We start from the raw sequence: 113,439 nt of genomic DNA, 5'->3' as shown, positions 1-113,439 counted from the left end.
GCTGGCACCGAAAATGGGGCTATAGCTGAATGTGACGTAAGTCTCCTCCCGCTCCAATTCGCGGTCGAAAAAGAAACGGTAATCCTCGACCCAGGTAGCCCGTCCGGCCGTGGCTTCGGCGAGCATCGGGGCGATGTCGTCCCAGATCTCGCTCCAGACCTCGCGCCCGGGGGCACCCAGCATGACCGGGTGCTTGGCAGCGCCGAGGAACGGAACATACGCATCGTTATACAGGATCCTGAGATCCGGCCCGATCCACAGCAGGATGGGAAAGCGGGAGTGGAGACAAAGGCTGAGCGCCGTCTTGATGCTGGGCGACCAGGACTCTATCGGCCCCAGCGTCGTCGACCAGTCGTGATCACGGATCAGGGTACCGACCTCGCCGTCGCCGGCCAGGAAGTCCATTGTCCCGCCCCCTGATGGCGTCCTTGCCGATGCGGTCAAGGTAAGCCTCGCGCTCCTAGATCAGTGTGCCTCATGCAGCCGTGTTCGGCTCGACTGGATTACCAAACACATCTGATAACAGGATTGCAATGCACTCGTGGTCACCGCTGTGTGAACGGCTCCGCTACCGCCCGATCCGAGTGTCGGCCAGTGCCATCGGTTCCGCCGTAATCCTCCTTAGGGATTGCCACCAAGGAACGGACTCACATCGACGCATGTTCTGGTCTCATGACTATGAAGGCGATGCGGTGACGGCGCCCGCTTCAAGCGCGGGCGGGGATTCGGTGGCAATGCTGAGACCGATCTGCGGGTCCGGTAGCCACGGGATGTCATCGTCCATGTCGCCTGCAACAACGCCGATGCATCGGTCCGGGGAGGCACCATGGATAGCATGCAACGACAAACCACGCGCGACGCCTTATCTCTTGCGCGACCAGCACGGAACCTGGGCAACAGTGAACGCTTGGTCTCCGGCGCTGCGGGCGCCGCGACGCTGCTGTGGGCGATGCGTCGAGGTGGCGTATCAGGCGGCCTCTTGGCGGTGCTGGGTACCACGCTGATCGCTCGTGCCGCCAGCGGCTACTGCCCCGTCGTGGCAGCCGCCAGCGCCACGCCTACCGAGCGTCGCATCGCACGGAAGCAAGGTTGGCGTTCCGCCGCCGCGACGGTGCGCAGCGTCACGATCGCCCGCCCACCGGCCGATGTATACCGGTTCTTCCGTGAGGTGGGGAACTTACCGCGCTTCCTGCAGCATGTGGAGCAGGTGACGGCGATCGACGAAAAGCGCTCGCACTGGCTGGTGCGCGCGCCGGCCGGCCGCACCGTCGAGTGGGATACGATCATCACCGAGGACCATCCAAACGAACGCATCGCCTGGCGCTCCGCTCCGGGGGCCAACTTGCAGAGCGTCGGTTGGATCAAATTCCGACCGGCACCTGGAGACCGTGGGACCGAGGTTCATGCCTCGATCGCCTACGAACCGCCTGCCGGTCAACTGGGCCGCATTGCTGCAAAGCTTTGGAATGATGCGCCAGGGGGGCAAGCCCAGGGCGACCTGCGCCGGCTGAAGCAGGTGCTGGAGACCGGCGAGGTGCCGACGCCCGCAATGCGGCGGCCCGATACCACTGCCGCCATGCCCGCCGCCTGAGGGAGTACCAGACAATGCGCGCCATGATTTGGAACGGAGTGAACGACCTACGCGTCGAAACCATGCCCGACCCTGAGATTGTTCAGCCGCATGATGCGTTGGTGCGGGTGACCATGTCCTCGGTCTGCGGCTCGGACCTCCATCTGCTGGGCGGCTACATCCCAGCCATGAAACCCGGCGACATCATTGGGCATGAGTTCATGGGCGAGGTCGTCGACACCGGCCGTGAAGTCACCAGGGTTCGCAAGGGCGACCGGGTGATCGTGATCTCCATTCTCGGCTGCGGACAATGTGAACATTGCCGCCGAACTGACTTCTCCTGCTGCGACAATACCAACCCGAAGCCCCTGATGGCCGAGGCGGTCTGGGGCCATAGCCCGGCCGGGATCATTGGCTATAGCCATGCGCTCGGCGGTTGGGCCGGCAGCCACGCCGACTTCATCAGGGTGCCGTTCGCCGATGTGAATGTCTTCAAGGTGCCGGAGGACATTCCGGATGAGAAGGCTTTGTTCGTTTCTGACGCCTGCCCGACCGGCTTCATGGGCGCTGACCTCGCCGGTATTCAACCCGGCGACATCGTGGCGGTCTGGGGCTGCGGCGGTGTTGGTCAGATGGCAATGCAGAGCGCGCGCATCCTGGGTGCCGAAAGGGTGTTTGCGATCGATCGCCTGCCCGAGCGCCTGCGTATGGCAGCCGAGCGGTGCGGTGCCGATCCGTTGAATTATGAGGAAGTCGACATTCAAGAGGCGTTGACGGAATTGACCGGCGGCCGCGGACCTGACCGCTGCATCGATTGTGTCGGCATGGAAGCGCATGGCACCGGTGTCGGCTACCTCTACGACTTGGTGAAGCAACAGGCCCTGTTGACGGAGCGGATCGTGGCATTGCGGGAAGCGATCCTGTGTTGCCGAAAGGGTGGCACCGTTGCGGTCATGGGAGTCTATGGGGCTCTCGTGGATAAGTTTCCGATGGGCGCCGTTGTCAACAAGGCGCTCACCATTCGGTCGGGCCAACAACACGGCCAGCGCTATGTCGAGCGGCTGTTCGGGCATATCGCGCGTGGTGAAATGGATCCCTCCCACCTGCTGACGCATCCGCTTCCCCTCGAGCAGGGACCACATGGCTACGACCTGTTCAAGAACAAGAAGGAGGGATGTGTCCGGGCCGTGTTCAGGCCCTGACGTCGGCGAGGCAAACAGACTTTGCAGCCATGACTGCGAGAAAGACCACCACAGGCGGCCAACCATGTTCTCAACCGATGGAGAATTCAAATGAGGGCAGTCGTATATAACGGTCCCCGCGACGTCGCGGTGCAGGATGTTCCGGATGCGAAGATCGAGAAGCCGACGGACGTGCTGGTACGGATCACGAGCACCAACATCTGCGGCTCGGATCTGCACATGTACGAGGGTCGGACCGATTTTCCGAGCGGCGGGGTATTCGGGCACGAGAACCTTGGCCAGGTGGTCGAGGTCGGGGCCGCCGTCGACCGGGTCAAGGTCGGCAACTGGGTCGCCATTCCGTTCAACATCGGATGTGGCTTCTGTAAAAACTGCGAGCGTGGCCTGAGCGCCTTTTGCCTCACCACGGCGGATCGCAGCGTTGTGCCGAACATGGCCGGAGCTGCATACGGCTTCGCTGACATGGGACCTTACCGGGGTGGCCAGGCCGACCTGCTACGCGTTCCATATGGCGATTACAACTGCCTCAAGCTGCCACCCGACGCGGAGGAGCGGCAGAATGATTACGTGATGCTCGCTGATATTTTCCCGACGGGGTGGCATGCCACCGAGCTCGCCGGCGTCTGCCCGGGCGAATCGGTCGTCATCTACGGCGCCGGGCCGGTGGGCCTCATGGCAGCCCACTCGGCGATGATCAAGGGTGCCTGCTTGGTCATGGTCGTTGATCGCCACCCAGACCGGCTGAAGCTGGCGGCCTCGATTGGTGCCGTGCCCATTGATGATTCGAAGGGTTCGCCGGTCGATCAGGTCCTGGCGATGACCAATGGTATTGGCGCCGACCGCGGCTGCGAATGTGTGGGCTACCAAGCCCACGATCCGGACGGTTACGAACATCCCAACATGACCATGAACAATCTGGTGCGGTCGGTGAAGTTCACCGGGGGTATCGGGGTCGTCGGTGTCTACGTGCCGCAGGACCCCGCACCTCAGGATGAGCTTTACAAGCAAGGTGAGATTGTTTTCGACTACGGTCTTTTCTGGTTCAAGGGCCAGAGCATGGGCACCGGCCAATGCAATGTGAAGGCCTATAACCGCCAGCTCCGAGACCTCATTTCCGTCGGCCGCGCGAAACCATCGTTCATCGTTTCGCATGAGCTACCGCTTGGCGAAGCGCCGAAGGCCTACAAGCATTTCGATGCTCGGGACGACGGCTGGACCAAGGTTATCCTGAAGCCTGCGTCGTGACCGTCCGGGGGGGGCCGATTGCCAAGCTCGCCGGCACCCGGTCCCCACACCGTCCCCCAGCTACGTTTTTTCGAGGGCGCCATGCCGACATACGAGTATCATTGCCGTGAGTGTGGGAGCTTTGCAGCGATGCGCCCAATGGCGGATTTTCGCGCTCCCTGCACCTGCCCCATATGCGGCGGGAGTGCTACGCGAGCATTCCTCAGCGCCCCCAGCCTCGTCGGCGCGGTCGCCGCCCAGGGCGCTCCTGTCGGTTCAAACGGGCTTGGCGCGAAAGCGAGCCATCCTGCTGGCTGCGGCTGTTGCGTCCGTCGCTGGCCCTTGCCGAGCGCATTGTCATCGAAGACGGACCGCATCTTCTCGTCGAGCGGACCAGTAGGGCGGAGTGGACGGTAAGGCTTGCGGAAAAGCCCAGCGTAAGCAATCCAACCTTATAAGGAGACATGGATATGGCTGCTGCGAGCCTTGGCCGAATGAATGTCGCAATCCTTGTCACAGACGGCTTCGAGCAGGTCGAGATGTCCGAGCCGCGCAAGGCGCTGAATGAGGCAGGGGCGAAGACCAGCATCGTCTCGCCCAAGGAGGGGCGTGTCCGTGTATGGAACTTCACGGATTGGGGGGAAGAGTTTCCTGTCGATATGACTTTGTCTGAGGCACACCCCGGGGAGTTTGACGCCCTCCTGTTACCCGGCGGCGTTATCAATCCCGACACGTTGCGGATCAACGAAGGTGCTGTCCATTTCGTCCAGGCCTTTCTGGACAGCGGCAAGCCAGTGGCCACGATTTGCCACGGGCCCTGGACCTTGATCGAGACGGGCAGGTTGCGAGGGCGGCGGCTTACCTCCTGGCCCTCACTCCAGACGGACCTTGAGAACGCCGGCGCGGAATGGGTCGACCAGGAAGCGGTGGTGGACGGCAACCTTGTCTCCAGTCGTAAGCCCGATGACATCCCAGCCTTCAACAAGGAAATGATAAGCCTGTTTGTCCGCGAGGGGGCCCGACGTACCAAAGATGGCAGATCCTGAACGAGACAACACGTGCTGTCAGGCGGGATGCGCATCAGGCTGAATCGTCTGTCTACAAAGCTATGCTGGGAATCATTTCGGAAGCCTGGAAGCAAGCGGAATTGCTTCGGGTTGGCCAGCCGGTGCGCTTCGATATCGATGCTATCGGCACGAAGAGCTGTCAGCCCGCGTGTTCGAACATGAACTGTCTTTTGCATGAGAGGTGGAGGCCAGAATGTCCGAGCCCATATGGTCCGCAGGACAAGGACGCGAGGCGAGACTAGAAAGGCTGTTGGATCAGCAGCGGCACACTACCGCTCAGGATCGCATCAAGCAGCTGGAACGTGAGAACAGCGAACTTCGGAAGTCACTTAATCAGGCGGAGGATCTGGTCAGGGTAAAGGACCACGCGCTGATTGCGCTGAATTTAAGTGGAAAGATCCTGCGTTGGAACGCAGGTGCATCTGCTCTCCTGGGCTATGCCGATGATGAGTTGTTGGGTCGGTCCGGCGATATCCTGTTCCTACCCGAGGACAGAGATCGTGGCCTATTCCTAGAGGAACTGCGATGGGCTATCGAGGAAGGCTACGCGCAGAACGAACGATGGCAGATCAAACGGGATGGCAGTCGATTCTGGGCCAGTGGCTCGACGACACCAATGCTGGACGGCGATGGCCGGCCACGAGGCTTTCTGAGCGTTTTCCGCGATAGTACGGCAGTGCGCACGGAAGCCGAGCATCGTGAACTGTTGCTCGCCGAGATGGGCCATCGCGTGAAGAATGCCTTCTCCACCATGCAGGCGGTCGTGCTGCATACCTTGCGTCGAGGGGGTGTTTCTACGGAGACGCAGGTGATCCTGGACGCCCGGCTCAATGCTCTGGCGCTGTCGCATGAATTGCTGACCCGCAACCAATGGCATGGCGCTGCTCTGACCGAGGTCGTGGAGCGGGCGTTGCTGCCGTATGGTGACGGCGAGCGTGGCAACCTGAAAGGTCCGCTGGTTTGGCTGCCTGCCCGGGCTGCGGAGATGTTGGGCCTCGCCTTTCATGAGCTTGCTACCAACGCGGCCAAGTACGGCGCGTTGTCTGTTGCGGATGGCCAAGTCGATGTGTCCTGGAACCTCAACATCGCCGGCAGTGGGACCCGGCTTCTGCACCTCGTATGGAGGGAGCGCGGCGGACCGCCGGCGACGTCACCAACACATCAGGGCTTTGGATTGCGATTGTTGGAGCAGGGCATCGTGCAGGACCTGGATGGCACCCTGAAGCTGGCTTTCCATCCGGAAGGTCTGGAATGCCACCTCTGCCTACCCGTCGCACCAGCGGAGCAGACCCTCGAGACAGGCAACATCTACCGTTAACACCCTGCCCCGCTGTGTCCTCTGCATAAGTTGCCGATACCGGCGCGTTCGTCAGTCCCCGAGCCGGAGGACCGTTGTTGGCTCAGTTATAGCAGCGGCTTCGGATAACAGCATGGAACAGTCGCGCTCAAGGAACGCGTTGTCTGACTTCACAAGCGTGGACGGGAGCGATTCAGCGCGCCGACTCCTTCGACTGCCAATCTTGTGCTGCGCAAGGCGCCATCTGCGATACGATCCGCTGTCCTGGTACAGTGCGTCCGGTATGGTGCTCTGATAAACGACTTCGTTTTGCTGCCGCCTCAAGAGATAAGCCGAGCTGGGCCTTGTGCCTTTGCTACATCCCGGCCGCCAAGGTTGTCTTCAGCAACATATCGTAGAGGGCCGCCGCAGCTGGCGTCAGGGCTTCGCCGCGGCGGCGCACGAGGCTCAGCTGTCGATGCAGAACCGGGGCCTGTAGCGGCACCTCCACCAGTCCACCCGGCAGCATCCCGCGCCCGATGGCGGAGGGCAGGATGGCCACTGCCGCACCCGTGGCGGCCAGCGCCAGGGCGCTCGGCGTGTTTTCTACCACGAAGCGGCCGCGGATCGGCAGCCCGGCGCGTGTCAGCTGCGCCTCCACCGGCGCGCGGTTGCCGCTGCTGCCGCCCAGGGTGATCAGGTCCCAGTCCCGCAACTCCGCCCATGTAATGGCCGCGCGGTTGGCCAATGCATGTGTGGGGTGGCAAACCAACACCAGCGGGTCGGTGGACAGCAAATCCTCCTGCAGGTCTTCCCGCGGCTCCTGCGTGATGTGGATGCCGAATTCGGCGGCGCCGTGGCGCACTGCCTCGGTCACCAGCACGCCTGAGCGTTCCAGCAGCATCACCCGGTTGCCGGGGAACTGGCGTGCATAAGCAGACAGCACGGGCGGCAGGCGCTGGTAGGCAACGGCCGGCATGGTCGCCAGAGTCACATCGCCGGCACTGAGGCGGGCCGTGGTCCGCAACCGCTCAAGCCCGCGCGTCAGGTCCTCCACCACGCGCTGGGCCAGGGGCAGGAACTCCCGCCCCGCGGTGGTCAGGGTCGTGCGGCGGGTGGTGCGGTCCAGCAACGCCAGACCGACAAAGCCTTCGAGCCGTTGGATGCGCCGCGTCAGCCCTGTTTGGGTGATCGCCAGCCGCTGGGCAGCACGCGTGAAGCTGCCCAGCTCGGCGACCAAGACGAAGGCCTGCACGTCATCCATCGGCAAGTGCATGCATAATCCTCATCAATCGATGCCATCATTACATTATACAAGATCGACCGAGCACGGCACCCTGTCGTCCGATCAAGGCGCGATACAGCGCCGCACCGGGAAGGACGCCTGCATGCGCACCAGCCGCATTTCTCTCGACGCCATGCGCAGCAAGCTGTTCCTGCCGGGCACGCGGCCCGAGCTCTTCGCCAAGGGTGCCGCATCGGCGGCCGATGCTCTGAGCTACGACCTCGAGGACTCCGTGGCGCCGGAGCGCAAGGCCGAGGCCCGGTCGCATGTTGCCGCTGCCCTCCGTACCGGCTTGCCCGGCAAGCTTGCCATCGTGCGCATCAACGCGCACGGCACGCCGCACTTCGCCGAGGACGTGGCGGCCCTGGTGGGTCCAGGCCTCGATGCCATCAACCTTCCGATGGTCGAGTCTCCCGCCATGCTCCGCGAGGCCATCGCCGAGATCGCGCGCGCGGAGGCCGCCGCCGGCGCGGCGCCCTCAGCCATTCTGGTCAATATCGAGACGCCACGCGGCCTACGGCTCGCGGCCGAGATCGCCTGCGCCGACCCGCGCGTGGCGGGGCTGCAGATTGGCTACGGAGACCTGTTCGAGCCTTTCGGCATCGCGCGCGATGACGAGGTGGCCTTGCACCAAGTGCGGCTGCAGGTCCGGCTGGCGGCGGCCGAGGCACGCGTTCCGGCCTTTGACGGCGCGCTGGCCGCGATCGCCTCGCCCGAGCGCTGCCAGGCAGAGGCGGAAGCCTCCCGTCGCCTGGGCTTCGCCGGCAAGTCCTGCATCCATCCCAGCCAGATCGCGGTGGTCAACGCCGCCTTCCAACCCTCGCCGCAGGAGATCGCCCGCGCCGCGCGGGTCGTCGCGGCCGCGACGGCGGCGGAAGCGGCAGGCGTGGGTGCCTACACGGTGGACGGGCAGATGGTGGATGCCCCTTTCGCCGCCAGCGCCCGGGCGGTGCTGGCGCTGGCCGAGCGGCTTGGCCTCGCGCCCGCCGCCTGAGCCACGATAACCAAGGAAACGACCATGACTTTCGAGATTGGCAGGCGTGGCCTGCTGGGCGGTGCGCTGGCCGCGCCGCTGGTGCTGCCCGCCGTGGCGCGGGCGCAGGCCGCCTGGCCGGCGCGCAGCGTGCGCATCGTGGTTCCCTTCACGCCGGGCGGCTCCAACGACGCCGTGGCGCGGCCGCTGGCCGACCACCTGCAGCGCCGGCTGGGCCAGCCCTTCGTGGTGGAAAACCGCCCCGGTGCCGGCAGCACCCTCGGCACCGCCGAGGTCGCCCGCGCGGCGCCGGATGGCTACACGCTGCTGGTCACCTCCTCCACGTTTTCCACCAGCGCCGCCACGCAGACCACGCCCTACGACCCGGTGGCCGACCTGGAAGGAGTTGCCCTGGCGGCCACCGCGCCGCTACTGGTGCTGGCCACCAAGTCCTTTCCTGCCAACACGCTGGCCGAGGCCATCACCTACATCCGCGCCAATCCCGGCAAGGTGGACTACGGCTCCGCCGGTCCGGGCAGCATCAACCAGTTGTCGGCGGAGCTCTTCGCGCAGCAGGCGGGCGGGCTGCAACTGGTGCACATCCCCTATCGCGGCATGGGGCCCGCGACCACTGACCTCGTGGCTGGCACCATCCAGTTGCTTTTCACCACCGTGCCCTCCGCCGCCGGGCTGGTGCGCGATGCGAGCGTCAAGATCCTGGGCTGGACCTCCGAAGCGCGCCCCGCGACCGGCCCGCAGGCGCCGACGCCGAAGGAAAGCGGCATCGACTACAATGCCGAGATCTGGTGGGGCCTGCTGGCACGGCGTGGCACCCCGCGCGATATCGTGGAGAAGCTGAACGCCGCGGCGAACGAGGCGCTGGGCGAGGGCCGTCTGGCGCAGTATCTGCGCAGCGAGGGCGCCGAGCCATCCCCCCGCACCCCGGCGGAGTTCGATAGCTTCCTGAAGCAGGACATCGCGCGGTGGAAGCAAGTGGCCACCACCGCCAAGATCCGGATCGACTGAGCATGGACTCGCTGCCGCCGTCCCCCCTCCACCGCAAGAACTTCGACCCCACGGCGCGGGGGCCCCTGCATGGGGTGCGGGTGCTGGACCTCGCGCGGCTGGTGGCCGGCAACACGCTGAGCATGGTGCTGGCCGACCACGGCGCCGAGGTGGTGAAGGTGGAACCGCCGGAGGGCGATACCCTGCGCGCCTGGAAGGTGCAGGGCGTCGAGACGTCCTGGAAGAGCTGGTGCCGCAACAAGAAGAGCATCTGCCTGGACCTGCGCAACCCGGAAGGCCAGGCGGTGGTGCGCGCCCTGGTGAAGGATGCCGCCCTGCTGACGGAAAGCTTCCGCCCCGGTGTGCTGGAGCAGATGGGGCTGGCGCCGGAGGTGCTGCACGCCATCAACCCCGCGCTCATCATCGTGCGTATCAGTGGCTGGGGGCAGGACGGGCCGTTCCGCCACAAGCCCGGCTTCGGCACGCTGGTCGAAGGCTATTCCGGCTTCGCAGCGGTCAACGGCTTCGCCGACCGCGAGCCGGTGCTGCCGCCGATGTTCATGGGTGATTGCTACGCCGGTATCTACGGCGCGGCCTCCGCCACCATCGCGCTACGGCATGCCGAACTGACCGGCCGGGGCCAGGTGCTAGATTTGTCGCTGATCGATCCGATGCTGGCGGTGATGGACCCGCAGGCGGCCAATTACCGGCTCACCGGCCGCACCAAGCAGCGCACCGGCAGCCGCAGCACCAACACCGCGCCGCGCAACGCCTATCGCTGCCAGGACGGCGGCTGGGTCTGCCTGTCTTCCTCCACCCAGGGCATGACGGAAAAGCTGTTGCGCTCCATCGGCCGCGCAGATCTGATTGACGACCCGCGCTTTCGCACCAACCCCGACCGGCTGCGCAACTGGCAGGAGCTGGACGGCATCGTGGCCGGCTTCATCGCCGCGCGGGACAAGGCGGAGGTGCTTGCGCATTTCGACAAGGCGGGTGTCACCATCGGCCCCATCATGGACGCCGCCGACCTGTTGCAGGACCCCTACGTCGCCGAACGCGAGGCGCTGATCGAGGTGCCGGACGCGGACATGCCCGGCGGCTTCATCCCCATGCACGGCATGGTGCCGCGGTTGTCCGCCACGCCCGGCGTCCTGGCCCGCCCTGCGCCGAAGCTCGGCGAGCACAACGATGAGATCCTATCCCCGCTACTGGGAGAAGCGGCCTTGTCGCAATTGCGTGCCGCCGGCGTCGTCCGCGACTGACACCGGCCGCCTTAGTTGGCCGTCACGCCAGCGTCTCGGATCAGCTTGTCCCAGCGTTTCAGCTCGGTCCCGATCAAGCCGGCGAACTGTTCCGGAGACATTGGCGCCGGCACCGCGCCCTCCTGCTCCAGCCGTTCCTTGACGCTGGCGCTGTTGAGGCTGGCGTTGATCTCGGCGTTCAGCCGCAGGACGATCGGCGCCGGCGTGCCAGCCGGCGCCGCAATGCCGTACCAGGGCACGACGTTGAAGCCGGGGGACACCGTCTCCGCCACGGTCGGGATGTTCGGAAGGCTGCCGACCCGCTTGTCGGAGGAAACCGCCAGCGCACGCAGCACGCCCTGCTGCACCAGCGGCCCCACGGTCGGCGCCCCCCCCAGGGTCACATCCACCCGCCCGGCCATGAGGTCGGTCAGCGCGGGGCCGAGACCGCGATAGGGGACGTGCTCCATTTCCAGACCCAGGGCATTCAGAAAGGCCAGCATCACGATGTGCCCCGCGCTGCCATTGCCGGCGGAGCAATAACGCAGCTGCCCCGGGTTGGCGCGGGCATGCGTCACCAGCCCCTGGATGTCCGTGAACGGCAGCTTGGGATAAGCAACCAGGACGTTGGGCACCAGCGCGATCATGGCCACGGGTGCGAAGTCCCGCTGCACGTTGTAGGGCAGGTTCGGATACATCGCCGGATTCACCGCCAGCGTGCCGATATGGCCCAGCAGCAAGGTGTATCCGTCGGGCGCTGCCCGAGCCACGGCTTCCGAGCCCACGGCGCCCCCGGCACCGGCGCGATTTTCCACTATCACCGTTTGTCCCAGCCGCTGGGTGAGCTGCTCCGCGATGGCCCGGCCGAGCGTGTCGTTGGCCGCGCCGGGTGGAAAGGGGACGATCAGCCGCAGCGGCTGGGACGGCCAGGGCGCCGCCGCGCGGGCGGCGATGGCGGGCAGGGCAAGGCCGGCCGTCGCGGCCAGGATATGGCGGCGCCTCATGACATCACCCCCGCATTCCGCAACCCGGCCCGTTCCTCAGCCGAGAAGCCCAGCTCGGACAGGATCTCCTCCGCGTGCTCGTCGAGCCTGGGAGCCAGGCGGGGCGGGGCGGTACCGCTCCCGGAATAGCGGTTGGCATGGCGCAGGCCGAGCATCGGTTCCTCTCCAATTTGCATGTCCTCCTCCTCGACCAGCGTGCCGGAGCCACGCAGCTGCGGGTCGTCCAGCAGGCTGTCCAGGGTATGCGCCCGCATCGCCGGCACGTCGTGCTGGCGCAGCAGGGGCAGCCATTCCTCCGTGGTGCGGGCCATCATCGCTTCCGCCCGCAGGCGGAAGTAATCCGCCACGTTTTCCAGCCGCGCGGCGACGCTGCCGAAGCGCGGATCCGCCTTCAGCTCCGGCCGGCCGATGGCGTCGAAAAAGCCACGTGCCTGCGCGTCCGTGTTGGCGGAAACACAGATATACCCATCGCGCGTCGGCAGCGGCCGGGCATCCGGCGTCATGATGCGCGGATCGCCAAAGCTGCCGCCAGGGCCGTAGGTACGCTGGCCAAGATGCTCGGACAGCACGAACGCCGCCGCGTTCTCGAACATCGGCACCTCGATCGCCTGGCCCGGCCCGTCAGTGCCGCGGCCCACGAGCGCGGCGCAGATGGCCTGCGCCGCTATGATGCCGACGATGTGGTCTGTCAGCACGAAGGGTGCGAAGCGCGGCTCGCCCGCCTGCCGGCGAAAGCAGTCGGCCACGCCGGAAAGGCCCTGGATGATGGTGTCGTAGGCCGGCGCGCCGTCATACGGGCCACCACTGGCGAAGCCCGAGATGGTGCAGTGGATCATGCGCCGGTTCAGGGCCGCCATGCTCGCGGCGTCCAGCCCCAGCGAGACCAGCGCGCGTGCGCGCATGTTGCTGATGAATACGTCCGACGTGGCGGCCAGTCGGCGCATCACCGCCTGACCGGCCGGTGTCTTGAGGTCGAGCACGATGGACCGCTTGTTGCGATTGAAGTGCAGGAACTTCGGTGCCATTCCCGGCGCATTGGCCGGCGCGCGTCCACCGAGCCGGCGCATCATGTCGCCCTCCGGCGGCTCCACCTTGATCACGTCGGCACCCTGTTCGGCGAGCATCAGCGTCGCGGTGGGACCGACGATGACCCCGGTCGCGTCCAGCACCCGGATGCCGCGCAGCGGGCCACCCTGGCTACGGGCGCTCATGCCGCCACCCCACCGGCCTCGGCTTCCGCGACGGGCTGGCCGGTCTCGTCCAGTGCCCAGAGGCGCAGCGCGCCGTCGGGTCCGGCGGCGCAGTGCAGCAGCCCGGCACGGCCGACAAAGAACGGGCGCACGTTGCGCACCGACAGGCGCGCGATGCGCCCGCCCGGCAGGTGCCGCTTGGCCAGCTCGCAGAGCTTCAGCGCCGTCAGCCCGCCATTGACGATCAACGCGGGGTAGTGCTCCTCGCACTGGGTGTAGGGAAGGTCGTAATGGATGCGATGGCCGTTGAAGGTGACGGCGGAATAGCGGAACAGGGTCACGGTGTCGGGTGCGTAGGGCTCGGTGGCCAGGGGCGGCGGCAGCGGCTCGGGCGCCGCGGCGGAACCGGCGGATACGCCGGCCGTCGCCTCCTCACGGTAGACGATGTCCTGCTCCTCCAGCACCACGGGCACGCCATCGGCCTCGATGCGGTGCTCGACGCGCACGAACACCATCTGCCCGCTCCGTCCGGTCTTCGGGGTGATGGCGGCGATGGTGGAGGTGCGGCGCAGCGCGGCGCCGATCGGTAGCGGTGCCGTGAAGTTGAGGCGCCGTCCCGCGAACATGCGCCGCGGCAGCGGCACCGGCGGCAGGAAGTCGCCTTTGCGGGGGTGACCGTCCGGGCCGAGCTGCGACTGTGGCGTCAGCGGCCCGAAGAACACCGCGTGCCAGCCCTCCGGCAGCGGGGCACCGCGTTGCAGCGCCATCGCATCGCGGTCCAGCAATGCGGCGAGGCGCCACACGATCGGCAATGCGGCCTCGTCCTCCGCGACCTCGCTGCGACCTACCCAGTCTTGCAGCGACCGCGTGTCGACCACGGTATCTGGCATCATTCGTTTCTCCCTGGGCATCATGACGCCCAGCCCGCACGGATGCGTCCAATGCAATGAGGTGACTGTTCGATGCAGGAGGCGCATCATCGCCGCATGCATCTCGACCTGCCCGGGCTCGAAGCCTTCATCGCCGTGGCCGATCTCGGCTCGTTTCAACGAGCGGCGGCGCGGCTTGGCATCAGTCAGCCTGCCTTGACCCGGCGGCTGCAGCGGCTGGAGCGGATCATCGGCCAGGACCTTCTGCTGCGCCGCTCCCGCCCCATCCGGCTCAGCGCCTGCGGCAGCGCCCTGCTGCCGGAGGCGCAGGCGGCCATGGCGCAACTTAGCCATGCCATGCGTCGTGCCGGAGGGCAGGCGGAAGCGCGGCCACTGGCCATTGGCTGCCTGCCGACGTTGGCGGTGCGATACCTCGGTCCACTGCTGGCGCGGCACCGCCGCCATTGGCAGGGTGGCGAGGTCCTGATCTATGATCTCTCGGCCGCCGAGATCCGCGCCATGCTGCAAGACGGACGGCTGGACTTCGCCCTGGCGGCTCTCGGACCGGAGCACTGGGATGTCGAGAGCATCCCGTTGCTGGAGGAGCCCTTTTATCTGGTCTGCCCACGCGGCCATCGTCTGGCCCGACGCCGTGCTGTGGACTGGAGCGAACTCGCCACGGAGCCGTTGATCTCGATCGGTCCATTGAGTGAAAATCGCCGGATCATCGAAGCTGCCTTGCAGCGGGCCCACGTTGCCGCCCCGTGGCGGATCGAGGTTCGCCACCTGTCGACCGCCGTGGCGCTGGTCGCGGCCGGGGCAGGTCTCACTGCGCTGCCGGCTTCGGCTATCGCAGGCCCGGCGGGTGCCGGCATCGCAGCCGTACCGCTGACCGGGCCCGCGCTGATGCGCCGCATCGGGTTGCTGCGACGGCGGGACCAGTTGCTATCGCCCGCTGCACAGGATCTGATGAACCAAATCCTGGCTACGCTGCGGACGACGGCAGCCGAAGCGTAGGTGGAGCTATAGGGGCACTGGCATCGATGCCATCGTCGGCCTTTACTGGCCAAGCAAGCAGTTGGGAACCAAACCACCCGGCTACGATACAGTAGGACATGTCCCCGAAAACGACTTCAGCCAACGGGAGGCGTGGGTTAATAAGGGCAACTTGTCTTGATGCTCTGAATTTCTGTACTGAACTTAACAAAGGCAGGTTTGTATTTGCGGCTGCCTTCCACTTCTTCATCTATCAGTCTTCGATTCAACGGCTGTGTGCTTGGTCCGTCGTCGCAAAGCACTCCCACCGACCACCGTGTTTGAGGCAGGCGATGTCCGCTTAACAGGCTTGTCATAAAACGAATGCAGCGCCGACGTCCGACAAGGCCTGCTCAGGTTACGAATTGGTAGTATCCTGGTACCGGCAAGCAGTAGCTGGAATGTCGCTATGGTTCATGCTGCTGTCCGACTATTGCGACATCCTCGGCACCGGAGTTTACCAGGGATGCTGAGCTATCGGACTTGCCGCAGGGATTTGATGTCCCATGTCCATCGCAAGACGGCTCGTCGCTCGGCCAGCCGATCCGAACGCAATCCTGGGAGAGTGACGCCATGAATGTCATCCACCGTCAGGTAGGCGGGGCCGGCGCGGACGCGTTGACGGCCCGCTACCACGATGTTCGAGCCAGGACAGATGCGCTGACTGCGCCGCTGTCGCCCGAAGACCAAGTTGTGCAGTCCATGCCGGATGCCAGCCCCGCCAAATGGCACCGGGCGCATACCACTTGGTTTTTCGAGACCTTCCTGTTGCTACCCTTCCTTCCCGGCTATCGCCGCGTGCGGGAGGAGTATGCGTTCCTGTTCAACTCCTACTACGAAGCAGCGGGGCCACGTCATGCCCGTACGATGCGTGGCATGGTGACACGCCCGTCTTGCGATGAAGTGGCGGACTATCGCGCTGCCGTGGATGAAGCGATGGTGGCCCTGCTGCGCAATCCACCGTCGCAGGTTCCCGCATTGCTTGAACTTGGCTTGCAGCATGAGGAACAGCATCAGGAATTGCTATTGACAGACATCCTGCACCTTCTCAGCGCCAATCCGCTGCGGCCAGCCTATGACGTGGCATGGCAGCCGCCAATTTCGACCGGTTCCTCCCGGATGCTCGATGGTCCACGGGGCGTGGCGGAGATTGGCCACGGCGGGCACGGCTTCGCCTTTGATAACGAGGGGCCGCGGCATCAAACCTTTCTCTCGCCTTACCGTATTTCCGATAGCTTGGTGACCAACGGCGAATGGTTGGCCTTCATGAGCGATGGCGGCTACCGCGAGCCGCTGTTGTGGATGAGCGAGGGCTGGGCGATGTGCCAGGCCGAGGAGTGGAACGCACCACTCTATTGGGAGAAGCGCGACGGCAATTGGATGCAGTTCGGACTTGGCGGCCTGCGCGCGGTCGAGCCGGATCAGCCGGTCTGCCACATCTCATGGTACGAGGCTGACGCCTTCGCCCGATGGGCGGGCAAGCGCCTGCCGACCGAGCAGGAGTGGGAAGCGGCCGCCGCCCTGCCCGGCTTCGCCGATGCGGATCGCATCGGCTGGCAGTGGACCGGCAGCGCCTACCGTCCCTATCCCGGGTTCCGCCCCTGGCCTGGGGCAGTAGGCGAATACAATGGCAAGTTCATGATCAATCAAATGGTACTGCGCGGGGGCTCGCTCGCGACACCACCGGGGCATACGCGGCCGAGCTACCGTAATTTTTTCACAGCCGGCGCGCGTTGGCAGTTCAGCACGCTGCGGCTTGCAGAGGACGCGGCATGAGCGGCGCGCTGTCCCAAAACCCGGCCGAGGCTCAGCGGGCCGCGTTGGTGGCCGATGCGCTGACGGGCTTGTCTGCCGAGCGCAAGACCTTGCCGTGCAAGTGGCTCTACGATGCCGAGGGGACGCGCCTCTTCGAAGCCATCACCAATCTTCCGGAATACTATCCGACACGAACCGAAGTCGCGATCCTCGAACAATGCGGGCCGGAGATTGCGCGCGCCATCGGACCTGGCGCGGCGGTGGTGGAGTTCGGCCCAGGCGACGGCGCCAAGGCCGTGCAGCTTCTGCAACAGCTGGACAGCCCTGTCGTCTACCTGCCTGTGGATATCGCACCGGAATGGCTGGCCGCCGCTGCGGCTCGTGTCAAGACGGCCTTTCCGGCGTTGAGGGTGCAACCGGTGGTAGCTGATTTCACCCAGCCTTTCGATCTCGCCGGGCGGGCGGAAGGCAGCACCACACATCTTGGCTTCTTTCCAGGCTCTACCATCGGAAACTTCGAGCCTGCCGACGCCATTGCCTTCCTGCGCCGCGCCCGTACCAGCCTGCGGACCGGGGCCCGGATGCTGCTAGGTGCTGATCTTGTCAAAGAAATCCCTGTATTACGGGCAGCCTACGATGACGCAGCCGGTGTGACGGCGGCGTTCAACCTAAATTTGTTGGCCCGCCTCAACCGTGAGGCAGGTGCAGATTTCGATGTGTCCGGCTTCCGCCATGAAGCGCGCTGGAACGCGGTGGCCAGTCGGATCGAGATGCATCTGGTAGCGCAGCATGCCCAGTCCGTGCGGATGGCAGGCCGTGTTTTCCATTTCCGTGCCGGGGAGAGCATCCATACCGAGAGCAGCCATAAGTATCATCCGGAGCACATGCGTGGCCTAGCGGCGGCCGCTGGCTGGCAAGTAACCGGCATGTGGACCGATGCTGGCGATAACTTCTCGGTCTGGCTTCTGGAGAGTTGAACGTTGCGCAGAATGTTCGCCGGACAGAGGGTCCGGAAAAATACGGGCGACACCGCCTTGGCATGGGAGGTCAAAACGGAAAACAGTCCAACATCGATAAATTCAACGAACATTCTTGAAGGGTGCATTGAATGCTACCCTTCAGGCACTGTTTTAAGCTCCTAATCAGGATCCATTATTTTGAATTAGAGGCTGTTATGGATCTGCCGGTCGGCAACGATCAGGTGGCAGGTTATAAGTACCCGCAAGCCCTACCCATCTGATGCTCCGGATGAAGAATGGGCGCTGGTCGCGCCTTACCTGACATTGCTGCCCAAGGTGATAGGGCAAAGCGAGCACAGCTTGCGCAAAGTGTTCAACGGCCTGCGTTACGTTATCAAGACCGGCGCGCCCTGGCACTGGATGCCAAACGGCCCGCCGCCTTGGGCTGCCGTTTATCAGCAAGCCCAACGCTGGCCGGCAGCAGGTTACTTCCAAGCCCTGGCGAAAGATCTTAGGGCGGTGCTGCGGCAGTCAGCCGGACGGACAGTGAAGCCCAGCGCTGCCATCCTCAACAACGGCACGCTGCGCTCATTACCGGAAAGCGGCACCCGCGCCGGGTATGACGGGGCCAAGCGCGAGAAGGGGTTGAAGCTGCATCTGGCGCTTGACACGCTGGGCCATCTACTGGCGTTGCACATGATGCCCGCCAGCGCGGATGACCGCGCTAAGGTTGGGCGCTTGGCGCAGGCGGTGCAGGCTTCCACCGGGCAGACCATCCAACCGGCCTATGTCGACCAGAGCTGTACCAGCGAGCGGGCCAACGAAGCCGCTAGGTCATACGGCATCGCGTTGGAGGTCGTGAAACTGCCGAAAGCCAAGCGCGGCTTCGTGCTGCTGCCGCAGCGCTGGGTTGTTGAGCGATCCTTCGCCTAGGCGCCACGGTTCCGACGGCTGGTGAAGGACTATGAGCGCTAAGCCAGCCCCCCCCCCTGCCGATCTCCACCTCGTTGCCTTTGCCTGCTCATGGTCAGGCGGGCCGCTCAACTGACAGCAGGCCTAGAACAACTTCCAAATTAACACGTTCTGCGTCCGGAGAACATTTGGACGATTGCTATGCCTTCAACTGTAAAGTGTTGTCTTAAGTTCTATCTTTTTCGTTTCCATACCGCCTTAGAAAAGCTGTCCAAAAAGGGGCCATTCCGCGCCCTGATATTCATAGACCGACTGCGTGGCAAAAAGGCTAGCAGCGGACGAACACATTGCTGGTGCATCTTTGCTTGGAGACAAGCGCAATACTTAATACGCTTTTAGCAATAGCTTTTTCTGCTTCAAGGAAGAGTTCCGGATATTGGAATTGCAAGGCAATCATTTAAGCGGAGGCGCGCCACCCGCATAAATTGAGGTTGACTGCCCTCACGAATGACCGTTCTTAGCCTCCGCCCAGCACCCGCACCGCCAAGGCGGCGGCCGAGGCGCGGTTTTCCACGCCCAGCTTTGCAAATACCCCCTCCAGATGCTTGTTCACCGTACGCGGGCTGAGCACCAGGATATCGGCGATGTCACGGTTTGACTTGCCTCGGCCCAGCCACAGAAGAACCTCCGCCTCGCGGGCAGTCAGGCCGAGGCGTTCGCGCAACAAGCCTTCCTCACGCCCTGGGTCGCTGGTCGTGACGCGAAGCAGCAGCTCATCCGGGCCAATCTGCCCGACGTGCTGAAATTCGATACGATGGCCGTCGGGCAGGGTCACGGGCGGCAGCCGGGGCATCTCGTGCTCGGCCAGTGGCGTCCAGCCCGGCAGGCGCAGCACGACGTCTCCCTCACCGCCTGGGCCGGCAGCGCGCAGCAGGGCGGCGGCCTGCGGCGTGGTCCAAAGGACGCAGCCCTCCCGGTCCGTGGCCAGCAGAAAGCGGCCGGCGACGTCGAGCGCCGCGTGCGCGCTGCGCGTGACACGGGCATTGGCCAGATGGGCACTGATGCGCGCCAGCACCTCACCGGGCGCAACAGGCTTGATCACGTAGTCGACGCCGCCAGCATCGAAGCCGCGCAGCACGTCCTCGCTTTCGGTCAGCCCTGTCATGAAAATGACGGGGACGGACAGCAGGCGCACGTCGCGCTTCATGCGACGGCACGCTTCAAAGCCATCCATGCCCGGCATCACCGCATCCATCAGCACGATGTCGGGGACGATGCGCTCGGTCACGGTCACGGCGGCGGCGGCGGATTGCGCCACCAGCACCATGTAGCCGGCGCCTTCCAGCGTGTCGTTCAGCAGGCCCAGCGTGCCTGGGGCATCGTCCACCACCAGCACGATGTCGCGGCGCTCGCTCACGCCGGCTCCTCCGGCAGGGCGGCGACAAAGGCATCGAGCCGGAAAGCCGAAACATGCGCCCGCAACTCCGCGATGGCCGGCGCTGCCTCCGGTGCCTCCGCCTCCAGCGCGTCGAGCCGCTCGCGGATGCCACCGACGTAGCCGATCGCCGCAAGCTGCCGAAGGCCCACGGCCTGGGCCGGGGTCAGGCGCGCGGCAGCGGCGGGGACCGCCGGCTCCGCAAAGGTCCATTCGATGCCGAGCAACGTGCCGATCTTGTCCAGCAACGCTGCGACCGACAGTGGCTTGGCCAGCACGTCGTCATGATGCTGCCCCTCGGCGGGTGGGGCGAGTTCCAGCGCGTTGGCCGAAACCATGACCACCGGTGCCCGCTGGCCGGCTTCGCGCAGCAGGCGGGCCAGCATCCAGCCGGTCATGCCAGGCATGGCAATGTCGAGCAGGAACAGGTCGGGCGCTGCCTCCGCAGCCATGCGCAGGCAGCCTGCGCCGTCGGCGGCCACCAGCACGTCGAAGCCGAGCGGCTGCAACAAGTCGGCGACCAGGGCGCGGTGGTCGGGGTCGTCGTCGGCCACCAGCACGCGCAGCGGGCGGGTGGGCTCGGCGCGGCCGGTGATGCGTCGTTCCACCACCGGGGCGGCGCTGCCCTTGCCGGACAGCAGCAGCCGGACACGAAAGGTGCTGCCCTGGCCCAGGGTGCTGCGCACCGAGATCTCGCCGCCCATGATCTCCGTGAGCGTCTTGCTGATGGTCAGTCCGAGGCCGACGCCAGGGGTGGAGGGGGCCTGCGAATTGGCGCCGCGCTGGAACGGCTCGAAGATGCGCGTGAGGTCCGCTTCGGCAATGCCGATGCCGGTGTCGACGATATCGAACTCCGCGACCTCGGAACGGAAGCGCAGTCGCAAGGTCACGTTGCCCTCGCGGGTGAACTTGATGGCGTTGGACAGCAGGTTGATCAGGATCTGCCGCAACCGCCGCTCGTCGGTATGTACGACCTCCGGCAATCGTGGCGGTGCGTCAAAGGTGAAGCCAATGCTCTTCGCCTCCGCCTGCAGCCGCAGCATCTGCACCAGCTGATCCAGGAACTCCGGCAGCCGCACCTCGTCCCGGTACAGTTCGATCCGTCCGGCCTCGATCTTGGAGATATCGAGCAACCCCTCGATCAGCGCCCCCAGGTGCTCGCCGCTGCGGCGGATGGTGCGGATGCCGTCGCGCCGGCGCTCCGGAATGGCGGCGTCGCGCTCCAGCAGCTGCGCGTAGCCGAGGATGGCATTGAGTGGCGAGCGCAGCTCATGACTGATGCCAATGACGTAGCGGCTTTTCGCCAGGTTGGCGCGCTCGGCGGCCTCCTTGGCCTTTTGCAGCGCTGCGTCGGTGCGGCCATGGGCGCGGATCTCGCTCATCAGCAGGCTGGTCTGGCGGCGCGTCTCCTCCTGCGCCACCAGCCGACTTTGGCGGGCCAGCACCAGCGTCCAGGCGGTGATGCCACCGATCACGACCAAGACGAAGAAGGCTTTCCAGAAGGCTGCGTCCAGCGCCGGGCTGGCGCCGGTTTGCGCGCGGATCCCCAGGAAGACGAGGGCGATGGTGGCCATGAACAGCAGGAACACCACGCAAAACGAGCCGACGGGCGTGGCCAGCGTGCGCATCACCTGTTCCGGCAGCACGGCGCGCAGCGGCGTCGCGATCTGCGCGGACAGCCGGGCATGCGGCTTGCAGCCATCGCCGCATCGGGCGTCAAGCGAGCAGCAGAGCGAGCAGATCGGCCCCGTGTAGACCGGACAATAGGCCATGTCCTGCGGCTCGAAGTCATGCTCGCAGATGACGCAGGCCAGGGTGGACCGGCTTTGCCACGCGGCGCGCGGCTTGCGCGCGAGGTAGTAGCGGCCGCCCGTGGCCCAGGCGATGGCAGGCGCCGCAACAAAGGCCACGCCAAAGGCGATCAAGGTGGACATCGCCTGCGGCCCCGCCCCCAGCACGCCCGACCAGGCCGCAAAGGACGCCGCAACGGAGAGCAGCATGGCGCCGGTGCCCACCGGATTGATGTCATACAAATGCGCCCGCTTGAACTCGATGCCCTGCGGGCTGAGCCCAAGAGGCTTGTTGAGGGCGAGATCCGCGACCAGCGCACCCATCCATGCGGCGGCGACGGTGGAATACACCAGCAGCACCTGCTCGATGGTCTCGTAAACACCGAGCTGCATCAGCAGCAGGGCCACCGCGATGTTGAACACCAGCCAAACGACACGCCCGGGGTGGCTGTGCGTCAGCCGCGAAAAGAAGTTGGACCAAGCCAGCGAGCCCGCATAGGCGTTGGTGACGTTGATCTTGATCTGCGACAACGCGACAAAGGCGGCCGTCACCCCCAGCACCAGCGCGGGCGATCCGATCAGTGCGCCGAAGGCCAGGCGGTACATCTCGGCCGGCTGCACCGCCTGTGCCAGCGACAGCCCGGCCTGCAGGGCGGCGTAGGCGAGAAAGGAGCCCGCCAGCAGCTTCAGCACGTCGAACGCGATCCAGCCGGGCCCGCCGGCCAGCAGCGCGCCCCACCACACCCAGGGCTTCTGCGTTTGGCGCGGGGGGAGAAAGCGGATGTAGTCCACCTGCTCGCCGGTCTGGGTGATCAGCGCGAACAGCACGGAGGTGGCGGCGCCGAACGCCAGCCAGTCGAAGCTGCCGGTGCCGCGCGTGCCCGCGTATTGCGTCCAGCCGGAGATCCAGTCGGGATGGGCCAGCACCAGCGCCACCAGCGGGGCCAGGTTCAGCAGCAGCCACACCGGCTGCGTCCAGGTCTGGACGCGACTAATAAAGGTGATGCCGTGGGTGACGAGGGGCAGCACGACGGCGGCGCAGATGATGTAGCCGAGCCACAGCGGCACGCCGAAGAAGCTGTCCAGCATCGCCGCCAGAATCACCCCCTCGATGCCGAAGAAGATGAAGGTGAAGGAGGCGTAGATCAGCGAGGTGACGGTGGAGCCGATGTAGCCGAAGCCGGCGCCGCGGGTCAGCAGGTCGATATCCACCCCCGCCCGCGCGGCATTCAGGCAGATCGGCACGCTGGCCAGGAAGATCAGCGCCGATACGAACAGGATGGCGGCGACGCTGGTGGTGAAGCCATAGGCCACCGTCAGCGCCGCGCCGATCGCTTCCAGCGCCAGAAAGGAGATCGACCCCAGCGCGGTGTGGGCGACGCGGGCAGCGGACCACTTACGCGCGCTGGTGGCGGTGAAGCGCAGCGCGTAGTCTTCCATCGTCTCGTCGGCGACCCAGCGGTTGTAGTCGCGCCGGATGCGCATGATGCGCTGGCGTGTCGCCATGCAAGACTCCCCTGGGGCAGCAAGAGTGGGGCGGGCGCGGCCCGCGGGTCAAGCAAGCCGGGCCTACGTCGTTTGACGTATACCGCAGGCGCAACATTTGCCCCGAGACTGCCGGCACCTGTCCCGGAGAGCCATCCATGACCGCCCATGTCTCCCGCCGCGCCCTGCTGGGCACCGCCGCCAGCCTGCTGGCGATGCCTGCCATCCGCCCTGCCTTTGCCCAGGGCAGCGGCCCCATAAAGGTCGGCGTGCTGCATTCCTTGTCCGGCACCATGGCGATCAGCGAGACCGCGCTGCGCGACACCGTGCTGATGATGGTGGAGGAGCAGAACAAGAAGGGCGGCATCATGGGCCGCAAGCTGGAAGCCGTGGTGGTGGACCCCGCCTCCAACTGGCCGTTGTTTGCGGAGAAAGCGCGCGAGCTGCTGCAGGTGCACAAGGTGGACGTCACCTTCGGCTGCTGGACCTCGGTGTCCCGCAAGTCGGTGCTGCCGGTCTTCGAGGAGCTGAACGGCCTGCTGTTCTACCCCGTGCAGTACGAGGGCGAGGAGCAGTCGAGGAACGTCTTCTACACCGGCGCCGCGCCCAACCAGCAGGCCATTCCGGCGGTGGAATACCTGATGGGCAAGGATGGCGGCGAGGCCAGGCGCATCGCGCTGCTGGGCACCGACTACGTCTACCCGCGCACCACCAACCGCATCCTGCGCGCCTACCTGAACTCCAAGGGCATTTCGGATGCCGACATTATGGAGGAATACACCCCCTTCGGCCATTCCGACTGGCAGGGCATCGTGTCCCGCGTCAAGCGCTTCGCGGGCGAGGGCAAGAAGACCGCCATCGTGTCCACCATCAACGGCGACGCCAACGTGCCTTTCTACCGCGAGCTGGGCAACCAGGGCATCAAGGCCGAGGACATCCCCTCCGTCGCCTTCAGCGTGGGCGAGGAGGAGCTGGCCGGCATCGACGCCAAGCCGCTGGTCGGCCACCTGGCGGCGTGGAACTACTTCATGAGCGTGGACAACCCCGCCAACACCGCCTTCAAGAAGATGTGGGCCGGTTACATCAAGAACGACAAGCGCGTCACCAACGACCCGATGGAGGCCACCTGGACCGGCTTCACCATGTGGGCGCAGGCGGTGGAGCAGGCCAAGACCACGGCGGTGGATGCGGTGCGGACGGCGATGTACGGCCAGAAGGTGATGGCGCCTTCGGGCTACGAGGAGCAGATGTTCGAGAACCACCATCTGTCCAAGCCCGTGATGATCGGCGAGATCCGCGCCGACGGGCAGTTCGACGTCGTCTACAAGACGCCGACGGCGATCAAGGCCGAGAACTGGTCGCCCTTCATCCCCGAGAACGCCAGCCGGCGCCGCGGCTGATGCCTCCCCTCCTTCGCCTGCTGGCGGTGCTCCTGCTGCTCGCGGCACCCGCCTGGGCGCAGGAGGGCTATGACAGCGCCGTGGGTGGCTTGGCCGGCGGCTTCGGCACCCAGGCGGAGGCGGTGGAACGCCTCGGCGCGCTGGGCGACCCGCGCGCCTTGCCGGTCCTGCGCGCGCTGGCTGAAGGACGGCTGCAGAAATCCGCCGATGGCAGGCTCGCCATCGATGGTCGCGATGTCCTGACCGGTTCGCCGGCACCGGCGGCGGCCGAGACGGTGCGCATCAACAACCGCGTGCGCGGTGCACTGCGCGGCGCCTTCGGCCGGCTGGAGCTGGCCGCCCCTGACCCCGCCACCCGCGCCGCCGCCGTGGCCGGGCTGTTCCGCGCCCGCAGCCCCGACAACATCACCCTGCTGGAGGATGCGGCGGCGCGCGAGCCCGATCCCGCAATCCGCACGGTGATGGAGCAGGCGCTGGCCGCCTCCCGCCTCGCCGCGCCGGACACCACGGTCCGCCGCCAGGGCATCCTGATGCTGGGCGGCACCGCCTCGCCCGAGGCGCGCGGGCTGCTGCTGGAAGCGCGCGCCTCCAGCCCCGACCTCGCGCCCGAGATCGACGCGGCGGTCGCCGCCATCGACGGCCGGCTGCAGTTGCGCCGCATCGCCGAGAACGCCTTTCAGGGCCTCTCGCTCGGCTCCGTGCTGCTGCTGGCGGCACTGGGTCTGGCCGTCACCTTCGGCGTCATGGGCGTCATCAACATGGCGCATGGCGAGATGGTGATGATTGGCGCCTACACCACCGTGCTGGTGCAGGAGGCCTTTCGCGACATCCCCTGGCTGCAGCCCTGGTCCCTGCCGCTGTCGGTGCCCGCCGCCTTCCTGGTCACCGCCGCCATCGGCGTGGCGCTGGAGCGGGGGCTGATCCGGCACCTGTATGGACGGCCACTGGAAACGCTGCTGATGACCTTCGGCGTCGGCATGATCCTGCAGCAGGCGGTGCGGCTGCTCTTCGGCGCGCAGAACCGCGAGGTACGCTCGCCCGCCTGGATGCAGGGCATCGTCACGCTGCCTGGCGGCGTCGAGGTGACGCAGAACCGGCTGTGGATCATCCTGTTCTCGCTGCTCGTGCTGGCCCTCACCTTCGCCGCCATCCGCCTGACGCGCTTCGGGCTGGAAATGCGCGCGGTGGTACAGAACCGCCGCATCGCCTCCACCATGGGCATCCGCACCGGGCGGGTGGATGCCATGACCTTCGCCTTCGGCTCTGGCATCGCCGGCATGGCGGGGGTGGCGCTGAGCCAGATCGACAACGTCTCGCCCAACCTCGGCACCGGCTACATCATCGACAGCTTCATGGTGGTGGTCTTCGGCGGCGTCGGCAGCTTGGCGGGCACCATGATCGGTGCCTTCACGCTGGGACTGGTCAACAAGATGCTGGAGCCCTGGGCCGGCGCGGTGCTGGCCAAGATCGCGGTGCTGGTGGGCATCATGCTGTTTATCCAGCGTAGGCCGAAAGGCCTGTTCGCGTTGAAGGGAAGGGCAGCGGAACAGTGAGCGCCACCACCATGCCGGCGCCTCCGCGCCTTCAAGGTCCTCTGGTCCTGCGCGGGCTGCTGCTGGCGGGGCTCGCGCTGCTGGCCCTGCTGCCGGTGCTGAACCAGCTGCCGCCGGACAGTGCGCTCCATGTCTCCGACTTCATCGTATCCGTGTCGGGCAAGTGGATCTGCTACGCCATCCTGGCGCTGGCGATCGACCTCGCCTGGGGCTACGCCGGCATCCTGAGCCTCGGCCACGGCGCCTTTTTCGCGCTGGGGGGCTATGCCATGGGCATGCACCTGATGCGGCTGATCGGCCCGCGCGGCGTCTACGGCCACCCCGTGCTGCCGGATTTCATGGTGTTCCTGGGCTACACGGAGCTGCCCTGGACCTGGTGGGGCTTTTCCTCCTTTCCCTTCGCCATGCTGATGGCGCTGGCCGTCCCCGGCCTTCTGGCGGGCGTGGTCGGCTGGCTCGCCTTCCGCTCCCGCATCACCGGCGTGTACCTGTCCATCATCACGCAGGCGATGACCTATGCGCTGATGCTGGCCTTCTTTCGCAACGACATGGGCTTCGGTGGCAACAACGGCTTCACCGACTTCAAGGAACTGCTGGGCGTGCCGCTGAACACCGGTGCCGCGCGCAGCATGCTGTTCTACGCGGCACTGGCCTCGCTCGGCGTCGCCCTGCTGCTGTGCCGCCACCTGACCAGGTCCAAGCTCGGCCGCGTGCTGGTGGCGGTGCGCGACGCCGAAAGCCGCGTGCGCTTTCTCGGCTACGACACCACCCATGTGAAGCTCTCGGTCTTCGTGCTGTCAGCCATGCTGGCGGGGCTGGCCGGCGCGCTCTACACGCCGTTGGTGGGCATCATCAACCCCGGCGAGTTCAGCCCCGGCAACTCGATCGAGGCGGTGGTCTGGGTCGCTGTCGGCGGCCGCGGCACGCTGGTGGGCGCACTGCTCGGCGCCTTCTCGGTGAATGCGCTGAAGACCTGGCTGACCTCCTTCGCGCCCGACCTGTGGCTGTTCGCCCTTGGCGCGCTGTTCGTCGCCGTCACGCTGTTCCTGCCGCGCGGGCTGGTGGGCCTGATGCAACGGGGGGCGGGTCGGTGAGCACCACAACCGGCGGCGCCCTCTACCTCGACGGCGTTTCGGTGGTCTTCGATGGCTTCCGGGCTTTGAACAACCTGTCGCTGATCATCGAGCCGGGGGAGCTGCGCGCCATCATCGGTCCCAACGGCGCCGGCAAGACCACGATGATGGACATCATCACCGGCAAGACCCGGCCCACCGCCGGCACCGTGCTGTTCGGCCAGCGTGATTTGACACGGCTGGACGAGGCCGCCATCGCCAACCTCGGCATCGGCCGCAAGTTCCAGAAGCCCACGGTGTTCGACGCGCTGACGGTGTTCGAAAACCTGGAACTGGCGCTGAAGGCACCACGCGACCCCTGGTCGTGCCTGCGCTGGCGCCTGGGCGCCGAGGCGCGCCGCCGGATCGAGGCGACCCTGGCCGAGATCGGCCTCGCCGAGCGCACCCGGGACCGCGCCGCCATCCTGTCCCACGGGCAGCGGCAATGGCTGGAGATCGGCATGCTGCTCATGCAGGAGCCGGAACTGCTGCTGGTGGACGAGCCGGTAGCCGGCATGACAGATCAGGAAACCGAGCATACCGCCGGGCTGCTGCGCCGCATCGCCGGTCGCCGCTCCGTCGTGGTGGTGGAGCATGACCTGGAGTTCGTGCGGGCCCTGGGCAGCAAGGTGACAGTGCTGTGCGAGGGCGCCGTGTTGTCCGAGGGAAGCATCGACCACGTGCAGAACGACCGCAAGGTCATCGACGTTTACCTGGGGCGCTGAGCACATGCTGCGCGTGGAGAAGATCGACCTGTCCTATGGCGCCAGCCGGGCGCTGCGCGGCGTGTCCCTGGATGCCGACCCCGGCCGGGTCACCTGCGTGATGGGTCGCAACGGCGTGGGCAAGTCCTCGCTGATGCGGGCCATCGTCGGGCTGGAACGCATCCGCGCCGGGCGCATCTTCTGGGAAGGGCGCGACGTCGCGGCGCTGGGCGCCGCGGAGCGGGCACGCGCTGGCATCGGCTACGTGCCGCAGGGGCGGGAGATCTTTCCCTTTCTGACGGTGCGCGAAAACCTGGAAACGGCACTGGCCGCCGCGCCGCGCGGGTCCAGGGTGCCGGACGATGTCTTCGAGTTGTTTCCCATCCTGCGGCAATTCCTGCGCCGGCGCGGCGGCGACCTGTCCGGTGGCCAGCAGCAGCAGCTCGCCATCGCCCGCGCCTTGACCGCCCGCCCCCGCCTGCTGATCCTGGACGAGCCGACCGAGGGCATCCAGCCCAACGTCATCAAGGACATCTCCCGCGTCATCGCACTGCTGGCGAAGCAGCGGAACATGGCGGTGGTGCTGGTCGAGCAGTATTACGAGTTCGCCCGCGAGCTGGGCGACCAGCTCGCCATCATGGTGCGGGGCGAGGTGGCCCTGGCGGGACAGGCGGCGGCCCTGGACGAGACCGCGATACGGCGCCTGCTGACGGTATGACCCCGTCCGGCACCTGCCGGACGCGATGGATTGGATGCCGTGGTCCCTGACCCGGGGCCAGCCCGGCAACAGGCGGGACACCGTATCGCGCCGGGTGCCCCGCTCTACACCCAGGGCCGCGATGCCCAAAGGCCGCGGAACTTCGCATCGGACTCATGCAGGTGACGGGTGTATTCCGCCTGCCGCAGCAGCCGCAGCGGTTGCTGCGTGCGGGCAGCGAGGGCGACAAAGGCCGGGTCGGCGAAGACCGCTTCGATGGCCTCGCCAAGCCGTGCGGTCACCTCCGGCGGGATACCCTTCGGACCGACAAAGCCGCGCAGGCTGCCGATCGTGACATCCAGACCCTGCTCGCGGAAGGTGGGCACCTGCGGCGCAACGCCCACGCGCTGTTCCGCCATCACCCCGACCATGCGCCAGGGCTTCCCCTCCGACATCGCCAGCCCCTCGCCCATGTTGGCGGCCGCACCCTTCACTTCGCGCTGGCCCAGTGCCAGCACACCCTGCGGCAGGGCCGGGTAGATCACCGGCTCGAACCGCGCACCCGCCGCCTGTTCCAGCAGCCGCACGCTGAGGAAGCTGGTGGAGCCGAGCCCCTGCGCCGCGATGGTGAAACCGTCCTCCCGCTTCGCCGCCGCGACCAGCGACGCGGCGTCGGTGATGCCACTGTCGGGATGCACCGCGATCACGCCTGGGTCGTCCACTAGCCCGGCCACGAAGGTGAAGCTGTCGAGCGACCAACGCGGCCGTCGCTCGATCGGGATGGTGACCAGCCCGGGGGTGTTGAGGATACCGAAGGTGTAGCCGTCCGGCTTGGCATCGGCCACGGCATTGATGCCGATCTCGCCGCCCGCGCCGGGGCGGTTCTGCACCACAAAGGGCTGGCCCAGCACACGCTCCAGGAACTGGCCCAGCGTGCGCGCCGTCACGTCGTTGCCGCCGCCGGCGCCAAAGGGCACCACCAATGTGATGGGATGGTCCGGATAGGCGGCGGCGCGCACCAGCGCGGGGCGGGCCAGCAGCGGCAGCAGCGTACCGGCGGCCAGCAGCGGGCGGCGGGGCAGAAGCATGACGGACGGTTCCCAGTCTGCCGGCGGCGGGGCCGGGCGGTGTGGGCCGTGGGCGTGTGGCGCGCCGTGCGGAAGGCCTCTGGCCGGGCCGGTTGCCGCTCGGGCGCAGGTGGTATAATGCCGTTATACCAGCCTGCCAAGGAGGCTTCACCTGCCCAGCCACCCCCTGCCCGCGCCCGAGGCGCGGGACAACATGGCGGACACGGCCTATGCCAGCCTGCACGCCATGCTGCTGACCCACCGCCTGCCGCTGGACGCGCCGCTGTCGGAGCGCAACCTGGCGGCCGAGCTGGGCATCTCCCGCACCCCGGTGCGCGAGGCGCTGCGGCGGCTGGAGGGCGAAGGGTTGCTGGACCGGCGGGGCGGCGGGCTGATGTACATCCGCCGCATCGGCATCGAGGAATTCCTGGAGGTCCTGCAGCTGCGCCGCCTGCTGGAGGGCGAGGCCGCCGCCGCCGCCGCCGGGCGGGTGCCACCCGCCGTGCTGCAGGCGCTGCACGGCCGGCTGCGGGCGCTGCGGGCCGGCGGCGGGCGGCCCGATGCAGCCCGGCTGGCGATCGACCTCGACCTGCACGGCGCCATCCTGGCCGCCGCCGACAATGCCACGATGGGGCGCGTGCTGGCCGACCTGCGGCGGCGCATGCTGCTCTTCGCCACGCCCCGCCCGCCAGAGGACCCGGCCCGCGCCTGCGCCGACTACGCCGCCATCCTCGATGCGCTGGCGGCCGGGGACGCCGCCGCGGCACGCGCCGCCATGGCCGCTCATCTCGACACGCTGCGCACGGGCATCCTGGCCCGCCTCGCCGCCCTTTGACCGGAAAACGAAGCATGACCACGCCCGCCCTGTTCACGCCGCTGACGCTGCGCGAACTGACGCTGCGCAACCGCATCGTCGTATCGCCGATGTCGCAGTATTCCTCGGTGGAGGGCGCACCGGGCGACTGGCACTTGGTGCATCTGGGCAAGTTCGCCATGGGCGGCGCCGGCGTGGTGTTCTGCGAGGAAACCTCGGTCAGCGAGCGCTCGCGCAAGACCTACGACTGCCCGGGCATCTATACCGACGCGCAGGCCAAGGCTTGGCGCCGGGTGACCGACTTCATCCGCGGCCAGGGCGCCGCCGCCGCCATCCAGCTTGGCCATGCCGGCCGCAAGGTGGCTACCCGCGCCCCGTGGGACGGCTTCGCACCGTTGGGCGAGGCCGATGCCGCCGCCGGCCGGCCGCCCTGGTCCGGCCTCGCCCCCAGCCCCATCCCCTTCAAGCCAGGGGCAATGGTGCCCAAGGAGATGGACGCGGACGACATCCACCACGTCATCGCGCTGCATGTCGAGGCCGCGAAGCGTTCGCTCGACGCCGGCTTCGACATCGTCGAGATCCACGGCGCGCACGGCTACATCATCCAGCAGTTCCTGTCCCCCATCACCAACCACCGGACCGACGGCTATGGCGGCGACATCCAGGGCCGCATGCGCTTCGGGCTGGAGCTGATCGAGGCGGTGCGCGCCGCCTGGCCGGCCGACCGGCCGCTGTTCTTCCGCGCTTCCTGCGTTGACGGGCGCGGCGGCATCTGGAGCCTGGAGGACACCACGGTCCTGGCCGGCGAGCTGAAGGCGCGCGGGGTGGATGTGCTGGACTGCTCTTCCGGCGGCATCGAGGGACCCCTGACGCTGCACGTCGTGCCGCGCGTGCCGGGCTACCACGTGCCCTTCGCCGAGCATATCGGGCGCGAAACGGGCATCGCCACCATGGCGGTCGGGCTGATCACCGACCCGCATCAGGCGGAAGGCTACGTCGCCGAGGGGCGTTGCGACCTGGTGGCCCTGGCGCGCGAGATGATGTGGGACCCGAACTGGCCGGTGCACGCCGCCGCCGCGCTGGGCCTGCCGCAGCCGCATGAGCTGCTGCCACGCCCCTATGCCTGGTGGCTGCAGAAGCGCGAGGACACCCGCCGCCTGTACCCGACCGGGCTGGAAACACCGCCGGCCTGAGCCGGCGGATGCGCGGCGCCGTGCTGGCGCGCGGAACCCGGCCCTTTCAAGACGCGATGGCGTAGGCGGGTCGCCGTGGATCGGCGCCAGCCGCGATCAGCCCGGTACGCGGATCGGTACGGATCACCTCGACGCTGCCGGCGAGGTAGGAAAAGTCCGGCCAATGCTTGATCTCGTGGCCCAGGACTGACAGCGCCTCCCGCACCGGCGCGGCGATGCGCCCTTCCACCGCCAGACGCTTCGGAAAATGCTCGAAGGGCGCGAAGGAGGAGGGAAAGGCATAGGTCGCGACGCGCGGCGCCTCGATCGCCTCCTGCACCTCCATGCCGAAGGTCAGCATGTTCAGCACCACCTGCAGCATGGCCTGGATCTGCACGTCGCCGCCCGGCGTGCCGAAGGGCATGACGCCGCCATCGGCCAACACCGCCAACGCCGGGTTCGGCGTCAGGCGTGGCCGCTTGCCGGGCGCGACGCCGCAGGGATGCGCCGGATCCGTCCGGCTTTGCGAACCGCGCGAGGAGGGCACGATGCCGAGCCCCGGCACCACCGGCACGTTCCAGGAGCCGTCCGAGGGGGTGGCGCTGAAGGCATTGCCCCAGCGGTCCACGGCGCAGACATAGCTGGTGTCCTGCTCGATCTCCGGCGCCTTCTCCAGCGTCGGCGATGGAATCTCGGTGCCGTTGCCGATCAGCGGCGGCGGCATGTCGGGGCAGGCCAGCGCGGCATCGAAGCCCGCGGCACGGGCGGCCAGGTGCGGTTCCGCCAGCAGCCGGTCCAGTGGCACGTCGACCATCAGCGGATCGCCGAAATGGTATTCCCGGTCCGCCAGCGCGATCTTCAGGCTCTCGGCGATGACGTGCAGATAGGCCGGGCTGTTGTGCGCCAGCCCGTCCAGCCCGATGCGCTCGGCCACCAGCAGCGCCTCCAGCAGCGCCGGGCCCTGGCACCAGGGGCCGCAGGTGTAGAAGCGGTGACCGCGCCATTCCGCCATCACCGGCGCCTCGATGCGCGATCGGAAGCCCGCCAGGTCACCGCGCGACAGATAGCCGCCCTCCTGCTCCTGGAAGGCGACGATGCGCGCGGCGATGTCGCCGCGGTAGAAGGCGTCCCGCGCCGCCGCCAGCCCGGCCATGCGGCCCCCGGCCGACGCCGCGCGCTCCTGGTCCGCCATGTAGCTCAGTGTCGCGGCGAGGTCGGTCTGCAGGAACTTCTCGCCCACCACGGGGGGCTGGCCACCGGGCAGGTAGATGGCGGCGGTGCTGGGCCAGCGGCCGTAAGCCTCGGTGCGCGCGGCGATGCTGTCGGCCATCGCGGCATGCATGGCGAAGCCGTCGGCGGCATGGCGGATGGCGGCGGCGGAAACCTCGCCGAAGCTCATCGTGCCATGACGCTCCAGCGCGGTGATCCAGGCATCGGGCGCCGCCGGCACCACGGTGCGCAGCACGCCCACCGGCATCCGGCCGCCATGCTCGCGCATGAACAGATCCGCCGGCATCGCGGCCGGCCAGTGGCCGAGGCCGGCAATGGTTTCCACCCGGCCATCGGCCATGCGCAGGATGATGGGCGCCACGCCGGCGATGTTGACGATATCGGACTGCACCACGCCCAGCACCAGCCCGGCGGCGACGCCGGCATCCACAGCGTTACCGCCGCCTTCCAGCACCGCATATCCGGCGGCGGTCGCCAGGTAATGCCCGGCCGAGACCGCGTGGCGCGTGCCGTAGAGGGTGGGTCTGCCGGTCATGGCTGCTCCTGACTGATGATTCTCACGGCGCGGTGGGGCGGGCCTGCGCCGCCACCACCTGCTCGTCCAGCCGCGGGGTGTAGGTGATGCCCTTGCGCGTGCCGATCGCCGACATCTGCACATAGAGCGGAATCTGCGGCGCCAGCTGCTCGACGTCGTGCATCAGCCCCTGAAGCGCCGCACCCCGGCCGTCATCCATCCGCACCATCACCTCGCGGATGCGCCGGTCGATTTCCGGCACGCTGAAGCCGTTGCGGTTGGCACCGCCGAGATTCGCCGGAACATCGCGCGTGTGGAACGAGGTGGACAGGACGTAGGACGCATCGCCGGAGGAGAAGGAGCGGCCGACCAGATGCAGCGGCAACAGCACGCGGTCCGGCCGGATGCGCGGAAAGAAGACGGTGCTCGGCGTCACGTCCACCGTCATCTTCAGGCCGGCGCGGGACAGCATCTGCCCGATGGCCTGGCACACGCGGGCATCGTTGACGTAGCGGTCGTTGGAGCAGGAAACGGTGAGCCCGAAGCCGTCCGGATAGCCGGCCTCGGCCAGCAGCCTGCGCGCCCCGGCGGCATCGGCGGCAGGGATGCCCACCGCCGGATCGTGGCCCAGGAAGCCTTCCGGCGTCAGCTGGCCCGCCGCAACAGCCATGCCCTCCATGGTGCGCTCGGCCAGTGCCTTGCGGTCGATCGCCATCGACAGGGCGCGGCGCACCCTGACGTCGGACAGCGGGTTCACAGGCAGCGGATGGCCGTCGGCGCCGGTCACCAGCGGCAGCGGATCGGGCGCCACGTTCACCGACAGGTACATGATGCGGTCGGTCGGCCGGCTGGCCACGTTGACGCGGCCCTCCCGCCGCAACCGGGCGATGTCGCCGTTCGGCACATCCTCGATCAGGTCGAAGTCCCCGGCCAGCAGCCCGGCCAGGCGGGCGGCATCGTTCGGCACGATGCGCAGGTTCACCTCGGTCCAGGCCGGTTGTTCGCCGTAGTAATTCCCGGAGCGCCGCAACTGCAGGCCGCTCGGCGTCACGCCGCCGCTGACGCGATAGGGGCCAGTGCCGATGGCGGCGCGGCCGGCGTTGAAGTCGGCCGTCGTGGCATTCTCCGCCACCCGCTTCGAGACGATGAAGACATTGGTCAACTGCCCGGGGATCACCGGGTTGGGCTCCGAAGTATGGAGTCGCACGGTCAGCGGATCGACGATCTCCACGCGGGAGATGGTCCGGAGGTTGATGGTGTAGGGGCCGATATTGCCGGGAATGTTAGGGATGCGCGCGATGGAGAAGGCGATGTCCTCGGCCGTGAAAGGCGTTCCGTCATGGAAGGTGACGCCCGGTCGCAGCTTCAGCTCCCAGACGGTGGGCTCGACGGCCTGCCAGGACTGCACGGCGCCCGGCACCTGCCGGCTGTCGGCATCGCGGCTGATGACGGTGTCGTAGATGTGACGCGCCGCCGCCATGTTCGGGCCGTTGAAAAAGAAGTGCGGGTCGATGCCGAAGGTCGACTGCACCGCCATGGTCAGCGTCTGCGCCTGCGCGCCCCCGACCAGCCCGAAGACCAGCGCCCCGGCGGCCATCGTCCAGTTGCGTGCCATCGTCGTGCTCCATCCGTCGGGCGCCGGGCACGGCACCGGGAAGCCGTGCCGCTCGCGGCAGGGCCGAGGAATCGTCAGTCCGCCGCAGCATGGTCGGGAATCGCCGCCGCGCGAAGCCCCCGCGGCGCGTGATCACCGACTTGGCATGACCGGGGTGCCGTAGCGGCTGGCCGGCATCGGCAGGCCGAGATGCCCGCGCAACGTCGCCGCCGCATAGTCCGTCCGGAACAATCCGCGCCGCCGCAACTCCGGCACCACCTCCGCCGCGAAGTCCCGCAGCCCGATGGGCAGCGCGGGCGGGCAGATGTTGAAGCCGTCCGCCGCTTCCCGCTCCATCCAGTCCTGCATCTCGTCGGCGATCTGCGCGGCGGTGCCGATCAGGATGCGCGAGCCGAAGCCGGCGGCGATGGTGGTGTAGAGCTGGCGGATCGTCAGGTCCTCACGCCGCGCCAGGGTCAACAGATTCTGGGCGATGCTGCGCACCTTGGGGTCGTTCGGCTCCGGCACCGGACCGTCCAGCGGATGCCCCGACAGGTCGCCCATCTGGCCGTAAAGGTAGGACAGCCCCAGTTCAGGCGCCACGAGGGCGTTGAGCAGGTCGTATTTCTCCCGCGCCTCCGCCTCGGTGCGGCCAATGAAGGGGGTGATACCGGGCATGATCTTGAGATGGGCCGGGTCCCGCCCCTGCGCCGCCACGCGCCGCTTCAGCCCGGCGTAGTAGGTGCGGGCGGTGTCGATATCATGCGGCACGGCATAGACCACGTCGGCGCTGCCGGCGGCGATCTCCATCCCCGCCTCGGAAGCGCCGGCCTGCACCAGGATCGGCCGCCCCTGCGGGCTGCGCGCGACAGACAGCGGGCCCTTCACCTTGAAGTGCTTGCCGGCGTGGTTCAGCACATGCAGTTTGGCGGGATCGAAAAATACGCCGGCCGCCTTGTCATGGCGGAAGGCGTCGCCATCCCAGGAATCCCAGAGCCCCTTGACCACCTCGACGAACTCGGCGGCACGCTCGTAGCGCGTGGCATAATCCAGGTGGCTGTCGCGATTGAAGTTCTGCGCCTCGGCGTCGGACCAGGAGGTGACGATGTTCCACCCGGCCCGGCCACCGCTGATGCGGTCCAGCGAAGCGTATTTGCGTGCGACGTGGAAGGGCTCGTTGTAGGTGGTCGAGGCCGTGGCGACCAGCCCGATCCGGCTAGTCAGCGCCGCCAGCGCCGAAAGCAACGTCAGCGGCTCCAGCTCCGCCGTCTGCGCCGACTGGCAGAGCGAGCCGGCCGGCTCGTCCTTGGCACGGATGCCGATGCCGTCGGCCAGGAACACCATGTCGAAGGTCGCGGCCTCGGCCAGCCGGGCCACCTCGGCGAAATGCGCGAGGTCGGAGGCACCGCCCGGGTCGACCTCCGGATGCCGCCACGCGGCGGCATGGTAGCCGAGGTAGCGCATGGAAAGCCCGAGGCTCATCATCCTGGTCATGGCGGGTCGCCTCCCTCCTTCGCCGGCCGGCGCAGCGTGCCGATCAGCGCCTTGGTGTAATCGTGTCGCGGGTGCCCGAAGACCTGCTCGGTCGGGCCAATTTCCAGCAGCTTGCCGAAATGCATGACGGCGACGCGGTGGCACAGGAAGCGCGCCACATGCAGATCATGGGTGATGAAAATCATCGCTAGGTTGGCGCGGCGCTGCACGTCCCGCAGCAGATTGAGGATCTGCGCGCGCACCGAGACGTCGAGCTTGGATACCGCCTCGTCCGCCACGATCAACTCAGGCGACAGTGCCAGCGCCCGGCCGATCGCCGCGCGCTGCAACTGCCCGCCCGACATCTGGTGCGGATAGCGGGGTGCGAAGGCCGCCGGCAGCCCGACCTCCTCCAGGATCGCCAGCACGCGCGCCGGCACCTCGGCCTTGGGGCAGAGCCGGTGCAACAGCAAAGGCGTCGCGATGGCGGTCGCGATGCTTTGGCGCGGGTTGAAGGAGGAGAGCGGGTCCTGGAACACCATCTGCATGGCGCGGCGATGCGGCCGCAGCGATGCCTCCGACAAATGCGCGATGTCGCGCCCGTGCAGCAGGATGCGGCCCGCTTCCGGTTCGTAAAGGCGCAGCGCGGTCTTGCCCAGCGTGGTCTTGCCGCTGCCGCTTTCCCCCACCAGCCCGAGAATCTCGCCGGGGGCCACGTCCAGGCTGACGCCGTCCAGCGCCGTCAGCACGCCGCCCTCCCGTTGCGGGTCGGGGAAACGGAGGATGAGGTTTTCGATACGCAGCAGCGGCTCAGTCATTCAGCAGGCACCGCATCTCGCGGCCGGGGGCGATGGTGCGCAGCGGCTGCGGTGCCTCACATCCGGGGCGGGCGAAAGCGCATCGCGGGCGGAACACGCAGCCGGTGGGGCGCGCGCCCGGCAGCGGCAACTGGCCCGGAATTTCGGCCAGCGTCTCCACCCGGGATGCCAGCGCATGGGCGGTGGCCATCAGCCCGCGGGTATAGGGGTGGCGGGGTGCCGCCATGATGGCGGCGGCGGGGCCGGTTTCCACCACCTCGCCGGCGTACATCACCATCAGCCGGTCGCTGATCTGCGCCGCGATGCCGATATCATGGGTGATGAAGATGAAGCCGGCCGAGAGGCGCGTCTGCAATTGGCGAAACAGCGCCAGGATCTGTTGCTCGACAATGTTGTCGAGGTTGGTGGTCGGTTCGTCGGCGATGATCAGCCCGGGTTCCAGCGCCACGATCATGGCAATCAGCGCGCGCTGCAGCATGCCGCCCGAGAGTTGGTGCGGGTAGCGTTCCAGCACCGCGTCCGGGCGCGGGATGCCGACATCGGCCAGCAGCGCGGCGGCGCGCGGGCGCCAGGCGTCCCGGCTGCCACGGCGCTGCAGCGCCGTGCGCAGGTGCCAGCCGATGCGCTTGGCCGGGTTGAAGGAGCCCACCGGGTCCTGAAACACCATGGCCATCTGCCGGCCGCGATAGGGCCGGAAGTCGTGGTCGCTCAATCCACCAAGCTCGGTGCCGCGCCAGACCATGGCATCCGCGGCGGCTGCCAGCCCATCCGGCAGCAAGCGCAGCAGCGCCAGGCAGGTGACGGTCTTGCCGGAGCCGGATTCCCCGATCACCCCCAGCGTCTCGCCCGCATGCAGCACCAGGTCCACCTGCCGCACCACCTCCAACGGCCCGGCATGGACGCGCAGGTTGCGAGTTTCCAGCAACACACCACTCAAGGCCCGGCCGCCCTGCGCAACCGTGGGTCGGTCAGGTCGCGTAGCCCGTCCCCCAGCAGGTTCAGGCCCAGCAGCGCGACGGAGACGGCGAGGCCGGTCAACGTCAGCACCCAGGGGGCGCGCTGGAAGTATTCCCGTCCATCGGCGAGGATGACGCCAAGCGAAGGCGTCGGCGGCTGTACGCCGAGACCGAGAAAGGAGAGTCCCGCCTCCATCACCACCCCGAAGGCGACGCCGACGCTGGCCTGCACCAGCAGGGTGGAAAGGATGTTGGGCAGGATCTCGACCGCCAGGATACGCGCCGGCCGCTGGCCCATCAGCCGCGCCGCCTGCACGAAGGGCTCGTGCATCAGGCTGCGGGTCAGGTTGCGCGCCAGGCGGGCGAAGATCGGCAGATAGGTGAGGCCGATGGCGATGATGACGTTGTGCAGCCCGAAGCCCAGCACCACCATCATGAACAGCGCCAGCACGAAACTGGGAAAGGCGAAGAGCAGGTCGCAGGCCGACATCAGCCCGGCCTCCCGCCAGCCGCCGCGCCAGGCGGCGACCATGCCCAGCACGGTGCCGATGGCGGCGCCCAGCGCCACGCCGCCGAAGCTGGCGAGGAAGGAAATGCGGCCGCCCGCCAGCACGCGGGTCAGCACGTCCCGCCCGTAGGAATCGGTGCCGAGCCAGTGGCTGGCATCGGGCGGGGTCAGCACGTCGATGAAGTCCATCGCCTCGGCATCGTAGGGCGACAGCATCGGGCCGAGGATGATGGCCAGCAGCACCAGCAGCGTGATGCCGCCGCCCAGCCACAGCGTTCGGTTGGCCTTCACGCGCGCGCCCTCGGGTCCAGCCGCGTGCAGAGCAGGTCCACCAGAAGGTTGGTCAGCAGCACAATGACCAAGAAGGTCAGCGCGCAGGCCTGGATCACCGGGTAGTCGCGCCCGAAGGCGGCATCGACTATCAGCGAACCGAGGCCGGGGATGCCGAACACCCGCTCGATCACCACCACGCCGCCCAACAGGTAGCGCACCTGCAGGCCAATGACCGTGACATAGGGGATCAAGGCGTTGCGCAGGATGCTGTGCAGGAAGACGAAGGCGCGGCCATGGCCCAGCGAGCGCTGCACCTGCACGTAGGGCCGGTGCATCACCTCCAGCAGCGCGGCCCGCAGCACGCGGGAGAACACGGCCGCCATCGGCGCCGCGATGGCCAGCGCCGGCAGAAAGCCCGAGAGCAGCGCGCCCGGCAGGGAATCCGCCGGCGAAACGAAGCCGTAGGAGGGGAAGATCGGGAAGCTCAGCGCCAGAAAGAACACCAGCACGTAGCCCAGCCAGAAATCCGGCATCGACACGCCCAGCACCGCCAGCGAGGTCATCGCCGTATCGAGAAACCGCCCGCGCTGCGCGGCCGCGACGGTGCCCACGAACAGCGACACGCCGATGGCGATGAGCAGCGCGTAAAGGCCGATAAAGGCGGTGACCGGCAGCCGGCCGGCGATCAGTTGCCCCACCGGCACGCCGCCCGCCAGCGTCAGCGACCGGCCGAAGTCGCCGCGAACCGCGCCGGTGATCCAGGCGACGAACTGCGCCACCACCGGCTGATCGAGATTGTGGGTGCGGCGAAAGGCGGCCACCAGCTCCGGCCGCGCGTTCTCGCCCAGCGCGGACAACGCCGGGTCGCCGGGCGCGGCCTTCATGGCGAAGAACACCACCAGCGCGCCGGCCGCCAGCGTGAGCAGCAGGATGCCCGCGCGGCGGAACATCCTGCGGGCGGCGGGCGCCGCCATTAGCCGAGGCTAATGCCGGCGAATTGGTCGCCGAAGTTGGAATAGGGCAGTTGCGTGAAGCCGCTGACATTGGCGGCCATCAGGTTGTGGATGTTGGAGCAGAACAGCGGAACAACGGGCATGTCCTCGATCCAGAGATGCTCGCTTTGGCGGTACAGCGCGCCGCGCTTCGCGGGATCCAGCTCCTGCCGCGCCTGGACCAGCATGGCGTCCAGCTTCGGGTTTCTGTAGCCGGCGAAGTTGCGCCAGCCCTCGCTGTGCAGCAGGTCAAAGGAATACTCGTCCGGGTCGATCATGCCGAGCCAGCCCCAGGTCCCGGCCTGATAGTCGCCCGCGCGGATGCGGGAAAATACCGTGTTGGCCTCCGTCACCTCGACGCTGAGCTGCGTGCCCAGCACCTGGTTCACCTGCGCCGCCACCACCTCGCCAATGCGCTTCCACCAGCCGGAACCCCAGGTCAGGATCGTGGCCCTGGTGCCGGCGCCGTATTTCGACTTCGCCAGTTCCTCCCGCGCCCGCGCGGCGTTGAAGGTCGACAGCGGCTTCGGCGCCGGGTCGAAGGCTGCGGTCAGCGAGGGCGGGATCAGCCCCGGCGTCGCGAAACCTTCCCCGAACAGCACTACCCGCACCAGCACGTCGCGGTTGATGGCCAGCGACACGGCGCGGCGGAAATGCACGTCGTCGAAGGGCGGCTTGAGGTTGTTCAGCGACAGAAAGCGGGTGTTCAGCCCGGGCTGCTTCAGTACCTTGATCGCCGGGTTCTTTTCCAGCGCCGGGATGTCGGCGAAGGGCGCGGTGCTGGTCAGGTCCACCTGGCGGCCCAACAGGGCGGTGACGCCGCTGGTTTCCTCCGCGATCAACGGGATCTCCACCTCCGGAATCAGCGGCGCGGTGCCGAAATAGCCGGGGAAGGCAGAGAGTTTCAGCGCCTGGTTGGCTTCCCAGCTCCGCAGCCGGTAGGGACCGGTGCCGACCGGCTTGCGGCCGAAGCCCGCGGGATCGGCCATGAAGGCCTTGCGCGACAGGATCTGCGTGCCGGTGCGGGCATTGGTCAGGAAGGTTAGCAACGGCGCGAAGGGCGCGCTGGTCCGCAGCCGCACCGTCAGCGGGTCCGGCACCTCGATCGCGCTGATGGCGGAAACCTTGCTGCGATTGGGCGACTGGGTCTTCTCGTCCAGCAGCCGCTCGATCGTGAACTTCACGTCGTCGGCGGTCAGCGCGCCGCCATCGTGGAATGCGACACCGGCGCGCAGCTTGAACTCCAGCACGCCGTCGTCGGCGACCTTGAAGCTTTCGGCCAGGTCCGGCACCGGGCGCATCTGCGCGTCAAACTTCAGCAAGCCGTTATAAAGGCCCCAGATCACGTAGTATTCCGGGATCAGCGTGGCGACCGCCGGGTCCAGCGTGTTGATGACGTTGTAGCCTGCAATGGCGGCGCGCAGCACGCCAGGCGCGGCCAATGCCGCGCGGGGCCCTGCCAATGGCAACAGCGCGGCCCCCGTGCCGGCCGCCAGGAGAGCGCGCCGGGACAGCCCGGCGCCACGCGCAGCTTCGTTCATCGGATGCCCCCAAGCCGGAGATGATCAACCGATTTCAGTATACATCGCGGTATCTCGTCTGGCGCAAGGCTGGAATCTTCGGCAAATTGCGCTCGTCAAGCCGGGGTGCCCACGCTTTGGTGCCTCGTTGCATCGTATTTCGGCATACTGAAATGTTCCGTCATGGATGATCCCACCGCCTCGCGCGGTCCCGACCTTTATGCGGCGCTGAAGGCCGAGATCACCTCGCTCCGCCTGCCGCCGGGCCTGCAGCTGCAGGAGGTGGCGCTGGGACAGCGCTTCGGGGTCAGCCGCACGCCCGTGCGGGAAGCGCTGCAACGGCTGCTGCGGGACGGGCTGGTGGAACGCTTCGGCCGCTTCTACCGCGTCATCCGCCTGACCGATGACGAGGTGCGTGAGATGTGCGAGCTGCGCGAGGCGCTGGAATGCATGTCCGTCGGCCTCGCCGTGGTGCGGGAACCCGGCTGCGTGCCGGCGCTGGAAAGCATCGTCGCGGCTCAGCAACAGGCCCTGCTGGCGGAGGACTATGATGCCTTCAACAGCCTGGACGGCGACTTCCACCTTCGCATCGGGCGCGCCGCCGGCAACGGCGCGCTGCTGCGTCAGCTCGAAACCATGAACGATCGCGCATGCCTGGTGCGCGGCATGGAGCAACGCCGGCCGCACTGGACCGGGCGCGTGATCGCCGAGCACCACCGCATCCTCAGCGCCATGCAACGCGGCGACGCCGGCATCGCCGCGGCCGAGATGCGCTACCACATCCGCAGCGTCATCGCGCTGCGCCCTCCCGCCTGAAGGTTCCGCACGCATGACGCCCTCATCCGTCGACGTCGCCATCGTGGGGGCCGGCATCACCGGCACCGCGACCGCCCTGGCCCTGGCCGAGGCCGGGCTGCGCGTGGCGGTGTTCGAGCGTGGCCGGCCGGGCGCCGAGCAGTCCTCCCGCGCCTGGGGCTTCGTGCGCCAGCAGGGCCGCCACCCGGCGGAGCTGCCGCTGGCGGCGGAAGCCAATGCGCTGTGGCGCGAGCTGACGGCCAAGCACGGCGCCGCCGCCACGGGCTTCCAGACAGGCGGCATCCTGACCCCCGGCGCGACCGATGCCGACGAGGCGATGATCGATGGCGCGCATCGTCAGGCCACGGGCTTCGGCCTGCGTACCCGCCTGCTGCCGCCGGCGGCGCTGCGCGCCCTGCTGCCACAACTCGCGGGCCAGTGGCGCGGCGCCCTGCTGACCGAGGGAGACGGCTATGCCGAGCCTGCCCTGGCCAGCGCCACCATCGCCGCCGCCGCGCAGGCGGCCGGCGTGGAGATCCACGCGGACATGCCCGTGAGGAGCGTCAGCCTGGCGCAAGGCGCGGTGGAAGGCGTGGTGACCGCGCAAGGGCTTGTGCGGGCCGGCGCGGTGCTGCTGGCCAATGGCGTCGGCGCCGCCGGGCTGGCGCGCGGGGTGGGGCTGGCGATGCCAGTGCAGGTGGTGCGATCCACCGTCGGCCGCACCGTGGCGGCCGCGCCTTTCACGCAGCTCGCGATGTGGGGGCCGAAGGTCGCCTACCGGCCGCGGCCGGATGGCCGCTTCGTCATCGGCAACGGCTACCGGGGCGTCGGCGGCGACTATGACATCACCCCCAACTCCTTTCGCCAGCTACGGCACTTCCTGCCAGCCTACCGCCGCAACTGGCGGCTGCTGCGGCTGACGCTGGGCCGGGAATTCATGGCCCAGCTGCGTGCCACCAGCCCCGGCGCCGCGCCGGAGCCGCCGTTCAACCGGCGCAAGATCGCGCACAACCTCGCGGCCTTCCGGGCCCTCTTTCCTCATCTGGGGGAGATCGGGCTGGAAACGGCCTGGGCCGGGCGCATTGACCTGACGCCGGATGTCATCCCGATCATGGACAATCCTCTGCCCGGACTGTTCATTGCCGCCGGCTTCTCGGGCCACGGCTTCGCGCTCGGCCCCTCGGTCGGGCGGCAGATGGGCGCCTGGATCGCGCAAGGGCGGCCGGCGCTGGACCTTTCGCCATTCCGCCTTTCCCGCTTCACGGATGGCAACACGGCTCCGGCCCCGCATGCGCTGTAGTGGTGAATGACGAAACCGGGCAGATGGCCGAACGGGCGCGGCTCACGCCGGTATGACCCGCACCTCGCCGGAAACCCGGATGCTCGCCGCAGTGACCGGGGTGATGTCCGCCCGCAGGCGGGACGGCACGTTCATGTCCTGGCCTTGCAGGATCTCGATCGACCCGCCATGCGGCCAATCGATGTCGCGAAGGTAACCGGCCAGCGCTGCTGCGGCCGCGCCGGTCGCCGGGTCCTCGTAGACGCCGCCGGCCGCAAAGGGATTGCGGGCGTGGAACAGGCCGGGGCGTTCGGCATGGACAAGGCTGATCGTCGCGAAGCCCTCGGACAACATCAGCGAGCGACCTGTGGCGAGGTCATACCGCATCGCCGCCAACCGGCCGCGGTCCCGCAGCGCTAGGATCAGGTGGCGGGCTCCGGCCTCCGCCACGGCGGGCGGGATACGGGGGTCGAGGTCCGCATGCTCGTACCCGAACAGCGCAAGGCCCTGGTTTACCAGCGCTGCCCCCGCCGGCCAGCTTTGCGTCGGCGGTGACTGCAGGGTGGCGGCATAGCCATCCCCTGTGCGTCGCCCCTCGACCATGATCCGGGCGTCATTCAGATGCAGCCGGAAACAGCCTTCCCCCTGCCGGCGCGCGAGCGCGGCACCGAGTGCGATGGTCGCGTGCCCGCAGAATGGCACTTCGATCTCCGGCGCGAAGTAGCGCACCCGCCAGGCATCGCCCTCCGGTGCGGCGAAGGCTGTTTCCGAGTAATTCACCTTCGCGGCGATGGCCTGCATCGTCGCCTCGTCCGGCAGGCGCTCATGGATCACGACGCCGGCGGGATTGCCCCCGGCCGAGCCTTCCGAAAAAGCGGCAAGGCGCTCTACGGTGCATTCCTCCACCACCATGCTCCTGGCCATTCGCGGCGCCCTATAGCGCCTTTCACGGCCCGGAACAGCGGCGGGGCCGCTGCGTCATGCGCCTCGACGCCCTCCAGCGCAGGCCATGACTGTCGCCGTCAGTCCTGGGTCGCGGCATGATACCGCATGAAGCGCGCGCGGTGAAAAGCAGCGGACCCGAACTGGTTGGCCACCACCATGGCCTTCCGCAGAAACAGGCCCACGTCGTGTTCGTCGGTATAACCGATGGCGCCATGCATCTGCACCGCTTCCCGCGTCACGCGCAGCGCAGCTTCCGCGGCGCGCGTCTTGGCCCGAGACACGACGGCCTGCCGCGCGGCGCCCGCCGCGCCCTGATCCAGCTTGGCGGCGGCGTCCTCCACGCTGGCGCGGGTGAGGGCGAGCTGGATCTTCAGGTCTGCCGCGCGGTGCTGCAGGGCCTGGAAGCTGCCTAACGGCTTGCCGAACTGGTGCCGGTCGCGGAGATAGCCCAGCGTCATGGCAAAGGCGCGCTCCATCGCCCCCAGCAGATAGGCCGCGGTCCCCAGCGCCGCCTCGTCCAGCGCCGTGGCCAGGGCGTCAGTGGCATCTCCACCCAGCGTCTGGCCGGCCAGGGCGTCCGGTCGCAGCATGCCATAATGGCCCCCGTCCTGGGTTTCAGACATTTCCAGGGCAGCCGAACCGCTTTTCAGCAGCCGCACCGTCAGCTTGCCGTCCTGCCGGACCGGCACCAGAAACGCTTCGGCACCGGCAGCCATGGGCAAAAAGCAGCGGGGCGCACCGGGGGAGCCCGGCACGTCCAGCACGCCCGGGTCCTGCTGCCAAGCCGTCAGCACCAGCTTCGTCCCGGCCAGCAGGCCGGACAGCAGCTCGGCTTCCCCCACCGCCGCCAGCACCCGGGCGGACAGAGCCCCGGCGATCAGCGGCTCCGGCACCAGGGCACCACCCAGCTCCTCGTAGAGTGCGCAGGCCTCGGACATGCCAAGGCCGATGCCGCCCGCTTCCTCCGGCAGTCGCAGGCCGATCCAGCCCAGGGCACCCATCTCCGCCCATACGGCGGGCTCGAAGCCGGGCATGGTGTACCGCAGCCGCCGCACCCGTCCAAAGCCGCCATCCGCCGGGATGACGGCGGCGGCACTGTCACGGACCATGCGCAGGGATTCGGCACGGTCGTCGGTCATGGTGCTGGACACCGGCTGCTCCCTCAGTTCAGCGTCACATTGGCCAGCTGGACCAGTTCGCCCCACTTCCGGCTTTCAGACACCATGAAGTCGGCCAATTGCTGCGGCGTGCCGCCGACGATCTGGCCACCCTGCTCGGCCAGGCTCCGCCGGACGGCATCGTCCTGCAGTGCCGCCGCCGCGGCGTCATGCAACTTGGCAATGCGGTCCTTCGGCGTGCTGGCCGGCGCGAAAAGGGCGTACCAAGTTTCGGAGATCACGCCAGGCACGCCGGCTTCGGCCATGGTGGGGACGTCGGGCAGGATGGGCGCGCGTTGCTCGGCCGTGACACCCAGCGCCAGCAACTCGCCGCCGCGGATATGGGGCAGCACGACAGGCACGTCGGCCAGGATCATGTCGATGGTCCCCCCCAGCAGATCCGTTACCGCCGGGGCGGCGCCGCGGTAGGGCACGTGCGTGATCTCGATACCCGCCTTCAGCTTGAACAACTCGCCCGCCAGATGCAGGGAGCTGCCGTTGCCGGCGGAGCCGAAGGTCAGCTTTCCAGGCTGGCGCTTGGCCAGCGCCACGACCTCGGCCACCGATGTCACGCCGCGGCCCTTCCTCACCACCAGGATCTGCGGCACCGACAGCACCTGAATGATCGGCGCCAAGTCTTTCTGCGCGTCGTAAGCCATGCGCGGCATCAGGTGCGGCAGCACGACCAGCGCGCCGGTTGAGGCCAGCACGGTGGTCAACCCGTCCGGCCGGCTGCGCGCCCCGGCTTCCACCCCCACGGCGCCGCCGGCGCCCGAGCGGCTGTCCACCACCACGGGCTGGCCCAGCTTGGCGCCCATGGCCTGGCCGATGATGCGGGCGATGATGTCCGCGGGGCCGCCCGGCGCGAAGGGGACGATCATTTTGACCGGCTGGTCCGGGAAGGGCGGCTGCGCCCGGAGGGCACGGGGCCAGAGCGGCATGGCGCAGCCGGCCGCCAGGAGGGCGAGACTGTGGCGTCGGGTCAGCATGGGCATTCCTCCTGAGCATTCTCAGCCAATCGGCCGGCGCTCTTAAAACATAAAGCTATATTATTAGCCTTTACGCCTTGGAGTTGGGTGCGTCCACGGATTTCAGCGGGGGCGCCAGCGCAATCAGCGCATCCGCCGCGACAAGCCGCTGTCCCGCGCAGATGAGCGGGTTGATATCCAGTTCGGCGAGCTGCTCGGGAATCGCCGCAGCCAGCTCCGCCACCCGGCACAGGATCTCCGCCAAGCTGTCCAGCTCTACCGCCGGCATGCCCCGGAACCCGGCCAGCAGCGGAAAGCCGCGCAGGCTGTGCAGCATCCGCCGGGCTTGCGACAGGCTGAGGGGGGCCGGGGCGACGGCCATGTCCGACAGCAGTTCGACCAGCACGCCACCCAACCCGACCGCCACGACGGGCCCGAAGGCAGGGTCCTGCCGCGCTCCGACGATGACCTCCACCCCGCGCGGAAGCATGGGCTGTACAAGCAGGCCGGAAAGCACCGGAGGCGGCCGCAGCGTGGCCAAGGAGGCGGTCATCTCGGCATGGGCCTGCCGCAGCGCGGCGGCGTCCCGCAGGTCCAGACGCACCGCCCCGGCCTCGGTCTTGTGCGGCAGGTCCGGGCTTTCGGCCTTCAACACCACGGGATAGCCCAGCGTCCCGGCGGCAGCCAGCGCGCCCTCCAGGTCCTGCACCAGCAGTCCGCCCGCCACAGGGATCCCACAGGCCGCCAGCACCGCCGCGGCGGCGGATTCCGTCATCACAGGACCCGGGGCCGAGGCCAGCAGCCTTCGTGCGAGGTCGAGCTGGTCGTCACCCAGCAAGCGGCTCGGCGCCTCGGGCGGCCGGGCCGCGTGGATCGCGCGCCGCTGCCAGGCGGACAGCGCCGCGAAGCAGCGGTCGGTGGACGAGAACATGGCGGCGCCGGGCACGGCCTGGGCAAGACGCATGACCTCCCCTTCCCGCACCTCCGCCAGCCAAGGCACGCACAGAAACCCGCCATGCCGCGCCGCGATCTCCGCCATCAGGGGGATGCGGTTGGTGGAAAAGGGATAGGCGTGGGTGTTGGGATAGAGCAGCATGCCGAAGGCGGGGTCGGCCGCCAGCGCATCGGTGCAGGCCACCAGCGCGTCGGCATCGTTGAGAACCTGTGCCGTTAGGTCGCAAGGATTGCGGGTCGAGCCATAGTCGGGAATGCGCGCGGCCAGCACCGCCGCCGCCGCCGCGCCGGGTTGCGGAAGCGGCACGCCGTGGCCCTCCGCCGCGTCGGCCGCCAGAATGCCGGCACCGCCGGAGGTGGAGATCACCGCCACCCCCGGCGCGCGCGGCAAAGCCGGCGCCTTGGCGAAAAAGGCGGCGGTTTCCATCAAGGCCGCGAAGTCATCGACCAGGACCACGCCGGCATCCGACAGCGCGGCACGCCAAACGGCATGGCCGCCAGCCACCGCGCCGGTGTGGGACAGCGCGGCCGCCGCACCATCGCGTCCCGCGGCCATCTTGTGCACCAGCAACGGCTTGTGCGCCCGCATCGCCAATGCCGCCGCCAGCAACCGGCGTGGCTCCGCCAGCCCCTCCAGCACGCAAACGATGGCGGCGCAGCCCGGCTCCCCGGCCAGAAAGGCCACGAGATCGGCGGCGTCCAGTCCTGCCGCATTGCCGCAGGTCAGCACATGGCTGACGGCCACGCCCCGTTCCACCGCCTGCGCCAGCGCGAAGCCCAGGGCGCCGGACTGGCTGACAATGCCGACCGCCGGCCCTTCCGGCGCCACGGGCCTCGGCCCGGCCGAAAAGGTGACGCCCGCGCCCAGCAGGAAATTGCCGAAGCCTAGGCAGTTCGGGCCCAGAAGCGGGAGCCGGGTGGCGACCGTTGCCAGGGCCGCCTGCTCCGCCACACGGTCGGGCAGCCCAGTTTCGGCATAGCCGGCGGCGAAGACCACGGCGCCGCCCGCACCGGCCGCGAGGCAATCCCGCATCACCGCCGCCACGCCCTCTCGCGGCGCCGCCACGGCGACACAGTCCGGTGGCGCCGGCAGATCGGCAAGCGACGGATAGCATTGCCGCCCGCCAAGCTCCGCGTAGCGCGGGTTCACCGGCCAGATCGCGCCGTGGTATCCGGCCAGGTTTTCCAGCACCCGCGCACCGAAGGCGCCAGGCCGGGCGGTGGCACCGACCACCGCGATGCTGGCGGGGTGCAGCAGCCGGCGCAGCGCATTATGCGGCGGCAGCGGGCGGATCATGAGGCTTTGTCAGCCCCGGTGCCCAACCATTCCGCCAGCACTTCCTCCGTGTGCTCGCCGAGTTGCGGCGGCACGCGGCCATAGGTCACGGGCGTTCCGGAAAATTGCACCGGGTTGGCGACAAAGGGCATGGTGCCAGCCCGGGGATGCGGCATCTCCCCCCACATGCCGCGATGGCGCAATTGCGGGTCGTGGAGTGCCGCGGCGAAGTCGTTCAGAGGGCCGGAGGAGATGCCGGCCTCGTTCAGCATCGTCATCCATTGATCGGCACCCCGTGCCATCAAGGCCTGCTGCAACAGGGGCAGCAGCTCCAGCTTATGCGCCATGCGCTGCCGGTTTGTCGTGAAGCGCGGGTCGGCCGGCAGGTCCGGCAGGCCAAGCACCTCGCAGAACTGCGCGAACTGCCGGTCATTGCCCACGGCCACCATCAAAGGCCTGTCGGCGGTCTGGAAGCTTTGCCAGGGCGTGTTGATCTGCGACGCCGTCCCGGCGCGGACCGGCATCCTGCCGGACACCAGGTAGTTCATGGCAATGTGGGACTGCGCCGCCACCTGCGCATCCAGCAATGCCAGGTCGATGTGCTGGCCATGGCCGGACACGGTGTCGCGGTGGTGCAGCGCCGCCAGGATGGCAATGGTGGCGTAAAAACCGGCATTGATGTCGGACACGCTGTAGCCCACCAGCGCGGGACCGGCGCCCGCCGTGCCCTCCGCGTTGCCGGTAACGCTCAGCAACCCGCTCATGGCCTGGAAGATAGGGTCGTAGCCCGGCAAGGCGGCGTAAGGCCCGTCCTGCCCGAAGCCGGTGATCGAGCAATACACCAGCCGGGGGTTGAGCGTGGACAGGGCGGCGTAGTCCAGCCCGTAGCGTTCAAGGCTGCCGGCCTTGAAGTTCTCGATCAACACATCGGCCTTGCCGATCAGCGCCCGCAGGGCCTGCTGCCCGTCCGGCGTGGCGATATCCAGCGCCACGGACCGCTTGCCGCGGTTCATGGCGAGGAACGACGATGTGTCGCCGGTTTGCCGCCCCTCCGCATCCATCTGCGGAAAGCCCATGCGGCGCACATCGTCGCCGCCACGCGGGTGTTCTACCTTCACGACCTCTGCTCCGAAGTCGGCCAGGATCTGCGCCGCCCAGGGCCCCGCGAAGATGCGGGTCATGTCCAGCACGCGGATGCGCGGCAGCGGTCCACTCACGCCGGCAGATCCAGCACGTTGCGGGCGAGGATGTTGCGCAGGATCTCAGACGAACCGCCGAAGATGGTGGCAGGACGGGCCAGCAGGAACTGCCCGGCGGGATGCAGCCCCTCGCCCGGCATCGGGTGCAGCAGACCCGCGTTCTCGCCGGCGATCTCCAGCATGGCGTCGGTGATGCGCTGGAACAGCTCGGTCTGCACGATCTTCAGGATGGAAACATCGGGCCCGAGTGTTTCGCCGCGCTTCAGCTTCTCCACGAAGGATTCGTACAGCGCCTTCAGATCGGCCAGCTCCATGCTGAAGCGCGCGTACTGGTCCAGAAAGGCAGGGTCCTGGTCCCGCCCCGTGGCCACCGCCAGGGCCTGCAGCCGCGCCAAGCCATTGGAGGACAGCTTGGGCGAACCGATGGCGATCCGCTCGAAGCCCAGCAGCGCCTTGGCATAGGTCCAGCCCTGGTTGACCTCGCCCACCACCATGTCCTTGGGCACATGGACATTGTCGAAGAAGACCTCGCAGAACTCGTCGTGCAGGTCGAGGTTGACGATGGGCCGCACCGAAACGCCGGGCGCGTCCATCGGCAGCAGCAGAAAGGAAATGCCTTGCTGCTTCCTGCCCGATTTATCGGTGCGGGCGAGCACGAAGATCCAGTTGGCATCGTTGGCGAGCGTGATCCAGGTCTTCTGGCCGTTCAACACCCAGTGCCCGCCGGCATCCGCCGCGTCCAGTCGCAGCGCCGCCAGGTCGGAACCGGCATTGGGCTCGGAATAGCCCTGGCACCAGATGTCCTCGCCCGAAAGGATGCGGGGCAGGAAGCGGCGCTTCTGTTCCTCCGTCCCGTGCTTGATCAGCAACGGGCCGAGCATGATCAGCCCCATGTCGCTGACCCGGGCGCAGCCGTGGCGCTCCAGCTCCTCGATCATGATCAGCTGCTTGGTGGCGCCGAGCCCCATGCCGCCATATTCGCGAGGCCAGTTCGGCGCCAGCCAGCCCTGGCGGGACAGCGCCATGTACCAGGGCTTGTTCTCGTGCCAGTGCAGCCGGCGGCGGGGGAAGCGCATGTCCGGCGGGTAGCTCGCCTCGATCCAGCCCCGCACCTGCAGGCGAAAGGCGGCGTCGTCCAGCCGGTCCAACGCCTCCGGCGGCAGCGTGTCCCGTTGCATGCCTCAACGCCCCTTGAAGATGGCTGGACGCTTTTCGATAAAGGCGCGCTGCGCTTCCCTGGTATCCTCGGTCGTGGACAGGGCGGCGGTCTGCGTCTGCTCGTAGCGGTAGCCGTCGTGCAGGCTCATCTCCTCCGTCAGGAAGAAGGATCGCTTGGCAGCCTGCACGGCGAGCGGGCTCTTCGCCGCGATCTGCGCGGCAATCGCCTGCGCCTCGGCCAGCAGCGCCGCTTTCGGCAGGCAGGCGGAGGCGACGTTCATCCGCAGCAGCTCCGGCCCCGGAATGCGCCGCGCCGTATAGATCATCAGCCGGGCGTCGGACTGGCTGAAGAAGCGCAGGATGTGCCGCACGCCGCCGGCCAGGCCCACATCCACCTCCGTCATCGCGAAGAAGGCCTCCTCGGCCACCAGCACGATGTCGCAGCACAACGCGATAACGCAGCCCGCGCCGATCGCCGGACCGTTCACGGCGGCGATCACCGGCTTGCCGCATTCCATGATGGCGTCGAAGGCCCCGCGCATCAGCCGGTTGTGGCGCGGATAGGCGCCGGGCTCGCCGGCCAGGTTCGGCCGCTCCCGCAGGTCGGCGCCGGCGGAAAAGGCGCGGCCCTCGCCCGTCAGCACGATGGCGCGGACGTCCGGCGTGTCGCCCAGCACGTCGAACACCCGGGGCAACTCTTCGCGGAACACGCGGTCCTGCGCGTTGACCGGCGGCGCGTTCATGGAAACGGTCGCGACATGACCGTCCAGCGTGACAAGAAAGCGCTGCAGCCCTTCCAGTCCGGCGATGCTCATTCGGCTGCTCCCACCGACTGGCGCGCCGGGGGCAGCGGCGTCAGCCCCTCGGCCGCCAGTGGCCGCAGCGGGCTCTCGACGCCGTCCGGCAGCGGGATGCCGTGCACGTTCAGCGTCATCGACACCATGGTGTAGTAGCCGATCACCCCGGCCAGCTCGACGGCACCCCGCGCACCCCAGCGGGCGACAACGGCGCCGTAGGCAGCATCCTCCACCGTGCCGGACTGCTGCAACTGCCGGGCGAACTCATAGACCTCGGCATCGGCGGGGTCGGCAAAGGTGGGCGCCTGCCCCTCGCGGATGGCGGCGATGGCATCGGCCGGCAGCCCGGCCTCGGCGGCCGCGCGCGCATGCACCCACCATTCGATCTGGGCGGTCCAGCGGCGGCCGGTGACGATGATGGCCAGCTCGTTCAACCGCTTCGGCAGGCAGGTGCCGAAGCGCAGGAACTCGCCCAGTGCCGACCAGCGCGCCGCCAGCTCCGGGCTGTGGATCACGGCGCGCAGCGGGCCGATCACCTGGCCGCGCGGCCCGGCGACGACACTGTCATGCACGCGCCGCTGTTCCGGCGTCATTTCCTCGGGCGAGGGCAAGGGAATGCGGGGCATGGACCTCTCCTGTGCCATGGTCAGATGATGCCGCGCGCGGCCAGCGCCTCGCGCTCCGCGGGCGCGATGCCCAGCTCCTCCAGCACCTCCTGCGTGTGCTGGCCGAGCAGGGGCGGCGCGCGGTCGAAGCGCAGCGGATGCGTCTCGAAGCGCATCGGGCTGACCACCTGCGGCACGGTGCCGGCCTGCGGGTGCGGCAGGTGCCGCAGCATCTGCCGGTGCTTCACCTGCGGGTCGTCGAACACCTGCGGGATGTCATTGATCGGCGCGCAGGGCACGCCCGCGGCATCCAGCTTCGCCGAAAGGGTCGCCCGGTCCAGCTCCGCGAAGCGGGCGGTCAGCAGCGGCGTCAGCTCCGGGTTGTTTCTGACGCGGTCGGGGTTCCTGGCGAAGCGCGGGTCGGCCGCCCAGTCCGGCCGCCCCAGCGCCTCGCACAACTTCACGAACTGCCCGTCATTGCCGACCGCCAGCACCAGGTATCCGTCGGCGCAGGCGAAGACGTCCTGCGGCTGGATGTTGGGGTGGCGGTTGCCGCCGCGCCTGGGCGTGCGGCCGGACACCAGCCAGTTCATCGCCTGGTTGGCCAGAAAGGCGGATTGCACGTCGAGCATCGCGAGGTCGATGGTCTCGCCCTCGCCGCTCTCGTTGCGCTGGGCCAGTGCCGCCAGCACGCTGACGGCGGCATACATGCCGGTCATCAAATCCACGATCGGCACGCCCACCTTCTGCGGGCCGCCGCCGGGCATGTCGTCGCGCTCGCCCGTCACGCTCATCAGCCCGCCCATCGCCTGGATGGCGAAGTCATAGGCCGCCTGGTCGGCGCGCGGCCCGTTCTGGCCGAAGCCGGTGACGGAGCAGTAGATCAGCCGCGGGTTGACCGCACGCAGCGAGGCCGCGTCCAGCCGGTACCTGGCCAGCGAGCCGGCCTTGAAGTTCTCCAGCACGATGTCGGCGGTCTTCGCGATCTCGTGGAGGATCGCCTGCCCTTCGGGCTGGGCCATGTCCACTGTGACGGAGCGCTTGCCGCGGTTGACGGAAAGGAAGTAGCCGGCCTCCTTCGTGGCGTTGCCCTCGGCATCCTTCAGGAAGGGCGGACCCCAGGCGCGGGTATCGTCGCCCACCCCCGGCCGCTCCACCTTGATGACGTCGGCGCCAAGGTCGGCCAGGATCTGCGTGGCCCAGGGCGCCGCCATGATGCGGCTGAGGTCCAGCACCCGCACATGCGACAGCGGGCCGGTGCGCGGCTCAGTCATCGACCGCCTCCGTCGCCCGGAAGGAGGGCCGCGCCGCGATGCCGTCATGCCACGCGGCCAGCGCCGGGCGGCCGTCCCGCCAGCCGAGGTCGGCGAAGCGGAAGTCGAGGTAGCAGAGCGCGCATCCCACCGCGATGTCACCGATGTCGCAGCGCCCGGCGGGCCAGCCCGCCGCGTCCCGCTCCAGCCGCGCCAGGGTCGCGTCCGTCTTCGCCGCGAAGCTGTCCAGCCACTCCGCGGTCCGCGCGGCGTCCGGCTTGTCGCGCTCGTTGCGCCACAGGATCAGCAGGTCGAGCCACCCGTTACCCAGCGCATGGCGGGTCAGCGCCGCCCAGCGTGCCGGCCCCGCCGCCGGCACCAGCCGCCCGCCGCCCGCCTCGGCATCCAAATAATCGCAGATAACCAGCGAATCATGGATCGCCGTGCCATCCGGCAGCACCAGGGTGGGGATCTTGCTGAGCGGATTGTCCGGCAACAGCGCCGCGTTGGGCTGGCCCATGCGCACCACGGTGCGGGTCAGCGCCAGCCGGTCCGTCAGTCCCAGCTCATGCGCCGCCACCATCACCTTGCGGACAAAGGGCGAGCGCGGCGACCAGTGCAGCATCGGGCGTGGATCGGCTGTCATCAGGCGGCGTTCCCCCAAAAACCATTAGGTTATTTGTATAACCTTTATACGCCGTGGGACATCGCGTCCAGCCCCTGCCCCGGGTTCAGCGCAGCTTGATATCGATCCGCACGGTGTCGCCGCGGTAGATGCCGTCGGCCACCAGCGCCAGCACGCCGTCGGCGCCCACCGCGGCGCGGTGCACCAGGGCGACCGGCGCATTCAGCGGCACCTGCAACGCGGCCGCCGTCTCGACATCGGCGGTGCCGATGGTCAGCGTCTGCCGCGCATCCACCACCTTCATGCCCTCCAGCCCCGCCACCAGGCGCAGCGCGGTCTTGCTCCGCAGATCCTCCTGGCTCACCTGGGCGTAGAGCCGCTCGTCCAGATACACGTCGGCCAAGAGAAAGGGCCGGCCGTCGCGCCAGTGGCGGCGGCGGATGTGGCGGTAGAACGGCGCCGGCTGGCCGATGCTTTCCGGGATCGCGCTACCCGCCAGGCCACCTGTGTCGCTTAGGATCTCGATCTCGGCGCCTTCGCGTGAGCGCAGCAGGCCGGTCCAGTCGGTTTCCACCGTGTACCAGATCGGCGGCCCGGCATTCTGCCGCACGAAGGTGCCCTTGGCGCGGAAGCGGTCGATCAGCCCGTCCTGCTGCAGCTGCCCGAGTGCCTGGCGGATCGTCGCCCGCGCCACGCCGCATTCGGCCGCCAGCTCATCGACCGTCGGGATCTGCTGGCCCGGCTTCCAGGTGCCTTGCTCGATCCGGCGGCGGAACAGGGTTGCCAGCTGAATGTAGCGCGACACGGCGCTGCGGTTCAGGTCGACCTTCGCGCCGGGAAGCCCGGCAGGGCGCAGGGTGGTGGGATTGGTCGGGTCCATAGCGCTCTTTCCCATAGCCCTGCCGGTTCACGCTACCCTGCGGCGTTGAAGAACGGCCGGCCGGCACGGAAATGCCCGATATCGGAAAGCAGCCTGCCGATGATGCCCCGCCGCGTTTCGGCGGTCAGCGAGGCGTAGTGCGGCGCCAGCACCACGTTTTCCAGCGGCAGGAAGCGCGGGTCCAGGTCGGGCTCGCTGGCGAAGACGTCGAGACCGGCGCCGGCGATGCTCCGCCCTTCCAGCGCCGCCAGCAGCGCCGCCTCGTCCACCACCGAGCCGCGCGCGACATTGACCAGAATGCCGCGCGGCCCGAGCGCGGCCAGCACCGCGGCATCCACCATGTGCCGCGTCGCGGCGCCGCCCGGCGCCACCAGCACCAGCACGTCGGCCGCCCCCGCCAGTTCGGTCAGCTCCGGCACAAAGGTCCAGGGCAGCTCCGGCTTCGGGTTCGGCCCGGTCCAGGCCACCGCCATGCCGAGCCCGGCGGCGCGGCGCGCCACGGCGCGGCCGATCTTGCCCATGCCGACCACGCCCAGCGTCTTGCCGGACAGGCCGATGCCGAGTCCCATGCGTTCGTGGCTCCAGCGCCCGGAGCGCACAAAGCGGTCGGCTTCCACGATGCGCCGGGCGGCGGCGTACATCAGGCCGATGGCGAAGTCAGCCACGTCCTCCGTCAGTTCGTCCGGCGTGTGGCAGACGGCGATGCCGCGCCGCGCCGCGGCGGCCAGGTCGATCCGGTCGAGCCCGACGCCCTGCGATGCGATCAGCTTCAGCGCCGGCAGTGCCTCCATGGTCGCGGCGTCGGCGCCCGCCATGCCGGTGGTGACGGCGATGCGTGCCTGAGACGCGGCGGCGTCGGCCCGTTCCACCAGCGTGTATTCCGCCGCCAGCGCGTCGTGCAGGTCCTTGGGCAGGGGGGCGAGGAGAAGGAGGGTATCCTGGGTCACGCCGGGTCTCCCGCGATGGCGCGCTCGCGCGCCAGTTCGGCCATGATGGAAGGCAGCCGCGCCTCGGCGGCCGCGTTGAGGTCGCCGTAAAGGCTGTGGCCATGCGCATCGATGCCGACAGTGAGCGGCCCCAGCCCTTCCACCCGCAGCGTCACGAGGCGGTAGTGGGATACCAGGTCGTTCCAGTGCACCGAAACCACCTCGCGGATGGCATCCGACAGCAGCGGCGCGCCGCCGCCGACGAAGGACAGGTAAACGCAGCCCACCTCGCGCATCGCCGCCACGCAGGCGGCATCCAGCCCGCCCTTGCCGCCCACCGCGCGCAGGCCGAAATGCCGGATCAGCCCGGGCATCAGCGCGTTGAAGCGGGTGCTGGTGGTCGGGTTCATGTAAAGCACGTCGAAGCCACCGGCCTCGGTTTCCTCGGAATAGCTGCCAAGGTGGAACAGCCCGACACCGCGCAGGTCGCGCGGCGCCTCTCGCGTGCCGGCCGCACATTCCACCAGGCGGTGATGCGTCGGCAGGCCGGCGGTGATGACGATCTCGCCGTCCAGCAGCACCATCTCACCCGCCTGGAGCGAGAGCGCGTCCTCTTGCGACAGCGGCATCCGCAGCCGTCGGATCTCCTCCATCGTCGTCCCTCCTATTCCAGCCGCTCCACACGCCCGTCGTCGTACAGGCGCGCGCGCGTGCGGCGGTTGATCCAGCAATTGAAGGCGACGGCGACAGGCGTGAAGCCATGGCCGGCGGCGTATTCGATGTGCACGCCCAGCGCCGTGGTGTCGCCGCCCGTGCCCATCGGCCCGAAGCCCGTAGCGTTCACCGCCTTCAGCAGGCGCGCCTCCATGGCGGCGAGCGTCGGGTCCGGGTTGGGCGTGCCGTATTGCCGCAGCGTCGCCCGCGCCGCGAGCTTGGCGCAGTAGTCGAAGGAACCGCCGATGCCGACGCCGATGTTGACCGGCGGGCAATGCTGCGAGCCCGCCTTCAGCACGCAGTTCATCACGTAGCCTTCGATCTGCTCCAGCGTCGGGAAGGTGAAGATCTCCATCGCCGCCCAGCGGCCGGAACCCAGCGCCTTGGGCTGGCAGGTGATGTCCACGTAGTCGGCGCCGTCCAGCAGGTCCCAGGTGACCAGCGGCATTTCCTTGCCGCGGTAGCCACGCTCGTTGGTCAGCGGGTTGGTGACATGCTTCAGCAGCGGCGGGCTGGAGGTGGCGATCAGCGCGTCGAAGCCATCCGAGACCGCCTGCTTGATGTTGCCTTCCAGCCGCGTGGCGGTGCCGATCCCGATGGTGAAGGTCGGCACGCCGGAATCGGAACAGACCAGCCGGTCCTGCGTTTCCGCCATCTCGGCGCTGCGCAGCAGGATGCCCAGCGTCTTTTGCGCGACCGGATTGCTTTCCGTTTCGCGCGCCCGCCGCAATGCCTCCAGCGTGTCGTCCGGCACTTTGCGGAGCGACCAGGCATAGAGCTGTGCCGTGAGATCCTTTATCCGCTCATAGGTGATCGGCACGGCGTTCCCCTTTGGTCATGGCCGCCCTGGTTTGCCCGCCGGTGGCCTTACCAACAGCATGTCGTCCAGTGGCCATTAAGTCAATAAACTGGCCTTTTGACTTCCTGCAACGCCTCGTCCACCTTGCCCACAAACAGCACGGGAGCGGGTGGCATGGGGACTAAGACCGAAACGGTGCAGCTTCGCGGCTTGCGGTTCCGCATCCGGCTGGATGGACCCGAGGGGGCGCCGTGGCTGGTGTTCAGCAACTCGCTGCTCACCGACCTGACGGTGTGGGATGATCAGGTGGCTGCCTTTGGGAACCGCTACCGCATCCTGCGCTACGACCAGCGCGGCCATGGCGGCACCGAAGTGCCCGCGGCCGCCACTCACCTCGATGAACTGGCAGCCGACGCGGCGGCGCTGATGCGGCATGTGGGCGCCACGCAGGCGGCGTTCATCGGCGTCTCGATGGGTGCTGCCACCGCGATGCTGCTCGCTTCCCGGGAGCCCGCGCTGGTTTCCGCGGTGGTCGCCTCTGACGGCCAGGCCGGCACCGCGCCGGGTGGCGCGGCCAGCTGGCAGGAGCGGATCGACTTCGCCCGGGCGAATGGCATGGAGGCGGTGGCCGAGATGACGGTGGCCCGCTGGTTCACCGCCCGCTCCCGCCAGGGCCACCCCGCACTGGCACGGCTGCGGGCGATGATTGCCAGCACGCCGCTGGAAGGCTTCGTGGCTTGCGCGACCGCCTTGCAGAACTATGGCTTCCGCGACGCCCTTCCGGGGTTGCGGCAGCCGGTGCTGCTGCTCGCCGGTGCGGAGGACGGTGCGATGCCCACCTCCATGCGCGCCCTGGCGGAGGTGATCCCGGACAGCCGTTTCCTGGAGATTCCCCAGGCGGGCCACCTGCCTGGGATCGAGGCACCGGACGCCTTCAACGCTGCCGTGGGTGCCTTCCTGGCGGAGCACGCACCGGCCCGCTGACCATCGCACCCAGGCGACATGGCTTATAGGTCATTCAATTAGTCTATTGATCATATCCGATCCGCATGCTTCGCTCCGACCGCTTGAGCCTGGGAAACAGGCCGTGGCGGGAGGAAATAGTTATGCGTCGCAGAGAATTCGCGGGCCTTGGGCTGCTCGCCATCGGCCTGGCGCGCCCCGCCCTTGCGCAGGGCGAGCGCTTTCCCGCAAGACCGATCCGCTGGGTGCTGCCGTATGCGCCCGGCGGCCCGTCGGATGCCTTCAGCCGCGCCGTTGGCCGCGGCGTGACCGAACGCCTGGGCCAGCCCGTGATCGTCGACAGCCGCCCCGGCGCCGGCGGCGTGCTGGGGCTCGAGGCTGTCGCGAAAGCGCCGCCCGATGGCTACACGGTGGGCGTCGGCGGCACCGGCTCGCTGGCCGGCGCACTCAGCCTCATGCCGCAGATGCCCTACGACCCGCTCAAGGACTTCGCGCCCCTGACCATGATGGCGGCGGTGCCGGAGATCCTGGCCATCAACGCCAGGGTGCCCGCCCGCACGGTGGCCGAGCTGGTGGCGCTGGCCAAGAGCAAGCCTGGTGGCCTGTCCTTCGGCTCCGGCGGCAACGGCACCGGCCCGCACCTGGCGGGAGAGCTGCTGCGCCTGCGCACCGGCATCGACATGGTGCACGTGCCCTACCGCGGCGCCGCCCCCGCCACCACCGACCTGGTGGCCGGGCAGATCCAGATGATGATCGGCGAGGCCCCTGCCCTGCTGCCTTTCATCCAGTCCGGCGACCTGCGCGCCCTGGCGGTGACCACCGGGGCCCGGCTGCCCGCGCTGCCGGACGTGCCGACCCTGGCGGAAGCCGGGGTCCGGGACCTGGAGCTGGAGAATTGGTACTGCGTGCTGGCCCCCGCCGCCGTCCCGGCAGACCGCCTGAACCTGCTGCGCGGTGCCATCACCGATACGCTGAAGGATGCCGAGGTGCAGCGCATCTTCGCTTCCCAGGGCGCTTCCGCCGCGCCCAGCACGCCGGAAGCGTTGATGAGCCGCATCCGGCAGGAAATCTCCCGCTGGGCCGAGGTGTCGCGCGCCGCCGGCACGCAGGCGAACTGAGAAAGGGGGCCGCGCCATGCCAGGCCAGACCATCGCGCAGAAGATCATCGCCCGCGCGCTGGGGCGCGAGGCCGTGGAGGTGGGCGAATACGTCACCGTCTCGGCCGACTACACCGTGTGTCAGGAGTTGTTCTGGCCGGGCCACCTGCGCAACCTGCAGCGCATTGGTGTGGAGCGCATCCCGCGCCCCGACAAGGCGGTGATGGTGATCGACCATTCCACCTCCGCCGCCATGGGGTCGCACCACTACCAGACGCACCGCTCGCTGCGCGACTGGTGCGAGGCCCAGGGAATCGAGAACTTCTTCGGCCCCGGCAGCGGCCTGCGGCATCAGGTGATGATGGAGCGCGGCTTCGCGCGCCCGGGCCTGCTGATCTTTTCCGACGAAGGCAACATCGCCAGCCTCGGCGCCGTCGGCGCGCTGAACATCCCGATCTCGACGGAAGTGGTGGTGTCGCTGATCGAGGACCAGAACTGGCTTTCTGTGCCGCCCTCCGCACGCATCACCCTGACCGGCGCAATGCCGGAAGGCGTCGGCGCACGCGATCTGATCCAGACCATCATCCGCGACTTCGGCGCCACGGACCGGCTGCTCGGCTGCTGCGTGGAATTCACCGGCCCCGCCATCGCCGGGCTGTCGCTGGACGACCGGCAAACCATCCTGGCCTCGTTGTTCCACAGCGGCGCCTATACCGGCGTGATGCCGGTGGATGGCGTAGCGCGCGCCTATGTCGAAAGCCGCGCCGCAGGGCGGCCCTGGCAGATCATGGAGGCGGACCCGGACGCCTCCTACGTGCTGGAAGCAACCTACGACCTCGCCACCCTGTCCCCGATGGTCACCCGCCCGCCGGACCTGCATGGCGGCGTGCCGGTGGAGAAGGTCAGTGGCCGACGGATCGACCAGGCGACCATCGGTTCCTGCTCCGGCAACCGGCTGGACGACATGCGCGCCGCCGCCGCCGTGCTGCGCGGCCGCCAAGTGGCACGGCACGTCACGCTCTACATCACCCCCGGCAGCCGCGAGATCTATTCCGCCGCCGCGCGCGAGGGGCTGCTGGAAATATTTTCCGATGCCGGCGCCACGGTGCTGGCGCCAGGCTGCACCACCTGCTGGGGCTACCAGGGCCAGTTGAACGACCATGAGGTTCTGATCTCGACCCAGCAGTTCAACTACCAGGGCCGCAACGGCAGCCGGCTGGCGGAGGTGTTCCTGGCCGGCGCCTCCGCCGTCGCCGCCGCGGCGGTCACGGGCCGGATTGTGGACCCGCGCAGCCTGCTAAAAGCGCCCGCCGGGGGGGCCGCACCATGAGCGACACCAAACGGCGAGGCCGCGTCTGGAAGTTCGGTGACAACATCAGCGGAGACGACGGCATCATCGAGTTCTCGATCGTCCGTGAGGGTTTCGGTAAGGCCTTCGACGAAGACGCGCTGCGCGCCATGTGCTTCCGCAGCCTGCGCCCCGAATTTCCGGTGGAGGTACGACCGGGCGACATCGTGGTGGGCGGACGCAACTTCGGCCACCACAACCATGTCGAGGTCAGCGTGGCGATGAAAGCCTCCGGCATCGCTACGGTGATCGTGGAATCCTGCGAGTCCGGCATCATCCGCCGGGCCCTGAACGTCGGGCTGCCCATCATGACCTGCCCCGGCATCGCAGACGCGGTGGAGGACGGCGACGTGATCGAGGCCGACCCGGCCACGGGCGTGATCCGCAACGCGGCGGGGGTGGTGCTGCAGGCGCGGCCCTTCTCGCCGCGCATGGTACAGATCTGGCGGGCCGGCGGCACCATTCCGCTTCTCGAACATGAATTCGCTGAGCGCAGGGGGGCCGCGATATGACCGACGCATCCGACGGCTTCGCCTTCGTCGATGGGGAAGGGCTGGACACGGCGGCCGCCTATCGCCTGATCGTCGGCTGCGTCGTGCCGCGCCCGATCGCCTGGATCACCACGGTGGACGAGGCGGGGCGGGTGAACGTCGCGCCCTTCAGCTCCTACAACTACGTCGCGACCAGCCCGCCGATGCTGGCCATCAACATCGCCGCCCGGGCCGGCGACGGCGCCGTCAAGGATACGGCGAGGAACCTGCGCGCGAACGGCGAATTCGTGGTCAACGTGGCGACAGAGGCGTCGATGGAGGCGATGCACGCTTCCGCACAGGAATTCCCGCCCGAGATCAGCGAGGCCGAGGCGCTGGGGCTATCGCTGCTGCCAAGCCGCCACGTGCGCCCCCCACGCCTTGCGGCCTCTCCGGTGCACATGGAATGCCGGCTTGATCAGATGGTGCCGCTGGGGCGTGGGGTGAACACCCTGTATATCGGCGAGGTCGTGGCCTTTCATCTGGCCCATGAAATCTTCGATGGCTCGCGGGTCGACAGCATCGCTATGCGCCCTGTGGCGCGCCTGGGCGGCCCCTTCTATGCGGCGCTAGGCGAGATTCACGAGCGTCCCATGCTCCAACGGCCGCCCGGGGGTGAGGGATGGTTGCCGCGCAAGCCTGGCCTTTAGCACCGCCTCGGCATCCTGATCGCGCATCCTTGACGGGCACGGGAGCCCGCCGAGGAAGGGACAACGGTGCGATGCGCCAACGTCCATGCGACCGTCGATCACGGGCCGCCAACATCTGAACGACCCAGCTGCGCTTCAAGGGCTGGAGGAAAGCGCCCGCATGGTCGAGGCGAGCTGCCGGAACGTCAGCTTGTGCATCGGGAAGACGAGCGCATAAGCATCGGCGATGAGAGCTGGCTCCTCGTCATCGCCGTCATACTGCTCTTTCCATCTCAGCCCGGCCGCCAGAACGGATAAGGCTGATTTAAGCGAGCCATACTCGCCTTTCGCATAGGCCTCGACGAGTTCGGCGGCGGCAGCATAGCTGATGGGCTTGTTCATGGCGCTCTCTGTGAATTGTCGCACCACGACCTAAGGTCTTATAAACAAGCCCACCCCTCTATGCTCGTTACGATTTGCACATATCTTTCGATGCCGCTTGACAACTCGTTGATCATCAGCGCCTTGGCGCTCTTTGGGCATCCATGGCGCAAGCGGGACCCTCTCCCATCATTTGAGTGCCGCTTCTGCCACATGCAGAGCCGCCCGTATGCTCGCGACGTAGCGGTTCATTCCGCGCAGCAATTCAACTTGTCCGGCGCGACGCAATGCTTCTGGCAGGCGCGGCAGTTCAGCAGCGATGGCCAGCGTCGGCAGCGGCGGCACGGTATAGGCGGGATCGTGCCGAAAGCGCGGCTCGCGCGTGGTGTTCACGGGCACCAGCAATCGTGCCAGCCGGAGCAGCGCGGCATTGCGGGGCGCGGGCGCAGCTTCCGACAGGCGCGACAAAGCGCCATGCAGCGCAAGAGTAACGGTGCGCGCCGCGCTCAGGTCGGCCATGCCGCCGGAAGCCGCTTCGTAGCTGGCGATGGTTTCGAGAAACTCGTCGCAGGTCGCCAGCCAGTCGAACGGCAATATGTCAGGCGTTGCCACACGCAGCACGGACAGCAGATAGATCCGCATGTCCGTCATCAGCACATCGCGATCCGCGATCTCGATGGTGTCATTCTCGGTGTGCCAGGCGATGTTGGCGCCACAGCCTGAGACATCGTAGTAGTTCTTCTCCAGCCTCAGATGCTCCGGCATGGTGGAGGACAACATGAAGAAGCTGGGCAGCCCGATGTTGTTGAACGAGTAGTCGCCGGCCTGCGGCGGCCGCAACGTCTTGACATCCGCGCCGGGCACGATGTCCAGGATCGCCTGAGTGGCAATGGCGGCACTTTCCGTGAATGCGCGGGTGTCGTGGTAGCTGGTGGCCCAGCGGCAGCCGGGGCTGTCGCAATTGATCTGCGCCACGCAATGCTCGTCCAGATCCTGCGCGAAGCGATCAGCGAACCACGTGGAACCGGCGTAGCGCCCTGTCGAGTGTCCGGGCCACCAGGCAATCTTGACGGAGCGGCGCAGCTCGGCCCGGCCTTCCCACAAGACGCGCGCGATCTCCAGCATCGTCGCGTCTCCCGTGGCATTGTCGCCGACGCCGACGTCCCAGCTGTCGTAATGGCCATGCAGCAAAGCGAACTTCTCCGGCTCGACACTGCCGGGGATGGTGACGACCGGTATCTTCTGCGGGAACCAGCCCTCCAGCATGTCGGTGCGGATCGTCGCCTCGCCGCCCGCCTCGGCCATTGCCATCAGGACCTGGCCGTCGGGATTATTGACGGCGACGACGGGGATCTTCGGCTTGCGTGGCAGGTCGGCCAGGTCAGGGCTGCCCCAGATCGTGGTGCAGGTGCCCCAATGGATATCGATTCCCGGATTGACGGCGATAAGGCCGACGCCTCCCCACTCCTCGATCAGCGAAGTCAGCGCCGGGTTGCCGAAGCCCTGCATAACCACGATCTTGCCACCCACCAGCGCGCGCACATCCTCGACCGACGTGATGCTGCCGCCGAACAGCGTGCTGATGTCCCGGTTGTAGCTGCGCAATGCCTTGGGATTGGCTTGCAGCCGGACCAGTGGCGCCGTGCGCCCCTCGGGCACCGGCAGGGCCGATGACGGCGGCTTGGCACGGAAGCTCCTGCCGCCGGCGCTGACGGATGCGGACAACGGCACGGACAGGCAGATTTCCGGCTGGTGCATTTCAAACGGTATGCCGAGCGCGGTGAGGCGGGCACCGATCACGTCGGCCGCCGCATTCACATCCTCGGGCATCCACCGCGGCATGGTGGAGAAGGTCTCGACGAGCGCCCAAGGCACGTCCAGGCTGATGCGGTCCAGGAAGCGTCGCTCCAGGTCACTGATCGGCATACTCATGCTCCAGGTTGACTGCGTTACGCTGTTCGAACCAGTGTTTCGACAAACCCCGGGCCTCGTCAACTCAGTTTTGATGTTTAAAGCCTGATTGGTAGGCATCATGCCCGTTCAGACTACAACTTTACAGCTAATGAACCTGCCTCGCATGTTTTTTGAGCGAAATCTTCTGTTATCGGTTGAGTGCTGCTGAACCGACGGTTTAGGCTTCCAATCGATGGCGCGAGATCGCGCCGATTTTTTGGAGGATGCCGCCATGCCCGCAGCCACCCTCTCGCGCCGCGCCCTGCTCGCCGGCTCCGCCCTCGCCCTCGTGCCCCTGTTGCCCGCCGGCCTCGCCATTGCGGCCACGCCCGGCGACAAGATCCGCCGCATATCCCTGCTCTGCGCGGCGCAGGCCAGCGATCCGCAGGAATTCCAGGCTGCCCAGCTGATCGCCGCCGCCTGGCGGCAGCTCGGCCTCGACGTCGACGTGAAGGGCTTGCCGCGGCCGCAGCTTTCCGACGTGGTGTGGAACAACCGCACCAAGTGGGACATGACGATGTGGCGGATGATCGGCCGCCCCGAGCGCAGCGACCCGGACGAATTCGCCTACAACTTGTACAACCCGAGCACGATCGCCACGGGCTATAACTTCGTCGGCTACGACAACCCCGAGTTCCAGAAGCTGGCCGAGGCGCAGCGCGCCGAGCCCGACCCCGAGAAGCGCCGTGCCCTGATGTATCAGGCGCAGGACATGATCAACCGCGACCAGCCCTACCTGTTTCTGGTCTATCCCAAAAACGTCCTTGCCTACGACAAGAACGTCTGGAAGCCGGAAAGCATCGTCGAGCAGAGTGGCATCGGCATCCGCTGCTTCTGGACCTTTCTGCGTGCCGAGCCTGCGGGCGACAAGCGTGACATGATCTGCAACGCTGCCGAATCGCTGATCGCGCTCAACCCGCTCTACATTTCCGGCGCGATCGACAGCTGGGTGACCGAGTTGATTTGGGACCGGCTGATGCGCGTGGGCCCCGACGGCCTGCCGCAGCCCTGGGCGGCGGAGAGCATGACGCAGGTCGACCCCGTCACCATCGACGTGAAGCTGCGCGCCGGCCAGACCTGGCACGACGGCAAGCCGGTGACGGTGGACGACGTGGTGTTCTCCTTCGAGGCGCCGGCAACCACCGACAAGTCGCCGATGTACAAGCCATTCGTGGCCAACATCGCGTCCGTGAAGGCCACCGACGACCGCACCGTGCGCTTCGTGCTGAACACGCCGAGCGCTGCCTTCGCGACCTCCACGCTCGCCAAGATCAACCTGACGCCGAAGCATGTCTGGCAGCCGATCCTGGCCGGGCTGGAAGGCAAGCCGCAGAACGCCGAGACGGTGCAGGAGGAACGGCCGATCGGCTCCGGCCCCTTCAAGGTGTCGCGCTTCAAGCTGGGCGAGGAGATCGTGCTGGAAGCGAATGCCGCGCACTGGGAGCGGCCGAGGATGGACCGCTGGATCATGCGGGTCATCACCAACACCGGTGCCGCACTCGGCATGCTGCCGCGCGGCGAAATCAACTTCCTGTCCGATTATCGCGGCGACCCGAAGCTCCTGGCCGACCTGGCGAAGGCGAACCCGAATGTCGAAGTGGTGTCCACCACCGACATGGGCTTCCGCTTCGCCGCCCCCAACATCCGCCGGCCGCCCTTCAACGACATTCGCTTCCGCCAGGCGCTGTCGATGGCGATCAACCGCCAGCTGATGGTCACCGCCGCCTGGAACGGCTTCGCGGCGCCCGCCAATTCCTTCGTCTCCTCCGCCCTGCCGTATTGGAACAAGCCTGGCATCGACGACATCAAGCCTGACATGACGGCGGCGAAGAAGCTGCTGGAGGAAGCGGGCTACCAGCTGGTGCGCGGCAAGCTGCACTACCCGGAGGGCGTGAAGGAGACGACGGCGGAAGGCTGACCTCGTGCCCTATGTGATCAAGCGCCTGCTGCACATGGTCTTCGTGCTGTGGGCGGTCGCCACCATCGTCTTCCTGATGTTCCGCCTGATGCCGGGGGACCCGACGGCCGCCTTCATCGACCCCACCTTCACGCTGGAGCAGCAGCAGGCGATCCGCGCGCAGTTCGGGCTCGACCTGCCGCTGCCGCAGCAATACCTGGTCTATCTCGGCAACCTGCTGCGCGGCGAGTTCGGCCTGTCCTTCCGCCAGCGCCAGCCGGTGCTGGGGCTGGTGCTGGAGGTGCTGCCGAACACGCTGCTGCTGACCATGACCTCGCTGATCATCGCCTATATCTTCGGCACGCTGCTGGGCGCGCTGATGGCCTGGAAGCGTGGTGGGGTGTTCGAGGCGATCTCGGTGCCGCTGGTGCTGACCACCCGTGCCGCGCCGGAGTTCTGGCTGGGCATGGTGATGCTGGCGATCTTCGCCTTCGGTCTCGGCTGGCTGCCCTCGGGCGGCGCCAACTCGGCCGGCGCCAACTACGCCTCGGAATGGCACCGCGTGTTTTCGCTCGATTACCTCAGCCATCTCGCGCTGCCGGCACTGACGCTGGCCATCTACCTCCAGGGCCTGCCGGCGCTGCTGATGCGCTCGTCGATGCTGGAGGTGATGCGCGAGGAGTTCGTCACCATGGCGCGGATGAAGGGGCTGTCGGAACGCTCCATCATGCTGCGCCACGCGGCCCGCAACGCGCTGCTGCCGCTGGTCACCGCCTTCGCGCTCGGCTTCGGCCAGTCGGTCGGCGGCAATGTGGTGGTGGAGAACGTCTTTTCCTGGCCCGGCCTCGGGCGGCTGCTGGCCGATGCCATTGCCAACAGCGACTACCCGCTGGCGCAATGCGCCTTCCTGCTCATCGCCTTCGTGCTGGTGCTGATGAACTTCCTGGCGGATCTGGCCTACGGGCTGCTCGACCCCCGCGTCGCGCATGAGCGTGGCGCATGAGCGCCGCCTCGCTCGCCACGCCGGTGCGGCGCGGCCCGCTGGCGGGCTTCCTGCACCACCTGCTGCGCGACCCCTATGCGCTGATCGGCGTCAGCATCTACATCGTCTTCATCGCGGTCGGACTTTCCGCCGAATGGCTGGCGCCGCATGATCCGATGGAGATCCTCTTCACCCCCGAGGGCGGCCTCGCCGCCTCGCTGCCGCCCAGCGCCGAGCACTGGCTGGGCACCACCAACCTGGGGCGCGACATCTTCTCCCAGCTGGTGATGGGCACGCGGCCTTCGCTGATCGTCGGTATCTCGGCGGCCATCGCCGTCGCGGGCATCGGCACCGTGGTGGGGCTGCTGTCGGGCTATTTCGGCGGGGTGCTGGACCAGGTGCTGATGCGCGCGGCCGACATCGTGCTGGGCCTGCCCTTCCTGCCCTTCGTCATCGTCGTCACCGCCCTGCTCGGGCCGCAGTTGCAGAACATCGTCTTCGCCGTCGGCATCATGCTCTGGCCCAACGCCGCGCGCGTCATCCGCAGCCAGGTACTGACGCTCTCGCAGCGCCAGTTCGTCGAGGCCGCGCGCGTCACCGGCGCCGACGAATGGCGCATCCTGTTCGTGCATGTGGCGCCCAGCGTGCTGCCCTTCTCGGCGCTCTACGGCGCCTTCGCGGTGGGCTGGGCGATCCTGACCCAGGCGAGCATCTCCTTCCTTGGCTTCGGGGACAGCGACGCGATCTCCTGGGGCACCATGCTGCAGGATGCCTATGCCTCCCAGGCGCTGGACCGCGGGCAATACGCCTGGTTCATCCCGGCCGGGCTTTGCATCGTGCTGGTGGTGCTGGCGGGCTTCCTGGTCAGCCGTGGCTACGAGGACCTGCTCTTTCCCAAGCTGAGGGACGACCAATGACCGACCTGCTCGCGGTGCGCGACCTCGGCGTCGCCTATGCCAACGGACGGGTGATGGCGGTGGACGGTGCCGACCTCACGGTGCCGCGCGGCGCCATGCTGGGGCTGGTCGGTGAATCCGGCTGCGGCAAGACCACGCTCGCCCGCGCGCTGATGGGCGTGCTGCCGCCCGGCGCCCGCGTCACCCGTGGCAGCGTGGTGCTGGACGGCACGGACCTGGTGGCGCTGACCGCCGCCGAGCGCCGCGCCCGGCTGTGGCGCGAGCTGGCCTTCGTGCCGCAGACGGCGATGAGCGCGCTCGACCCCGTTTATCGCCTGCGCGACCAGATGCGCGAGGTGCTGTGCGAGCGCGGCGGCCTGTCCCGCGCCGAGGCCGATACGCGGGCGGCGGAATTGTTCGAGGCTGTGGGCCTGCATCCGCGCCGGCTGGCGGATTATCCGCACCAGTTCAGCGGCGGCATGCGGCAACGCGCCGCCATCGCCCTGGCGCTGGCGCTGCGGCCGAAACTGGTGATCGCCGATGAGCCGGTGACGGCGCTCGACGTCATCGTGCAGCGGCAGGTGCTGGACACCTTTCGCGACCTCAGCGAGCGGATGGGGCTCTCGGCCATCATCGTCACGCACGACATCAGCGTCGTCGCCTATCTCTGCGGCCATGTGGCGGTGATGTATGCCGGCAAGGTGGTGGAGCACGGGCCGACCGAGGCGGTGCTGCAGCGCCCCTCCCACCCCTATACCATGGGGCTGATGAACGCCTTTCCGGACCTGGAAAGCGACGAGGCGGTGCTGGCGCCGATCGAGGGTTCGCCGCCGCCGCTGTCGGACCCGCCGCCGGGCTGCCGCTTCGCGCCGCGCTGCCCCTTCGCGGTCGCCGCCTGCGGCACGGTGGTGCCGCCCCCCACCACCCTGGCCGCCGACCACTGGGCCGCCGACCACTGGGCCGCCGACCACTGGGCCGCCTGCCACCGGGTGGCCGAGGCGCCGGCGCTGCGCGCCGAGGCCCGCCGCCCCGCCACCTGGCAGGGCGTCGCGGAGCGCCTCGCATGATGGCCGAGCCCATTGTCGAGGCCTTCGGCCTGTCCAAGCACTACCCGGCGCAGCGCAGCCTACGGCAGGCACTGCGCGGCGAGCGGCCGGTGCTGCGCGCGGTCGATGGCGTGGACCTGACGCTGCGGGCGGGGGAAAGCGTCGGGCTGGTCGGTGAATCCGGCAGCGGCAAGACCACCATCGGCCGGCTGCTGCTGAAGCTGACGGCGCCGAGCGAAGGGCAGATCGCCTTCAAGGGCGAGCAGCTCGCGCGGCTGGACCGCGCCGGCACCCTCCGCTTCCGGCAGCGGGCGCAGCTGGTGTTCCAGAACCCCTTCGACGCGCTGAACCCCCGCTTCACCATCGGCCGCAGCCTGGCCGAGCCGCTGTCCAACACCGGCGTGCCGCGCGAGGAGCACGCGGCGCGCATCGCGGAGGCCATGCGCATCGTCCAGCTCGGCGACGCCGCCCGCACGCTGGAGCGGATGCCGCACCAGCTCTCGGGTGGCCAGTTGCAGCGTGTCGTGCTGGCCCGCGCCCTGGTGTTGCGGCCGGACTTCCTGGTGGCGGACGAGCCGGTCTCGATGCTCGACGTCTCGGTGCGCGCCGGCATCCTGAACCTGCTGCGTGACCTGCGCGACCGGCTGGGGCTGACCACGCTGGCTATCTCGCACGACCTCACCCTGGTGCGCTATGTCTGCGAGCGGACCCTGGTGATGTATCTCGGCCAGCTGGTGGAGGACGGGCCGACGGCGCGGGTGATCGCGCAGCCGGCGCACCCCTATACCGTGGCGCTGATCAAGGCGGTGCCGCGGCCGCATGTGGCGCAGCCGCGCGACGCGCTGCCGCTGCACGGCGCGCTGGGGGATGCCGCAGCCATGACTGTCGGCTGCCGCCTGCGCAACCGCTGCCCGCATGCCTTCGACCGCTGCGCGGTGGAAACGCCGGCGCTGGTCGAGATCGCGCCCGGGCACCGTGCCGCCTGCCACCTGCACGCCCAATGAGGCAGGGGCTTGAACAGGAAGACCGCCACATGGACTACACCATCACGGCCGTGGACCGGGCGCTGGCGCTGCTGGAAACGGTGGCCGAGCACCCCGGCGTCGGCCTCAGCGAGCTGGCGCGGCTGACCGGCAGCACCAAGACCCTGGCCTTCCGCATGGCGGCGACGCTGGAGGCGCGCGGCTACCTGATGAAGGATGCCGAGACGCGCGGCTATACGATCGGCCACAAGCCGCTGCTGCTGAGCGAGAAGATGCAGCACCAGATGCCGCTGCTGCGCGTCGCCAACCCCGTGCTGGACGACCTGGTGGCGCGGACGCGGGAGAATGTCTCGCTGCTGGTGCGCGACGGGCTGCAGACGGTGTGCATCGGCATCCGCCAGTCGCCGCAGCCGATCCGCCTTTACGCGGAACTCGGGCGGCAAGGGCCGCTGCATGTCGGCGGCGGTCCGAAGCTGCTGCTGGCCTATGCGCCCGAAAGCGTGCAGGAGGAGGTGGCCGCCGGCGCGCTCGACCGCTTCACGCCCGAGACCATCACCGATCCGGTGCGGCTGCGCGCGCTCCTCGGAAAAATCCGCTCGCAGGGCTACAATGTCAGCCACGGCGACCAGGATGCCGGGGCCTTTTCCATCGCGGCGCCGCTGCGCGACCACCAGGGCCGCGTCGTCGCCTCGCTGTCCGTCGCCGGGCCGCAGTCGCGGCTGACCGACGATCTGGAACGCCTTTACGTCCGCATGCTGCTGGATGCCGCCGGCGAGGTTTCCTCGCGCCTCGGCTGGCGCGAGGCGGCGGCCTGATGCCGGGAGAACGTCCATGAGCCAAAGCAACACGCCCCCCTTCGTGGCCGACGACCTGCTGCGCGAGATCCGCGCCTGGGTGGAGATCGAGAGCCCGACCGACGACGCCGCCGCCGTCAACCGCGCCATGGACCGCGCCGCCGCCGACGCGACCGCCGCCGGGGCCGGCACCCAACGCATCCCCGGTCGCGACGGCGCCGGCGACCACCTGCTGGTGTCCTCCCCCTGGGGCGCGGAGGACGAGCCGGGCATCCTGGTGCTGAGCCACCTCGACACCGTGCACGCGGTCGGCAGCCTGGCGGGGCCGATGCCCTTCCGGGTCGAGGGCGACGTCGCCTACGGCCCCGGCATCGTCGACATGAAGGGCGGCGCGCTGATCGCGCTCGCCGCCCTGCGCCACCTGATCGCGCGCGGAGGCCGCACGCCCTTGCCGATCCGCCACCTGTTCGTTTCGGACGAGGAAACCGGCAGCCACACCTCGCAGGAGCACATCGAGCGCGAGGCGAAGCGCGCCCGCTTCGTGCTGGTGACCGAACCGGCGCGGGAAGGCGGGCGCATCGTCACCGCCCGCAAGGGCACCGCGCGCTTCGACCTGCGTATCAAGGGCCGCGCCGCGCATTCCGGTGCCCGGCACGAGGACGGCCGCAGTGCCACCAAGGAGCTGGCGCGGCAGATCCTCGATTTGGAGGCGATGACCGATTACGGCACGGGCGTCACGGTGAATGTCGGCCGGATCGGCGGCGGCACCCGCGCCAATGTGGTGGCGGAGGAAGCCTGGGCCGAGATTGACATGCGCGTGCCGAACCAGGAGATCGGCACCCCCGCCATCGCGCGTGTGCTGGCGGTCAAGCCCTACGACCCGGACGTCTCGCTGGAGATGACCGGCGGCCTGAACCGCCCGGGCTACGAGAAGTCCGACGCCATCGCGCAGTTGTTCGAGCATGCGCGCGGCCTGGCCGGCGAGATCGGCTTTGAGCTGCACGACCTGAAGACCGGCGGCGGCAGCGATGGCAACTTCACGGCCGCGCTCGGCGTGCCGACGCTGGATGGGCTCGGCGTCGACGGCAAGGCGGCCCATACGCATGAGGAGCAGCTCTACGTCTCCTCCCTCGTGCCGCGGGCCACGCTGCTGCTGCGGCTGATGGAGACGCTGTCGTGAACGATGTCATCGCCACCCGGCTGTGCAACCCCGTCACGCTGGAGATCGTCCGCGGCGCCGTGCGCGCCGCGCAGGCGGAGATGGAGGCGCTGATTGAACGCACCGCCATGTCCGCCTTCATCCGTGAGAAAAAGGACTTCTACACCGCGCTGTTCGACGCCGATGGCGTCATGGCCGTGGGCTCCAACGTGCCAGTGTTCGGCGACATCTGCGGCCCGGTGTTCCGCGAGTTTCCGCCCGACAGCATGCAGCCCGGCGACCTCTACTGGTACAACGACTGCTACGGCTCGCGCGGCGCGGTCAGCCATTCCAATGACCAAGTCTTCCTGGCCCCGGTGTTCCACGCAGGGCGGCGCGTCGCCTTCGTGATGGGCTGGGCGCATTTCGCCGATATCGGCGGGCTGCGGCCCGGCTCCATCTCGCCCGATGCCACGGACATCTTCCAGGAAGGCATCATCATCCCGCCGACCAAGCTGATCGCGGCCGGCGTGGTGAACACGGCGACGCTCAGCATCTTCTACCGCAATTCCCGTTTCCCCCGCGCCGCGCAGGGCGACACGCGCGCGCTGATGGCCAGCGTCGAGCTGGGCACCACCCGCATGGCCGAGATCGCCGCCCGCTTCGGCGCCGAGGTGCTGGCCGATGCGCTGCGCCAGTTGTTCGAGCGCACGCGCGAAACGGTGCGCGAGCGTCTGCGCCAGACCTTCGCCGTCGGCACCCACCGCTTCACCGACCGCATCGATGGTGACGGCCATGGCTCCGGCACGCTGCGCATCCGCTTCGCGCTGACACGGACGGCGGACGATCGCTTCATCCTGGATGCCAGCGAGACGGACGACCAGTCGGTCGGCCCGGTCAATTTCCTGATGAACCCGGACGTGCCAGGCATGGCGCTCGGCCTCTACTTCCTGGGCGGCGACGCGACCCAGGTGGTCAATGCCGGCGGCCCGCGCGCGCTGGACGAGGTGATCCTGCGCGAGGGCTCGCTGGTGCAGCCGCGCTTCCCGGCGCCGCTCGGCATGCGCGGGCTGACCATGATGCGCGTGCTGGCGGCGCTGAACGGGCTGGTCTCGGTCGCGGGGGGCGAGGCACCGGCCGCGCACGCCGCCTATGTCATCATGCTCTTGCGCGGCACCGCCAACGGCAAGCCGTTCCTGATGAGCGACGGCATCGGCGTCGGCTACGGCGCGCGCGGCTTCGCGGATGGCATCGACGCCGTGTATTTCGTGGCGCAGGAGAACTACCCGGTCGAGTTCCTGGAACTGGAATACCCGATCCGCCTGACCGAATACGCCATGCACCGTGACAGCGGCGGCCCCGGGCGCTGGCGCGGCGGCTGCGGCATCGTGCGGCAATACGAGGTGATGGCCGAGGAGGCGGTGCTGGCCGTGCGCATCGACGGCGTGGAGAACCCGCCCTGGGGCGCCGCCGGCGGCCAGTCCGGCCGCCCCGGCCGCGTGGTGGTCAACCCCGGCACCGATCGGGAGCGCGTGCTGCGCCCGCTATCCGACGGCAACAAGCTGGTCAAGGGCGACATCCTGCGCATTGAGACCGGCGGCGGCGGCGGGCGCGGCCACCCCTTCGACCGGCCGCCGGAAGCGGTGCTGGCGGACGTGCTGGGCGGCATGGTCGGCGCGGCGGAGGCGGCGCGCGACTACGGCGTGGCGATCGCCGATGGCGCGGTGGATGCGGCGGCCACGGACGCGCTGCGGGCGAACCGGCCGGCGACCCTGGAATTCCATCGCGGGAGCTACGCGCATGTCCTCGACTGAACTGGCGCGGCCGCTGTCCGTCGCCGTCGATATCGGCGGCACCTTCACCGACATCACCATCCAGGACGGCGCGACCGGCCAGGCCTGGACCGCCAAGACCCCCTCCACCCCGCACGACCCTTCCGAGGCTTTCCTGACCGGCGTGCGCCTGGCGCTGGAGGCGGCGGCGGGGGCGGCCACCGGTGTCGGCCGCGTGCTGCACGGCACCACGGTCGCCACCAACATGATCCTGGAAGGCAAGGGTGCGCGCACCGCGCTGGTCACCACCGCCGGCTTCCGCCATGTGCTGGACATCGGCCGGCAGGACATTCCCCGCCGCGTCAATTTGCACGCCTGGGTCAAGCCGCAGCGGCCGGTGCCGCCCTCGCGGGTCTTCGAGGTGCAGGAACGCATTTCGGCAGCCGGCGAGGTGTTGACGCCGCTGGACGAGGTCACGGTCACTGCGGCTGCCGAAGCCTGCCGCGCCTCGGGCGTCACCGCCGTTGCCGTTTGCCTGCTGCATGCCTTCACCGCGCCGGAGCATGAGCGGCGCGTGGCGGAGATGCTGCGGGCGGCCCTGCCGGGCGTGGCGGTCACGGCGTCCTCTGACGTGCTGCCGGTGGTGCGGGAATATGAGCGCAGCCTGGCCACCATCCTGAACGCGCAGGTCATGCCCGCCGTCTCCACCTATGTGCAGAAGCTGGAGCAGCGGCTGGAGCAGGAAGGCGTCGCGGCACCCCTGCTGCTGATGAAGTCCAACGGCGGCGTGGCCGGTGCCGCCGCCATCCGCCGTGCCCCCGCCGTCACCGCGCTGTCCGGCCCCGCCGCCGGCGTGGTGGGCGCCCGTGCCATCGCCGAAGCCGCCGGCTTCCCGGACATCATCACCGTCGATATCGGCGGCACCAGCGCCGACATCTGCCTGATGAAGGGCGGCGAGGTCGGGCTCACCCAGACCGGGCATGTGGGCGACTGGCCCTTGCCGCTGCCGATGGTGGACATGGTGACCATCGGCGCCGGCGGCGGCTCGCTGGCGCGCGTCACGCCGGATGGCGCGCTCGCCGTGGGGCCGGAAAGCGCCGGCGCCGTGCCGGGCCCCGCCTGCTACGGCCGCGGCGGCACCCGCGCTACGGTGACGGACGCGCATGTGGCGCTGGGCCACCTGCCGCCCAGCCTGCTCGGCGGCCGCATGACGCTGGACGTGGCCGCCGCCCGGGCGGCAGTGCGCGACAGCGTGGCCACGCCGCTGGGGCTCGACGAACACGCCGCGGCGCGCGGCATCCTGGCCATCGCGGATTCCAACATGGTCGGCGCCGTGCGTGTCGTCTCGGTGGAGCGCGGGCACGACCCGAGGGACTTCGCGCTGGTGCCCTTCGGCGGCGCCGGGCCGCTGCATGGCTGCGCGCTGGCCGAATTGCTGGGCATCCGCACCGTGCTGGTGCCCGCCGCCCCCGGCGTGCTTTGCGCCCAGGGCCTGCTGGCCGCCGACCTGAAGGCCGAATTCAGCCGCAGCCTGAATGACCCGGCACCCGAGGCCGTGGACGCTGCCTTCTCCGACCTGGAAGCGCAGGCCGCTGCCTGGTTCGCCGAGGAGCAGGTGCCCGCCGCCCGGCGCGAAACGAAGCGCATGGCACTGATGCGCTATGCCGGACAGGGCGGCGAGCTCGCGGTGCCCTGGCCCGGCGACATGCCGGGTGCCGCCGCCAACTTCGCCGCCCAGCACAGGGCGCTCTACGGCTTCGACCTGCCGGAAGGCACGGTGGAGCTGGTGACGCTGCGGCTGGAGGCCACCGGGCGCCTCGGCGGCAGCATCACCGTCACGCTGCCGGCCGGCGCCGGGCCCACGCCCTATGCCCACCATACCGTGCACTTCGCCGGCGGCACGCGTGAGGCAGCGCTTTACGACCGCGCGGCGCTGGGCGCCGGCGACAGCTTCGCCGGTCCCGCCATCGTCACGCAACTGGATGCCACGACGCTGGTGCCACCGGGCTGGGAAGCACGCATGCATGCCTCCGGCGCCCTGGTCCTGCTGCGTCAGGAGACGACCGTATGACCCCCCGCGAAACCGTCATCGCCGCCGCCGCCGCCCTGCTGGACGACGGCCCCTACCTGGAAGTGATGGCCCGCCGCGTCGCCATCCCCACCGCCAGCCAGGACCCCGGCAGCATGCCGCACCTGCTGGCCTACCTGACGCGGGAGATGCAGCCGGACCTGGAATCCCAGGGCTTCACCTGCCAGGTCTTCGACAACCCCACCGGCAAGGGTGGCCCCTTCCTGATCGCGCGCCGCGTCGAGGACCCGGCGCTGCCGACGCTGCTGACCTATGGCCATGGCGACACCGTGCTGGGGCTGGATGCCGGCTGGCTGGAAGGGCTTTCCCCCTGGAAGCTGGAACGGCGCGGCGAGCGGCTCTACGGCCGCGGCATCGTCGACAACAAGGGCCAGCACACCGGCAACCTGATGGCGATGGAGGCGGTGCGGCAGGCACGCGGTGGCAAGCTCGGCTACAACGTCACGCTGCTGCTGGAAACCAGCGAGGAGGTCGGCTCCCCCGGCATCGAGGAAATCTGCGAGCAGCAGCGGGACCTCCTGAAAGCCGACGTGCTGATCGCCTCCGACGGCCCGCGCCTGGTGCCGGAGGTGCCGACGCTGACGCTGGGTACCCGCGGCGCGCTGGGCTTCGACCTGCGCGTCACTTATCGCGAGGGCGGCCATCATTCCGGCAACTGGGGCGGGCTGCTGGCCAACCCCGGCATCCGCCTGGCGCATGCCATCGCCTCCCTGGTCGGGCCGGAAGGGCAGGTGCTGTTGCGCGAGCTGGTGCCGGAGGCGATCCCCGACAATGTCCGCCGCGCGCTGGCTTCCTGCCGCGTCGACGGCGGCGAGACCGGGCCGGAGATCGACCCCTGGTGGGGCGAGCCGGGCCTGTCCGCGGCCGAGAAGGTCTTCGGCTGGAACACCTTCGAGGTGCTGGCCTTTTCCACCGGCAACCCGGCCGCGCCCGTCAACGCCGTGCCCCCCACAGCCTTTGCCCGCTGCCAGATCCGCTACACGGTGGACCGCGACGTCGAGACCTTCCTGCCCGCCATCCGCCGTCACCTGGACAGCCTTGGCTTCACCGACGTGGCGGTGGAGCCGGTGAAGAACGGCGCCGAATGGAAGGCGACGCGGATGGACCCGGACGGCCCCTGGCCGCGGCTGGTGGCGGATTCGGTGTTCCGCACCACCGGGCAGCAGCCGATGATCGTGCCGAATGCCGGCGGCTCACTGCCCAACGACAGCTTTGCCGTGACGCTCGGCCTGCCCACCATCTACATCCCGCATTCCTACAGCGGCTGTTCGCAGCACGCGCCCAACGAGCACGCGCTGGTGCCGCTGGTGCGGGAAGGGTTGCAGATCGCCGCCGGCGTGTTCTGGGACCTTGGCGAGCAGCCCTGGCCGTCCAAGCCATGAGCCCGCGCCAGATGCACCTGGGGGTGTTCTTCTTCACCCCCGGCAGCCATTCCGCCGGCTGGCGCCACCCGGACGCGGTGCCGGAAACGGACATGTCCTTCGCGCACTACGCCGCCATGGCCCGCACCGCCGAGGCCGGCAAGCTGGACTGCCTGTTCTTCCAGGACACCGCCGCCGTGAACGGCAGCGCGGCGCTGGACGGCGGCAGCCCCTGGCGCCCCGCCGCGGGGCGGCAGGTGTTTCCGGAACCCGCCACGTTGATCGCGGCACTGGCGCCGTTGACCGAGCGCATCGGGCTGGTGGCCACCGCCACCACCACCTATGGCGACCCCTATACCATCGCGCGGCGCTTCGGCACGGTGGACCACATCAGCAACGGCCGGGCGGGGTGGAACCTCGTTACCTCGCAGATCGAGGACGAGGCGGGCAATTTCAGTCATGACCGACATGCCGAGCACGCCGACCGCTATGCCCGCGCTGAGGAATTCTATGACGTGGTCGAAGGGCTGTGGGACAGCTTCGACGAGGAGGCCTTCCCGCGCGACAAGGCGAGCGGCCAGTTTCTCGACCCGGCGCATTCCCATATCCTGAACCACGTCGGGCCGCATTTTCGGGTGCGCGGGCCGTTGAACCTGCCGCGCTGCCCGCAGGGCCGCCCGGTGATCGCGCAGGCCGGCTCCTCCGGCCCCGGCAAGCATCTGGCATCGCGCGTCGCGGATCTGATCTTCACGGCGCAGAGCCTGCTGCCGGAAGGGCAGGCGTTCTACCAGGACGTCCGCGCCCAGGCCGCAGCCCATGGCCGGGAGCCCGACCACGTGCGGATCCTGCCCGGCCTGATGATCATCACCGGTGAAACCGAGGCCGCCGCCCAGGCCACCTATGCCCAGTTGCAGGCCCTGACCGACGACGCGACCGCGATGCGGCTGCTCGCCCGCCTTTGCGGCGACCTCGATATCCATAGCTTTCCGATCGACGGCCCGCTCCCGGAGCTGCCGCCAAGCAATGCCGCCCGTGCGCGGCAGGAGCACATTGTCGCCAAGGCCAAGCGTGAAGGGCTGAGCATCCGTCAGGTGGCACGCTACATGGCCGCTTCGCTGGGCCACCACTTGGTGGTCGGCTCGCCGGTGCAGGTCGCGGACGTCATGCAGGAATGGTACGAGAACGGCGCGTGCGACGGCTTCATGCTGCTGTTCCCTTTCTATCCGTCGCCACTGGACGACTTTGTGGCCCATGTGGTGCCGGAACTACAGCGGCGTGGGTTGTTCCGCACGGCATACACCGGCACCACCCTGCGCGAGCACCTGGGCATTCCGGTGCCACGCAGCCGCTACGCAACCGAGTGAGCGGGCCGGGCATGGCGCGGGCTGCCGCTTGCCTTCGCGCGCCATGGCAAGGCATCCAGGGACGGGCGGTGCCGAAGTCCGGCGCCGGCAAGCCAAGCTGAACCACCAGAATTTCCTCCGGAGGCGGAGCTTCCATGCGCATTGCCCTGATCCATGCCCTGCGCCACTCGCCCCCTCCGGTGGAACAGGCCTTCGCCCGGCTTTGGCCAGAAGCAGCCTTGGTGAACCTGCTGGACGACAGCCTTTCGGCCGACCTCGCCAGGGACGGTGCGCTGAACCAGGCGATGACTGCGCGGTTTCTGACCCTGTCGCGCTATGCCGTCGATGCCGGGGCCGACGGCATCCTCTTCACCTGCTCCGCGTTCGGCCCTTGCATCGAAGCCTGCCAGGCGGCGCTGCATCCCCTCCCCGTGCTGAAGCCGAACGAGGCCATGGTGGAAGAAGCCGTGGCGCTCGGTGGGCGCATCGGCCTGCTGGCCAGCTTCGCGCCGACGTTGCGCTCCATGCCGGCGGAGTTTCCGCCCGGGACCGATCTCCGGCCGCTTTGGGTCGAGGGCGCCTTGCCGGCGCTCGACGCCGGCGATGTCGCTGCCCATGATCGACTGGCGGTGGAGGCGGCATGTCGCCTGACCGATTGCGATACCATCGCGCTGGCGCAGTTCAGCCTGGCTTCGGCGGCACCCGCTATCGCCGCCGCGACCGGCAAAACCGTGCTGACGACGCCTGACAGCGCGGTCCGGAAGATCCGACACCTTCTCGCCGGGTGACCTGCCGGGATACGACGCCGCCTTGGTCCTTCGGACCAAGATGCGTCACGGTCCGCGTGGTGCCGTCCCGTCGGCATGCGCCGGCTCGTTGCCCCGCACCGCCTGCATTTCCGTCCCCACGATCCGGCCCGTGCGCTCGTAGTGCTGTGCCAGCAGGGCGCAGGCGCGGCCGGCCTCGCGGCGGATCGTCGCCTGGGCGATCTCCGCGTGTTCCACCGCCACGTCCCGGTCCGGATAAGCCCTGGTGTTGGACAGGGCACGGTATCGGCCAGCCTCCTCCCGCAGCCGTTCGCAGAAGGCCAGCAACGCCGGGGCTTGGCAGGCAGACAGGAGGGCCTGATGGAACTGCTGGTGGCAGGCCTCCCATTCCGGATTGGCCAGAAAGCGCGCCGGGTGCAGCGAGCGTGCCAAGCGGTTCAGGCGATGCTCGGCCAGCAGCACCGCTTCTTCCCAGGCGGCGTCGCCATGCTGGATCGCGTCGTGCAGCGCAGCGCCCTCCGCCAGCACGCGGGATCGGATCAGCCCGGCGAGCTGGGCTGGCTGCGCCTGCGACACCCGGAAGCCCCGGTGCTCCAGTCGCTCCGCCAGTCCTTCCGCCGCGAGCTTCGACAGCGCTTCCCGCATGGGGGAGGCGCCGGCGCCGTAGCACCCTGTCAGATCACGCAGCTTCAGCTTCGAGCCAGGCGGCAGGCGGCCCGCCAGGATGTCTTCCCGCAACCGGCGATGCACGGCGGTGGCCAGGGTCAGTTCTTCGTCGGGCACTGGCAACATCGGCATCCATCCGCGGGGATCGTTATTTTATCGATGATTCCGTTTGACGCCGCCATCTTTTCGATGAAACCTCTCCGGAACGACAAAGGGAGGGAATGGCCGCATGCGGCTCGTCGCATATGAGCAGGAAGGCCGCGCCGTCCTGGGCGCCAAGGTCGGAGACGCGGTGGTGCGCCTGTCCGACGTGGTGCCCGGCCTGCCGCAGGACGTGAACCTCGCCATCGGCGCCCTGGACCTGCCGGGCTCGGCCTCGGCGCTGCAGGCAAAGCTGCCGGGGGCGCCGTCGCGGCCGCTGGCCGGCTTGACGCTGCTGCCCGTCGTGCCGCGCCCCGGCAAGATCGTCTGCATCGGCCTGAACTATGTCGAGCACGCGAAGGAGGGGAACAACCCGATCCCCGACTATCCCGCCGTCTTCTTCCGCGGTCCCACCTCGCTGGCCGCGCACGGCGCGCCGCTGCTGCGCCCGAAGGCCTCGGACAAGTTTGACTACGAGGCGGAGCTGGCCATCGTCATCGGCCGCCGGGCCCGGCACCTGAGCGAGGCGGACGCTCTGTCCTGCGTGGCCGGCTATACCTGCATGAACGAGGGATCGCTGCGCGACTACCAGCGCAAGTCCGGCCAGTGGACGATGGGCAAGAACTTCGACCGCACCGGCGGGCTCGGCCCCGAGATCGTCACGCCGGACGAGCTGCCGCAGGGGCCCAACGCCTTGCGCATCACCTCCCGCCTCAACGGCCAGACCATGCAGGACAGCAACACGTCCGACATGATCTTCTCCGTCCCCCGCATCCTGGCGATCCTGTCGGAGGTGATGACGCTGGAGCCGGGCGACGTGATCGCGACCGGCACGCCCAGCGGCGTCGGCTACCCGCGCAAGCCGCCGGTCTTCATGAAGGCGGGCGACGTGGCGGAGATCGAGATCGAGGGGATCGGCATCCTGTCGAACCCGGTCGAAGACGAGGCGTGACGCGCCATGCCCGGCACCGTCACCCTGTCCTTTGACAACGGGCCGGAGCCGGACGCGACGCCGGCGGTGCTGGACGTGCTGCGGGCGCGCGGGCTGCGCGCCACCTTCTTCGTGCTGGGCCGCAAGCTGGCGGCGCACCGCGCCCTGGCCGAGCGGGCGCATGCCGAGGGCCACTGGATCGGCAACCACACCTGGTCGCACGCCGCCCCGCTGGGCGGCGCGGCGCCCGGCGTGGCGGAAGACGAGATCGGCCGCACCCAGGCGCTGATCGGCGACCTGTCGCACCCGGACCGGCTGTTCCGCCCGCAGGGCGGCGGCGGCGCGCTGGGGCCGCACCTGTTGAACCGCGCCGCGCTGCGGCACCTCCGCGACGGCGGCTACACCTGCGTCACCTGGACCGCCGTGCCCGGCGACTTCCGCGACCCGGATGGCTGGGTGGACCGCGCGCTGGCGCTGTGCGCCGGCCGCACGGCGCTGGTGCTGCACGACCTGCCCAACGGAGCCATGCGGCACCTGGATCGTTTCCTGGGCATGCTGATCGACCGCGGAACCCGCTTTCAACAGGACTTCCCGGATGACTGCGTGCTGCTGCGCCGCGGCGTGGCGGCGCGGGACCTGTCCCGCTTCGTGACCGGCGGCGCGGAGCAGGCGGCATGACCACTCGCCGCACCCTGCTGGGCGCCCTGGCCATCCTGCCGCTGGCCCGCGCCGCACTGGCCCCCGCAGCACTGGCCCCCGCAGCACTGGCCCAGACCCCCTGGCCCAACCGCCCCATCCGCCTTGTCGTGCCCTTTGCCGCCGGCACCACCACGGACATCCTCGGCCGCATCCTGGCCGACGCGATCGGCCGCGACCTGGGGCAGCCGGTGGTGGTGGACAACCGCGCGGGCGCCGGCGGCAACGTGGGGGCACAGGCCGTGGCACAGGCGGCGGGCGATGGCTACACTCTGCTGCTGGCCACCAACGGCACGCACGGCATCAACGCCAGCCTGTTCCCCGAGCTGGGCTTCGACCCGGTGCGCGACTTCACGCCCATCGCGCCCTTTGTCACCACGCCGACGGTGCTGGCGGTGCGTCCGGAACTGGGCGTGGCCTCCGTCGCGCAACTGCTGGCGCTCGGGCGGCAGCGGCCACTGTCCATCGCTTCCGCCGGCAACGGCACCACCGGGCATCTCAGCCAGGCGATGCTGAACCTGCGCACCGGCCTGAAGACCGACCACGTGCCCTACCGCAACGCTGGCCAAGGCGTGACCGACCTGCTGGCCGGGCGGGTGGACGCGATGTTCTACCACCCGCTGGGCCTGAAGCCGCATCTGGACGCCGGCACGCTGGTGGCCCTGGCCGTGACCTCCGCCAGGCGCGTGTCCAGCCTGCCGGCGGTGCCGACCATGGCCGAGGCTGGCGTCGACGACTTCGTGGTGGAGGGACTGTGGAACCTGTTCGGCCCCGCCCGAATGCCGGGCGAGATCGTGCAGCGCCTGAACCGCATCACCAACGCCCTGCTGGCCGACCCGGCGGCGCTGGCCAACCTGCGCGCCCAGGGCGTCGAGCCCACCGGCGGCACGCCGGAAGCGCTGGCCGGGGTGACGCGGGAGCAGATCGCCAAGTGGCGGCCGGTGATCGCCGCCGCCGGCATCCGGCCGGACTAGAACCGCCAAGCATGCGCCAAGGGCTGGCCGGCAAGGACCGGCCCGGGCTGGAGGACGACGAGAATGGCTGACCTGGACCAGAACACCGTGACCGAGGCGGTGATCGCGCAGATGGCCACCACCCCCGACCCGCGCCTGCGGGAGGTGATGGACAGCCTCGTGCGCCACTTGCACGATTTCGCCCGCGAGGTGAAGCTGACGCCGGAGGAATGGCTCGGCGCCATCGGCTTCCTGACCAGGGTGGGCCAGACCTGCACGCCCTACCGGCAGGAGTTCATCCTGCTGTCGGACACGCTGGGCCTGTCGCGGCTGGTCAACCTGATGGACGACAGCGAGAACCGCGTGGGGGAGGCGACCGAGACCAGCCTGCTCGGCCCCTTCTACCGCGAGGCCTCGCCGAAGTTCGGCTATGGCGAGAGCATCGCCGTGCATGCCGCGGGGCCGGAGATGATGCTGTTCGGCACCGTGCTGAACGAGCAGGGCGAGGGCGTGCCGGACGCGGTCGTGGAAATCTGGTCCACCGACGCCGACGGCGCCTACGACCTGCAGGCCAACGACCCCACCACCATGGACATGCGCGGCCAGTTCCGCACCGATGCCGAGGGCCGCTACGCCATCCGCACGCTGGTGCCGCTGGGCTACTCCATCCCGATGGATGGCCCAGTGGGGGACATGGTGCGCGCGCAGCAGCGCCACGGCTTCCGCCCCGCGCACATCCACATGCTGATCGGCGCCGAGGGATACCGCGAGCTGGTGACGGCGCTCTACCTCGGCGACGACCCGAACATCGGTTCCGACACCGTATTCGGCGTGTCGGAATCGCTGGTGGTGCAGCCCCGCGCCGGCGTGGACGGCGCGCCGGACCCGGCGCTGCCCAGCGTGCGCTACGACTTCCGCCTCGCCCGCCGGGCGGCGCACGACAAGGGTGGCCGCGTCGGGGCCGACCCTTCCAGGGTTTCTGCCGAATAACACCACGACGCCAGGGGGCGCAGACCTCCGGCCGAACAGGGAGACGGTTCATGGAAGGCTTGAGCAGGCGCGGCCTCGGCCGCGCGGCACTGGCGGCGGTCCTCACCGTGCCGGCCATGGCGCGGGCACAGGTGGCGCCGTCCGGTCCGCCCATCCGCATCGGCTACTCGATGTCGCTGTCCGGCGGCCTCGCGGGCAACGGGCGCCCGGCGCTGCTGGCACACCGCATCTGGGCAGAGGACGTGAATGCCAGGGGCGGCCTGCTCGGCCGCCCGGTGCAGCTGGTGCATTACGACGACCAGAGCAGCGGCGCCCAGGTGCCGGGCATCTACACCAAGCTGATCGACGTGGATAAGGTGGATCTCGTGGTGTCGGGCTATGCCACGGCCATCATCGCGCCGGCCATGCCGGTGGTGATGCAGCGGAGCATGGCCTTCGTCTCCCTGTTCGGCACCGGCGTGAATGCAGACTTCAAGTACGACCGCTACTTTTCCATCAACCCCGCCGGCAGCCAGGTGAAGGAGACCTTCGCCAAGGGCTTCTTCGACATCGCCATGGCGATGGACCCCAAGCCGCGCACGGTGGCCATCGTCAACCTGGACAGTGACTTTCACCAGCGCACGGCGGAAAGCGCGCGATACCTGGCGCAGCAGAACAAGCTGCGGGTGGTCTATGACCGCGCCTACCCGCCCTCCACCGTCGACTTCGGGCCGATCATCCGCTCCGTGCAGGCAGCGCGGCCGGACATCGTCTATGTCGGTTCCTACCCGCCGGATACCGCCGGCATGCTGCGCGCGGCCAGCGAGCTGCGCGCCAACTTCGCGATGTTCGGCGGGCCGATGATCGGGCCGCACATCACCGCGCAGAAGCTGCAGCTCGGCCCCATCCTGAACAACCTCGTGGTCTGGGACGTCTACGCGCCCGAACCGACGCTGCAGTTCCCTGGCACGCAGGCGTTGATCGAGCGCTACCAGCCGCTGGCGGCCAAGGAAGGCACGGATGCGCTGGGCTTCTACGTGCCGCCGCTGGCCTATGCGCAGATGCAGGTGCTGGAGCAGTCGGTCGCCCGCGTCGGCCGCATCGACCAGGCGGCGCTGGCGGCCGACATGCATGCGCAGTCCTTCGACACCGTGATCGGCCCCCTGCGCTTCGACGCGCTGGGCGAATGGGCGGAGGAGCGCAACATCTACACCCAGTACCAGGGGGTGCAGGGCAACGGCATCGAGCAATTCCGCAAACCGGGCACGCAGGTCATCCTGTACCCACCGCGCTACAAGTCGGGCGAGCTGCGCAAGCCCTATACCGCGGGGGCGTGATGGACCCGGACCTCGCCCTCCTGCTCAACGGCATCGTCTCCGGGCTGCTGCTGGGCGGGCTTTATGCCGCCGCCGCCGCCGGGCTGTCCGTCTCCTTCGGCATGCTGGACATCGTCAACATCGCGCATCCGGCCTTCATGGTGCTGGGCGCGCTGGTGGTGGCGCTGCTTTGGGCGGCCACGGGGCTGGACCCCATGCTGCTGTCCATCCTGCTGGCGCCCGCCTTCTGGGCGGCGGGGGCGGGGCTCTACGTGGTCTACCACCACTTCTTCGAGCGGCGGGGGGACGAGGCGATCCAGGGCCTCGCCTTTTTCTTCGGCGTGATGTTCATCATCGAGGTCGGACTGGTCCTCGCCGTGGGGCCGGAGCAGCACTTCGCCGATGCCGCCTACGCCGCCACCACTTGGCGCATGGGCGAGATCGACCTGCCGCTGCGCATGCTGGTGCCGGCCGCCGTGGCGCTGGCGGCCATCGGCGGCCTGGCGCTGTTCCTGCGCCGCAGCTTCACCGGCCGGGCCATCGCCGCCGTGGCACAGGACCGTGAGGCGCTGCGCCTGCTGGCGATCGACCCCATCCGCATCAAGCGCCTCGCCTTCGGCATCTCCATCGCCTTCGCGGGGCTGGCGGGCGGCGCGCTGGTGGTGGTGCAGCCGGTCGATGCCTGGTCGGGGCATGTCTTCATCGGCCGCGTCTTCGCCATCGTCATCATGGGCGGGCTGTCCTCGCTCGGCGGCTGCGTGCTGGCGGCGCTGGCCTTCGGCGTGCTGGAGAACGTGACGGCCACCTTCTTCGGTCCCTCCTGGTCGCCGGCCGTGGCCTTCGGCTGCCTCTTGCTGGTGCTGGCGGTGCGGCCACAGGGCCTGTTCGGGCGCGTGGCATGAGCGGCGCCGTGCTGCCCTCGCCCGCCGCCCGCGCGCCGCGCCGGCTGGGCCATGCGGGGTTCTGGCTGGCCTCCGCCGCCGTGGCCGCGCTGCTGATCCTGGCGCTGCGCGGCTTCGGCAGCGAATACGCCTTCTTCGCCGCCACCTTCGTGCTGCAATACGTCGTGCTGGCGACCGCCTGGAACATCCTGGGCGGCTATGCGGGCTACGTGAACTTCGGCGCCGCCGCCTTTTTCGCCGCCGGCGCCTATGCCACGGTCGCCTTCGGCAAGGCGATGGGCCTCGGGCTGCTGCCCTGCATCGGGCTCGCGGCGCTGGTGGGGGGCGCGCTCGGCTTCGGCACCGGCGTGCTGACGCTGCGGCTGCGCGGTGCCTATTTCGCCATCGCGACGCTGTGCCTCTCCGTCGTGTTGCAGACCATCGTGGTGAATTGGAGCTACGTGGGCGGCTCCCGCGGCGCCTACGTCATCCGCCCGCGCGAGGTGCCCTTCGGCTTCGAAAGCTATGGCGGCTACCTCTGCGCCGTGGTGGTGGTGCTGGCCGCGGCCAGCGTCGCCATCGCGCGCAGCATCGAGTGCTCGAAGCTGGGCCTCGGCCTCGCCGCGCTGCGTGACGACGAGGCGGCGGCCGAGGCCAGCGGCGTGCCGACGCTGCGCCTCAAGCTGCTCGCCACCAGCATCAGTGGCGCCATGATGGCGGTGGCCGGCGCGCCGCTGCCCTTCCTCGGCTCCTATGTCGAACCGAACTCGGCCTTCGGCCTGTCCTACGCGGTCAATGCCATCGCCATGCCGCTGATCGGCGGCACCGCCTCCTGGGCCGGGCCGGTGATCGGCGCGGTGCTACTGGCGACCCTGCAGCAGGTGGCGACCGTCACCATCTCGTCGGCCGCCAACCTGATGATCGTGGGCGTGGTGCTGGTGGTCTTCGTCTGCGCCGCGCCGCACGGCATCGTCGGCCTGTTCCGGAGGCGCGCATGAGCAACGTGGTCCTGCACGCCCAGGGCGTCGGCAAGCGCTTCGGCGGCTTCACCGCCTTGTCCGGCATCGAGCTCGAAGTGCGCGCCGGCGAGCGGCTGGGGCTGATCGGCCCCAACGGCTCGGGCAAGAGCACGTTTACGAATTGCCTCGCGGGAGCCTTCGCCGGCCATGATGGCGCTTTCTCCTTCAAGGGCCAGCCCTTGCAAGGGCTGAAGCCGCATGAGCGGGCGCGGCGCGGCCTCGCCCGCACCTTCCAGTTGCCACGACCCTTCAAGGGGCTTTCGGTCTTGGAGAACATCCGCGTCCCCCTGGCCTATGCCGGGCGCGAGACGGCCAGCGACGAGGCCGCCCTGGCTTGCCTGGAGAGCGTCGAACTCGCCGCCAAGGCGCACCGCATGCCGAAGGAGCTGACGCAGGTGGAACTGCGCCGCCTGGAACTGGCCCGCGCCACGGCGCTGCGCCCCGAGCTGCTGATCGTGGACGAGGCGATGGCCGGCCTGTCGCATGCCGAGGTGGACCAGATCCTGGCGCTCTTGTTCCGGCTGAACGCCGGCGGCACCACCATCATCATGATCGAGCACGTGATGCGCGCCGTCACGGAATTCTCCCAACGCCTCGCCGTGCTGGTCGCCGGACGCAAGGTCGCGGACGGGCTGCCGGCCGAGGTGCTGGCGCTGCCCGAGGTGGAGGAGGCGTATCTTGGCCGCTAGCCTGCTGATCGAGGATGTCGATGCCAGCTACGGCGCCGTGCGGGCGCTGGACGGCGTGTCGCTCACCGTGGCGGCGGGCGAGACCGTGGCGCTGCTCGGCACCAACGGCAATGGCAAGACCACGCTGATGCGCTGCATCCTGGGCCTGCTGCGCCCCACGCGCGGGCGCATCGTCGCCACCATCGACGGCGTCTCCACCGACTTAACGGGCATGCCGGCGGAGGCGATCGTCGACCTCGGCATCGCACTGGTGCCGGAAGGGCGGCGGCTGTTCCCGCGCCTGTCGGTGGAGGAGAACCTCCTGCTCGGCGCCTATCGCCGCACCGCGCGCGCCGCCATCCCGCGCAACCTGGAGTTCTGCTACGACGCCTTCCCCCGCCTGAAGGAGCGCCGCACGCAATCCGTCGGCAGCATGAGCGGCGGCGAGCAGCAGATGGTGGCGCTCGGCCGCGCCGTGATGTGCGCGCCGAAGATCCTGCTGGTGGACGAGCCTTCCGTCGGCCTCGCCCCCATCCTGGTGGCGCGCACGGTGGAGAAGATCGCGGAGTTGAAGGAGAAGCTGGGCCTGACGGTGCTGATGGCCGAGCAGAACTTCCACCAGGCCATCCGCATCGCTGACCGCGGCTACGTGCTCGTGCACGGGCGCGTCGAGTTCCGGGGCGATTCCCCGGCGGCGCTGGGTGATAGCGACCTCGTCCGCAAATTCTACCTGGGGCTGTGACGATGACGGACCTTCGCGACCAGACCCTGGGCTGGATCGGCGCCGGCCGCATGGGCACGCCGCTGTGCCGCCGCCTGTTGGCCGCCGGCGCCATCCTGCATGTCACGGACCCCGACCACGCCCGCGTGTCCGCCCTGGCGGCGGCGGGCGCCCACCCGGCCGCGACGGCCGCCGCCGTGGCGGAACAGGCCAGCGTCACCTTCTCCATGGTGCCCAACGACCTGGCGCTGCTGGCCGTGGCGCAGGACGTGGCCCGGACCATCCGCCCCGGCCGGGTCTTCGTCGATCTTTCCACTGTCTCCCCCGCCGCCTCCGCCCGCGTGGCGGAACTGATAGCAGAGCGTGGCGCCGACTACCTGCGCTGCCCCGTTTCCGGCAGCACCGCCACGGCGGAATCCGGTGCGCTGACGCTGTTCCTGTCCGGCCCCGGGGCCGCGATGGACCGCTGCGCGCCGCTGCTCGCCGTGCTGGGGCGCGAAACGTTGCGCTGCGGTGCCGCCGAGGAGGCGCGCGCGGTGAAGCTGATGGTCAACCTCGTGGTCGCGCTGACGCCCGCCGTGATCGGCGAGGCGCTGGCCTTCGGCGGCCGCCTCGGCCTGGAATGGGACGGCATGCTGGACGCTCTGTCGCGCAGCGTCGCGGGTTCCCCGCTTCTGGCCTACAAGGTGGACATGCTGAAAGCGCGTGACTGGACCCCGGCGGCCGATATCGACCTCGTGGCCAAGGACGTGGACCTTGCGCTGTCCGTCGGCCAGCGGGAAGGCGCGCCGATGCCGCTCTCCGCCCTCGCCCGCCAATTCGCCGCCGCCTATCAGGCGAGCGGCGAGGGCGGGCTCGACTTCTTCCGTGTCGCCACCTGGCCCGAGCGGCTGCTGGCCAACAACCCCCGCTGAGGACCCGCCATGCAGGATGAGATCAAGGGCCTGGAAGCCCGCCGCTACGCCGCCATGCAGGCGGGTGATGTGGCCGCGCTGCGCGAACTGTTGTCGGAGCATCTGGTCTACAGCCATTCCGACGCCACCCAGGATACACGGGAAAGCTACCTCGCAACGCTCACCAGCGGCAGCCTGCGCTACCACGCGGTGCGCTATGAGACCAAGGCGGTGCTGCCCGCCGGGCCGGATGCCGCCGTGGCACTCGGCACCATGGGCGCCGACATCCACCGCGACGGCGCCGAGAAGACCATCGGCGCGATGACCTGCGCGGTGTGGACGCGAGAGGATGGGGCATGGCGGTTGCTGGCCTATCAGCCGACGGCGCTGCCACGGAAGTAATCAAGGTCGGGGAAAGGAATTTCCCCGAACCCCTATTTTTTCTGTCTGCTTCTCGCGACCGCCAGCGGCTCCAAAGTGCCACGATGCCAGGGCCAAATATTCAAAAAGAAGATGGGGGTTTGGGGGAATTCATTCCCCCAACCTTTCTTCCCACCACAGGAACTTACCGCATGACCGACAAGCTTCTCCCCGTCACCGTCGTTGGCAGCTACCCGCAGCCGGACTGGCTGGTGGACCGTGCCGTGCTGGCGCAAAACCTGGTGCCGCGCGTGCGGATGAAGCAGATGTGGCGGGTGGCCGAGGATGCGCTGGAACAGGCGCAGGACGACGCCACCCTGGTCGCGATCCGCGACATGGAGCGCGCGGGCGTCGATATCGTGACGGATGGCGAGATCCGGCGGGAAAGTTACTCCAACCGTTTCGCGCTGGCGCTGGACGGCGTGGACGTGGACAATCCCGCCCGCACCATGGGCCGCGCCGGCAAGGAAACGCTGGTGCCGCGCGTCGTCGGCCGCATCCGCCGCAACCGGCCGGTGGAGGTGCGCGACGTGGAGTTCCTGGTCGCCAACACGGACAAGCGCACCAAGATCACGCTGCCCGGGCCGTTCACGCTGTCACAGCAGGCATCCGACGAATTCTACAAGGACGAGGAGGCGATGGCGATGGACTACGCCGCCGCCGTCAACGAGGAAGCCAAGGACCTGCGCCGCGCGGGGGTCGACGTCATTCAGTTCGACGAGCCCTGGATGCAGGCGCGGCCGGAGGCCGCGGCACGCTTCGGCGTCAAGGCGCTGAACCGCGCGCTGGAGGGGCTGGACGGGGACACGGTGGTGCACCTGTGCTTCGGCTACGCCGCCGTGGTGAAGGACAAGCCGTCCGGCTATTCCTTCCTGCCACAGCTGGCCGACTGCACGGCGGCGCAGATCTCGATTGAGGCAGCGCAGCCGCGGCTCGACCTTTCGGTGCTGGATGCCTTGTCGGGCAAGACCATCATGCTCGGCGTCATCGACCTCGGCAGTGAAGCCGTGGAAACGCCGGAGCAGGTGGCGGAGCGTATCCGCGCCGCGCTGAAGCGCCTCCCCGCCGAACGGCTGGTGGTGGCACCGGATTGCGGCATGAAGTACCTGCCGCGCCCACGTGCCTTCGCGAAGTTGAAGGCCATGGCGGACGGAGCGGCGATCGTGCGGCGCGAATTGGCGGGATGACGTCGGCCGAACCTGCAAGGCAGGGGGCTTGGCCCCGTGCCACAGGTAGCAGGATCATCAACGGCACCTCTGCTCCGGCCCGGCGCCGCGTCAGCCGATGTGCAATTCCTCCGCCAGGGTTTCGATGAACGCATGGACCTTGGGATTGAGCTGACGGCTGCGCGGCCATACCAGATGCAGCGTCAGCCCCTCCGTGGCATGGGCCGGCAGGATCTCGACCAGCTCGCCACGCCGCAGCTCGTCACGGATCAGCCAGGTCGCCAGCTGCGCGACGCCCAGGCCGGCCTTCACGGCACGGACCTGTGCCTCGGCGCTGCCCAGCGTCATGTGGCCGGCCATCACGCGCTGCTCCAGCGTCCCGCCCGCATAACCGAAGCGCCATGGGATGGTGCTGCCGTCGCTGCGGCCATACAGGATACATTCGTGGTCTGACAGCGCGTCCACGGATGGCGGCGGGCCGCGCCGCGCCAGATAGGCGGGGGCCGCGCAAAGGATCAGGTGCTCCTGCCCCAGCGTCCGGTGGCCGAGGCCGCTGCCCGCAGGCCCGATGGCGGCGATGCGAACGGCGACATCGACGCCTTCCTCGATCAGGTCGATGAAGCGGTCCGTGAAGCTGACCTCAGGCCGCAGGTTCGGATAGCGCTCGCAGAAGGCGAGCAGCACGGGCATCACGCCGATATGCCCAAAGGCCACGGGCACATTGACCTTCAGGCGCCCTACCGGCTCCGTCCGCTGCGCCGCCAGCACGGCCTCGGCATCCTCCAGCTCCGCCAGCACCCGCACGCAGGTCGCATAGAAGGCGCTGCCGGAATCGGTGAGCGCCAGCCGCCGCGTGGTCCGCTCGAACAACCGGTTGCCGAGCCGCGCCTCCAACCGCGCCACACCCTTGCTGATGGCCGAGGCGGTGAGGTTCAGCCGCTCCGCCGCCGCCGTGAAGGAGCCGGTATCGGCCGAGACCACGAAGGCCTCGATGCCCTTGAGACGTTCGGACGGGATCATCGCCGCCAGCCTATTGATGAATTTCTGTCACAACAATCAGGAATTAATACCGCATCCGGGAATTACAATCACTGTTATATCGGGAGGCTCCCAGACAGGAGAGCTGCCGATGCCTGCTTCCACCTTATCGCGACCCGGCGCCCCGGCGCAGGCGGCCGCCGCCTCGGGCCATGGGCTGGCGGTCGTGCTGCTGGCCATCTCGGCCTTCGTGATCGTGACCACCGAGTTCATCATCGTCGGCCTGCTGCCGGGGCTGGCGCGTGACCTCGGCATCTCTGTGTCCGCCGCCGGGCAGCTCGTCACGCTGTTCGCCTTCACCGTGATGCTGTTCGGCCCGCTGCTGACAGCGGTTCTGTCGCATTTCGAGCGCAAGCGGCTGTTCGTCGTGCTGCTGCTGGTCTTCGCCGCCTCCAACGCCCTGGCCGCCCTGGCACCCAACATCTGGGTGCTGGGCCTCGGGCGCTTTCTGCCCGCGTTGGCGTTGCCCGTGTTCTGGGGCACGGCCAGCGAGACGGCTGGCGTGCTGGCGGGGCCCGGGCGGTCCGGCAAGGCCGTGGCGCAGGTTTATCTCGGCATCTCGGGCGCCATGGTGTTCGGCATCCCGCTCGGTACCCTGGCGTCGGACGTGTTCGGGTGGCGCGGCACCTTCTGGGGCCTGGCCGCGCTGTCGCTGCTGATGGCGGTGCTGCTGATGCTGGTGATGCCGACCCTCGCGCGGCCGCAGCGCCTGCGGCTGGCCGAGCAGGCACGCATCCTGCGTGACCCCTTCTTCCTGGGCAATGTCGTGCTGTCCGTCGTGGTCTTCAGCGCCATGTTCACCGGCTACACCTATTTGGCCGACATGCTGCAGCAGCTGGCGGCAATCCCCTCCGGGCAGGTCGGCTGGTGGCTGATGGGGTTCGGCGTCGTCGGGCTGGCCGGCAACTGGCTGGGTGGCCACTTCGTGGCGCGCAACCCGCTGCGGGTGACGCTGGTGGCGGTGCTGGTGCTGGCCGCCGGCCTCGCCGCCACGGCGCCGCTGGCCGGCCAGCATGGATGGCTGATGGTGGCGCTGGCAGTCTGGGGCGTGGCCAACACCGCGCTGTACCCCATCTGCCAAGTGAGGGTGATGCAGTCCGCCAGCCGGGCCCAGGCGCTGGCCGGCACGCTGAACGTTTCCATGGCCAATGCGGGCATCGGCCTGGGCGCGATGATCGGCGGCGCGGTGATCCAGCACTGGGGTCTGGCGGCCGTCGGCTCCGTTGCCGCTGGCATCGCCCTGGCCGGCGCCGCCATGGTGCCGCTGGTCGCCCGGCTGCAGGCGCGCACGGCGACACCCGCTCCGGCGGCCGCGCGCTGACCAGGTCGCGGGCCGGCCAGCGGCACCCGGGCGCATCATGTGGCATCGGACCCCGTGCCGCCTCGCCGTGCCTTCGCCAGGGTCGCCGCAACGCCTGCGCTTCGTTTCTTGCCGCTTCTTCCATCGCCGGCCACTAATCGCGCTGGCTTTCCAAGGATCGTCCCATGCCCCGCATGCCGGTTGCTGAAAACTACGCCGAACGCGATGGCACCATCGCCATCAACAGCTACACCACCGTGTTGCGTCGCCCCCGCGTGCCGCATGAGTTGTTCGCGACCTATTGGCGCGACGTGCACGGCCCGCTCTGCTCGCGCATCCCGGGCCTCGGTTGGTACGTGCAGAACCACTTCAACCGCGAGCAGGACGCCCATCTCTGGCCGGCGATCGAGGGCATCGCACCCTTCGCCGACTACGAGCTGGATGGCGGGGTCGAGATCGGCTTCGCCTCCGCGGCCGAGCAGGAGCGATTCAACGCCGCCTGCCCCATCCTCTTCGCCGACGAGCAGAACATGTTCGCGGCCACCGTCGCCTATGCATTGCCCGAGGGATCGCGGACCTTGGTCGACCGAATGCCGGACCCAGCCCCGAATGGCGACGACGGGCTGGACCGCATCCACGTGCATTTCGGCGCGGGCGACGTCGACCCGGCGGCCTTCGCCACCTTCATGCGGGGCTTCGCGGAAACGCTGGCCGCCGAGCCGGCGGTGCTGAAGACCCGGCTCCACCAGCCGACCCGCTATGACAACGCCAAGCCCGCGCCCCCGGCGCCCGAGGTCGACCACCTGGTACCGCCCGAGCGGACGCTGCTGGCGATCCTGGAACTGGCCTTCGAATCCCCGATGGCCCGGCGGCGCTTCTACGCATCCCAAGCGTTCCGCGCCACGGTCGCGCAGCAGCAGGCGCATATCCGCCACGTCGCGGCCTTTGCCGTCAGCGGCGTCTATACCTATGTGCGCGACAGCCGGCTGACCGTGGCCGGGCTGCGTGGCAGCCGCCCGGCGCAGTTGATCGAACGGCTGGGCGCGGCCAACCAGGTGGCCGCAGACGTGTGGCAGCTGCTGCACACCGGCGCCCTGCACCGATAAGGTCCCGGCCCATCCTGTGCCGGCGGTCCTAGCAGGGATGGAGGGATCGCTGTCAGCGATCCGGCCACAGGTTGCGTGCGGCCGGGTGGATGGACAACCGACCGGGGACAGCGTGCCACCCAGCACGCCCTGTCATCGGTCGTCTCCCTGACGCGGCGCCCCGCATCTCCGGCGCGGGCTCGATGGAACATCCCTGGCCAACCCTCGCGACACTGCAGCGATCAGAAGGCCAGGGACCACTTTGCGGGGCACAAATCGTCAGCCTCGGCTCAATTACATACTGACTGATCGGTATTTGAATGGCAGCATCCTCCTCATGCCATTGTCAGCACGCCGATCCCATGCCGACCGCAGCTCCGAAACCCGTGCCCTGCTGATCCAGGCGACCGTGGAACTCCTGCGAAGCGCTGGCTATGCCGGCGCGACCACCGCCCGCGTCGCCGCCCAGGCCGGGGTCACGACCGGTGCCCTCCATCATCACTTCGCGACCAAGGGCGACCTGATGTTCGGCGTGCTCCACCATGCGTCCGAGCAGTTGCGCTCGCGGCTCGAACGCCAGGAGGAGGTGGCGCAGGATTCCCACGGCATCAACGCGGCACAGCTGGTCGCGCACCTGTGGGAGGTCTACGGGGACCCGTCCTATTGGGCCATCTGGGAAATCATCATCGGCACGCGATCCGATGAAGCGTTCCATAGGCGGGTCGTCGCAGATCGGGTGAACACCGTGCACGGCATCGTCCACCCCTGGGTGGAGCGGCAGGTCCTGTCCGATCACCGCAAGCCGGAAGCGGTCGCCTTGTTCGAATTCATGCTGGTGGCGATCCGTGGCCTCAGCCTCGAGCGGTTTCTCGACAAGGATGCAACCTACTTTGAAAAGAACCTTGGCTTGCTGGCGGAAACGGTTGGCCAGCGGTTCGAGCAATTGACCACCTCCCCCGAATCCCGCGGCGCCAAGCCGGCCCAAGCCAGGAGAGCGAAAGCATGAGCAATGCGGTCCAGTCAGGCCATGCGCCTGCCGGCGCGCCGAGCCGGCAACGGACCATGTGGGGTGGTGCCTTCGGGCATTTCATCGAATGGTACGATTGGTCCATCTACGGCTTTCTGGCCGGGATCTTCGCTTCGCAGATGTTCCCGTCGGACAATGCCGCGAGCTCGCTGCTGGCCAGCTTCACCGTCTTCGCGGTGGGCTTTCTCGGCCGGCCACTGGGCGCCTTCGTTCTGTCGCCGCTGGCGGACAAGTACGGACGGCGCAACCTGCTGTCAGCCACCATCATCATGGCCGGTTTCGGCAGCCTGATGATCGGCCTTTGCCCGACCTACGCGCAGATCGGCCTCGCCGCGCCGCTGATCATCCTGGCGGCCCGGCTGTTGCAGGGCTTCTCGGCGGGCGGCGAGTACCAGATCGCCATCACGTTCCTGAACGAGCACGCCGACCTGAAGAACCGGGCTTTGGCGGCCTCGCCGCAGCAGGTCTCGATCGGCATTTCCGTGCTCGTGGCCACCGCAGTGGCGACGCTGACGACCCGGTACATCGCGCCAGGCGACCTGGAAAGCTGGGGTTGGCGACTGCCATTCCTGCTCGGCGCAGCGCTATCGGTCTTCGGGTTGTACCTCCGGGCCGGCCTTGATGAGACACCCGCCTTCAAGCGGGCGCAGGTTGAGGGCACGCGCAGCGGCCGCGCCATGACCATCGCGGGCATCATCGCCTCCATCATGGAGTACCCGCGCGAGGTCTTCATCGTCTTTGTCGTGCAGCTCAACGGGCTGCAATATTACCTCTGGATGATCTTCCTGCCCACCTATGCCAGCATGGTGGGGGGCCTGGACCGGGCTTCGGGCTTCGCGGGCAGCATCCTGGCCAGCATCGCCTATTGCATCGGCGTGCCGCTCTTCGCCTTTGTCTCCGACCGGATCGGCCGCAAGCCCTTCCTGATCGGCGCGGCAGTGTGCTTCCTGCTGTTCACCTACCCGCTGCTGTCGATGCTAGCCGTGCCAGCCCTGAGCTTCGGTGTCTTCGCATTTGTCGCGGTCGTCGGCGCCCTGTTCGTATCCCTCAACAATGCGGTCCTGGGAACGCTCTTCGCCGAGCTCTTTCCCACCCGCGTGCGGGCGTCCGGCATCGGCATTCCCTACGCGGTCTGCGCGGCGATCTTCGGTGGCACGGCCCCGATGGCCGCGACCTATCTGCATCAGCTGGGGGGCCCCTGGTACATCGCGCTTTATGTGATGCTCGTCTGCGTCATCACCCTCGCCACGCATATCGTCCTGACGCCGGAAACACGTGGTCGATCGCTCGACTGACCGGCAGACCGCGAACGTCACACAAGAAAGGAAAAGCCAGATGCTGGTGGTTCACCATCCCGACCAGGCGCTGCATGACCCGGACACCGTATTCCGCACAGGAAAGTTCATCGCCCAGCCCGACCGGGCGGAGCGCTACCGCATCTTTCTCGATATCGTCCGCCATGACCGCCATGAGATCGTCGAGGCGCCTCTCAACCGGCCCGAGGCGATCACGGAGGTGCATGACCCCGCCTATGTCACCTTCCTGAAGGATGTCTACGGGCGCTGGACGGCGAATCCGGACTTCGGGCCGGTGGTGATCCCCAACGTGCACCCGACCCACCGGATGTTCCGCAAACCCACGGAACTGCTGGGCGAGCTTGGCTGGTACAGCAATTCCACCTCCTGCCCGATCACCGAGGGCACGTGGCCCGCCATCTTCGCCAGCACCCAGGTCGCCGTTCATGCCGCCGAGCGCGTGTCCGCGGCGGGGGCACCGGTCTATGCCATGTGCCGCCCGCCCGGCCACCATGCTTATCCCGACCTGATGACCGGCGTCTGCTACCTGAACAACGCCGCCATCGCGGCGCAACAGCTCACCAAGCGGTTCGGCAAGGTCGCGATCATCGATATCGATGTGCACCACTGCAACGGCACGCAGTTCATCTTCTGGGATCGGCCGGACGTGCTGGTGTGCTCGGTGCATGTGGATCCCAGCCTGACCGCCCCGTTCTATGCCGGCTACGCCGATGAAACCGGTGGTGCGGGCGCCCCGGACAGCAATTTCAACCTGCCCCTGCCATGGGCCACGCCCGACGCGCCATGGCTTGCAGCGATCGATGCCGCCCTGGCGCGCATCCGCAGCTTCGCACCAGGCGCCCTGGTCGTTTCCCTCGGCTTCGACGCTGGCGAAAGCGACCCGACCGGTGCGCTGAAAATCACGGATGCCGGCTTCGCAGCAGCGGGCGGCATGCTGGCCGCCGCCAACTATCCCACCTTGCTGGTGCAGGAAGGCGGCTATCTGAGTCCGGCCCTGGGCGGGTACCTCCGCAGCTTCCTGCGTGCCTTCGAAAGCCAGCTTCAGGCTCCCGGATAAAACTCCCGACCCGCCCGCGATGACGACCCTGCGCTGCTCGGCACGCAACAGGCCCGTGCCGTGCCACAGGGCGACATAGTCATCCGCGATTGCTCGCCACCATCATCTGGGCCCTTATCGGCCTGGGCATCGCAACGCTGGTTTCCAGCCGGTGGGCCGTGATGCCGGGGCAGACGTCGGCGGCCCACCTCTTTGAACCCTTGCAGGACAGGTGACCTGATATGGATATCAAGCGTGCGGGCTCCCAGCCCTCCGGCCGCGGGCCGGCCGAGTACTTCACCGGCACCGTGCGGGTGGACCCGTTGTTTTCCCCGCCCGAGCCAGCGCGGGTAGCCGGCGCCCTGGTCACCTTCGAGCCGGGCGCCCGCACCGCCTGGCACACGCACCCGCTCGGACAGACGCTGATCGTCACCGCCGGCTGCGGCCGGGTGCAGCGCGACGGTGGACCCATCGAGGAGATCCGCCCCGGCGACGTGGTGTGGTTTCCGCCCGGCGAAAAGCACTGGCACGGTGCGGCGCCAACCACAGCGATGAGCCACATCGCCATCCAGGAAAAGCTCGATGGCTCGCCGGTCGACTGGCTGGAGCAGGTGACCGACGCGCAATACGGCGCGCCCTGAAGGCAGCAGACCCTTCGGCCCCGGGCCGGCGACGCGCCGACGCTGAAGCGGCGTATCCTGCCCACCCTGCCGCCCGGCCCGGCCAATTGCGACGCAGCGGCAGGCTGATGCTCAGCCGTCCTGGAGCACTGGCACGGGGCAACCGCAGCCGGCTTCGCGGCATTCGCTCTGCGGGACGACCTGCCGCCAAAGCTGCAGGGGGATCAGCGACAGCGCCGGGGGTGGGACAGGATGCGGAGAGGCGGCACGAACCAGCGGAGGGACAGGCGGACTTGCGCAGCGCGCGGGCTGTTGCTGGCCCTGCCCGCCTCGCCCTTTCCGCTCCGGTCCGCCACGGCGCGGCAGGCGGGGCGGCTGGTCGCCATTCTGCGGGATGCCGGGGAGTTGCGGCCCCGGGGAACCGTCCTTGCCTCGCAGCGGGGCCATGGCGGACAGTTGGCCTGATGGTAGCCATGATCTCGGACTCTACCATGCCAGGCGCACTACGCGGGTGCCGCGACGCGCTCCCGGGCCGCATCATGGAGCCGGGCGGTTGAGTAGCGACCGCCCAGGACGCCCGATGTTGCTGCGGCGGCGCGGCTTGGTGGCGCTCGGTGCCGCGGCGATGCTGCCGGCCTGTGGCACCGCCGCCCAGCGGCCCGTCACGGGGCATTTCAACGGCGCCACCTTCTTCAATCCGGACGGCGCCCCGCCGCGCGGCTTTCTGGACCTGGCGCGCTGGAAGCTGGCAGGCGAGGCGCGGGACTGGCCGGACAGCTATCCCAGCCCCTTCGCGCCCGACCGGCCACCACGGGCGGCGGGACCGCTGCGGGTCAGCTTTGTCGGTCACGCCAGCTTCCTGATCCAGGGTGGCGGCCTGAATATCCTGACCGATCCTGTGTGGTCGGAGCGTGCCAGCCCGCTGTCCTTCGCCGGGCCAAAGCGGGTCAACCCGCCGGGCATCGCCTTCGAGAATCTGCCCCCGATCGATGCCGTGCTCGTCAGCCACGGCCATTACGACCATCTGGATCTGGAAACGCTCGACCGGCTGTGGCGCCGCGACCGGCCGCGCATCGTCGCGCCGCTGGGCAACGACGCGACCATCCAGTCGCACCGCGCCGACATTCCGGTCACCGCCGTGGACTGGGGCGGGGTGGTGCCGCTTGGCCATGGTGTCGAGGTCGTGGCGGTCCAGGTGCACCACTGGTCGGCGCGCGGGATCTTCGACCGCAATGCGGCACTATGGTGTGGCTTCGTGTTGCGCGGCCTGGGCGATGGCGTGTTCTTCGCGGGTGATACCGGGTTCGACCAGGGCCAGCCCTTTATGCGGGTGGCCCGGCAGCATGGCGCGGTCGGCCTCGCGCTGCTGCCGATCGGCGCCTATGAACCGAGATGGTTCATGGCCAGCCAGCACATGGACCCGGCCGATGCCGTGCACGGCTTCAACCTGCTGGGGGCGCGCCAGGCCCTCGGCTACCACTGGGGCACCTTTCAGCTGACCGACGAGGCGGTGGATGCTCCACCGGCCGATCTGGCCCTGGCGCTCAACGGACAGGCGACCGATCCCGGCCGGTTCCTTGCCGTACGGCCCGGCCAGGTGTGGTCGGCCTAGCAATCGGCCAGATTACCGAGAGGTCTTGACCCCCCGCCCGCAGGATCAATGCCCGCCATCCGCCGCCGGCCCGCAGGTGCCATGCGATCGCCCGCGCCCCGCTAGGACAGGCTGCACGACGACACTGTTTTGTTGGATCACCTGGTTATCGCGGAGTATCTCGCGCCACGCGAAATGCCGTGCTTAACGATTTTTTTGCTCGGCCGCGCAGTTCGTGGTGCTGACTTCTATGATAGCTGGGCATGGACGGCGGAGTGCTGTCCAAACAGCTTCGCAAGCTCGAAAAGATATGAGACATCGTGTCCCGGACGAATGCCATGAGAGCATTGCCGAGATGTTAGGCGACACCACTTCTGCTATACATTCACAATAGCCCCCTAGTTCAGCAAGATCATGCAGTTTGCAAAGGCGTGCCGCTGCTTTTGCCGAATGGATTACACGCCATGAATATGTCCGCTCAAGCATCCCTCATGCCCCCTGCAACTGATGCACGCAGCGATCCCGGTCTGGTTTGGCTGCATCCGGTCTTCTGCCAGCTGGCATTGCCGGTGGCCTCGGTCCCCGCCCCCTGGCAGCGACAGGAGGGCGGCGGTCTTCAGCTGGCCTTCGACGCCGGCGCCGGATCGGATCATCCTGTTCCGTCCGGCTGGGCGCCACGCCGCCTGCTGATGCATCTGTGCGACCAGGCAGTCCGCACCAACAGCACCGTGGTGGAGCTGGGTGCCGACGCTTCAGCTCTGGCAGCGGACCTCGGGCTTCCGGCGGATGAGGCGGTGTTGCAGGAGCTGCGCACCCAGATCGAGCGCCTGGCGGCCGGCAAGCTCAGCGTTGCCTGGGAGCAGCAGCCCGTGCTGGCCGTCTTCGATGCGCGGGCGCAACGCTACCACGCCCCGGCCGCCTGGCGGCCGCGCTTGCGGCTCAGCAGCCGCTTTCATGCCAGCCTGGTGCGCCAGGCGGTGCCGCTGGACCGCGCCATCGTCACGGCGCTTGCGGCCGAGCCCCTGGCGCTCGATGCGCATGGCTGGATCCGCCACAAGCTGCAGCAGCAGCCGGCCGGGCATAGCACAACGACCGCATGGCCCGAGTTGCAGCGCCGCTTCGGCAGCCCGGAGCAGGGAGAGCAGGCTTTTCGCGCGGCCTTCGAGGATGCCTTACGCATGGTCTTTGCGGTGGATTTCAGCATCTCCCTGGCGGCGGACGAGGATGGCGTGACGGTCGGCGCCCTGCCGCCGGAGGCCGCGGCAACCGAGGCGGTGGTGCCGCCGCAGCGCCACGAGGCGGTTGCCGTCGTGGAGGCGCCTCCCCCGGCCGCGACGCAGGCTCCGCGGGCGGAGCCGCAGCCCGCCCCCACCCCCGCCCCGGTCCAGAATCACAGGCCGGTCGTGCCGCCCGCCCCGGCTCCGTCGCAGCCCATCGGCCTGCGGCAGCATCTCACCGGCCTGCCCGGCGTGGTCTGGCTGCGGCAGGGCCACGCCGACGAGCCGCTGGTGATCGGCGTGACGCCGGGCGCACGGTTCGAGCCGGATCGCATGACCTTGCTGATGCTGGAGCCGCTGGTGATGCAGGTCAGCGGCGGGTTGTACGAGGCGGAGTTCACTCGGGTATCGGACTGGATCGGGGTGAACCGTGCGCTGATCGACCAGGTCTGGGCCGGCGAGATCAGCACGTTGGAACAAGCCAGCGGCCAGGTGCGCAAGGCCCCGGCCTCGCTGTGGCGCTGACAGCCGCAGGCCTCAGCTGACCGGAAGGCATCTTGATCGCCGTGCAACCCCCATCCGTCCCATGACGCACACCTGACGACACCGTGCGGCGGGGCGGAGGCCCCTTCGCGCAGCCATGTTGACAAGCTTTCCGGCGCATCGTTACCCTCAGCCCCATGCATGGCCGTCACATCCGCACCGCGAGCCGACGCCGTCGCTGCTGTTCAGCGGCGGCTTTCGTGGCTGCGTGCAGACAGGCCCCCTTGGTTCGCTCCGCGTTCTAGCGGTGCATTCCAAAGGCGGCGTCAGCCCGCATCTTCCAAACCCCCGCAGCCCCTGGCTCCGGGGGTTTTTCTTTGCCTTCCGCCCAGCAGCAGGATTTCTTCGATGACCATTCGCGTCGGCATTGTCGGCATCAGCGGCTTTGGCGGCGGCGAGGCCCTGCGCCTTGTCGCCGGCCATCCGTCCTTTCAACTCGTTTATGCCGCCGGCGAGGGCAGCGCCGGCAGCCGCCTGGCGGACCGCTTTCCCGGCGTTTCACCCAAGCTGGCCGGGCTGGTCATCGAGAAATGGGACCCGGACCGCTTGCCGGCGCTCGACCTGCTGTTCGCGTCGCTGCCCACCGGCACTTCGGCCGCCGCCCTGGCCCGGGTCCCCACGTCGGTGAGGATCGTCGACATCGGCGGCGACCATCGCGACGCCGAGGGCTGGACCTACGGCCTCGCCGACGTCTGGCCGGATCGCATCAGGGGCCACGGCCGCATCGCCAACCCCGGTTGCTTTCCCGCCGCGACGCTGACCGCGCTGGCGCCGCTCCTGGCCGAGGGCCTGATCGAGCCCGGCAACATCATCGTCGATGCCAAGACCGGCATCTCCGGCGCCGGCCGGGGCGGCGGCGACAGCCGCTTCGGCTACGCGGACAGCAACGAGAACCTGGTGCCTTATGGCCTGCTCCGGCACGTCCACATGCCGGAGATGGCCCGGACCATCGAGCGACTGAGCAGCGGCAGCGCGGCCGGGCTGGTGTTCACGCCACATCTGGTGCCGATGACGCGCGGCATCCTTGCCACGGCATATTGCCGCGGCCGCGCCACCACGGAACGGTGCCTGGAGGCGGCGGGGGCCTTCTACGCCGGGCGTCCCTTTGTCCGCGTCACCGACAGGCCGCCGCAAACCAAGTGGGCGACCGGATCGAACCTCGCCTTCGTGAGCTACGCGGCCGATCCGGAGCGGAACCTGGTGGTCGCGATGGGGGTGGTCGACAACCTCGGCAAGGGTGCGGCCGGCCAGGCGGTGCAGAACGCCAACCTGATGTGCGGCCTGCCGGAAGCCGCCGGGCTGGAAGGCGCGCCGATTTGGCCATGAGCACACCACGCGACCGTGCGGGCGCGGCGAACCCGCGCGCCGCGCAGCGTGGGAAAGCCGGCGTGCCAGGCTGGCCACCGCCCCGAAGCCTAGCCACGGTTGTCAGCCCAGCCGATTGGCCCGATGGTTCCGCCACCCAACCAGGATGGAAGCAGCACCACATGGCGTCCCACCACCCTGGCGGCGGCAGCGGCCTGCCCTTGCCGCGCGTGGCGCTTTTCGCGCGCTTCCCCGAGCCGGGCCGGGCCAAGACCCGGCTGATCCCGGCCTTGGGCCCGGACGGCGCCGCCCTACTGCACCGCCGCCTGACCGAACGAACCCTGGCCGTGCTGCGATCCAGCGGCCTGCCGTTCGAACTGCGCCACACCGGCGCGCCCGCCGCCGAATTTTGCCTTTGGCTGGGTGCCGCCGTGCCGCTGGCGGAGCAGGGGGACGGCGATCTCGGCGCGCGCATGGCGCGCGCGACGGCGGACGCGCCCGCCATCCTGGTCGGCGCCGACCTGCCAGACCTGGCGCCCCGCCACCTGGAGCAGGCCAGGACGGCGCTGCAAAGCCACCCCGCCGTGATCGGCCCCGCCGAGGATGGCGGCTACTGGCTGATCGGCCTGCGCGAGCCGATGCCGTTCCTGTTCGAGCCGATGGCCTGGGGCACGGAGGTCGTCTTCGCCGAAACCATGGCCCGCTTCGCCGCCCGGGGCATCGTGCCCGCCGTGCTGGAGCGGCTGCCGGACCTGGACCGCCCGGAGGATCTCGGGCGCTGGCCGGAACTGGCCGGGCGCTGACGCCGCCGTCCCGCTGCTTGCGCCGCCGGCTGCATCCGATCATCGTTTCCCGGCGTAGAGCAAGAAACGCGTCGGAGGTCCCATGCGGTCGTTCTGGCTCATCCTCGCCCTGCTGGCCGCCACGCCGGCGCTGGCGGCGCCATCCTCCGAGCCATGGCCGCGCTGGGAACGGCAACAGCAAAGCTCCACCGCGCAGGTCGACCAGGCGCCCTGGGCCGGCATCCTGCGCCGCTACCTGCGGCCGGGCGCGGACGGCATCAACCGCTTCGCCTACGCTGCCGTGTCCCCGGCCGACCGGGCGGCGCTGGAGGCGGACGTGGCGCGGCTGGCCGGCGTGCCGGTGTCCGGCCTCGCCCGCCCCGAGCAGCGCGCCTTCTGGACCAACCTGTACAACGAGCTGACCGTGCTGGTGGTGCTGCGCGCCATGCCGGTGAGCAGCATCACCGACATTGGCATCTCCCCCGGCCTGTTCAGCCGTGGCCCCTGGGACGCCAAGCTGGTGCAGGTGGAAGGCGAGCCGCTGTCGCTGAACGACATCGAGCACCGCATTCTGCGCTCCATCTGGCACGACCCGCGCACGCACTACGCCGTCAACTGCGCCTCGCTCGGCTGCCCCAACCTGGCGCCCGAGCCCTATTCCGCCGCCGGCATGGAAGCGCAGCTCGACCGCGCGGCGCGCGCCTACGTCAACCACCCGCGCGGCTTCCAGGTGCGAAACGGCCGGCTCACCGTTTCCTCCATCTACATCTGGTACAAGGCGGATTTCGGCGGCACCGATGCCGGCGTCATCGCACATCTGCGGCGCTACGCCGAGCCGGCCAAGGCGGCGACGCTGGACGGCATCACCCGCATCGGCGGCGACGCCTACGACTGGTCCCTGAACGGCGCCAACCGTTGAGCGCCCCGCGCCCCCTTCTCCCGGAACTGGAACACTGACATGGCCGACGGCATGCTTCCCCCGGTGATGACCCCGGCCCAGATCGCGGCGGCGCAGCCCGAGGCGCCCCTGGCCCCGGGCGAGGCGCCGATGCAGCGCGCCCGCGCGCGCATGCAGAACACGGGGCAGTGGCACCCCCGGCAATCCATGGGCCGGCGCTGGAGCATCGGCTGCGTGGCGCTGGAGATCACCCAGCGCTGCAACCTGGACTGCACCCTCTGCTACCTGTCCGACCATTCCGAGGCGGTGAAGGACCTGCCGCTGGACGAGGTGTTCCGCCGCATCGACATGATCCGCGCCCATTACGGCCCGGACACCGACGTCCAGGTCACCGGCGGCGACCCCACGCTGCGCAAGCGGGATGAGCTTGTGGCCATCGTCCGCCGCATCCGCGCGGTTGGCATGCGCCCCTCGCTGTTCACCAACGGCATCAAAGCAACCCGCGCAATGCTGGCGGAGCTGTGCGAGGCCGGGCTGGTGGACGTGGCCTTCCACGTGGACATGACGCAGGAACGCAAGGGCTATGACAGCGAGGTCGCGCTCAACGCGGTGCGCCTGGAGTATATCGAGCGCGCGCGCGGCCTGCCGCTGTCGGTGTTCTTCAACACCACCGCCTATGACGGCAACTTCCACGAGATCGCCGACGTCGCCGCTTTTTTCGTGCAGCACGCGGATGTCGTGCGCCTGGCCTCCTTTCAGCTGCAGGCCGATACCGGGCGCGGCACCGTCCGCTCGGCGCGCGAGCCGATCACGATCGACACGGTGGCCGCCCGGCTGCGCCAGGGAGCCGGCGCGCCCATCAACTTCGACAGCCCCGTGGCCGGGCATTCGGCCTGCAACCGCTACGCCATGACGCTGGTGGCCGGCGGCCACGTGCACGACCTGTTCGACGACAAGGCCTTTCTGGCGGACCTCCTGGAAACCACGGCCGGCGTGCAGTTCGACCGCCAGCACCGCGGCCGCGCCGTGCGCGCCCTGGCCGGCGCCCTGCTGCGCAGCCCCGGCGTGGTGGCGCGTGCTATTCCCTGGACCGCGCGCAAGCTGTGGCGCATGAAGGCGGACCTGTTGGCCGCGCGCGGCAGGGCCCACAAGCTGTCCTTCTTCATCCACGACTTCATGGACGCCGGCTGCCTGGACTGCGAGCGCATCGATGCCTGCGTGTTCATGGTGGCCACGCGCGACGGACCCATCTCCATGTGCCTGCACAACGCCAAGCGGGACGAGTTCATCCTCAAGCCCGTGCAGGCCGCCCAGGGCGGCTGGTGGGACCCGCTGACCGGCCAGGTCGCGGCCGGGGGCCCGCCGGGCCACGGCCAGCCCAAGGTCACCCACACCCGCAAGACCCTGAAGGGCCGCCTGAAGGAGGAAGCCGCCAAGTGACAGCCGCCACCCTCGCGCCACCCACCGCCAAATTCCGCGACCCGCAGGTCACCGCAAAGGGGGAGCGGCGGGCGGCCGTCGCCCTCGGCGCCCTTTCGACGCTGTGGTTCAACACCGGCACGCTGTGCAATCTGACCTGCGCCAACTGTTACATCGAAAGCAGCCCGCGCAACGACGCGCTGGTCTACATCTCCGCCGCTGAGGTGCGCGAATACCTCGACGAGATCGCCCGCGACGCCCTGCCGGTCGAGGAGGTGGGCTTCACCGGCGGCGAGCCCTTCATGAACCCGGACATGCTGGCCATGTTGGCCGACACGCTGCAACGCGGTTTCCAGGCGCTGGTGCTGACCAACGCCATGCGCCCGATGATGCGGCACAAGGACGCGCTGGCCGCGCTGAACGCGGCGCATCCCGGGCAGCTGACGATACGCGTCTCGCTCGACCACTACGGCGCCGCGCTGCACGACCTGGAGCGCGGCAGGGGCACCTTCGAGACCACCATGCAGGGCATGGCCTGGCTGGCCGCCGAGGGATTCCGCATCAACGTCGCCGGCCGCGCCGCCTTCGGGCACGAGCCGGAGGCGGCGCTGCGCCAGGGCTACGCACTGCTCTTCGCCGAGCGCGGCCTGCCGCTGGACGCCGCCGACCCGGTGGCCCTGATGCTGTTCCCCGAAATGGACCCCGCCGCCGAGGTGCCCGAGATCACCGAAAGCTGCTGGGGCATCCTCGGCAAGTCGCCGGACAGCGTGATGTGCTCCTCGTCCCGCATGGTGGTGCGCCGGCGGGGCGCGGAACATGCGGTGGTGCTGGCCTGCACCCTGCTGGCCTACGACCCGCAGTTCGAGCTGGGCGCCACGTTGGCCGAGGCCAGCCGCCCGGTCCCCCTCAACCACCCGCACTGCGCCAAGTTCTGCGTTCTGGGCGGCGCGGCGTGCAGCCGCTAGGAACCGACCGATGACCCTGCGACGCAGCCTGCTGCTCGGCGCCCCTGCGCTGGCCCTCGCCCTGCCCGCCCTGGCGCAGCGGGCGCCCATCCGCTTCGCGGTCGGGCCGTTCCAGCCCACGGCGGGCGACACGCGCCGCGCCTACGAGCCCTTCTTCGCCCATCTGGCCCAAGCGGTGGACCGGCCCTTCGAGCTGACGGTGACCACCGACTGGGCCGGCATCGCCGTGGCGCTGGCCAACGACCAGGTGGACTGCGCCTGGATGGGCCCCTGGGGCTACGTGCTGGCCAAGGACCGCGCGGGCGCCGAGGCGCTGGCCGTGGTGCGCTACCAGGGCAAGCCCACCTACCAGGCCATCATCATCGCCCGCCCGGAGCTGGACTTTCCCAACTTCCCGGACGACGCCAAGGGCCGCTCCATCTCCTTCGCCGATGCCGGCTCGACCTCCGGCTGGCTGATCCCGCATGCTTGGTTCAAGGCGCGCGGCATCGACCCGCGGACCTACTTCCAGTACCGCGACGGCGCCTCGCACCCCGCCAACGACATCGCCGTCGCCAGCGGCCAAGTGGATCTGGCCACCGACTACGACCGCAACCTGGCCGCCATGATCGCCGCCGGCCGGGTGCGGGCGGATCAGGTCAAGATCGTTTGGCGCTCCGACCCGCTGCCCAACGACGCGCTGGCCGCGCGGCGTGGGCTGGACGACGGCACCAAGCAGGCCCTGCTGCGCGCCGCGTTGGCGGTGGACGAGGCAACGGCCGCGCGCATCATGCCGCCCAACTACACCGGCTGGGAGGCCGCCACGCCCACCTCCTACGCGTTGATCGAGAGCGCCGGCCGCGCGCTCGGGCGCATCGGCGGGGGCTGATGCGGCGGGCGACCGGGTGGCTGCTCCTCGCGCTGTTCCTTGCCTGGTGTGTGCAGGTCGTTTCGCCCGACCTCGGCCGCCTGGCGGCCGGGCTGCCGCGTCTGGCGCGCTGGCTGTCCGGTGCCTTTCCGCCGGACTTCTCCGGCCCAGCCGACATCGCGCGCAGGGCCTCCGAGACGGTGGCCATCGCCTCGCTCGGCACCTTTGTCGCGGCGCTGATGGCGTTGCCGCTGGCACTCTTCGCGGCGCGGCCGGTGGCCCCCCTGCCCTGGCTCTACCACCCCGTGCGCGCGGTGCTGGACACGCTGCGCGGCGTGGACGGCTTCGTTTTCGCGCTGATCTTCGTGGCCGCCGTGGGCCTCGGTCCCTTTGCCGGCATGATCGGCGTGGCGCTGCATTCGGCGGGCTCCATCGCCAAGCTGTGGTCGGAAGCGCTGGAAGCGGCCGACCTCGCGCCGGTCGAGGCCGCGCTTTCGGCCGGTGCTTCCCCTGCCGCGGCGGCGGCGGTGGTGCTGGTGCCGGAAACGCTGCCGCAGACCGCCTCGGCGGTGCTTTACGTGTGGGAAGCCAACATCCGCGCCTCCACCGTGCTGGGGCTGGTGGGCGCCGGCGGGCTGGGGCAGGAGCTGAAGAACGCCGTGGATCTCCTGGACTTCGCCCGCGTGCTGGCCATCCTGATCGTCATCGTCGCGCTGGTGCTGGTGGCGGACCGCCTGTCCGGCGCGCTGCGCCGAAGCCTGCTGTGACGGGTGGGCTGGTGGTCGAGGGCCTCGGCGTTGCGCTGGCCGGCCGCACCGTGCTGTCCGGCATCAGCTTCGCGGTCGCGCCCGGCGAGGTGCTGGCGGTCGAGGGTGCTTCCGGCGCCGGCAAGACCACCTTGCTGCGCGCCTGCGCCGGGCTGGTGCCGCATGCCGGGCTGGTGCGCGCCGCCGCCCGCCCGGCCATGGTGTTCCAGCACCACGCCCTGGCCCGGCGGCTTTCGGCTACGGACAACGTGATGGTCGGCGCGCTGGCCCGCATCGGCTTCGCGCGCGCGGTGCTGCGGCTGTGGCCGGCGCCGGAACGGGCGCTGGCCGCCGGTTGCCTGGAGCGCGTGGGCCTCGGCGCCGTCGGGCGGCGGCGGGCGGACACGCTGTCCGGCGGGCAGCGGCAGCGCGTGGCCATCGCCCGCGCGCTGATGCAGCAGGCGCCGGTGCTGCTGGCGGACGAGCCGGTGGCCAGCCTGGACCCGGAGAACGCCGAGGCGGTGCTGCTGCTGCTGCGCGACCTGGCGCGGCGCAGCGGGCTGGCGGTGCTCGTGTCCCTGCACCAGCCGGAGCTGGCCCGCCGCCACGCCGACCGCCGCCTGCGGCTGGACGCCGGCCGCATGGTGCCCGCATGACCCCGCTGCTCCGCGCCGATGGCCCCGTGCTGGTCTTCGGCGGTCCCTATTCCAACCTGCAGGCCACCGAGGCACTGCTGGCCGAGGCCGCGCGGCTGGGCATCCCGCCCACCCGCATGGTTTGCACGGGCGACGTGGTGGCCTATGGCGCCGACCCCGCCAGCACGCTGGACCGGGTGATGCGCAGTGGCAGTCACGTGATCGCCGGCAATTGCGAGGAGAACCTGGCGGCGGGCGAGGCCGATTGCGGCTGCGGCTTCGCCGAGGGCACCGCCTGCGATCTGCTGTCGCGCGGCTGGTACCCGTATGCCGCCGCGCGGGTGACGGCCGCGCAGGGCCGCTGGATGGCGGCGCTGCCCGGGCGGCTGGTGCTGGAGATCGGCGGCCGGCGGCTGGCGGTGATCCATGGCGGGGCCACGGAAACTAGCCGCTTCCTGTTCGCTTCCGCCGAGGAGGCGGTGCTGGCGGCCGAGCTGGCGGCCACCGGCTGCGACGGCGTGGTGGCCGGCCATTGCGGCATCCCCTTTCTGCGCGACGTTCGGGGCGCGCCCTGGATCAATGCCGGCGCCATCGGCATGCCGGCGGATGACGGGACGCCGCGCACTTGGTTCGCGCTGCTCTGGCCGGAACCGGGCGGCGGGCTGCGTGCCGAGCTACGCCCCTTGTCTTACGACCACGACGCCGCCGCCGCCGCCATGCGTGCGGCCCGGCTGCCGGAAGGCTACGCGGCGGCGCTGGGCTCCGGCATCTGGCCCTCCGCCGACGTATTGCCGCCGGCCGAGCATGCACGGCGCGGCCGGCCATTGGTGCCGGTGGCTCGCCGCTGGTGAAACGCCTGTTGCGCCCGGCGCTGGCAGCCGGTGGGCTGGCGGCGTTGCTGCTGGCCCTGGCGCTGCTGCCGCCGCTGGGCACCCCGCCGCCGCGCTGGGCCTGGCGCTTCTTCATCGCCTGGGCGCTGGGCACGCCCTACTGGCATTACATCGAATACCGCGTGTTCCTGGACCCCGCAGCAGACGCGGCAACGCGGCGGGACTTCCTGGACCAGCAGCGGCTGTCCCGCGCTGTGTGGCTGGGCGGGCTGGCGGTGCTGGCGGTGTTTCTCCTGGCCGGTCAGCGCGCGGTGCCGAGCAGCCCGGCCCGCACCTCCGGCGAGGTCGCCGCCGGGCCGATGAAGGTGGCCAGCAGCAGCCGCCCGAAGGCCTCCCCCGGCACGCTGCCCAACGCCTGCCCGTCCACCAACACGGCGACCCCGGCGGGCGTGACCACGTAGGTCGTGCTGCCGCCGGCCCGCAGCGCCGGCGACAAAGCCAGAAAGCGTTCCACCTGGGCCGGTGTCACCGGGCAGGGGGCGGGGCAGTTCTCGTCCAGCAGCGCCCGCCAGGCGCGATGCACGTCGTCCCGCCCGACATCGCGCAGCGAGCGCATTTCCACCAGCTTGGGGCCGGGCTGGCGCAGCACCGCCTCCGCGGTCCTCGCCGGCTGCGCGAGGTAGAGCCCGGCCACATACACATGCACGCGGAAGATGCTGTAGGTGCGGAGCGCGATGCCGTTCAGCCGCAGCGTCACCCCCTCCGCCACGCGGCTGTCGGGCAAAACGACGCCATCCAGCTCCGCCGCGCGCAGCGGCGCGGCCAGCAACAGCAGCGCCAGCAGCAGCGCCCTCACGACCGCACCGCCAGGCGTGCCAGCAGCAGGGACAGCGCGATCATCGCCGCGTCCTCCAGCAGGGTGACGGGAGACAGCGGCCGCGCCCAGAACACCCCGAAGCAGCCGCAATTGGCGATCGGCAGGCCGCGCAGCAGCGCCACGGCGGCCCAGCCCAGGTACAGCGTGTGCAGCGCGGCGGACAGCAGCGCCGCCCGGCGCAGCGCGCGGCCCGAGGCCAGCCACGCGGCCAGTCCCAGTTCGCCCAGCACGACCGCCCAGGCGGCGGGTGCCAGCAGCGCCGGGGGCACCACGCGGTAGGTGGCCACCACCGCCGCAAAGCCCGGCATGTCGAGCAGCTTGGCGAGGCCGGTCAGCAGCAGCACCAGCGCGATCAGCGCCGCCAGCACCCGCCGCGCGGTCACGCCGCGCCGCCGCCGGGCTGCCGGTTGATGGTCCAGTCGTAGTCGAGAAAGGCGGTGCGGTATCCGGATGGCACCGGGGTGGCGCTGTAGCGGCTCACATAGGCCGGCAGGCTTGGCGCCCTGGCCAGGAAGTCCCGGGTGTAGAAGTCCAGGATCGCGGACACATGCATCTCCCGCGCGGCGTCGTCCACCCGCAGGTTGCGCGGCTCGGAAAAGAACAGCCGCGCCGCAGCATCCAGCTCGCCGTCCAGCCCCGGGCCGGTGAAGGGGACGCGCGGCAGGCGGGGGCAGGACACGACCATGCAGTTCAGCGCGAAATGCACCCGCTCCTCGCCCAGCGGGCGGATCACGTCGTTCTCGAAGTCGTAGAGCGAGATGGCCTGCCCGCCCACCACCAGCCGCGTCAGCTTGAAGAAGCCGACGCGGCCGAGCAGCGACAGCCGCTCCGGGATGCCGGCCCGCACCACGTTCCACATCGCCAACGCGTTGTAGGCGTTGATCAGATAGGCGATGCGCGCGGCGCGGTCCGCGATGCCGTCCGGCGCCGTCATGCCGACATGGGCGACATAGGCGTCGAGCGCCGCTGGCTGCCGTGCCAGACCGGCGAAGTCCACGCGCCCCCGCGCGTCCACCCGCTCCCGCAGCACCGCCGCCCAGGCGGCTTCCGGGTCGCCCGTCATCGCGGGGGGTGGGGGTTGCAGCGTGGCGCAGCCGGCCACCAACCCGCCCGCCAGAAGCGCGAAGCCGCGCCGCGTTGCCATCACCATGGCAGCCTCCCCAGGGTTCGCGCCGCCCACCGCGCGGGGCGGGAAAACAGTTGCTCCAGCGCCGGCACCCCCGCCGCGCGCTTGCCCGCCTCCGCCCGCGTCGGATAGGGCACCACCAGCCCGGCCAGGTCGCGCAGCGGCACCCTGGCGCCGATCGCGTGCGTCCACAGGCCGATCATCTCGCCCGCGTGGCGCCCGGCGATGCCAACACCGAGCAGCCGCCCGCCCGGGGTGGCGACCAGCTTGACCAAACCCTCCGTGCGGCCTTCCGCGATGGCGCGGTCGTTTTCAGCGAAGGGCCAGCGCAGGACCTGGACCTTGTGGTCGGCGGCGCGCGCCTCCGCCTCGGTCATGCCCACCTGGGCCAGCTCGGGATCGGTGTAGGTGACGCGCGGCAGCGCGCCGTAGTCCAGCTTGGCAGGCAGCCGGAACAGGATGCGCCGGGCCAGGATGCCGGCGTGCAAGCTGCCCACATGCGTCAGGTAGCGTGGCCCCAGTCCCTCCGGGTCCGCGATGTCGCCCGCCGCGAAGACCCGGCGGTTCGTGGTGCTGCGCAGCCCGGCGTCGGTCGCGATGCCGCGCGGCGTGGCGCGGATGCCCGCCGCCTCCAGCCCCAGGGATTCCAGGTTGGGCGTGCGGCCCACCGCGACCAGCAGGTGGCTGCCGGCCAGCCGCCGGCCATCCGCCAGCAGCAGCACGGCCCCGGCCTCGGCGGCCACCACCCGCGCATCCTCCAGGATGCTCACCCCGGCCTCGGCCAGCGCATCCCGCAGCACCGCCACCAGCTCCGGGTCCTCGC

The 113,439-nt window shown here is 69.1% G+C and carries 105 protein-coding genes and 1 pseudogene (2 of these 106 cut by a window edge); 68 read left to right on the top strand and 38 right to left on the bottom strand.

The genetic code is table 11. The features are described 5' to 3' along the window. Positions 1-405: the start of a response regulator gene (locus tag IAI59_RS18440; protein ID WP_207415842.1), read on the bottom strand. The gene continues 3,222 nt to the left of window position 1, outside the view; 405 of the gene's 3,627 nt are visible here — the first part of the coding sequence; it begins with the start codon at positions 403-405; its stop codon lies beyond the left edge, outside the window. A 430-nt stretch (positions 406-835) separates the two neighbouring features. Between IAI59_RS18440 and IAI59_RS18435 the strand changes: the two genes are divergently transcribed. The 6 genes from IAI59_RS18435 to IAI59_RS18410 all read left to right on the top strand — a co-directional run bounded on the left by IAI59_RS18435 (position 836) and on the right by IAI59_RS18410 (position 6,381). Further along, on the top strand, positions 836-1,591 hold the full coding sequence (locus tag IAI59_RS18435; RefSeq protein WP_207415841.1) for an SRPBCC family protein: 756 nt from the start codon (positions 836-838) through the stop codon (positions 1,589-1,591). 14 nt (positions 1,592-1,605) lie between these two features. Then, the gene (locus tag IAI59_RS18430; RefSeq protein WP_207415840.1) at positions 1,606-2,772 is read left to right on the top strand and encodes a zinc-dependent alcohol dehydrogenase; all 1,167 of its coding nucleotides are present in this window, start codon (positions 1,606-1,608) and stop codon (positions 2,770-2,772) included. Between the two features lie 90 nt (positions 2,773-2,862). Beyond that, a complete protein-coding gene (locus IAI59_RS18425; RefSeq protein ID WP_207415839.1) occupies positions 2,863-4,017 on the top strand; it encodes a glutathione-independent formaldehyde dehydrogenase in 1,155 nt (384 codons plus the stop codon). An 81-nt stretch (positions 4,018-4,098) separates the two neighbouring features. After that, complete coding sequence (locus IAI59_RS23475; RefSeq protein ID WP_207415838.1) at positions 4,099-4,413, top strand: FmdB family zinc ribbon protein; 315 nt, start codon at positions 4,099-4,101, stop codon at positions 4,411-4,413. A 53-nt stretch (positions 4,414-4,466) separates the two neighbouring features. Further along, the gene (locus tag IAI59_RS18415) at positions 4,467-5,042 is read left to right on the top strand and encodes a type 1 glutamine amidotransferase domain-containing protein (RefSeq protein ID WP_207443868.1); all 576 of its coding nucleotides are present in this window, start codon (positions 4,467-4,469) and stop codon (positions 5,040-5,042) included. Positions 5,043-5,313: 271 nt separating this feature from the next. After that, on the top strand, positions 5,314-6,381 hold the full coding sequence (locus IAI59_RS18410) for an HWE histidine kinase domain-containing protein (RefSeq protein WP_237180487.1): 1,068 nt from the start codon (positions 5,314-5,316) through the stop codon (positions 6,379-6,381). 334 nt (positions 6,382-6,715) lie between these two features. Here IAI59_RS18410 and IAI59_RS18405 read toward each other — a convergent pair whose 3' ends face one another. Then, positions 6,716-7,615, bottom strand: a complete 900-nt coding sequence (locus IAI59_RS18405) for a LysR family transcriptional regulator (RefSeq protein ID WP_207415836.1) — start codon at positions 7,613-7,615, stop codon at positions 6,716-6,718. A 112-nt stretch (positions 7,616-7,727) separates the two neighbouring features. Here IAI59_RS18405 and IAI59_RS18400 point away from each other — a divergent pair, with 112 nt between their 5' ends. The 3 genes from IAI59_RS18400 to IAI59_RS18390 are packed head-to-tail and all read left to right on the top strand — an operon-like array spanning position 7,728 to position 10,864. Beyond that, positions 7,728-8,618, top strand: coding sequence for an HpcH/HpaI aldolase/citrate lyase family protein (locus tag IAI59_RS18400; RefSeq protein ID WP_207415835.1), 891 nt, complete (start codon positions 7,728-7,730; stop codon positions 8,616-8,618). Between the two features lie 24 nt (positions 8,619-8,642). After that, positions 8,643-9,623 carry a Bug family tripartite tricarboxylate transporter substrate binding protein gene (locus IAI59_RS18395; RefSeq protein ID WP_207415834.1) on the top strand — a complete coding sequence of 327 codons (981 nt, stop codon included), beginning with the start codon at positions 8,643-8,645 and terminating at the stop codon, positions 9,621-9,623. Between the two features lie 2 nt (positions 9,624-9,625). Continuing rightward, positions 9,626-10,864, top strand: coding sequence for a CaiB/BaiF CoA transferase family protein (locus IAI59_RS18390; RefSeq protein ID WP_207415833.1), 1,239 nt, complete (start codon positions 9,626-9,628; stop codon positions 10,862-10,864). Between the two features lie 11 nt (positions 10,865-10,875). Here IAI59_RS18390 and IAI59_RS18385 read toward each other — a convergent pair whose 3' ends face one another. From IAI59_RS18385 to IAI59_RS18375, 3 genes are read right to left on the bottom strand one after another with little or no spacing between them, the layout of a single operon-like run. Next, entirely contained in the window at positions 10,876-11,847 is a 972-nt protein-coding gene (locus tag IAI59_RS18385; RefSeq protein WP_207415832.1) for a Bug family tripartite tricarboxylate transporter substrate binding protein, read from the bottom strand. Next, positions 11,844-13,058 carry a CaiB/BaiF CoA transferase family protein gene (locus tag IAI59_RS18380; RefSeq protein ID WP_207415831.1) on the bottom strand — a complete coding sequence of 405 codons (1,215 nt, stop codon included), beginning with the start codon at positions 13,056-13,058 and terminating at the stop codon, positions 11,844-11,846. Before IAI59_RS18380 ends, IAI59_RS18385 begins: the two co-directional genes overlap by 4 nt. Further along, positions 13,055-13,930, bottom strand: a complete 876-nt coding sequence (locus tag IAI59_RS18375; protein ID WP_207415830.1) for an HTD2 family dehydratase — start codon at positions 13,928-13,930, stop codon at positions 13,055-13,057. The genes IAI59_RS18380 and IAI59_RS18375 overlap by 4 nt, the downstream gene beginning before the upstream one ends. Positions 13,931-13,999: 69 nt before the next feature. On the opposite strand from IAI59_RS18375, the gene IAI59_RS18370 reads away from it, so the two are divergent. From IAI59_RS18370 to IAI59_RS18360, 4 genes and pseudogenes are all read left to right on the top strand, one after another. Continuing rightward, positions 14,000-14,923: a LysR family transcriptional regulator gene (locus IAI59_RS18370; protein WP_207415829.1), complete on the top strand. Its 924-nt coding sequence runs from the start codon at positions 14,000-14,002 to the stop codon at positions 14,921-14,923. A gap of 591 nt (positions 14,924-15,514) precedes the next feature. Continuing rightward, positions 15,515-16,717 (top strand): ergothioneine biosynthesis protein EgtB, encoded by a 1,203-nt coding sequence (egtB, locus tag IAI59_RS23150; RefSeq protein WP_207415828.1) that lies wholly within the window; start codon positions 15,515-15,517, stop codon positions 16,715-16,717. Beyond that, positions 16,714-17,673 carry an L-histidine N(alpha)-methyltransferase gene (egtD, locus tag IAI59_RS23145; protein ID WP_207415827.1) on the top strand — a complete coding sequence of 320 codons (960 nt, stop codon included), beginning with the start codon at positions 16,714-16,716 and terminating at the stop codon, positions 17,671-17,673. Before egtB ends, egtD begins: the two co-directional genes overlap by 4 nt. A gap of 234 nt (positions 17,674-17,907) precedes the next feature. Beyond that, positions 17,908-18,732 (top strand): annotated as a pseudogene (locus tag IAI59_RS18360) (IS5 family transposase). Positions 18,733-19,084: 352 nt separating this feature from the next. On the opposite strand, the gene IAI59_RS18355 reads toward IAI59_RS18360, so the two are convergent. Next, a complete protein-coding gene (locus IAI59_RS18355) occupies positions 19,085-19,984 on the bottom strand; it encodes a response regulator transcription factor (protein ID WP_207415826.1) in 900 nt (299 codons plus the stop codon). Continuing rightward, positions 19,981-23,298, bottom strand: coding sequence for a hybrid sensor histidine kinase/response regulator (locus tag IAI59_RS18350; RefSeq protein ID WP_207415825.1), 3,318 nt, complete (start codon positions 23,296-23,298; stop codon positions 19,981-19,983). Before IAI59_RS18350 ends, IAI59_RS18355 begins: the two co-directional genes overlap by 4 nt. A 137-nt stretch (positions 23,299-23,435) precedes the next feature. Here IAI59_RS18350 and urtA point away from each other — a divergent pair, with 137 nt between their 5' ends. Genes urtA through urtE form a run of 5 tightly spaced genes read left to right on the top strand, consistent with a single transcriptional unit; the run spans position 23,436 to position 28,764 of the window. Continuing rightward, positions 23,436-24,677 (top strand): urea ABC transporter substrate-binding protein, encoded by a 1,242-nt coding sequence (gene urtA / locus IAI59_RS18345; RefSeq protein WP_207415824.1) that lies wholly within the window; start codon positions 23,436-23,438, stop codon positions 24,675-24,677. Next, entirely contained in the window at positions 24,677-26,230 is a 1,554-nt protein-coding gene (gene urtB, locus IAI59_RS18340; protein ID WP_207415823.1) for an urea ABC transporter permease subunit UrtB, read from the top strand. The genes urtA and urtB overlap by 1 nt, the downstream gene beginning before the upstream one ends. An 11-nt stretch (positions 26,231-26,241) precedes the next feature. Continuing rightward, entirely contained in the window at positions 26,242-27,324 is a 1,083-nt protein-coding gene (gene urtC / locus IAI59_RS18335) for an urea ABC transporter permease subunit UrtC (RefSeq protein WP_207416086.1), read from the top strand. Further along, positions 27,321-28,067 (top strand): urea ABC transporter ATP-binding protein UrtD, encoded by a 747-nt coding sequence (gene urtD / locus IAI59_RS18330; protein WP_207415822.1) that lies wholly within the window; start codon positions 27,321-27,323, stop codon positions 28,065-28,067. Before urtC ends, urtD begins: the two co-directional genes overlap by 4 nt. Before the next feature lie 4 nt (positions 28,068-28,071). Continuing rightward, positions 28,072-28,764 carry an urea ABC transporter ATP-binding subunit UrtE gene (gene urtE, locus IAI59_RS18325; protein ID WP_207415821.1) on the top strand — a complete coding sequence of 231 codons (693 nt, stop codon included), beginning with the start codon at positions 28,072-28,074 and terminating at the stop codon, positions 28,762-28,764. A 104-nt stretch (positions 28,765-28,868) separates the two neighbouring features. Here urtE and IAI59_RS18320 read toward each other — a convergent pair whose 3' ends face one another. Then, positions 28,869-29,831 (bottom strand): tripartite tricarboxylate transporter substrate binding protein, encoded by a 963-nt coding sequence (locus tag IAI59_RS18320; RefSeq protein ID WP_207415820.1) that lies wholly within the window; start codon positions 29,829-29,831, stop codon positions 28,869-28,871. A gap of 193 nt (positions 29,832-30,024) precedes the next feature. Between IAI59_RS18320 and IAI59_RS18315 the strand changes: the two genes are divergently transcribed. Continuing rightward, positions 30,025-30,645, top strand: a complete 621-nt coding sequence (locus IAI59_RS18315) for a GntR family transcriptional regulator (protein WP_207415819.1) — start codon at positions 30,025-30,027, stop codon at positions 30,643-30,645. A gap of 14 nt (positions 30,646-30,659) precedes the next feature. Next, positions 30,660-31,817 carry an NADH:flavin oxidoreductase/NADH oxidase gene (locus IAI59_RS18310; protein WP_207415818.1) on the top strand — a complete coding sequence of 386 codons (1,158 nt, stop codon included), beginning with the start codon at positions 30,660-30,662 and terminating at the stop codon, positions 31,815-31,817. A gap of 46 nt (positions 31,818-31,863) precedes the next feature. Here IAI59_RS18310 and IAI59_RS18305 read toward each other — a convergent pair whose 3' ends face one another. The 8 genes from IAI59_RS18305 to IAI59_RS18270 all read right to left on the bottom strand — a co-directional run bounded on the left by IAI59_RS18305 (position 31,864) and on the right by IAI59_RS18270 (position 41,695). Next, positions 31,864-33,561, bottom strand: a complete 1,698-nt coding sequence (locus IAI59_RS18305) for a gamma-glutamyltransferase family protein (protein ID WP_207415817.1) — start codon at positions 33,559-33,561, stop codon at positions 31,864-31,866. A 22-nt stretch (positions 33,562-33,583) separates the two neighbouring features. Beyond that, complete coding sequence (locus tag IAI59_RS18300) at positions 33,584-35,155, bottom strand: ABC transporter substrate-binding protein (RefSeq protein ID WP_207415816.1); 1,572 nt, start codon at positions 35,153-35,155, stop codon at positions 33,584-33,586. Positions 35,156-35,287: 132 nt separating this feature from the next. Continuing rightward, positions 35,288-36,628, bottom strand: a complete 1,341-nt coding sequence (locus tag IAI59_RS18295) for an LLM class flavin-dependent oxidoreductase (RefSeq protein ID WP_207415815.1) — start codon at positions 36,626-36,628, stop codon at positions 35,288-35,290. Then, positions 36,625-37,425 carry an ATP-binding cassette domain-containing protein gene (locus IAI59_RS18290; protein WP_207415814.1) on the bottom strand — a complete coding sequence of 267 codons (801 nt, stop codon included), beginning with the start codon at positions 37,423-37,425 and terminating at the stop codon, positions 36,625-36,627. Before IAI59_RS18290 ends, IAI59_RS18295 begins: the two co-directional genes overlap by 4 nt. After that, the gene (locus IAI59_RS18285; protein ID WP_237181239.1) at positions 37,418-38,353 is read right to left on the bottom strand and encodes an ABC transporter ATP-binding protein; all 936 of its coding nucleotides are present in this window, start codon (positions 38,351-38,353) and stop codon (positions 37,418-37,420) included. The genes IAI59_RS18290 and IAI59_RS18285 overlap by 8 nt, the downstream gene beginning before the upstream one ends. A gap of 5 nt (positions 38,354-38,358) precedes the next feature. Further along, entirely contained in the window at positions 38,359-39,180 is an 822-nt protein-coding gene (locus tag IAI59_RS18280; RefSeq protein WP_207415812.1) for an ABC transporter permease, read from the bottom strand. After that, a complete protein-coding gene (locus IAI59_RS18275; protein WP_207415811.1) occupies positions 39,177-40,136 on the bottom strand; it encodes an ABC transporter permease in 960 nt (319 codons plus the stop codon). The genes IAI59_RS18280 and IAI59_RS18275 overlap by 4 nt, the downstream gene beginning before the upstream one ends. After that, positions 40,136-41,695, bottom strand: coding sequence for an ABC transporter substrate-binding protein (locus IAI59_RS18270; RefSeq protein ID WP_207415810.1), 1,560 nt, complete (start codon positions 41,693-41,695; stop codon positions 40,136-40,138). Before IAI59_RS18270 ends, IAI59_RS18275 begins: the two co-directional genes overlap by 1 nt. A gap of 162 nt (positions 41,696-41,857) precedes the next feature. On the opposite strand from IAI59_RS18270, the gene IAI59_RS18265 reads away from it, so the two are divergent. Together IAI59_RS18265 and IAI59_RS18260 are read left to right on the top strand one after the other, a co-directional pair. Further along, on the top strand, positions 41,858-42,490 hold the full coding sequence (locus IAI59_RS18265; protein ID WP_207415809.1) for a GntR family transcriptional regulator: 633 nt from the start codon (positions 41,858-41,860) through the stop codon (positions 42,488-42,490). Positions 42,491-42,503: 13 nt separating this feature from the next. Next, positions 42,504-43,769: an NAD(P)/FAD-dependent oxidoreductase gene (locus IAI59_RS18260; RefSeq protein ID WP_207415808.1), complete on the top strand. Its 1,266-nt coding sequence runs from the start codon at positions 42,504-42,506 to the stop codon at positions 43,767-43,769. Positions 43,770-43,811: 42 nt separating this feature from the next. Here the strand turns inward: IAI59_RS18260 and IAI59_RS18255 are convergent, their stop codons facing one another. From IAI59_RS18255 to IAI59_RS18190, 14 genes are all read right to left on the bottom strand, one after another. After that, a complete protein-coding gene (locus tag IAI59_RS18255) occupies positions 43,812-44,660 on the bottom strand; it encodes a PhzF family phenazine biosynthesis protein (RefSeq protein ID WP_207415807.1) in 849 nt (282 codons plus the stop codon). A gap of 110 nt (positions 44,661-44,770) precedes the next feature. After that, positions 44,771-45,844 (bottom strand): acyl-CoA dehydrogenase family protein, encoded by a 1,074-nt coding sequence (locus IAI59_RS18250; protein ID WP_237181235.1) that lies wholly within the window; start codon positions 45,842-45,844, stop codon positions 44,771-44,773. 11 nt (positions 45,845-45,855) lie between these two features. After that, on the bottom strand, positions 45,856-46,839 hold the full coding sequence (locus tag IAI59_RS18245) for a Bug family tripartite tricarboxylate transporter substrate binding protein (protein WP_207415806.1): 984 nt from the start codon (positions 46,837-46,839) through the stop codon (positions 45,856-45,858). 70 nt (positions 46,840-46,909) lie between these two features. Further along, a complete protein-coding gene (locus tag IAI59_RS18240) occupies positions 46,910-49,069 on the bottom strand; it encodes an acetate--CoA ligase family protein (RefSeq protein ID WP_207415805.1) in 2,160 nt (719 codons plus the stop codon). Then, the gene (locus IAI59_RS18235) at positions 49,066-50,265 is read right to left on the bottom strand and encodes a CaiB/BaiF CoA transferase family protein (protein ID WP_237181234.1); all 1,200 of its coding nucleotides are present in this window, start codon (positions 50,263-50,265) and stop codon (positions 49,066-49,068) included. Before IAI59_RS18235 ends, IAI59_RS18240 begins: the two co-directional genes overlap by 4 nt. Further along, entirely contained in the window at positions 50,262-51,425 is a 1,164-nt protein-coding gene (locus IAI59_RS18230; RefSeq protein ID WP_207415804.1) for an acyl-CoA dehydrogenase family protein, read from the bottom strand. Before IAI59_RS18230 ends, IAI59_RS18235 begins: the two co-directional genes overlap by 4 nt. A gap of 3 nt (positions 51,426-51,428) precedes the next feature. Beyond that, positions 51,429-52,220, bottom strand: coding sequence for an enoyl-CoA hydratase/isomerase family protein (locus IAI59_RS18225; protein ID WP_207415803.1), 792 nt, complete (start codon positions 52,218-52,220; stop codon positions 51,429-51,431). Then, positions 52,217-52,828, bottom strand: coding sequence for a carboxymuconolactone decarboxylase family protein (locus IAI59_RS18220; RefSeq protein ID WP_207415802.1), 612 nt, complete (start codon positions 52,826-52,828; stop codon positions 52,217-52,219). The genes IAI59_RS18225 and IAI59_RS18220 overlap by 4 nt, the downstream gene beginning before the upstream one ends. Positions 52,829-52,848: 20 nt before the next feature. Further along, the gene (locus IAI59_RS18215; protein WP_207415801.1) at positions 52,849-54,081 is read right to left on the bottom strand and encodes a CaiB/BaiF CoA transferase family protein; all 1,233 of its coding nucleotides are present in this window, start codon (positions 54,079-54,081) and stop codon (positions 52,849-52,851) included. Continuing rightward, on the bottom strand, positions 54,074-54,706 hold the full coding sequence (locus IAI59_RS18210) for a glutathione S-transferase family protein (protein ID WP_237180486.1): 633 nt from the start codon (positions 54,704-54,706) through the stop codon (positions 54,074-54,076). The genes IAI59_RS18215 and IAI59_RS18210 overlap by 8 nt, the downstream gene beginning before the upstream one ends. 85 nt (positions 54,707-54,791) lie before the next feature. After that, entirely contained in the window at positions 54,792-55,565 is a 774-nt protein-coding gene (locus tag IAI59_RS18205) for a GntR family transcriptional regulator (protein ID WP_207415800.1), read from the bottom strand. A 32-nt stretch (positions 55,566-55,597) separates the two neighbouring features. Then, positions 55,598-56,512 (bottom strand): 2-hydroxyacid dehydrogenase, encoded by a 915-nt coding sequence (locus IAI59_RS18200; protein WP_207415799.1) that lies wholly within the window; start codon positions 56,510-56,512, stop codon positions 55,598-55,600. Then, entirely contained in the window at positions 56,509-57,144 is a 636-nt protein-coding gene (locus tag IAI59_RS18195; RefSeq protein ID WP_207415798.1) for a fumarate hydratase C-terminal domain-containing protein, read from the bottom strand. Before IAI59_RS18195 ends, IAI59_RS18200 begins: the two co-directional genes overlap by 4 nt. An 11-nt stretch (positions 57,145-57,155) precedes the next feature. Next, the gene (locus tag IAI59_RS18190; RefSeq protein WP_207415797.1) at positions 57,156-58,025 is read right to left on the bottom strand and encodes a fumarate hydratase; all 870 of its coding nucleotides are present in this window, start codon (positions 58,023-58,025) and stop codon (positions 57,156-57,158) included. A 153-nt stretch (positions 58,026-58,178) separates the two neighbouring features. On the opposite strand from IAI59_RS18190, the gene IAI59_RS18185 reads away from it, so the two are divergent. The 5 genes from IAI59_RS18185 (at position 58,179) to IAI59_RS18165 (ending at position 62,592) form a co-directional block, all read left to right on the top strand. Next, positions 58,179-58,988, top strand: a complete 810-nt coding sequence (locus tag IAI59_RS18185) for an alpha/beta fold hydrolase (protein WP_207415796.1) — start codon at positions 58,179-58,181, stop codon at positions 58,986-58,988. Positions 58,989-59,110: 122 nt separating this feature from the next. Further along, positions 59,111-60,085: a Bug family tripartite tricarboxylate transporter substrate binding protein gene (locus IAI59_RS18180; RefSeq protein ID WP_207415795.1), complete on the top strand. Its 975-nt coding sequence runs from the start codon at positions 59,111-59,113 to the stop codon at positions 60,083-60,085. A 16-nt stretch (positions 60,086-60,101) separates the two neighbouring features. Then, the gene (locus IAI59_RS18175; RefSeq protein ID WP_207415794.1) at positions 60,102-61,394 is read left to right on the top strand and encodes a 3-isopropylmalate dehydratase large subunit; all 1,293 of its coding nucleotides are present in this window, start codon (positions 60,102-60,104) and stop codon (positions 61,392-61,394) included. Beyond that, positions 61,391-61,924, top strand: a complete 534-nt coding sequence (locus tag IAI59_RS18170; RefSeq protein WP_207415793.1) for a 3-isopropylmalate dehydratase small subunit — start codon at positions 61,391-61,393, stop codon at positions 61,922-61,924. Before IAI59_RS18175 ends, IAI59_RS18170 begins: the two co-directional genes overlap by 4 nt. Then, positions 61,921-62,592 carry a flavin reductase family protein gene (locus IAI59_RS18165; protein WP_207415792.1) on the top strand — a complete coding sequence of 224 codons (672 nt, stop codon included), beginning with the start codon at positions 61,921-61,923 and terminating at the stop codon, positions 62,590-62,592. The genes IAI59_RS18170 and IAI59_RS18165 overlap by 4 nt, the downstream gene beginning before the upstream one ends. A gap of 135 nt (positions 62,593-62,727) precedes the next feature. Here the strand turns inward: IAI59_RS18165 and IAI59_RS18160 are convergent, their stop codons facing one another. Together IAI59_RS18160 and IAI59_RS18155 are read right to left on the bottom strand one after the other, a co-directional pair. Next, positions 62,728-62,973: a hypothetical protein gene (locus tag IAI59_RS18160; protein ID WP_207415791.1), complete on the bottom strand. Its 246-nt coding sequence runs from the start codon at positions 62,971-62,973 to the stop codon at positions 62,728-62,730. 168 nt (positions 62,974-63,141) lie between these two features. Then, a complete protein-coding gene (locus tag IAI59_RS18155; protein ID WP_207415790.1) occupies positions 63,142-64,878 on the bottom strand; it encodes a M28 family metallopeptidase in 1,737 nt (578 codons plus the stop codon). Positions 64,879-65,137: 259 nt separating this feature from the next. On the opposite strand from IAI59_RS18155, the gene IAI59_RS18150 reads away from it, so the two are divergent. From IAI59_RS18150 to IAI59_RS18095, 12 genes are all read left to right on the top strand, one after another. Further along, on the top strand, positions 65,138-66,823 hold the full coding sequence (locus IAI59_RS18150; protein WP_207415789.1) for an ABC transporter substrate-binding protein: 1,686 nt from the start codon (positions 65,138-65,140) through the stop codon (positions 66,821-66,823). A 4-nt stretch (positions 66,824-66,827) separates the two neighbouring features. Then, positions 66,828-67,805, top strand: coding sequence for an ABC transporter permease (locus IAI59_RS18145; protein WP_207415788.1), 978 nt, complete (start codon positions 66,828-66,830; stop codon positions 67,803-67,805). Next, positions 67,802-68,701, top strand: a complete 900-nt coding sequence (locus IAI59_RS18140; protein ID WP_207415787.1) for an ABC transporter permease — start codon at positions 67,802-67,804, stop codon at positions 68,699-68,701. The genes IAI59_RS18145 and IAI59_RS18140 overlap by 4 nt, the downstream gene beginning before the upstream one ends. Beyond that, entirely contained in the window at positions 68,698-69,747 is a 1,050-nt protein-coding gene (locus tag IAI59_RS18135) for an ABC transporter ATP-binding protein (RefSeq protein ID WP_207415786.1), read from the top strand. Before IAI59_RS18140 ends, IAI59_RS18135 begins: the two co-directional genes overlap by 4 nt. After that, positions 69,744-70,730 carry an oligopeptide/dipeptide ABC transporter ATP-binding protein gene (locus tag IAI59_RS18130; protein ID WP_207415785.1) on the top strand — a complete coding sequence of 329 codons (987 nt, stop codon included), beginning with the start codon at positions 69,744-69,746 and terminating at the stop codon, positions 70,728-70,730. The genes IAI59_RS18135 and IAI59_RS18130 overlap by 4 nt, the downstream gene beginning before the upstream one ends. Positions 70,731-70,759: 29 nt before the next feature. Beyond that, complete coding sequence (locus IAI59_RS18125; RefSeq protein ID WP_207415784.1) at positions 70,760-71,524, top strand: IclR family transcriptional regulator; 765 nt, start codon at positions 70,760-70,762, stop codon at positions 71,522-71,524. 16 nt (positions 71,525-71,540) lie between these two features. Beyond that, on the top strand, positions 71,541-72,683 hold the full coding sequence (locus tag IAI59_RS18120; protein WP_207415783.1) for a M20 family metallopeptidase: 1,143 nt from the start codon (positions 71,541-71,543) through the stop codon (positions 72,681-72,683). Continuing rightward, positions 72,680-74,455: a hydantoinase B/oxoprolinase family protein gene (locus IAI59_RS18115; protein WP_207415782.1), complete on the top strand. Its 1,776-nt coding sequence runs from the start codon at positions 72,680-72,682 to the stop codon at positions 74,453-74,455. Before IAI59_RS18120 ends, IAI59_RS18115 begins: the two co-directional genes overlap by 4 nt. Further along, on the top strand, positions 74,442-76,484 hold the full coding sequence (locus IAI59_RS18110; protein ID WP_207415781.1) for a hydantoinase/oxoprolinase family protein: 2,043 nt from the start codon (positions 74,442-74,444) through the stop codon (positions 76,482-76,484). The genes IAI59_RS18115 and IAI59_RS18110 overlap by 14 nt, the downstream gene beginning before the upstream one ends. Continuing rightward, entirely contained in the window at positions 76,481-77,884 is a 1,404-nt protein-coding gene (locus IAI59_RS18105; protein WP_207415780.1) for a M20 family metallopeptidase, read from the top strand. Before IAI59_RS18110 ends, IAI59_RS18105 begins: the two co-directional genes overlap by 4 nt. Further along, positions 77,881-79,227, top strand: a complete 1,347-nt coding sequence (locus IAI59_RS18100) for an LLM class flavin-dependent oxidoreductase (protein ID WP_207415779.1) — start codon at positions 77,881-77,883, stop codon at positions 79,225-79,227. The genes IAI59_RS18105 and IAI59_RS18100 overlap by 4 nt, the downstream gene beginning before the upstream one ends. Positions 79,228-79,361: 134 nt before the next feature. Continuing rightward, on the top strand, positions 79,362-79,994 hold the full coding sequence (locus IAI59_RS18095; RefSeq protein ID WP_207415778.1) for an aspartate/glutamate racemase family protein: 633 nt from the start codon (positions 79,362-79,364) through the stop codon (positions 79,992-79,994). Between the two features lie 45 nt (positions 79,995-80,039). Here IAI59_RS18095 and IAI59_RS18090 read toward each other — a convergent pair whose 3' ends face one another. After that, positions 80,040-80,765 (bottom strand): GntR family transcriptional regulator, encoded by a 726-nt coding sequence (locus IAI59_RS18090; RefSeq protein ID WP_207415777.1) that lies wholly within the window; start codon positions 80,763-80,765, stop codon positions 80,040-80,042. Between the two features lie 103 nt (positions 80,766-80,868). Between IAI59_RS18090 and IAI59_RS18085 the strand changes: the two genes are divergently transcribed. From IAI59_RS18085 to IAI59_RS18030, 12 genes are all read left to right on the top strand, one after another. Continuing rightward, positions 80,869-81,732, top strand: coding sequence for a fumarylacetoacetate hydrolase family protein (locus IAI59_RS18085; protein ID WP_207415776.1), 864 nt, complete (start codon positions 80,869-80,871; stop codon positions 81,730-81,732). A 6-nt stretch (positions 81,733-81,738) separates the two neighbouring features. After that, a complete protein-coding gene (locus IAI59_RS18080; protein WP_207415775.1) occupies positions 81,739-82,389 on the top strand; it encodes a polysaccharide deacetylase family protein in 651 nt (216 codons plus the stop codon). After that, entirely contained in the window at positions 82,386-83,381 is a 996-nt protein-coding gene (locus tag IAI59_RS18075; RefSeq protein ID WP_207415774.1) for a Bug family tripartite tricarboxylate transporter substrate binding protein, read from the top strand. The genes IAI59_RS18080 and IAI59_RS18075 overlap by 4 nt, the downstream gene beginning before the upstream one ends. A 63-nt stretch (positions 83,382-83,444) precedes the next feature. Continuing rightward, positions 83,445-84,350 (top strand): dioxygenase family protein, encoded by a 906-nt coding sequence (locus IAI59_RS18070; RefSeq protein WP_207415773.1) that lies wholly within the window; start codon positions 83,445-83,447, stop codon positions 84,348-84,350. A 50-nt stretch (positions 84,351-84,400) separates the two neighbouring features. After that, the gene (locus IAI59_RS18065) at positions 84,401-85,666 is read left to right on the top strand and encodes an amino acid ABC transporter substrate-binding protein (RefSeq protein ID WP_207415772.1); all 1,266 of its coding nucleotides are present in this window, start codon (positions 84,401-84,403) and stop codon (positions 85,664-85,666) included. Then, positions 85,666-86,547: a branched-chain amino acid ABC transporter permease gene (locus IAI59_RS18060; protein WP_207415771.1), complete on the top strand. Its 882-nt coding sequence runs from the start codon at positions 85,666-85,668 to the stop codon at positions 86,545-86,547. Before IAI59_RS18065 ends, IAI59_RS18060 begins: the two co-directional genes overlap by 1 nt. Beyond that, a complete protein-coding gene (locus IAI59_RS18055; RefSeq protein ID WP_207415770.1) occupies positions 86,544-87,524 on the top strand; it encodes a branched-chain amino acid ABC transporter permease in 981 nt (326 codons plus the stop codon). Before IAI59_RS18060 ends, IAI59_RS18055 begins: the two co-directional genes overlap by 4 nt. Continuing rightward, a complete protein-coding gene (locus IAI59_RS18050) occupies positions 87,521-88,234 on the top strand; it encodes an ABC transporter ATP-binding protein (protein ID WP_207415769.1) in 714 nt (237 codons plus the stop codon). The genes IAI59_RS18055 and IAI59_RS18050 overlap by 4 nt, the downstream gene beginning before the upstream one ends. After that, a complete protein-coding gene (locus IAI59_RS18045) occupies positions 88,224-88,955 on the top strand; it encodes an ABC transporter ATP-binding protein (protein WP_207415768.1) in 732 nt (243 codons plus the stop codon). The genes IAI59_RS18050 and IAI59_RS18045 overlap by 11 nt, the downstream gene beginning before the upstream one ends. 2 nt (positions 88,956-88,957) lie before the next feature. After that, positions 88,958-89,848, top strand: a complete 891-nt coding sequence (locus IAI59_RS18040) for an NAD(P)-dependent oxidoreductase (RefSeq protein WP_207415767.1) — start codon at positions 88,958-88,960, stop codon at positions 89,846-89,848. Positions 89,849-89,857: 9 nt separating this feature from the next. Further along, positions 89,858-90,229, top strand: a complete 372-nt coding sequence (locus tag IAI59_RS18035) for a nuclear transport factor 2 family protein (RefSeq protein WP_207415766.1) — start codon at positions 89,858-89,860, stop codon at positions 90,227-90,229. A 170-nt stretch (positions 90,230-90,399) separates the two neighbouring features. Then, on the top strand, positions 90,400-91,434 hold the full coding sequence (locus IAI59_RS18030) for a 5-methyltetrahydropteroyltriglutamate--homocysteine methyltransferase (protein ID WP_207415765.1): 1,035 nt from the start codon (positions 90,400-90,402) through the stop codon (positions 91,432-91,434). A gap of 90 nt (positions 91,435-91,524) precedes the next feature. On the opposite strand, the gene IAI59_RS18025 is transcribed toward IAI59_RS18030, so the two are convergent. After that, on the bottom strand, positions 91,525-92,433 hold the full coding sequence (locus tag IAI59_RS18025) for a LysR family transcriptional regulator (RefSeq protein WP_207415764.1): 909 nt from the start codon (positions 92,431-92,433) through the stop codon (positions 91,525-91,527). 109 nt (positions 92,434-92,542) lie between these two features. Between IAI59_RS18025 and IAI59_RS18020 the strand changes: the two genes are divergently transcribed. The 17 genes from IAI59_RS18020 to IAI59_RS17940 all read left to right on the top strand — a co-directional run bounded on the left by IAI59_RS18020 (position 92,543) and on the right by IAI59_RS17940 (position 110,634). Continuing rightward, entirely contained in the window at positions 92,543-93,772 is a 1,230-nt protein-coding gene (locus tag IAI59_RS18020; protein ID WP_207415763.1) for an MFS transporter, read from the top strand. Positions 93,773-93,936: 164 nt separating this feature from the next. Continuing rightward, complete coding sequence (locus tag IAI59_RS18015) at positions 93,937-94,857, top strand: EthD domain-containing protein (RefSeq protein ID WP_207415762.1); 921 nt, start codon at positions 93,937-93,939, stop codon at positions 94,855-94,857. Between the two features lie 295 nt (positions 94,858-95,152). Then, entirely contained in the window at positions 95,153-95,842 is a 690-nt protein-coding gene (locus IAI59_RS18010; protein ID WP_207415761.1) for a TetR/AcrR family transcriptional regulator, read from the top strand. Then, positions 95,839-97,158 carry an MFS transporter gene (locus tag IAI59_RS18005; protein WP_207415760.1) on the top strand — a complete coding sequence of 440 codons (1,320 nt, stop codon included), beginning with the start codon at positions 95,839-95,841 and terminating at the stop codon, positions 97,156-97,158. Before IAI59_RS18010 ends, IAI59_RS18005 begins: the two co-directional genes overlap by 4 nt. Beyond that, positions 97,139-98,236, top strand: a complete 1,098-nt coding sequence (locus IAI59_RS18000) for a histone deacetylase family protein (protein ID WP_207415759.1) — start codon at positions 97,139-97,141, stop codon at positions 98,234-98,236. Before IAI59_RS18005 ends, IAI59_RS18000 begins: the two co-directional genes overlap by 20 nt. Before the next feature lie 221 nt (positions 98,237-98,457). Beyond that, positions 98,458-98,856 (top strand): (R)-mandelonitrile lyase, encoded by a 399-nt coding sequence (locus IAI59_RS17995; protein ID WP_207415758.1) that lies wholly within the window; start codon positions 98,458-98,460, stop codon positions 98,854-98,856. Positions 98,857-99,388: 532 nt separating this feature from the next. Beyond that, on the top strand, positions 99,389-100,447 hold the full coding sequence (locus IAI59_RS17990; RefSeq protein WP_237180485.1) for an MBL fold metallo-hydrolase: 1,059 nt from the start codon (positions 99,389-99,391) through the stop codon (positions 100,445-100,447). Between the two features lie 470 nt (positions 100,448-100,917). Then, positions 100,918-102,168 carry a replication protein RepA gene (locus IAI59_RS17985; RefSeq protein WP_207415757.1) on the top strand — a complete coding sequence of 417 codons (1,251 nt, stop codon included), beginning with the start codon at positions 100,918-100,920 and terminating at the stop codon, positions 102,166-102,168. 366 nt (positions 102,169-102,534) lie between these two features. Then, positions 102,535-103,512, top strand: a complete 978-nt coding sequence (gene argC, locus IAI59_RS17980; protein ID WP_207415756.1) for an N-acetyl-gamma-glutamyl-phosphate reductase — start codon at positions 102,535-102,537, stop codon at positions 103,510-103,512. 161 nt (positions 103,513-103,673) lie between these two features. Beyond that, complete coding sequence (locus tag IAI59_RS17975; protein WP_207415755.1) at positions 103,674-104,294, top strand: TIGR04282 family arsenosugar biosynthesis glycosyltransferase; 621 nt, start codon at positions 103,674-103,676, stop codon at positions 104,292-104,294. An 82-nt stretch (positions 104,295-104,376) separates the two neighbouring features. Then, positions 104,377-105,192 (top strand): DUF547 domain-containing protein, encoded by an 816-nt coding sequence (locus tag IAI59_RS17970; RefSeq protein ID WP_207415754.1) that lies wholly within the window; start codon positions 104,377-104,379, stop codon positions 105,190-105,192. A gap of 39 nt (positions 105,193-105,231) precedes the next feature. Further along, on the top strand, positions 105,232-106,611 hold the full coding sequence (locus tag IAI59_RS17965; RefSeq protein WP_207415753.1) for a radical SAM protein: 1,380 nt from the start codon (positions 105,232-105,234) through the stop codon (positions 106,609-106,611). Then, a complete protein-coding gene (locus IAI59_RS17960; protein ID WP_207415752.1) occupies positions 106,608-107,555 on the top strand; it encodes a radical SAM protein in 948 nt (315 codons plus the stop codon). The genes IAI59_RS17965 and IAI59_RS17960 overlap by 4 nt, the downstream gene beginning before the upstream one ends. A 10-nt stretch (positions 107,556-107,565) precedes the next feature. After that, positions 107,566-108,423, top strand: coding sequence for a phosphate/phosphite/phosphonate ABC transporter substrate-binding protein (locus IAI59_RS17955; RefSeq protein ID WP_207415751.1), 858 nt, complete (start codon positions 107,566-107,568; stop codon positions 108,421-108,423). Next, complete coding sequence (gene phnE / locus IAI59_RS17950) at positions 108,423-109,169, top strand: phosphonate ABC transporter, permease protein PhnE (RefSeq protein WP_207415750.1); 747 nt, start codon at positions 108,423-108,425, stop codon at positions 109,167-109,169. Before IAI59_RS17955 ends, phnE begins: the two co-directional genes overlap by 1 nt. Next, positions 109,166-109,804, top strand: coding sequence for a phosphonate ABC transporter ATP-binding protein (locus IAI59_RS17945; RefSeq protein WP_207415749.1), 639 nt, complete (start codon positions 109,166-109,168; stop codon positions 109,802-109,804). The genes phnE and IAI59_RS17945 overlap by 4 nt, the downstream gene beginning before the upstream one ends. Next, complete coding sequence (locus IAI59_RS17940; protein ID WP_207415748.1) at positions 109,801-110,634, top strand: metallophosphoesterase family protein; 834 nt, start codon at positions 109,801-109,803, stop codon at positions 110,632-110,634. The genes IAI59_RS17945 and IAI59_RS17940 overlap by 4 nt, the downstream gene beginning before the upstream one ends. 280 nt (positions 110,635-110,914) lie before the next feature. Here IAI59_RS17940 and IAI59_RS17935 read toward each other — a convergent pair whose 3' ends face one another. The 4 genes in view from IAI59_RS17935 to IAI59_RS17920 are tightly spaced (each overlapping or abutting the next) and all read right to left on the bottom strand, a layout consistent with a single transcriptional unit that may run on beyond the window. Then, on the bottom strand, positions 110,915-111,469 hold the full coding sequence (locus IAI59_RS17935) for a chalcone isomerase family protein (protein ID WP_207415747.1): 555 nt from the start codon (positions 111,467-111,469) through the stop codon (positions 110,915-110,917). Then, positions 111,466-111,873, bottom strand: coding sequence for a MauE/DoxX family redox-associated membrane protein (locus IAI59_RS17930; protein ID WP_207415746.1), 408 nt, complete (start codon positions 111,871-111,873; stop codon positions 111,466-111,468). The genes IAI59_RS17935 and IAI59_RS17930 overlap by 4 nt, the downstream gene beginning before the upstream one ends. Next, the gene (locus tag IAI59_RS17925; RefSeq protein ID WP_207415745.1) at positions 111,870-112,640 is read right to left on the bottom strand and encodes a DUF547 domain-containing protein; all 771 of its coding nucleotides are present in this window, start codon (positions 112,638-112,640) and stop codon (positions 111,870-111,872) included. Before IAI59_RS17925 ends, IAI59_RS17930 begins: the two co-directional genes overlap by 4 nt. After that, a protein-coding gene (locus IAI59_RS17920; RefSeq protein WP_207415744.1) for a dihydrolipoyl dehydrogenase family protein crosses the window boundary here: on the bottom strand, positions 112,634-113,439 show its 3' portion. 613 nt of this gene lie beyond the right edge of the window; only the last 806 of its 1,419 coding nucleotides appear in the window; the start codon falls outside the window, past its right edge — the gene reads right to left on this strand; its stop codon occupies positions 112,634-112,636. Before IAI59_RS17920 ends, IAI59_RS17925 begins: the two co-directional genes overlap by 7 nt.

Origin of the sequence: Roseomonas haemaphysalidis (genome assembly GCF_017355405.1) — a bacterium.
Taxonomy (GTDB): Bacteria; Pseudomonadota; Alphaproteobacteria; order Acetobacterales; family Acetobacteraceae; genus Pseudoroseomonas; species Pseudoroseomonas haemaphysalidis.
Note: the sequence above shows the minus strand (reverse complement) of the source record. Positions and strands in the feature narration are given on the sequence as shown.

Excerpts from the sequence above, each read along its gene's own strand:
- IAI59_RS18435 (WP_207415841.1), top strand. The coding sequence starts at position 836 with ATGCAACGACAAACCACGCGCGACGCCTTATCTCTTGCGCGACCAGCA.
- IAI59_RS18430 (WP_207415840.1), top strand. The coding sequence starts at position 1,606 with ATGCGCGCCATGATTTGGAACGGAGTGAACGACCTACGCGTCGAAACC.
- IAI59_RS18425 (WP_207415839.1), top strand. The coding sequence starts at position 2,863 with ATGAGGGCAGTCGTATATAACGGTCCCCGCGACGTCGCGGTGCAGGAT.
- IAI59_RS23475 (WP_207415838.1), top strand. The coding sequence starts at position 4,099 with ATGCCGACATACGAGTATCATTGCCGTGAGTGTGGGAGCTTTGCAGCG.
- IAI59_RS18415 (WP_207443868.1), top strand. The coding sequence starts at position 4,467 with ATGGCTGCTGCGAGCCTTGGCCGAATGAATGTCGCAATCCTTGTCACA.
- IAI59_RS18405 (WP_207415836.1), bottom strand. The coding sequence starts at position 7,615 with ATGCACTTGCCGATGGATGACGTGCAGGCCTTCGTCTTGGTCGCCGAG.
- IAI59_RS18400 (WP_207415835.1), top strand. The coding sequence starts at position 7,728 with ATGCGCACCAGCCGCATTTCTCTCGACGCCATGCGCAGCAAGCTGTTC.
- IAI59_RS18395 (WP_207415834.1), top strand. The coding sequence starts at position 8,643 with ATGACTTTCGAGATTGGCAGGCGTGGCCTGCTGGGCGGTGCGCTGGCC.
- IAI59_RS18390 (WP_207415833.1), top strand. The coding sequence starts at position 9,626 with ATGGACTCGCTGCCGCCGTCCCCCCTCCACCGCAAGAACTTCGACCCC.
- IAI59_RS18385 (WP_207415832.1), bottom strand. The coding sequence starts at position 11,847 with ATGAGGCGCCGCCATATCCTGGCCGCGACGGCCGGCCTTGCCCTGCCC.
- IAI59_RS18380 (WP_207415831.1), bottom strand. The coding sequence starts at position 13,058 with ATGAGCGCCCGTAGCCAGGGTGGCCCGCTGCGCGGCATCCGGGTGCTG.
- IAI59_RS18375 (WP_207415830.1), bottom strand. The coding sequence starts at position 13,930 with ATGATGCCAGATACCGTGGTCGACACGCGGTCGCTGCAAGACTGGGTA.
- IAI59_RS18370 (WP_207415829.1), top strand. The coding sequence starts at position 14,000 with ATGCAGGAGGCGCATCATCGCCGCATGCATCTCGACCTGCCCGGGCTC.
- egtB (WP_207415828.1), top strand. The coding sequence starts at position 15,515 with ATGAATGTCATCCACCGTCAGGTAGGCGGGGCCGGCGCGGACGCGTTG.
- egtD (WP_207415827.1), top strand. The coding sequence starts at position 16,714 with ATGAGCGGCGCGCTGTCCCAAAACCCGGCCGAGGCTCAGCGGGCCGCG.
- IAI59_RS18350 (WP_207415825.1), bottom strand. The coding sequence starts at position 23,298 with ATGGCGACACGCCAGCGCATCATGCGCATCCGGCGCGACTACAACCGC.
- urtA (WP_207415824.1), top strand. The coding sequence starts at position 23,436 with ATGACCGCCCATGTCTCCCGCCGCGCCCTGCTGGGCACCGCCGCCAGC.
- urtB (WP_207415823.1), top strand. The coding sequence starts at position 24,677 with ATGCCTCCCCTCCTTCGCCTGCTGGCGGTGCTCCTGCTGCTCGCGGCA.
- urtC (WP_207416086.1), top strand. The coding sequence starts at position 26,242 with ATGCCGGCGCCTCCGCGCCTTCAAGGTCCTCTGGTCCTGCGCGGGCTG.
- urtE (WP_207415821.1), top strand. The coding sequence starts at position 28,072 with ATGCTGCGCGTGGAGAAGATCGACCTGTCCTATGGCGCCAGCCGGGCG.
- IAI59_RS18320 (WP_207415820.1), bottom strand. The coding sequence starts at position 29,831 with ATGCTTCTGCCCCGCCGCCCGCTGCTGGCCGCCGGTACGCTGCTGCCG.
- IAI59_RS18315 (WP_207415819.1), top strand. The coding sequence starts at position 30,025 with ATGGCGGACACGGCCTATGCCAGCCTGCACGCCATGCTGCTGACCCAC.
- IAI59_RS18310 (WP_207415818.1), top strand. The coding sequence starts at position 30,660 with ATGACCACGCCCGCCCTGTTCACGCCGCTGACGCTGCGCGAACTGACG.
- IAI59_RS18305 (WP_207415817.1), bottom strand. The coding sequence starts at position 33,561 with ATGACCGGCAGACCCACCCTCTACGGCACGCGCCACGCGGTCTCGGCC.
- IAI59_RS18300 (WP_207415816.1), bottom strand. The coding sequence starts at position 35,155 with ATGGCACGCAACTGGACGATGGCCGCCGGGGCGCTGGTCTTCGGGCTG.
- IAI59_RS18295 (WP_207415815.1), bottom strand. The coding sequence starts at position 36,628 with ATGACCAGGATGATGAGCCTCGGGCTTTCCATGCGCTACCTCGGCTAC.
- IAI59_RS18290 (WP_207415814.1), bottom strand. The coding sequence starts at position 37,425 with ATGACTGAGCCGCTGCTGCGTATCGAAAACCTCATCCTCCGTTTCCCC.
- IAI59_RS18275 (WP_207415811.1), bottom strand. The coding sequence starts at position 40,136 with ATGGCGGCGCCCGCCGCCCGCAGGATGTTCCGCCGCGCGGGCATCCTG.
- IAI59_RS18270 (WP_207415810.1), bottom strand. The coding sequence starts at position 41,695 with ATGAACGAAGCTGCGCGTGGCGCCGGGCTGTCCCGGCGCGCTCTCCTG.
- IAI59_RS18265 (WP_207415809.1), top strand. The coding sequence starts at position 41,858 with ATGGATGATCCCACCGCCTCGCGCGGTCCCGACCTTTATGCGGCGCTG.
- IAI59_RS18260 (WP_207415808.1), top strand. The coding sequence starts at position 42,504 with ATGACGCCCTCATCCGTCGACGTCGCCATCGTGGGGGCCGGCATCACC.
- IAI59_RS18255 (WP_207415807.1), bottom strand. The coding sequence starts at position 44,660 with ATGGTGGTGGAGGAATGCACCGTAGAGCGCCTTGCCGCTTTTTCGGAA.
- IAI59_RS18245 (WP_207415806.1), bottom strand. The coding sequence starts at position 46,839 with ATGCTGACCCGACGCCACAGTCTCGCCCTCCTGGCGGCCGGCTGCGCC.
- IAI59_RS18240 (WP_207415805.1), bottom strand. The coding sequence starts at position 49,069 with ATGATCCGCCCGCTGCCGCCGCATAATGCGCTGCGCCGGCTGCTGCAC.
- IAI59_RS18230 (WP_207415804.1), bottom strand. The coding sequence starts at position 51,425 with ATGCAACGGGACACGCTGCCGCCGGAGGCGTTGGACCGGCTGGACGAC.
- IAI59_RS18225 (WP_207415803.1), bottom strand. The coding sequence starts at position 52,220 with ATGAGCATCGCCGGACTGGAAGGGCTGCAGCGCTTTCTTGTCACGCTG.
- IAI59_RS18220 (WP_207415802.1), bottom strand. The coding sequence starts at position 52,828 with ATGCCCCGCATTCCCTTGCCCTCGCCCGAGGAAATGACGCCGGAACAG.
- IAI59_RS18215 (WP_207415801.1), bottom strand. The coding sequence starts at position 54,081 with ATGACTGAGCCGCGCACCGGCCCGCTGTCGCATGTGCGGGTGCTGGAC.
- IAI59_RS18210 (WP_237180486.1), bottom strand. The coding sequence starts at position 54,706 with ATGACAGCCGATCCACGCCCGATGCTGCACTGGTCGCCGCGCTCGCCC.
- IAI59_RS18205 (WP_207415800.1), bottom strand. The coding sequence starts at position 55,565 with ATGGACCCGACCAATCCCACCACCCTGCGCCCTGCCGGGCTTCCCGGC.
- IAI59_RS18195 (WP_207415798.1), bottom strand. The coding sequence starts at position 57,144 with ATGGAGGAGATCCGACGGCTGCGGATGCCGCTGTCGCAAGAGGACGCG.
- IAI59_RS18185 (WP_207415796.1), top strand. The coding sequence starts at position 58,179 with ATGGGGACTAAGACCGAAACGGTGCAGCTTCGCGGCTTGCGGTTCCGC.
- IAI59_RS18180 (WP_207415795.1), top strand. The coding sequence starts at position 59,111 with ATGCGTCGCAGAGAATTCGCGGGCCTTGGGCTGCTCGCCATCGGCCTG.
- IAI59_RS18175 (WP_207415794.1), top strand. The coding sequence starts at position 60,102 with ATGCCAGGCCAGACCATCGCGCAGAAGATCATCGCCCGCGCGCTGGGG.
- IAI59_RS18170 (WP_207415793.1), top strand. The coding sequence starts at position 61,391 with ATGAGCGACACCAAACGGCGAGGCCGCGTCTGGAAGTTCGGTGACAAC.
- IAI59_RS18165 (WP_207415792.1), top strand. The coding sequence starts at position 61,921 with ATGACCGACGCATCCGACGGCTTCGCCTTCGTCGATGGGGAAGGGCTG.
- IAI59_RS18160 (WP_207415791.1), bottom strand. The coding sequence starts at position 62,973 with ATGAACAAGCCCATCAGCTATGCTGCCGCCGCCGAACTCGTCGAGGCC.
- IAI59_RS18155 (WP_207415790.1), bottom strand. The coding sequence starts at position 64,878 with ATGCCGATCAGTGACCTGGAGCGACGCTTCCTGGACCGCATCAGCCTG.
- IAI59_RS18150 (WP_207415789.1), top strand. The coding sequence starts at position 65,138 with ATGCCCGCAGCCACCCTCTCGCGCCGCGCCCTGCTCGCCGGCTCCGCC.
- IAI59_RS18140 (WP_207415787.1), top strand. The coding sequence starts at position 67,802 with ATGAGCGCCGCCTCGCTCGCCACGCCGGTGCGGCGCGGCCCGCTGGCG.
- IAI59_RS18135 (WP_207415786.1), top strand. The coding sequence starts at position 68,698 with ATGACCGACCTGCTCGCGGTGCGCGACCTCGGCGTCGCCTATGCCAAC.
- IAI59_RS18130 (WP_207415785.1), top strand. The coding sequence starts at position 69,744 with ATGATGGCCGAGCCCATTGTCGAGGCCTTCGGCCTGTCCAAGCACTAC.
- IAI59_RS18125 (WP_207415784.1), top strand. The coding sequence starts at position 70,760 with ATGGACTACACCATCACGGCCGTGGACCGGGCGCTGGCGCTGCTGGAA.
- IAI59_RS18120 (WP_207415783.1), top strand. The coding sequence starts at position 71,541 with ATGAGCCAAAGCAACACGCCCCCCTTCGTGGCCGACGACCTGCTGCGC.
- IAI59_RS18110 (WP_207415781.1), top strand. The coding sequence starts at position 74,442 with ATGTCCTCGACTGAACTGGCGCGGCCGCTGTCCGTCGCCGTCGATATC.
- IAI59_RS18105 (WP_207415780.1), top strand. The coding sequence starts at position 76,481 with ATGACCCCCCGCGAAACCGTCATCGCCGCCGCCGCCGCCCTGCTGGAC.
- IAI59_RS18100 (WP_207415779.1), top strand. The coding sequence starts at position 77,881 with ATGAGCCCGCGCCAGATGCACCTGGGGGTGTTCTTCTTCACCCCCGGC.
- IAI59_RS18095 (WP_207415778.1), top strand. The coding sequence starts at position 79,362 with ATGCGCATTGCCCTGATCCATGCCCTGCGCCACTCGCCCCCTCCGGTG.
- IAI59_RS18090 (WP_207415777.1), bottom strand. The coding sequence starts at position 80,765 with ATGTTGCCAGTGCCCGACGAAGAACTGACCCTGGCCACCGCCGTGCAT.
- IAI59_RS18085 (WP_207415776.1), top strand. The coding sequence starts at position 80,869 with ATGCGGCTCGTCGCATATGAGCAGGAAGGCCGCGCCGTCCTGGGCGCC.
- IAI59_RS18080 (WP_207415775.1), top strand. The coding sequence starts at position 81,739 with ATGCCCGGCACCGTCACCCTGTCCTTTGACAACGGGCCGGAGCCGGAC.
- IAI59_RS18075 (WP_207415774.1), top strand. The coding sequence starts at position 82,386 with ATGACCACTCGCCGCACCCTGCTGGGCGCCCTGGCCATCCTGCCGCTG.
- IAI59_RS18070 (WP_207415773.1), top strand. The coding sequence starts at position 83,445 with ATGGCTGACCTGGACCAGAACACCGTGACCGAGGCGGTGATCGCGCAG.
- IAI59_RS18065 (WP_207415772.1), top strand. The coding sequence starts at position 84,401 with ATGGAAGGCTTGAGCAGGCGCGGCCTCGGCCGCGCGGCACTGGCGGCG.
- IAI59_RS18060 (WP_207415771.1), top strand. The coding sequence starts at position 85,666 with ATGGACCCGGACCTCGCCCTCCTGCTCAACGGCATCGTCTCCGGGCTG.
- IAI59_RS18055 (WP_207415770.1), top strand. The coding sequence starts at position 86,544 with ATGAGCGGCGCCGTGCTGCCCTCGCCCGCCGCCCGCGCGCCGCGCCGG.
- IAI59_RS18050 (WP_207415769.1), top strand. The coding sequence starts at position 87,521 with ATGAGCAACGTGGTCCTGCACGCCCAGGGCGTCGGCAAGCGCTTCGGC.
- IAI59_RS18040 (WP_207415767.1), top strand. The coding sequence starts at position 88,958 with ATGACGGACCTTCGCGACCAGACCCTGGGCTGGATCGGCGCCGGCCGC.
- IAI59_RS18035 (WP_207415766.1), top strand. The coding sequence starts at position 89,858 with ATGCAGGATGAGATCAAGGGCCTGGAAGCCCGCCGCTACGCCGCCATG.
- IAI59_RS18030 (WP_207415765.1), top strand. The coding sequence starts at position 90,400 with ATGACCGACAAGCTTCTCCCCGTCACCGTCGTTGGCAGCTACCCGCAG.
- IAI59_RS18025 (WP_207415764.1), bottom strand. The coding sequence starts at position 92,433 with ATGATCCCGTCCGAACGTCTCAAGGGCATCGAGGCCTTCGTGGTCTCG.
- IAI59_RS18020 (WP_207415763.1), top strand. The coding sequence starts at position 92,543 with ATGCCTGCTTCCACCTTATCGCGACCCGGCGCCCCGGCGCAGGCGGCC.
- IAI59_RS18015 (WP_207415762.1), top strand. The coding sequence starts at position 93,937 with ATGCCCCGCATGCCGGTTGCTGAAAACTACGCCGAACGCGATGGCACC.
- IAI59_RS18005 (WP_207415760.1), top strand. The coding sequence starts at position 95,839 with ATGAGCAATGCGGTCCAGTCAGGCCATGCGCCTGCCGGCGCGCCGAGC.
- IAI59_RS17995 (WP_207415758.1), top strand. The coding sequence starts at position 98,458 with ATGGATATCAAGCGTGCGGGCTCCCAGCCCTCCGGCCGCGGGCCGGCC.
- IAI59_RS17985 (WP_207415757.1), top strand. The coding sequence starts at position 100,918 with ATGCCCCCTGCAACTGATGCACGCAGCGATCCCGGTCTGGTTTGGCTG.
- argC (WP_207415756.1), top strand. The coding sequence starts at position 102,535 with ATGACCATTCGCGTCGGCATTGTCGGCATCAGCGGCTTTGGCGGCGGC.
- IAI59_RS17975 (WP_207415755.1), top strand. The coding sequence starts at position 103,674 with ATGGCGTCCCACCACCCTGGCGGCGGCAGCGGCCTGCCCTTGCCGCGC.
- IAI59_RS17970 (WP_207415754.1), top strand. The coding sequence starts at position 104,377 with ATGCGGTCGTTCTGGCTCATCCTCGCCCTGCTGGCCGCCACGCCGGCG.
- IAI59_RS17965 (WP_207415753.1), top strand. The coding sequence starts at position 105,232 with ATGGCCGACGGCATGCTTCCCCCGGTGATGACCCCGGCCCAGATCGCG.
- IAI59_RS17955 (WP_207415751.1), top strand. The coding sequence starts at position 107,566 with ATGACCCTGCGACGCAGCCTGCTGCTCGGCGCCCCTGCGCTGGCCCTC.
- phnE (WP_207415750.1), top strand. The coding sequence starts at position 108,423 with ATGCGGCGGGCGACCGGGTGGCTGCTCCTCGCGCTGTTCCTTGCCTGG.
- IAI59_RS17940 (WP_207415748.1), top strand. The coding sequence starts at position 109,801 with ATGACCCCGCTGCTCCGCGCCGATGGCCCCGTGCTGGTCTTCGGCGGT.
- IAI59_RS17925 (WP_207415745.1), bottom strand. The coding sequence starts at position 112,640 with ATGGTGATGGCAACGCGGCGCGGCTTCGCGCTTCTGGCGGGCGGGTTG.